Source organism: Sphingomonas sp. 28-62-11 (assembly GCF_002278865.1).
In the GTDB taxonomy this organism is placed as follows: domain Bacteria; phylum Pseudomonadota; class Alphaproteobacteria; order Sphingomonadales; family Sphingomonadaceae; genus Sphingomonas.
In genome coordinates this window covers 1-91,260 of sequence record NZ_NCGB01000007.1, presented here as the reverse complement: position 1 = coordinate 91,260, position 91,260 = coordinate 1, and the positions used below count along the sequence as shown (strand labels likewise).

86 protein-coding genes and 3 tRNA genes are annotated in these 91,260 nt (G+C 62.2%); 57 read left to right on the top strand and 32 right to left on the bottom strand.

Annotated features, from left to right (window positions below):
• Positions 1–32: 32 nt before the first annotated feature.
• Entirely contained in the window at positions 33–473 is a 441-nt protein-coding gene (gene rpsF / locus B7Y49_RS03625; RefSeq protein WP_374126206.1) for a 30S ribosomal protein S6, read from the bottom strand.
• 246 nt (positions 474–719) lie between these two features.
• On the bottom strand, positions 720–1,607 hold the full coding sequence (locus tag B7Y49_RS03620) for a hypothetical protein (RefSeq protein WP_374126205.1): 888 nt from the start codon (positions 1,605–1,607) through the stop codon (positions 720–722).
• Between the two features lie 206 nt (positions 1,608–1,813).
• Here B7Y49_RS03620 and B7Y49_RS03615 point away from each other — a divergent pair, with 206 nt between their 5' ends.
• From B7Y49_RS03615 to B7Y49_RS03585, 7 genes are all read left to right on the top strand, one after another.
• Positions 1,814–3,205, top strand: a complete 1,392-nt coding sequence (locus B7Y49_RS03615) for a glycosyltransferase family 39 protein (RefSeq protein WP_374126204.1) — start codon at positions 1,814–1,816, stop codon at positions 3,203–3,205.
• Between the two features lie 71 nt (positions 3,206–3,276).
• Entirely contained in the window at positions 3,277–4,212 is a 936-nt protein-coding gene (gene fabD / locus B7Y49_RS03610) for an ACP S-malonyltransferase (protein ID WP_374126208.1), read from the top strand.
• Positions 4,213–4,233: 21 nt separating this feature from the next.
• Positions 4,234–4,974 (top strand): 3-oxoacyl-[acyl-carrier-protein] reductase, encoded by a 741-nt coding sequence (gene fabG / locus B7Y49_RS03605; RefSeq protein ID WP_374126203.1) that lies wholly within the window; start codon positions 4,234–4,236, stop codon positions 4,972–4,974.
• Between the two features lie 106 nt (positions 4,975–5,080).
• Positions 5,081–5,317, top strand: coding sequence for an acyl carrier protein (locus B7Y49_RS03600; RefSeq protein WP_374126202.1), 237 nt, complete (start codon positions 5,081–5,083; stop codon positions 5,315–5,317).
• A gap of 143 nt (positions 5,318–5,460) precedes the next feature.
• Positions 5,461–6,720, top strand: a complete 1,260-nt coding sequence (gene fabF, locus B7Y49_RS03595) for a beta-ketoacyl-ACP synthase II (protein WP_374126201.1) — start codon at positions 5,461–5,463, stop codon at positions 6,718–6,720.
• 40 nt (positions 6,721–6,760) lie between these two features.
• Complete coding sequence (gene mltG / locus B7Y49_RS03590; protein ID WP_374126200.1) at positions 6,761–7,729, top strand: endolytic transglycosylase MltG; 969 nt, start codon at positions 6,761–6,763, stop codon at positions 7,727–7,729.
• Between the two features lie 199 nt (positions 7,730–7,928).
• Positions 7,929–8,678 carry a metallophosphoesterase family protein gene (locus B7Y49_RS03585; RefSeq protein ID WP_374126199.1) on the top strand — a complete coding sequence of 250 codons (750 nt, stop codon included), beginning with the start codon at positions 7,929–7,931 and terminating at the stop codon, positions 8,676–8,678.
• Between the two features lie 71 nt (positions 8,679–8,749).
• Here the strand turns inward: B7Y49_RS03585 and B7Y49_RS03580 are convergent, their stop codons facing one another.
• Together B7Y49_RS03580 and purF are read right to left on the bottom strand one after the other, a co-directional pair.
• Complete coding sequence (locus B7Y49_RS03580) at positions 8,750–9,463, bottom strand: SDR family NAD(P)-dependent oxidoreductase (protein ID WP_374126198.1); 714 nt, start codon at positions 9,461–9,463, stop codon at positions 8,750–8,752.
• 73 nt (positions 9,464–9,536) lie between these two features.
• Positions 9,537–10,997: an amidophosphoribosyltransferase gene (gene purF / locus B7Y49_RS03575; protein WP_374126197.1), complete on the bottom strand. Its 1,461-nt coding sequence runs from the start codon at positions 10,995–10,997 to the stop codon at positions 9,537–9,539.
• A gap of 130 nt (positions 10,998–11,127) precedes the next feature.
• Here purF and hisI point away from each other — a divergent pair, with 130 nt between their 5' ends.
• From hisI to B7Y49_RS03555, 4 genes are read left to right on the top strand one after another with little or no spacing between them, the layout of a single operon-like run.
• Positions 11,128–11,505, top strand: coding sequence for a phosphoribosyl-AMP cyclohydrolase (gene hisI / locus B7Y49_RS03570; protein ID WP_374126196.1), 378 nt, complete (start codon positions 11,128–11,130; stop codon positions 11,503–11,505).
• Positions 11,502–12,017: a hypothetical protein gene (locus B7Y49_RS03565; RefSeq protein WP_374126195.1), complete on the top strand. Its 516-nt coding sequence runs from the start codon at positions 11,502–11,504 to the stop codon at positions 12,015–12,017. The genes hisI and B7Y49_RS03565 overlap by 4 nt, the downstream gene beginning before the upstream one ends.
• A gap of 38 nt (positions 12,018–12,055) precedes the next feature.
• Positions 12,056–12,511, top strand: coding sequence for a MerR family DNA-binding transcriptional regulator (locus B7Y49_RS03560; RefSeq protein ID WP_374126194.1), 456 nt, complete (start codon positions 12,056–12,058; stop codon positions 12,509–12,511).
• 2 nt (positions 12,512–12,513) lie between these two features.
• Positions 12,514–14,322 (top strand): acyl-CoA dehydrogenase C-terminal domain-containing protein, encoded by a 1,809-nt coding sequence (locus B7Y49_RS03555; RefSeq protein WP_374126193.1) that lies wholly within the window; start codon positions 12,514–12,516, stop codon positions 14,320–14,322.
• 24 nt (positions 14,323–14,346) lie between these two features.
• Here the strand turns inward: B7Y49_RS03555 and B7Y49_RS03550 are convergent, their stop codons facing one another.
• From B7Y49_RS03550 to B7Y49_RS03530, 5 genes are all read right to left on the bottom strand, one after another.
• Complete coding sequence (locus B7Y49_RS03550) at positions 14,347–15,708, bottom strand: cell wall hydrolase (protein WP_374126192.1); 1,362 nt, start codon at positions 15,706–15,708, stop codon at positions 14,347–14,349.
• Between the two features lie 349 nt (positions 15,709–16,057).
• Complete coding sequence (locus B7Y49_RS03545; protein ID WP_374126191.1) at positions 16,058–16,399, bottom strand: hypothetical protein; 342 nt, start codon at positions 16,397–16,399, stop codon at positions 16,058–16,060.
• Between the two features lie 73 nt (positions 16,400–16,472).
• The gene (gene cysK / locus B7Y49_RS03540; protein ID WP_374126190.1) at positions 16,473–17,393 is read right to left on the bottom strand and encodes a PLP-dependent cysteine synthase family protein; all 921 of its coding nucleotides are present in this window, start codon (positions 17,391–17,393) and stop codon (positions 16,473–16,475) included.
• Positions 17,390–18,673 carry an MFS transporter gene (locus B7Y49_RS03535; protein WP_374126189.1) on the bottom strand — a complete coding sequence of 428 codons (1,284 nt, stop codon included), beginning with the start codon at positions 18,671–18,673 and terminating at the stop codon, positions 17,390–17,392. The genes cysK and B7Y49_RS03535 overlap by 4 nt, the downstream gene beginning before the upstream one ends.
• A gap of 86 nt (positions 18,674–18,759) precedes the next feature.
• Positions 18,760–19,584: an alpha/beta fold hydrolase gene (locus tag B7Y49_RS03530; protein WP_374126188.1), complete on the bottom strand. Its 825-nt coding sequence runs from the start codon at positions 19,582–19,584 to the stop codon at positions 18,760–18,762.
• A 132-nt stretch (positions 19,585–19,716) separates the two neighbouring features.
• Between B7Y49_RS03530 and B7Y49_RS03525 the strand changes: the two genes are divergently transcribed.
• On the top strand, positions 19,717–21,447 hold the full coding sequence (locus B7Y49_RS03525; protein ID WP_374126187.1) for a DUF885 domain-containing protein: 1,731 nt from the start codon (positions 19,717–19,719) through the stop codon (positions 21,445–21,447).
• Here the strand turns inward: B7Y49_RS03525 and B7Y49_RS03520 are convergent.
• Positions 21,444–21,854, bottom strand: a complete 411-nt coding sequence (locus B7Y49_RS03520; RefSeq protein ID WP_374126186.1) for a cupin domain-containing protein — start codon at positions 21,852–21,854, stop codon at positions 21,444–21,446. The two genes, B7Y49_RS03525 and B7Y49_RS03520, sit on opposite strands and share 4 nt — an antisense overlap.
• Positions 21,855–21,907: 53 nt before the next feature.
• Between B7Y49_RS03520 and B7Y49_RS03515 the strand changes: the two genes are divergently transcribed.
• Entirely contained in the window at positions 21,908–22,252 is a 345-nt protein-coding gene (locus B7Y49_RS03515) for a hypothetical protein (protein WP_374126185.1), read from the top strand.
• A 17-nt stretch (positions 22,253–22,269) separates the two neighbouring features.
• On the opposite strand, the gene B7Y49_RS03510 is transcribed toward B7Y49_RS03515, so the two are convergent.
• Complete coding sequence (locus tag B7Y49_RS03510) at positions 22,270–24,576, bottom strand: ATP-dependent helicase (RefSeq protein ID WP_374126184.1); 2,307 nt, start codon at positions 24,574–24,576, stop codon at positions 22,270–22,272.
• Positions 24,577–24,675: 99 nt separating this feature from the next.
• On the opposite strand from B7Y49_RS03510, the gene B7Y49_RS03505 reads away from it, so the two are divergent.
• The 3 genes from B7Y49_RS03505 to B7Y49_RS03495 all read left to right on the top strand — a co-directional run bounded on the left by B7Y49_RS03505 (position 24,676) and on the right by B7Y49_RS03495 (position 28,116).
• Positions 24,676–25,056: a nuclear transport factor 2 family protein gene (locus B7Y49_RS03505; protein WP_374126183.1), complete on the top strand. Its 381-nt coding sequence runs from the start codon at positions 24,676–24,678 to the stop codon at positions 25,054–25,056.
• A 78-nt stretch (positions 25,057–25,134) separates the two neighbouring features.
• Positions 25,135–26,784 carry an inorganic phosphate transporter gene (locus B7Y49_RS03500; protein WP_374126182.1) on the top strand — a complete coding sequence of 550 codons (1,650 nt, stop codon included), beginning with the start codon at positions 25,135–25,137 and terminating at the stop codon, positions 26,782–26,784.
• A gap of 51 nt (positions 26,785–26,835) precedes the next feature.
• Positions 26,836–28,116: an MFS transporter gene (locus tag B7Y49_RS03495; RefSeq protein WP_374126181.1), complete on the top strand. Its 1,281-nt coding sequence runs from the start codon at positions 26,836–26,838 to the stop codon at positions 28,114–28,116.
• On the opposite strand, the gene rsmD is transcribed toward B7Y49_RS03495, so the two are convergent.
• Together rsmD and B7Y49_RS03485 are read right to left on the bottom strand one after the other, a co-directional pair.
• A complete protein-coding gene (gene rsmD / locus B7Y49_RS03490) occupies positions 28,101–28,643 on the bottom strand; it encodes an RsmD family RNA methyltransferase (RefSeq protein WP_374126180.1) in 543 nt (180 codons plus the stop codon). The two genes, B7Y49_RS03495 and rsmD, sit on opposite strands and share 16 nt — an antisense overlap.
• Before the next feature lie 3 nt (positions 28,644–28,646).
• Positions 28,647–29,810, bottom strand: a complete 1,164-nt coding sequence (locus tag B7Y49_RS03485; protein WP_374126179.1) for a pseudouridine synthase — start codon at positions 29,808–29,810, stop codon at positions 28,647–28,649.
• A 110-nt stretch (positions 29,811–29,920) separates the two neighbouring features.
• On the opposite strand from B7Y49_RS03485, the gene B7Y49_RS03480 reads away from it, so the two are divergent.
• Positions 29,921–30,355 (top strand): response regulator, encoded by a 435-nt coding sequence (locus B7Y49_RS03480; protein WP_374126178.1) that lies wholly within the window; start codon positions 29,921–29,923, stop codon positions 30,353–30,355.
• 19 nt (positions 30,356–30,374) lie between these two features.
• Here the strand turns inward: B7Y49_RS03480 and bla are convergent, their stop codons facing one another.
• Complete coding sequence (gene bla, locus B7Y49_RS03475) at positions 30,375–31,226, bottom strand: subclass B3 metallo-beta-lactamase (protein ID WP_374126177.1); 852 nt, start codon at positions 31,224–31,226, stop codon at positions 30,375–30,377.
• Positions 31,217–32,371 carry an aromatic ring-hydroxylating dioxygenase subunit alpha gene (locus tag B7Y49_RS03470; RefSeq protein ID WP_374126176.1) on the bottom strand — a complete coding sequence of 385 codons (1,155 nt, stop codon included), beginning with the start codon at positions 32,369–32,371 and terminating at the stop codon, positions 31,217–31,219. Before B7Y49_RS03470 ends, bla begins: the two co-directional genes overlap by 10 nt.
• Positions 32,372–32,433: 62 nt before the next feature.
• On the opposite strand from B7Y49_RS03470, the gene B7Y49_RS03465 reads away from it, so the two are divergent.
• A complete protein-coding gene (locus B7Y49_RS03465; RefSeq protein WP_374126175.1) occupies positions 32,434–33,762 on the top strand; it encodes an MFS transporter in 1,329 nt (442 codons plus the stop codon).
• On the opposite strand, the gene B7Y49_RS03460 is transcribed toward B7Y49_RS03465, so the two are convergent.
• The 8 genes from B7Y49_RS03460 to B7Y49_RS03425 form a co-directional block, all read right to left on the bottom strand.
• Positions 33,755–34,192 (bottom strand): DUF6628 family protein, encoded by a 438-nt coding sequence (locus B7Y49_RS03460; RefSeq protein ID WP_374126174.1) that lies wholly within the window; start codon positions 34,190–34,192, stop codon positions 33,755–33,757. The genes B7Y49_RS03465 and B7Y49_RS03460 overlap by 8 nt on opposite strands.
• A gap of 63 nt (positions 34,193–34,255) precedes the next feature.
• Complete coding sequence (locus tag B7Y49_RS03455) at positions 34,256–35,578, bottom strand: folylpolyglutamate synthase/dihydrofolate synthase family protein (protein WP_374126173.1); 1,323 nt, start codon at positions 35,576–35,578, stop codon at positions 34,256–34,258.
• Positions 35,579–35,608: 30 nt separating this feature from the next.
• Complete coding sequence (gene accD / locus B7Y49_RS03450) at positions 35,609–36,463, bottom strand: acetyl-CoA carboxylase carboxyltransferase subunit beta (RefSeq protein ID WP_374126172.1); 855 nt, start codon at positions 36,461–36,463, stop codon at positions 35,609–35,611.
• Entirely contained in the window at positions 36,460–37,263 is an 804-nt protein-coding gene (trpA, locus tag B7Y49_RS03445) for a tryptophan synthase subunit alpha (RefSeq protein WP_374126171.1), read from the bottom strand. The genes accD and trpA overlap by 4 nt, the downstream gene beginning before the upstream one ends.
• Before the next feature lie 283 nt (positions 37,264–37,546).
• Positions 37,547–38,791, bottom strand: coding sequence for a tryptophan synthase subunit beta (trpB, locus tag B7Y49_RS03440; protein ID WP_374126170.1), 1,245 nt, complete (start codon positions 38,789–38,791; stop codon positions 37,547–37,549).
• On the bottom strand, positions 38,788–39,426 hold the full coding sequence (locus B7Y49_RS03435; RefSeq protein ID WP_374126169.1) for a phosphoribosylanthranilate isomerase: 639 nt from the start codon (positions 39,424–39,426) through the stop codon (positions 38,788–38,790). The genes trpB and B7Y49_RS03435 overlap by 4 nt, the downstream gene beginning before the upstream one ends.
• Positions 39,427–39,469: 43 nt before the next feature.
• Positions 39,470–40,069 (bottom strand): isoprenylcysteine carboxylmethyltransferase family protein, encoded by a 600-nt coding sequence (locus B7Y49_RS03430; protein WP_374126168.1) that lies wholly within the window; start codon positions 40,067–40,069, stop codon positions 39,470–39,472.
• A gap of 73 nt (positions 40,070–40,142) precedes the next feature.
• Positions 40,143–41,915 (bottom strand): M1 family metallopeptidase, encoded by a 1,773-nt coding sequence (locus tag B7Y49_RS03425; RefSeq protein ID WP_374126167.1) that lies wholly within the window; start codon positions 41,913–41,915, stop codon positions 40,143–40,145.
• Between B7Y49_RS03425 and lon the strand changes: the two genes are divergently transcribed.
• From lon to B7Y49_RS03390, 7 genes are all read left to right on the top strand, one after another.
• Positions 41,914–44,334 (top strand): endopeptidase La, encoded by a 2,421-nt coding sequence (gene lon, locus B7Y49_RS03420; RefSeq protein WP_374126166.1) that lies wholly within the window; start codon positions 41,914–41,916, stop codon positions 44,332–44,334. The two genes, B7Y49_RS03425 and lon, sit on opposite strands and share 2 nt — an antisense overlap.
• 194 nt (positions 44,335–44,528) lie before the next feature.
• A complete protein-coding gene (locus tag B7Y49_RS03415) occupies positions 44,529–44,801 on the top strand; it encodes an HU family DNA-binding protein (RefSeq protein WP_374126165.1) in 273 nt (90 codons plus the stop codon).
• Positions 44,802–44,814: 13 nt separating this feature from the next.
• Positions 44,815–44,937, top strand: coding sequence for a hypothetical protein (locus B7Y49_RS03410; protein ID WP_374126164.1), 123 nt, complete (start codon positions 44,815–44,817; stop codon positions 44,935–44,937).
• Positions 44,928–45,002: transfer RNA gene (locus tag B7Y49_RS03405), tRNA-Val, on the top strand. The genes B7Y49_RS03410 and B7Y49_RS03405 overlap by 10 nt, the downstream gene beginning before the upstream one ends.
• A gap of 104 nt (positions 45,003–45,106) precedes the next feature.
• On the top strand, positions 45,107–46,417 hold the full coding sequence (locus tag B7Y49_RS03400; RefSeq protein WP_374126163.1) for an amidohydrolase family protein: 1,311 nt from the start codon (positions 45,107–45,109) through the stop codon (positions 46,415–46,417).
• A gap of 189 nt (positions 46,418–46,606) precedes the next feature.
• Entirely contained in the window at positions 46,607–48,250 is a 1,644-nt protein-coding gene (locus tag B7Y49_RS03395; protein ID WP_374126162.1) for a hypothetical protein, read from the top strand.
• A 100-nt stretch (positions 48,251–48,350) separates the two neighbouring features.
• Positions 48,351–51,101 (top strand): TonB-dependent receptor domain-containing protein, encoded by a 2,751-nt coding sequence (locus B7Y49_RS03390; RefSeq protein WP_374126161.1) that lies wholly within the window; start codon positions 48,351–48,353, stop codon positions 51,099–51,101.
• A 66-nt stretch (positions 51,102–51,167) separates the two neighbouring features.
• On the opposite strand, the gene B7Y49_RS03385 is transcribed toward B7Y49_RS03390, so the two are convergent.
• Complete coding sequence (locus tag B7Y49_RS03385; RefSeq protein ID WP_374126160.1) at positions 51,168–51,854, bottom strand: 2OG-Fe(II) oxygenase; 687 nt, start codon at positions 51,852–51,854, stop codon at positions 51,168–51,170.
• A gap of 157 nt (positions 51,855–52,011) precedes the next feature.
• Between B7Y49_RS03385 and B7Y49_RS03380 the strand changes: the two genes are divergently transcribed.
• From B7Y49_RS03380 to B7Y49_RS03310, 15 genes are all read left to right on the top strand, one after another.
• A complete protein-coding gene (locus tag B7Y49_RS03380; protein WP_374126159.1) occupies positions 52,012–52,860 on the top strand; it encodes a type II secretion system protein N in 849 nt (282 codons plus the stop codon).
• On the top strand, positions 52,857–55,049 hold the full coding sequence (gene gspD / locus B7Y49_RS03375) for a type II secretion system secretin GspD (protein WP_374126158.1): 2,193 nt from the start codon (positions 52,857–52,859) through the stop codon (positions 55,047–55,049). Before B7Y49_RS03380 ends, gspD begins: the two co-directional genes overlap by 4 nt.
• Complete coding sequence (locus tag B7Y49_RS03370; protein WP_374126157.1) at positions 55,046–56,602, top strand: GspE/PulE family protein; 1,557 nt, start codon at positions 55,046–55,048, stop codon at positions 56,600–56,602. The genes gspD and B7Y49_RS03370 overlap by 4 nt, the downstream gene beginning before the upstream one ends.
• A complete protein-coding gene (gspF, locus tag B7Y49_RS03365) occupies positions 56,595–57,821 on the top strand; it encodes a type II secretion system F family protein (RefSeq protein WP_374126156.1) in 1,227 nt (408 codons plus the stop codon). Before B7Y49_RS03370 ends, gspF begins: the two co-directional genes overlap by 8 nt.
• 8 nt (positions 57,822–57,829) lie before the next feature.
• Positions 57,830–58,276: a type II secretion system major pseudopilin GspG gene (gene gspG / locus B7Y49_RS03360; protein WP_374126155.1), complete on the top strand. Its 447-nt coding sequence runs from the start codon at positions 57,830–57,832 to the stop codon at positions 58,274–58,276.
• Positions 58,224–58,772, top strand: coding sequence for a GspH/FimT family pseudopilin (locus B7Y49_RS03355; RefSeq protein WP_374126154.1), 549 nt, complete (start codon positions 58,224–58,226; stop codon positions 58,770–58,772). Before gspG ends, B7Y49_RS03355 begins: the two co-directional genes overlap by 53 nt.
• Positions 58,765–59,190 (top strand): type II secretion system minor pseudopilin GspI, encoded by a 426-nt coding sequence (gene gspI / locus B7Y49_RS03350; RefSeq protein WP_374126153.1) that lies wholly within the window; start codon positions 58,765–58,767, stop codon positions 59,188–59,190. The genes B7Y49_RS03355 and gspI overlap by 8 nt, the downstream gene beginning before the upstream one ends.
• A 143-nt stretch (positions 59,191–59,333) precedes the next feature.
• On the top strand, positions 59,334–59,993 hold the full coding sequence (gene gspJ, locus B7Y49_RS03345; RefSeq protein ID WP_374126207.1) for a type II secretion system minor pseudopilin GspJ: 660 nt from the start codon (positions 59,334–59,336) through the stop codon (positions 59,991–59,993).
• On the top strand, positions 59,983–60,981 hold the full coding sequence (gspK, locus tag B7Y49_RS03340) for a type II secretion system minor pseudopilin GspK (protein ID WP_374126152.1): 999 nt from the start codon (positions 59,983–59,985) through the stop codon (positions 60,979–60,981). Before gspJ ends, gspK begins: the two co-directional genes overlap by 11 nt.
• Entirely contained in the window at positions 60,978–62,093 is a 1,116-nt protein-coding gene (gene gspL, locus B7Y49_RS03335; protein WP_374126151.1) for a type II secretion system protein GspL, read from the top strand. The genes gspK and gspL overlap by 4 nt, the downstream gene beginning before the upstream one ends.
• Positions 62,090–62,569 (top strand): type II secretion system protein GspM, encoded by a 480-nt coding sequence (gene gspM / locus B7Y49_RS03330; protein ID WP_374126150.1) that lies wholly within the window; start codon positions 62,090–62,092, stop codon positions 62,567–62,569. The genes gspL and gspM overlap by 4 nt, the downstream gene beginning before the upstream one ends.
• Positions 62,569–63,291, top strand: coding sequence for a type II secretion system protein N (gene gspN / locus B7Y49_RS03325; protein WP_374126149.1), 723 nt, complete (start codon positions 62,569–62,571; stop codon positions 63,289–63,291). The genes gspM and gspN overlap by 1 nt, the downstream gene beginning before the upstream one ends.
• A gap of 74 nt (positions 63,292–63,365) precedes the next feature.
• A tRNA-His gene (locus B7Y49_RS03320) sits at positions 63,366–63,442 on the top strand.
• A 30-nt stretch (positions 63,443–63,472) separates the two neighbouring features.
• Entirely contained in the window at positions 63,473–64,522 is a 1,050-nt protein-coding gene (locus B7Y49_RS03315) for a Glu/Leu/Phe/Val dehydrogenase (protein ID WP_374126148.1), read from the top strand.
• Between the two features lie 10 nt (positions 64,523–64,532).
• Positions 64,533–65,315, top strand: a complete 783-nt coding sequence (locus tag B7Y49_RS03310; RefSeq protein ID WP_374126147.1) for an aminoglycoside 3'-phosphotransferase — start codon at positions 64,533–64,535, stop codon at positions 65,313–65,315.
• A 12-nt stretch (positions 65,316–65,327) separates the two neighbouring features.
• Here the strand turns inward: B7Y49_RS03310 and B7Y49_RS03305 are convergent, their stop codons facing one another.
• Together B7Y49_RS03305 and ald are read right to left on the bottom strand one after the other, a co-directional pair.
• On the bottom strand, positions 65,328–65,777 hold the full coding sequence (locus tag B7Y49_RS03305) for a GFA family protein (RefSeq protein ID WP_374126146.1): 450 nt from the start codon (positions 65,775–65,777) through the stop codon (positions 65,328–65,330).
• Between the two features lie 291 nt (positions 65,778–66,068).
• Positions 66,069–67,163 (bottom strand): alanine dehydrogenase, encoded by a 1,095-nt coding sequence (gene ald, locus B7Y49_RS03300; protein WP_374126145.1) that lies wholly within the window; start codon positions 67,161–67,163, stop codon positions 66,069–66,071.
• Between the two features lie 214 nt (positions 67,164–67,377).
• On the opposite strand from ald, the gene B7Y49_RS03295 reads away from it, so the two are divergent.
• The 4 genes from B7Y49_RS03295 (at position 67,378) to trxB (ending at position 71,138) form a co-directional block, all read left to right on the top strand.
• Positions 67,378–69,309: a potassium transporter Kup gene (locus B7Y49_RS03295; protein ID WP_374126144.1), complete on the top strand. Its 1,932-nt coding sequence runs from the start codon at positions 67,378–67,380 to the stop codon at positions 69,307–69,309.
• Positions 69,306–69,833: a 2'-5' RNA ligase family protein gene (locus tag B7Y49_RS03290; RefSeq protein WP_374126143.1), complete on the top strand. Its 528-nt coding sequence runs from the start codon at positions 69,306–69,308 to the stop codon at positions 69,831–69,833. The genes B7Y49_RS03295 and B7Y49_RS03290 overlap by 4 nt, the downstream gene beginning before the upstream one ends.
• An 83-nt stretch (positions 69,834–69,916) precedes the next feature.
• Positions 69,917–69,993, top strand: a tRNA-Met gene (locus B7Y49_RS03285).
• A 173-nt stretch (positions 69,994–70,166) separates the two neighbouring features.
• Positions 70,167–71,138 carry a thioredoxin-disulfide reductase gene (gene trxB, locus B7Y49_RS03280; RefSeq protein WP_374126142.1) on the top strand — a complete coding sequence of 324 codons (972 nt, stop codon included), beginning with the start codon at positions 70,167–70,169 and terminating at the stop codon, positions 71,136–71,138.
• Between the two features lie 3 nt (positions 71,139–71,141).
• Here trxB and B7Y49_RS03275 read toward each other — a convergent pair whose 3' ends face one another.
• Genes B7Y49_RS03275 through B7Y49_RS03265 form a run of 3 tightly spaced genes read right to left on the bottom strand, consistent with a single transcriptional unit; the run spans position 71,142 to position 72,849 of the window.
• Complete coding sequence (locus tag B7Y49_RS03275; RefSeq protein ID WP_374126141.1) at positions 71,142–71,915, bottom strand: hydrolase 1, exosortase A system-associated; 774 nt, start codon at positions 71,913–71,915, stop codon at positions 71,142–71,144.
• A complete protein-coding gene (locus tag B7Y49_RS03270) occupies positions 71,903–72,589 on the bottom strand; it encodes a hypothetical protein (RefSeq protein WP_374126140.1) in 687 nt (228 codons plus the stop codon). The genes B7Y49_RS03275 and B7Y49_RS03270 overlap by 13 nt, the downstream gene beginning before the upstream one ends.
• The gene (locus B7Y49_RS03265; protein WP_374126139.1) at positions 72,586–72,849 is read right to left on the bottom strand and encodes an acyl carrier protein; all 264 of its coding nucleotides are present in this window, start codon (positions 72,847–72,849) and stop codon (positions 72,586–72,588) included. The genes B7Y49_RS03270 and B7Y49_RS03265 overlap by 4 nt, the downstream gene beginning before the upstream one ends.
• Positions 72,850–72,981: 132 nt before the next feature.
• Here B7Y49_RS03265 and B7Y49_RS03260 point away from each other — a divergent pair, with 132 nt between their 5' ends.
• From B7Y49_RS03260 to B7Y49_RS03200, 13 genes are all read left to right on the top strand, one after another.
• Positions 72,982–74,490: an AMP-binding protein gene (locus B7Y49_RS03260; RefSeq protein WP_374126138.1), complete on the top strand. Its 1,509-nt coding sequence runs from the start codon at positions 72,982–72,984 to the stop codon at positions 74,488–74,490.
• Positions 74,487–75,746, top strand: coding sequence for a pyridoxal-dependent decarboxylase, exosortase A system-associated (locus B7Y49_RS03255; protein ID WP_374126137.1), 1,260 nt, complete (start codon positions 74,487–74,489; stop codon positions 75,744–75,746). The genes B7Y49_RS03260 and B7Y49_RS03255 overlap by 4 nt, the downstream gene beginning before the upstream one ends.
• 123 nt (positions 75,747–75,869) lie before the next feature.
• Positions 75,870–76,469, top strand: a complete 600-nt coding sequence (locus B7Y49_RS03250; protein WP_374126136.1) for an XrtA/PEP-CTERM system exopolysaccharide export protein — start codon at positions 75,870–75,872, stop codon at positions 76,467–76,469.
• A gap of 10 nt (positions 76,470–76,479) precedes the next feature.
• Entirely contained in the window at positions 76,480–77,991 is a 1,512-nt protein-coding gene (locus tag B7Y49_RS03245; protein ID WP_374126135.1) for an XrtA system polysaccharide chain length determinant, read from the top strand.
• Entirely contained in the window at positions 77,988–78,944 is a 957-nt protein-coding gene (locus B7Y49_RS03240) for an AAA family ATPase (protein WP_374126134.1), read from the top strand. Before B7Y49_RS03245 ends, B7Y49_RS03240 begins: the two co-directional genes overlap by 4 nt.
• Positions 78,941–80,212 carry a hypothetical protein gene (locus B7Y49_RS03235; protein WP_374126133.1) on the top strand — a complete coding sequence of 424 codons (1,272 nt, stop codon included), beginning with the start codon at positions 78,941–78,943 and terminating at the stop codon, positions 80,210–80,212. Before B7Y49_RS03240 ends, B7Y49_RS03235 begins: the two co-directional genes overlap by 4 nt.
• Positions 80,209–80,478, top strand: coding sequence for a hypothetical protein (locus B7Y49_RS03230; RefSeq protein WP_374126132.1), 270 nt, complete (start codon positions 80,209–80,211; stop codon positions 80,476–80,478). The genes B7Y49_RS03235 and B7Y49_RS03230 overlap by 4 nt, the downstream gene beginning before the upstream one ends.
• A gap of 37 nt (positions 80,479–80,515) precedes the next feature.
• A complete protein-coding gene (locus B7Y49_RS03225) occupies positions 80,516–81,622 on the top strand; it encodes an ExeA family protein (protein WP_374126131.1) in 1,107 nt (368 codons plus the stop codon).
• On the top strand, positions 81,619–82,500 hold the full coding sequence (locus tag B7Y49_RS03220; RefSeq protein ID WP_374126130.1) for an XrtA system polysaccharide deacetylase: 882 nt from the start codon (positions 81,619–81,621) through the stop codon (positions 82,498–82,500). The genes B7Y49_RS03225 and B7Y49_RS03220 overlap by 4 nt, the downstream gene beginning before the upstream one ends.
• Positions 82,497–83,570, top strand: coding sequence for a FemAB family XrtA/PEP-CTERM system-associated protein (locus B7Y49_RS03215; protein ID WP_374126129.1), 1,074 nt, complete (start codon positions 82,497–82,499; stop codon positions 83,568–83,570). Before B7Y49_RS03220 ends, B7Y49_RS03215 begins: the two co-directional genes overlap by 4 nt.
• Complete coding sequence (locus B7Y49_RS03210; protein ID WP_374126128.1) at positions 83,570–84,784, top strand: TIGR03087 family PEP-CTERM/XrtA system glycosyltransferase; 1,215 nt, start codon at positions 83,570–83,572, stop codon at positions 84,782–84,784. The genes B7Y49_RS03215 and B7Y49_RS03210 overlap by 1 nt, the downstream gene beginning before the upstream one ends.
• Positions 84,781–86,322 carry an exosortase A gene (gene xrtA / locus B7Y49_RS03205; protein ID WP_374126127.1) on the top strand — a complete coding sequence of 514 codons (1,542 nt, stop codon included), beginning with the start codon at positions 84,781–84,783 and terminating at the stop codon, positions 86,320–86,322. The genes B7Y49_RS03210 and xrtA overlap by 4 nt, the downstream gene beginning before the upstream one ends.
• 47 nt (positions 86,323–86,369) lie before the next feature.
• Positions 86,370–88,262 carry an XrtA/PEP-CTERM system amidotransferase gene (locus B7Y49_RS03200; protein ID WP_374126126.1) on the top strand — a complete coding sequence of 631 codons (1,893 nt, stop codon included), beginning with the start codon at positions 86,370–86,372 and terminating at the stop codon, positions 88,260–88,262.
• A 6-nt stretch (positions 88,263–88,268) separates the two neighbouring features.
• On the opposite strand, the gene B7Y49_RS03195 is transcribed toward B7Y49_RS03200, so the two are convergent.
• The 3 genes from B7Y49_RS03195 to B7Y49_RS03185 all read right to left on the bottom strand — a co-directional run bounded on the left by B7Y49_RS03195 (position 88,269) and on the right by B7Y49_RS03185 (position 91,193).
• Positions 88,269–88,709 (bottom strand): MAPEG family protein, encoded by a 441-nt coding sequence (locus tag B7Y49_RS03195; RefSeq protein ID WP_374126125.1) that lies wholly within the window; start codon positions 88,707–88,709, stop codon positions 88,269–88,271.
• A 71-nt stretch (positions 88,710–88,780) separates the two neighbouring features.
• Entirely contained in the window at positions 88,781–89,845 is a 1,065-nt protein-coding gene (locus B7Y49_RS03190) for a deoxyhypusine synthase family protein (RefSeq protein WP_374126124.1), read from the bottom strand.
• A 127-nt stretch (positions 89,846–89,972) separates the two neighbouring features.
• Positions 89,973–91,193, bottom strand: coding sequence for a type III PLP-dependent enzyme (locus B7Y49_RS03185; RefSeq protein WP_374126123.1), 1,221 nt, complete (start codon positions 91,191–91,193; stop codon positions 89,973–89,975).
• Positions 91,194–91,260 lie beyond the last annotated feature (67 nt).

Genomic DNA, 91,260 nt, shown 5'->3' with positions numbered 1-91,260 from the left:
GAAAAATGGGCGTGCCATTGTCTATATGCTCCTTATTCGCCGTCAAAGTCACGACGGGGGCGATCACCGCGATCGCCGCGCGGGCCATCACGATCACCACGATCGGGGCGGTCGCCGCGCTCACCGCCACGGCGGCTGTCACGGTCACGATCGCCCTTGCGCATCATCGCCGACGGACCGGCTTCCGTCGCATCGACCTTCACGGTCATGTAGCGGATGATGTCTTCGTTGATCTGAGTCTGGCGCTCGAGCTCGGCGACGACACCCGCGGGCGCGTCGATTTCGAGCATCACATAATGCGCCTTGCGGTTCTTCGCGATGCGGTATGCGATCGAGCGGAGACCCCATGACTCGGTCTTGGTGACCTTGCCCTTATTGTCTTCGATGATCTTGGTGGCGTTTTCCGCCAGTGCATCCACCTGCGCCTGTGCCAGATCCTGGCGCGCAAGGAACACGTGCTCGTAAAGAGCCATGTCTTGTCCTTCATCTTGGCCGATTGCTGACCACACCGCACCATGCGGGGGCCCCTCCGGCTGTCGTCTCAAAAACAAAGCAGGGGCGAAGAGACGCGCTCTTCACCCCGGCGATGCAATGGCCCTAGCAAATTTCAGGCAAATGGCAAGCCGCGTGTTGCGCCGTACCAGGAATAACACGTCGGTCAGGCCGGTCGATATAAGCGCCAATCAGCTACCATGAACCGAACGAGGAATTGCAAGCGATTACGGTGTCGCGAACGAGGACTGACGGTCATCTTCGTCATTATCGTCCTGATCGGTAGGCAGCGTTAGGATTCTGGTCGTCCTCCGGCGGCCCAGATCCGGGAAATAGAACGCGACATACTTGATTGCACCGCGATCGATCTCCGCCTCCGCGTAGCCTGACCCGCCGCCTTCAAGGTCAAAGTGGACAACAACTTTTTTGCCATTACGGCGATTGCGGCGGTCTGGTACAATCGATTCGCGGATCACGCCGTAAGACATCCAGCCGTAAGTCTCTAGTTCTACCAAGGCGATAAGGCGCTTTTCAATCGGGTCATCGCTGGCGATCTGCCGGCGAAGGTATTCGATATTCAGTTCCCGCGCTTTCTGGCGATTGCGTTCATCATCATCGACGAATTTAGTGCCAACCACTTGAAATTCGAGCGATAGCTGCGCCGGGGCATTCGGCACGCTCTTCACCGTACCTACGAAACCATCGCGGTCGCACCGGCCCGCCCAGACCGAGCCATCGGTCTGATCGAACAATTTGCACTGCCCCCCCAGCCGACGGCCGATAAGGCCACTGGCGTTCAGGCCACCTGACCCCCGGAAGCTGCCACGCACAAGATTGCCGTCGAATTCCAGTTCGACCTGCAGGCTGCCGCCAATCCGAATCGGACAGCGATGATCGGCGCGCAAGCAGCCTGGAACGGGTTTGTTTGAGTCGCCGCTGAGCGCGCCAACCCGTTCGCCGCTATGGTTGCCGAAATAGCTGACCTTGCCATGGAAATTGTCTGGCAGGCTATTCGCCGGGTTTTCGTTTTCAGTCTTTGCTGACGCCTTCATCGGCATCAACGATAGGGAGATTATCAACAGCACCGTAAAAAAGCTGATCCGGAACATCGCCATTTCCCTATGGTTGCAATTAACCATATCAGCTTCCTTGGCGCTTGGCGAGAAAATGACGGCATGACGTCGGACATTGCCAAATGGGCACGCTTAAGCAAGCTTCCACCCTTTTCCGCTATATGTCGTGCATGGATCGAGCGGAATCAGCGCAGCACGGGCGCGCGCCATTTGATTGGCTGCCAAAATTGCTGGCGGTGCTTTTCGTCATGGCGCTGTCCGTGATGATTGGTTGGACCGGCTTTTTGGCGTCTGACGATTCGCTTTATTATGCCGGCGCCGATCAATGGATGAGCGATCCGCCCTTTGCGGGCGACAACCATTGGACGACGCGCTTTCCGCTGCTGTGGAGTTTTGCCGCGATGCTCGGGCTGTTCGGGCGCGGCTTTACCGCTTTCGCGGCGACGGCGCTGCTTTGGTACGGCGTGCTGGTGGCGCTGGTCGGCCTGTTCGCCGTACGAATCGGCGGGATGCGCACCGGCTGGATTGCCGCGCTGATCGCGGCCACGCTGCCCGTCATCGTCACTAATGCGACCACGGTTGGAGTCGATCTGCTCGAAACCGCTTTGTTGCTCGGCGGCGCCTGGCTTCTGGGTGAGAGTAAGGGCGAGGGCGAGGCTGAGGCTGAGCGGGCGGCGCTGGGGCAAGGGCTGATGGCAGGGATGTGCTTCGGCACCGCCATCATATGCCGCGAAACATCGCTGTTGGCGCTGGTTGCCATGGGACCGCTTTTCCTGATCGGTCGACCAGTCGCGCGAAGCGTGCTGCTGGCGGCAGGCGTCGGGCTGGCGCTGGTGCTGGGTGCCGAGGTGCTTTTCCAATGGGCGCTGACGGGCGATCCGCTTCGCCGTTATGCGATCGCGTTCAACCATGATTCGCATATCGACCGCGCGGCCAATCACGAAGGCAACTTCCTGCTCCATCCGGCGATTGATCCAGTGCTGGTGTTGTTCATCAACGATGATTTCGGGCTGCTATTCTGGGTCGCTGGCGTTGCGGCGATGGTCGGGATGCGGTTGGGCTTTGGCGTCGTGCGATCGCGGCCGCTGCTCGTGCTCGCGGCGATGGCGCTCGCCAGTTTCGTGCTGGTCGCGGTGCTGACTGAAAAGCTGGTCCTCAACCCGCGCTATTTCATGTTGCCCGCGATCATGGCGGTGGTGGTGGCGTCGCTTTGGCTCAGCACGCTGGCCAGCAGCTGGCGCTGGTTGATCGTCACAGGGATACTGACAGTGAACCTGCTGATGCTCAGCGTCGGCAATGCCCATCCGCGCTGGGAAATGGAGTCGCTGATCGAAGCGAGCCGAACGCATCCGGATGAAGTGATCAGCGGCGATCCGGTTATGGTGCGCCGGGCCAAGCTGCCCATGCATTTTGCGGGGCGTGCCAACATTCGCTATGCGCCCGCCTCGGCTGGGGGGCTGGTTGTTGCCCCGATCGGCCAAGCGCCTGCGGGCGAGATTGTGGCGCGATATCCTTCTCCTCCGACACGTCTTGGCGGGCTAATCGAAGGGCTTGGCTTGCGCGATCGCGTGCCTGGCATACTCCATCGCCGCATGTTTGCGCCAAACGAGACGATGGTGCTGGTCCGCACGCCGGAATAAGCTGCCAGCTTGCCAGTGGGTGCCGACGCTCCTAACGGGGCCGCTCCAAGCGGCAATCAGGAGCCAGGATCATCCGCGCTTTTCTTTTCCCCGGACAGGGCAGCCAGGCCGTCGGCATGGGTCGTGCGCTCGCCGATGCCAGCCCCGTCGCCCGCGAAGTTTTTCAGGAAGTCGATGAAGCCATCGGCCAGAATCTCTTCAAACTGATGACGGAAGGGCCGGACGATGAGCTGACCCTGACCGAAAATGCCCAGCCGGCGATCATGGCCAATGCGATCGCCACCTTGCGGGTGCTCGAACGCGAAGGTGGCGTCCGCATTTCGGAAAAGGCGCAGTTCGTCGCCGGGCATTCGCTTGGGGAGTATACCGCGCTCTGTGCCTCGGGTGGAATCGCGCTGCCCTTGGCGGCGCGACTGCTGAAGATCCGCGGCCGCGCAATGCAGAATGCAGTCCCAGTCGGCATTGGCGGGATGGCCGCTTTGCTCGGCGCAACGCTCGAGCAAGCCCAAGCAATTGCCGATGCCGCCGCCCAAGGCGAAGTTTGTACCGTCGCCAATGATAATGCGGCGGGGCAGGTCGTTATCTCGGGCCATATCGGCGCGATCGAACGCGCCGTTGCGATGGCGAAGGATATGGGCGCAAAACGCGGGATGATGCTGGCGGTATCGGCGCCGTTTCATTGTTCGTTGATGCAACCTGCTGCCGATGTGATGCTCCACGCCCTGAAGGCCGCACGGATAGATACGCCGCTCGTCGCGCTTTTTGCCAATGTGCTCGCCGCGCCGATAACGGTACCCGACGAGATCCGCGCACGGCTGGTCGATCAGGTGACCGGCGTGGTCCGCTGGCGCGAAACGATGTTGGCGATGCAGGCCGCGGGCGTTGAGGACTATGTTGAGTTCGGTGCCAAGGTGCTCGGCCCCATGGCCAAACGCACCGTCGAAGACGCCAACACGATGAGCATCGTGACGATGGCCGACATCGAGGCGCTGGCGAAGGCGATTTAATCAGGCGCGAAGGAGAAATTGATGTTCGACCTTACTGGCATGACAGCCCTGGTTACTGGTGCTTCGGGGGGGATTGGGTCTTCGATCGCGCAGGCGTTGGCGGCTCAGGGTGCGCGGCTGGCAGTGTCAGGATCGAACGCGGACAAGCTTGCGGCCTTTCAAGCGGAACTGGGGGGGGATCATGTCGCCTTGCCATGCGACCTTTCGGATGGGACCGCGGTGGATACGCTGGTCGGGCAGGCCGTTGAGGCGCTCGGCGGCAAACTCGATATCCTCGTCAACAATGCCGGGGTGACGCGCGATAATCTGGTGATGCGGATGAAAGATGACGAATGGGACCAAGTGATCCGCGTCAACCTGGAGGCCGCATTCCGCCTTGCCCGTGCCGCCGCGCGGCCAATGATGAAGGCGCGGCATGGCCGGATCATTTCGATCACCTCCGTCGTCGGCACCACGGGCAATCCCGGCCAGGCCAATTATGCCGCGTCGAAAGGCGGGCTGACGGCCATGTCAAAGGCGCTGGCGCAAGAACTGGCAAGCCGCGGAATCACGGTCAATTGCGTGGCACCCGGCTTTATCCGATCGGCGATGACCGATGGGCTGCCCGATGCCCAGAAGGAGGCGCTGAACGCGCGGATTCCGGCTGGGCATATGGGCGAGGGCGCCGATGTGGGTGCGGCCGTTGTCTATCTGGCGAGCCGCGAGGCTGGCTACGTCACGGGCCAAACGCTCCACGTTAATGGCGGAATGGCGATGATTTGATCGCGCGCATCAATTCTGGCGCGCGGGTGCCCCCTTGCAAGGGCAAGCCACGCGTTCTAGGTGCGTTCAAGATACGAACACCTAATGCTACGAGAGGGAAGAGAGCATGAGCGAGACTGCCGATCGCGTGAAGAAGATCGTCGTCGAGCATCTCGGCGTCGAGACCGACAAGGTCACCGAAGATGCGAGCTTTATCGATGATCTGGGCGCGGACAGCCTTGATATCGTGGAACTGGTGATGGCGTTCGAAGAAGAATTCGGCGTTGAGATCCCCGACGATGCGGCTGAAAAGATCGGCACCGTCAAGGATGCGATCACCTATATCGACGAGCACAAGGGCTGAGCACCCAGGGGCATCCCCGCGCAAGCGCGATGCCCGTTTACCCTGCTTGCCCCGATGGGCAGAAACGACTGAGCGGCTCCTCGTCCCAGGGTAATCCGGGGTTGGGGGGCCGCTTTGGTTTTTGAAGAAGAACGGAGATTGCCATGCGCCGTGTTGTCGTCACCGGGCTTGGACTCGTCACCCCGCTAGGCGCGGACGTCGAGACCGCCTGGGCCAACATTCTGGCCGCAAAGTCCGGCGCGGGGATCATTACCCGCTTCGACGCGACCGATTATGCCTGCCGTTATGCCTGTGAGGTAAAGCCTGCCGACCATGCTTATGGGTTCGATCCGGGCAAGCGTGTCGACCACAAGGTCCAGCGCCAGGTGGATCCGTTCATCATTTTCGGCATCGACGCTGCTGGCCAGGCGCTTGAAGATGCCGGGCTGACCGATATGACCGAAGAACAGCGGCTCCGCACAGGGTGCTCGATCGGTTCCGGCATTGGCGGCCTCCCTGGCATTGCCAGCGAATCGATCGTGCTGCACGAAAAAGGGCCACGCCGCGTTTCCCCGCATTTCGTCCACGGGCGGCTGATCAACCTGATTTCGGGGCAGGTGCAGATTAAATACGGGCTGATGGGGCCGAATCACGCGGTGGTGACGGCGTGTTCGACCGGCGCGCACTCGATTGGCGATGCTGCGCGCATGATCATGCTCGATGATGCCGATGTGATGCTGGCGGGCGGTGCCGAAGGCGCGATCTGCCCGATCGGCATTGCAGGTTTTGCGCAAGCGCGCGCGCTGTCGACCAATTTCAACGATGCCCCCGAAAAGGGCAGCCGCCCTTATGACAAGGCTCGCGATGGTTTTGTGATGGGCGAAGGGGCAGGCGTCGTTTGCCTTGAGGAATATGAACACGCCAAGGGGCGCGGTGCCAAAATCTATGCCGAAATCGTCGGTTACGGCATGTCGGGCGATGCGTACCACGTCACCGCACCGCATCCCGAAGGTGCCGGCGCGTTCCGATCGATGCAGCAGGCAATGAAGCGCTCGGGCCTGTCGCTCAGCGATATCGATTATATCAACGCGCATGGCACCTCGACCCCGCTCGGCGATGAGCTCGAACTGGGGGCCGTGCGCCGCCTGTTCGGCAATGCGATCGGCACGCTCTCGATGAGCTCGACCAAATCGGCGATCGGGCATCTGCTCGGCGGCGCGGGGGCGGTAGAGAGCATTTTCTGCATTCTCGCGATGCGCGATCAGATCGTGCCGCCAACGCTCAACCTCGACGATCCGAGTGAGGGGTGCGAGGGCGTCGATCTGGTTCCGCACAAGGCGAAGGAACGGTCGGTGAAGGCGGTTCTCAACAACAGCTTCGGTTTCGGCGGCACCAATGCCAGCTTGGTCATGAAAGCAGTGTAAGCCCCGACAGGGCACGCGGTCGAAACAGGGGTCAGGGATCATGCGCAAACTCGGTTGTCTTGGTCTCCTCATCGTGTTGGCGGCCTTTATCGGTCTCTTCCTCTTAGTGCAGGATTGGGGCGGGCGGGGCCCGGCACCGCGCAATATGACGTTCGAGGTGGCGGAGGGTGCGAGCCTTTCGGGCACCGCCGATCGCCTTGAAAAGACAGGCGCGATCCCCTCAGCTGCCCGCTTCAAGCTGCTCGCCAAGATATTTGGATCGAACGAGCCGATCAAAGCCGGCGAATACCGCATTCCCGCCCATTTGAGCCCCGCCGATATCCTGAAGATGCTGCAGGGCGGCAAGACGCTTCAGCGCTTCGTCACCATTCCCGAAGGATTGCCCGCGGTTATGGTGAAAGACCGATTGATGGCGGCTGATGGGCTGGTCGGCACGGTTGAGGCGCCAATCGAAGGCACGGTTTTGCCCGACAGCTATAGCTTTCAGCGGGGTGATACGCGGCAAAGCGTGCTCGATCGAATGCAGCGCGCGATGCTGAAATATCTCGCCCGAGCGTGGGAAAATCGCAAGCCGGGCATCGCGGTCTCCACCCCGCGTGAGGCGCTGATCCTCGCTTCGATCGTTGAGAAAGAAACCGGCAAGCCCAATGAACGCCGGACGGTGGCCGCGGTTTATTCGAACCGGCTGAAGCGCGGCATGATGCTGCAGGCCGATCCGACGATCATCTATCCCATCACCAAAGGGCGGCCGCTCGGTCGACGTATCTTGCGATCTGAAGTTCAAGCCGTAAACGGTTATAATACCTATGCAATGACGGGCTTGCCTGCTGGTCCGATCGCCAATCCGGGGCGGGCGAGCATTGATGCCGTGCTCGATCCCGCACCGTCGAGCGCGCTGTATTTCGTGGCCGATGGCACCGGCGGGCACGCCTTCGCCGACACGCTCGAACAGCACAACACCAATGTGCAGAAATGGTATGCAATTCGCAAAGCGCGTGGTGAGCGTTAAGGCAGTTCACGATATCCCAGCGTCAGTTTGCCGCCGACACATAACGCGCGATCGGACGCTTCCAGGTTGGGCGCGGTCGCTTGACGACGCCGCTGGTTTCCTTGTTTGAATGCGCGCCATCCCATAGATAGGGTGTTATGGGTTTATCACAGATCATGCCGGATTGGATCCGGGCTCACATACAACGAATCGCGCCGCCGTGCTGAGCAAGTGGTTTGGCCGTAAAACATCGGCCGTGCCGGCTCTTGAGCCAGGCAAGCGCGTCTACGCCATTGGCGATATCCATGGCCGTGCGGATTTGCTCGACCAGTTGATTGATCTCATCGAGGCGGATGATGCGACGCGCGGTGATGCAGACATCCGGCTCATTTTTCTTGGCGACCTTATCGATCGCGGGGCGGACTCAGCCCGTGTTGTCGAGATTGTCGGCAATTTGCTGCGATCAAGCGATCAGGTGCGCCTGATCAAGGGCAATCATGAGGAAGTCTTTGTTGCTGCTGCTGGGGGATGCGCCAAATCGGCTCGGCAGCTGCTGAAGATGGGGGGCTACGAAACCCTTGAAAGCTATGGCATCAACCGCGAAGAGGCCGATCAAGGGACGATTCAGGATCTTGCCGACCTCCTGAAGCAGCGCATCCCACGCGATCACATCGATGTGATCGATCGTGGCGAGGATATGATCAGGATAGGCGATTATGTCTTCGTGCATGCCGGGATCAGGCCCGGCGTGCAGCTCGATCGGCAGGTGGGCAGCGATCTGCGCTGGATACGGCAGCCCTTTCTTGATGCACGGAGGCGCGACCGGGTGGTCGTGGTGCACGGCCACACCCCCACCCAGGATGTCGAATTCAAGCCCGACCGGATCGGCATTGATACCGGCGCTTGCTATAGCGGGAAGCTGACGGCGTTGGGATTAGAGGGGACCGAACGCTGGGTGTTGCAGACTTAGCCAAGGATCTGACCGTCATCCACCCAGGGATCGGCTGCGTCTGGGTCAACCGAAGACAACCGAAGGCAGCTTTAGCCTTCGATCCGATCGAACCGCCCGGTGTCAAAATCCTCGGTCAGCAACCGGACGATGTAATCGCCGACCACGGACGGGTCTTTGACCGACATCGGATCTTCCCCCGGATAGGCGCGCGCGCGCATCGCGGTCCGGGTCGCGCCAGGATCGATCAGCGCGGTGCGGATCTTGCTGATGTTCGCGACTTCAAGGCCATAACTGCACAGGATCGCCTCGAATGCGGCCTTGGACGCGGCATATTCGCCCCAATAGGCACGGTGCTGGCGGGCGACCGATGATGTCAGACCAATTACGCGCCCATGCGCCGATTTGCGCAGCATCGGATCGAACGCCGTCAGCAACGCCACTTGGGCGCTGACGTTCAGCGTCATCACCTTGGCAAAATCCTTGGGGTCGATCACAGGCACCGCTGCCAGCGTCCCGAGGGTTGCGGCATTCAGGACCAGGATATCAAGCGCACCCCAACGCCCCGACAGTGCCGTTGCAAGCCGCGCAATGCTGTCATTCTCGGTCAAGTTCACTGGTGCGATCGTGGCAGTGCCGCCTGCCTTGTAGATCGACTCTTCTACTTCCTCGAGCCCACCGGTGGTGCGGGCCGTCAGCACGACATGGGCACCGGCTGCAGCAAGCGCCTTGGCCGTGGCCGCACCGATCCCGCGGCTCGCCCCGGTGACGAGGGCGGTCTGGCTGGCAAGCGGTTTGTCGGTCACGTCGATACTCCGATCATCTCCGGCCATCGCGGCGGGAGCGAATATTGTCTGAAACGATGTCGGTGGGAGGGGGTCAGATCACCCGTTCGGCGAGCATCGCGAACTGATCGACCGTTTCGCATTCGTCCTGGTCGGTCAGCGTCGTAGGGTAATCGCCGGTGAAGCAGGCATCGCAATGGCTGGGCTGCGTTTCCGAACGCTTCGACTGGCCGAGCGCCTTGTACAGCCCGTCGATCGAAATGAACGCGAGACTGTCGGCATGGATGAAATCGGTCATCCCGCCGACATCGAGCTGTGCCGCGAGCAGCTTCGCGCGTTCGGGCGTGTCGACCCCGTAAAAACAGCTGTGTCGAGTGGGCGGGCTGGCGATCCGCATATGGACTTCGGCGGCGCCCGCCTCGCGCATCATCTGGACGATCTTCAGGCTGGTCGTGCCGCGCACGATTGAATCGTCGATCAGGACGATGCGTTTGCCCCGAATCAGCGCCCGGTTGGCGTTGTGCTTCAGCTTTACGCCGAGATGCCGAACTTTGTCGCCCGGCTGGATGAAGGTGCGGCCAACATAATGCGATCGGATGATACCCAGCTCGAACGGGATGCCCGATTCCTGTGCATAGCCGATTGCCGCAGGCGTCCCCGAATCAGGGACGGGGATGACGAGATCGACTTCGACCGGGCTCTCAATCGCCAGTTGCGCGCCGATCGCCTTGCGTACCGAATAGACCGATCGATCATCGGTGATCGAATCGGGGCGCGAGAAATAGACATATTCGAAGATGCAGGGGCGCGCCGGCACCTCGGGAAAGGGGCGGATCGATCGAACTTCGCTGTCCTGCACAATCACCAGTTCACCCGGGTCGATCGCGCGTTCGAAGGTCGCGCCGACCACGTCGAGCGCTACGGTTTCCGACGCGAAGATGATCGCATCGCCGAGTCTCCCCATCACCAGTGGACGAATCCCGAGCGGATCGCGGCACGCGATCATGCCCTCGGGCGTCATCACGATCAGCGAATAGGCGCCTTCAACGCGCTTCAGTGCGTCGATGAACTTGTCGAGCAGGGTGCGGTAGTTGGATGTCGCGACCAGGTGAATGATCACTTCAGTATCGGACGTCGACTGAAAGATCGAACCGCGCCGCACCAACTCGCGCCGCAAGCGCGTCGCGTTCGAGATATTGCCGTTATGGGCAATCGCAAAGCCCCCGCTCGCCAGATCGGCATAAAGCGGCTGGATATTGCGCAGTGCCGTTTCGCCCGTGGTCGAATAGCGGACATGCCCGCAGGCGACGGTTCCCGTCAGCGCGCGGATCACGTCATCGCGGTCGAAATTGCCGGCAACATGGCCCATTGCCCGGTGGGTGTGGAATTCGCGGCCGTCGAAACTCGTCACGCCAGCGGCTTCCTGCCCCCGGTGCTGAAGTGCGTGGAGGCCAAGCGCGACCAGGGCCGCCGCTTCACCGTCTGTGCCGGATACGCCGAAAATGCCGCATTCCTCATGCAGGTGATCGTCGTCAAAGGGATTTGTTGTCAGCATGCCCGTCCACTGGTTGCGCCGAGCCCGTCATATAGGGACGCCATTCGCGTTTGTCGCGCATTTGTCATCATCGGTTGGACGTATTGGTCGATAAAGATGGTTGAGCGCTGCGGTTGCGCTACAAAAGGGCATGGCCGACTCACGCGAAACCGGGCTGTTGCTCGATCCGAAATACAATACCGACGGACTGATTACCGCTGTGGTGACTGACCGGGTATCGGGCGATGTCCTGATGGTGGCGCACATGAATGCCGAGGCGTTGGCCGCAACCCAGGCGACGGGTGAGGCCACATTCTGGTCGCGCAGTCGCGGCGCGCTGTGGAAAAAGGGCGAAACGTCGGGCAACATCCTGCGTGTCGCTGAAATCCGCATCGATTGCGACCAGGATTCGGTTTGGGTAATTGCCGATCCCGCTGGGCCCGCCTGCCATACCGGCGCGGCAAGCTGTTTCTATCGCCGGATCGAGGGGGATAGCCTCGACCCCGTATTTGCGATGTCCAAAGGGTGACCAGAGGCATTTTCCTGTGTGGGCTGCTGATGCTCTGCGGTTGTTCGGGCGAGACGTCCGCGCCACCGCGTGCCACCCCAACAACGGCGCCCGATCTGGAGACCGCCGCGATTGCAGCAGGCGTGATCGCTGATCCCGCCAATACCGATATGACCGGGCTCTATGCGCGCGATACGGACCGTGTCTGCGTTGTCCCTGACCGCTTGAACTACCGCATTGGGGCTTTCGTCGATTATGGCGATCAGCAGAATTGCAGTGGTTCGGGCACGGTTACGCGGGTGGGGGAGGCGCTGCACATCACCTTTGCCGGAGCGCCGGGCTGCGACTTCGACGCGCGATTCGAGGGCGATCGAATCGTATTTCCAGGCCGAATGCCGCAGGCGTGTGAGAAACTATGCGGTCGTCGTGCATCGTTTGCGGCGCTTGATGTGCGACGTCTGAGCGATTCGGTCTCGGAAGCGTCAACGTTGCGGGATTCGAAACGCAAATTGCTGTGCGCGATTGGCGGGTGAGGTTGACGTTCACGTAAACGATAAGTATTTTGCTGTGTATGGCTACGCTTCCCGCCTATGCACCCATCGCGCCGCTGCCCGACCGGCACAGCTTTTCGATTTCCGATCTGTCGACAGAGTTCGGCGTTACCGCGCGGGCGCTTCGATTCTACGAGGATGAAGGGCTGATCGCGCCAGAGCGGCGTGGCACCGTCCGCATCTATTCCGCGCGTGATCGCGCGCGGCTTGCCTGGATACTCCGCGGCAAGCGTGTCGGTTTTAGTCTGGGCGAAATTCGCGAGCTGCTTGACCTGTACGACATTGGCGACGGCCGACGCTCGCAACGTGAAGTGACCATCGCGCGTTGTCGCGACAGAATAGCGCTACTTGATGCGCAAAAGCACGATATCGATGCCGCCATCGATGAACTGAAACAATTTATCGATCTTATCGAACCGGGGCTCGAATCCGGTCGAGATGGGGCCGATGCCGATCTCAAGACCCAAAAGGACTGATCATGCCGAAATATACGCCGCCCGTGCGCGATACGCGCTTCATTCTCGAGCATGTTGTCGGTCTCGATCGCTATACAAATCTGCCGGGTTTTCAGAACGCTACCCCCGATGTCGTCGATGCCGTGCTCGATGAAGGCGGCAGGTTCGTCGCCGAAGTGCTATTCCCGATCAACCATTCGGGCGATCAGGAAGGCTGCACGCGCCACGCTGACGGATCAGTGACGACCCCCGCCGGGTTCAAGGAAGCTTATGCCAAGTTCGTTGAAGCGGGCTGGTCAACACTTGGCGCACCGGAGGAATTTGGCGGGCAGGCAATGCCCCATGTCGTCTCGACCGCGTTCGAGGAATATAAGAATTCGGCCAATATGGCGTTCGCCATGTACCCCGGCCTCACCCATGGCGCGATCGCATCGTTGCTGGTGAAGGGCAGCCCGGAGCAAAAGGCCAAATATGTCCCCAAAATGGTGTCGGGCGAATGGGGCGGCACGATGAACCTCACCGAGCCACAGTGCGGCACCGACCTTGGCTTGATCCGCACCCGCGCCGAACCCGCCGCCGATGGCAGCTGGTCAATCACCGGCACGAAGATTTTTATCTCGTCGGGCGAGCATGACCTGACCGAGAACATCATCCACCTCGTCCTCGCCAAGACGCCGGGCGCCCCCGAAAGCTCGAAGGGGATTTCGCTCTTCGTCGTGCCCAAGTTCATCGTCAATGACGACGGATCGCTGGGCGAGCGTAACGCGGTTACCTGCGGGTCGATCGAGCACAAGATGGGCATTCACGCCAATTCGACCTGCGTGATGAATTATGACGGCGCGAAGGGCTGGCTGGTCGGCGATGAGATGAAGGGTCTCGCCGCGATGTTCATCATGATGAACGCGGCCCGGCTTGGTGTTGGTCTGCAGGGCCTTGGCATTGCCGAGGTCGCTTACCAGAACGCTGTCCAGTACGCGCACGATCGCCGCCAGGGCCGCGCGCTGACCGGGGCCGTCGATCCGTCCGAAAAGGCGGATACGCTGTTCGTTCATCCCGATGTCCGCCGGATGCTGATGGATGCGAAGGCCGTGACTGAAGGGTTGCGCGCATTGTGCCTGTGGGGCGCCCTTCAGGTCGATCTCACCCATTTCGCGCAGACCGAAGAGGAGCGCCAGCTTGCCGACGATCTGATCGGGCTGCTGACGCCAGTGATCAAGGGCTATGGCACTGACAAGGGCTATGAAATCGCCACCAACGCCCAGCAGGTCTATGGCGGGCATGGTTACATCGCCGAATGGGGCATGGAGCAATATGTCCGCGATGCCCGGATCGCGATGATTTATGAAGGCACCAATGGCGTGCAGGCGATGGATTTGGTCGGCCGCAAGCTTGCGACCAATGGCGGCCGCGCGGTGCAGACCTTGTTCAAGATGCTCGCCGATGAAATTGCCGTGGCAAAGGAAGATGCAAGCCTTGCCGATTTTGCCACGCGGCTCGAACGCTCGGCCAATGATCTTCAAGCATCGACCGTCTGGTTCATGCAGAACGGCATGGCCAACCCGAACAATGTCGGCGCCGGGGCGCACAGCTATATGCACCTGATGGGGATCGTCGCGCTTGGGCTGATGTGGCTGCGCATGGCGACGGCCGCCACCCATGCGCTGGCTGACGGTAAGCCGGATGGCGACCGCGCGTTCCTCGAAGCCAAGCTCGTTACCGCGCGTTATTTCGCTGAACGGATCCTGCCAGACACTGGGTCGCTGCGTCGCAAGATCGAAGGCGGGGCAGAGGCAGTGATGGCGCTATCGCCCGAGATGTTCGAAGCGGCCTGACGTCCCATCAACCCATACGGGCCGTCAAGGCGCCGATGGTTTAGCAGTTGGTGCAGGACGCGGCGCGGTCAATGGTGGTGACACCGTTGGTCGCGCGGTCGGTGTGGCTGGCTGGAATGACCCGGTTATCTTGGGCTTGTTTCCGGCCAGTGCCGCCGGCGGCGGTAAAAGCCCCACCGCTTTGCCATCGTCGCTTGCCGCCCTGGTGATCGTGGTTGTCCCGGCCGACGCCACGCCAAGCGCATCGGGCGCATTAGCCAGGGTCGGGACCACGGCTGTTCCGGGGACAAATGTCTGCGCCTTCATGCACTGGTTCTGATCCGCGCGTGGAAACTGGCTGCAGCTCCACAGCGCCTTTTCAAACCCGCGGGCGCGATCCCGCAGATAACTGAACGACATCGTCGCGACCTGAACAGGCTCGAGCGGCAGGGCGGTTGGCGTCCGCAACCGGGCGGTCCAGGCCATATATTTGCAATAGGGGCGGGAGCCACAGCTTGCCTCCGCCAGCTTCCTGAAGCTGTCAGGATCAGTCCGCCGATCGACGGTGGCAAGGAAGGCATTCGGATCGCCTGACACGGGGGCGGGCGGTACATAGGCCTCCGCCGGAAAATCATCGATCGCAGCAGCCTGAAAATCGCCCGCCGCGTTATGCGCGGGCGAGTATTGCGCGAGTAGCGCGATGATCGGCTCGTCGGTCGCGACCCGGCGGTTGAATGCAGGTGGCGTGCCCCACCAGCCCGTCCAGCGGAAAAACAAATGGGTACCGACCGCACTCACCTTGTCGAGGCTCGAGCTCCAATAGGGCACCACCCAATCGGTATGATAATGTGTCGAATGGCCGACTTTCGCGAACACCCGACCTTTCAGCGCTTCGGTGGCAACGGTACGCGCGCAGACCCAGGCCTCGTCGGACCAGCGGTGGCGGAACAGCGCCCCATCGCAGGTGAAGGTGAACTGGCAACCGGTGCGGCGCTCCGCCCCCTGAAACACCACGCCGCAGATCGTCTTAGGGAAGGCGGGGTGGCGCACCCGGTTGATGATGACCTGCGCGACGGCACGCTGGCCGGTCGCATCATCGCCCGCTTCGTACAGCACCGCCGTTGCCAGGCAATCGACCGCGCGCATGGCAGCGATTCCCGTCTCCTGCAGGCGAAAGGGCTTGGCGGCGGGATTGGGACCGACCGAAAACGGCACCGCGGTATTGATCCTGCGTGCGTCGTCAGGCGTGATCGCGGCGAACTCGATCGGGTCGACTGGTGGCAATTGCTGGGGTGGCACAATGGGCTGTCCCCCGACCAGACTGGGCGGTGCGGTTTGCGGTGCAGTTGAAGCCTGCACGATGAGTGTCGGCACCGTCACTGCGAGCACACTGACGATCGTCAGCACGATTGATGTCCGCCGACCGGGATCACCGAATAATGCCGTTCGAGCAGCAGAAAAATTGAACGGAAGCACTTGCATGGGCATCAAAACGAGCTCGGTCGGAAATTGGTCCCGGCCCTTACCCTAGTTTCGATACCAAGCGAAGTGCGGCAGCAGTTGCTGAAAGGCTGCCCTAAAGAGCGTAGCGAGCACTTACGCCGAGTCTCGCAATGAAACATATATGCAATAATTGCGAAGGCTGATCCGACCGTGATGTTTTCGATTTTAGCTGGGCCGATCCGCGATCGATTCGCGAGGGTCAGGCGCTGGATGGCGTGTTAGCTCAGCCCACGCCAGCGATTGAATGCGCGGTTCAGTTGCCCCAGAAACCGGTCGCTTCGCACAGGTCCCATTGATCGGCGGCCTTCATGCGACAGGCACGATCCGACGGCGCGCACGCACCGAACGCAATTTCATAATGGCGATAACAGCTGACTTGTCCCGGTGAAACAGGCACTTGGTTGGCGCGCTTAATTGGATTGACTGGATTGCCGCCAACAAAGGCAGCAACTTTAACAGGGCGCGAAGTCGCCGCCTGCGCGCTCGGCGCAGCCGTTGCGGCCACCTGCTCCGGTGTAACCTGCTTACCCATCACCAATGGCCAGAGCTGCAGAATGGCCAGCATCACGCTGACACAGATCATCGCCTTGCGCATTAACGCCCCCTAGAAAGTCCCCCACGACTCGGCGATGATACCGCTAAATCGCGGTAAAGGCGATCTTCATCATTCAGCTTTCGGGCAGAAAATCGGGTACCGAGAGATAGCGCTCGCCCGTGTCATAGTTAAAGCCGAGCACCCGGACGTCATCGGGCAGATCGGGCAGTTTCTGCCCGATCGCCGCCAGCGTCGCGCCCGAACTGATGCCGACCAGCATTCCTTCCTCCGATGCGGCCCGCCGCGCCATTTCCTTGGCGACATTGGCATCGACCTTGATGGTCCCGTCGATCGACGCAGTATGGAGGTTAGCCGGAATGAAACCGGCACCGATCCCTTGAATCGGATGTGGACCCGGCGCACCACCCGAAATGACTGGCGACGCTTCGGGCTCGACCGCATAGACCTTCAGATTGGGCCAATGGGCTTTCAGTGTTTCGGCAATTCCCGTGATGTGACCGCCGGTGCCGACCCCGGTAATGATGACGTCGATTGGCGAGTCCGCGAAGTCCGCCAGAATTTCGAGCGCAGTCGTGCGGGTGTGGACATCGATATTGGCCGGGTTTTCGAATTGCTGCGGCATCCAGGCGCCGGGGGTGCCGTCGACCAGCGCCATCGCGCGTTCGATCGCGCCGCGCATGCCCTTGTCACGCGGGGTGAGATCGAAGGTCGCGCCATAAGCGAGCATCAGCCGCCGCCGCTCGATCGACATGCTTTCGGGCATGACGAGGACCAGCTTGTAGCCCTTTACCGCGGCGACCATCGCAAGGCCGACGCCGGTGTTGCCGCTGGTCGGTTCGATGATCGTGCCACCGGGCTTCAGCGCGCCCGACGCTTCTGCGGCCTCGATCATCGCCAGCGCGATCCGGTCCTTGATCGATCCACCGGGGTTCGATCGCTCGGACTTGATCCACACTTCGGCGCCGGGGAACAGCTTGGCGACGCGGATATGCGGCGTGTTGCCGATGGTTTCCAGGATCGTGTTGGCTTTCATGCGACGGCCTCCAGCTTGGTGTTAAGGTCATAGGGCAGGTCTTCTACCGGGTCGAACGTTCGGGCGCGGCGGATACTCGGGAACAGGAAGGTCCACAGGATCGTGACGACAATCGCCCCGCCGCCGCCGACCAGCACCGCCCCGACCGGGCCGAGCGCGGCGGCGAGGAAGCCGGATTCGGCTTCTCCCAGTTCGTTCGATGCCGAAATGGTGAGTTGCGAGACGGCGCCTACGCGGCCGCGCTTGTCATCGGGCGTGTGCAACTGAATCAGCGACTGGCGGATATAAACGGAGAACATGTCCGCCGCCCCCGCAATCGCGAGTGCGATCATGCTAAGCGCCATGATCTGAGAAACACCGAAAATGATCGTCGCGGTGCCATAAATCATCACCGCCCACAGCATCTTGGGACCGACATTGGTCTTGATCGGGCGGAAGGAGAAAAAGATCGCGGTGATCGACGCGCCGACCGCTGGTGCCGAAGCCAGCAGGCTCAACCCGATGGGACCGACCTTCAAAATGTCATGCGCATAGATGGGCAGTAGCGCGGTGGTGCCGGCGAGGAACACCGCGAACAGATCGAGCGTAATCGTACCGAACACGAGCTTGTTCTGCCCGACATAAGCAAGCCCCTCTGCAATTTGACGGAGTGGATGCGCCTTGCCGGGGATGACGGTGCGGGGAACATGGCCAATCATCATCAGGCAGCCAAGCGCCACGACGAACAGTGTCGTCGCCAGCGCGTAAGCGGCATAGGGCGCGGCTGCATAGGCAACGCCACCGAGCGCGGGGCCGATGATCGTGCCGACCTGCCAAGAGATTGAGCTGAGGGCGATGGCGGTCGGCAAAATCGCGCGCGGCACCAGATTGGGAGCAAGCGCGCCAAAGGCAGGACCGGCAAAGGCTCGACAGAATCCCAGCGCCACCGCCACCGAAAACAGCACCGGCAGCGTCATATTGCCGCGATAGGTGACGATCGCGAGCACCAGCGCACACAGTACCTGCAGCGCTATGGTCGCGCGGGCAATCCAGCGCCGGTCGAACCGATCGGCGACCCAGCCGGTGATCGGCGTCGAGAAGAATAGCGGCAGGAATTGCAGTAGCCCGATCAGCCCCAATTGGGCGGCCGCCGCACTCGGGCTCATCGTTTCGCGCGCGATGGTATAGGTTTGCCAGCCGATCACGATGATCATCGCGTTTTGCGCGATCGTCATCGAAAAGCGCGCCGCCCAGTAGAACCGGAAATTCGTTATCTGAAAGGGGTGGGTCGCCTCAGCCATGGCTTGCGGCTTTAATGCTCTTGGGGCCAGCGGAGCAATCAGCGATTGCAGGCTGACCCCAAGCTTTTCTTCGGACCGTTAAATCTTCAGGCTGCCAAAAACGCCAGCAGGTCGGCCTTGAAGCGTTCGCGGTGGGTGACGGTAAAGCCGTGCGGTGCGCCTTCATATTCGATCAGCTGAGCACCCGCGATCCCCTGGGCTGCGGGGCGGGCGGAAATGTCGATCGGGACAATGCCGTCGCCGGTGCCATGGACGATCAGGGTCGGCACGGTGAAGGCGGGCAGATCACCCCGGAAATCGGTCGTGCCGAAAGCGGTGACGCAATCGAGCGTTGCCTTCAGGCTCGCCTGCATCGCAATCTGCCAGGCCCAAGCAACGACGTCGTCGCTCACTGGATCGGGCAGTGTGTCGACCCCGAAGAAGTTACGCAGAAAGCCGCGGAAAAAACCGGGGCGATCAGCGATGATGCCTGCCTTGATCCCGTCGAACACCGCCATCGGCGCGCCATTGGGGTGATCCTCAGTCTGCAGCATGAACGGCACGACCGATCCGATCAGCCCCGCCTTGATCACGCCTTTGCCGCCGTGCCGCGACATGTAACGCGCGACTTCGCCGCCGCCCATCGAGAAGCCGACCAGCGTCGTATCGGCGGTGGCACCGGTCGCGGCCATCACATCGGCGAGGTCGTCGCTGAAAGTATCGTAATTGTAACCGTTCCAGGGCTGCGCCGACCGTCCAAACCCGCGCCGGTCATAGGCAATCGCCCGGTATCCAGCATCGGCCAGCGCCATTGCCTGCGCGTCCCAGCTGTCCGCCGACAAAGGCCAGCCATGGACAAGGATAACGGGGCGTCCACTCCCCCAATCCTTGACGTAGAGATCGGTGCCGTCGCGCGTCGTCACATAAGGCATTGGGGTTCTCCGATAGGGAATTGCGGGCCAAACGGATCATCAACATGGCGGTTCCGCCTATAGCCAGGGGGCTGGCGGTAATCGCTACAACCTGCCAGCTTCATTCGAGTCGACTCAAGTAGGAGCAGCCCGGTGCGGATGAAATTATTGGTGGCAGCCAGTCTGTTGGCGCTGGCCGGGTGCGGCCCGGTGGCGCAGGTGCCGGGCGGATCGATGGCGGCGATGGCGCAGGCCGGCGACTGGGCAAAGTTCCGCGATGCGTTCGTCAGCGGCTGGTTCGAACTCGATCCCGCCAATGCCGTCTATCAGGGCAAGCATGAATTTGACGGGCGGCTCCCCGATTGGAGCGCCGCGGGCCTGAAAAAGCAGGGCGATTTCCTGCGCGACACGATTGCCGCCGCGCGCAAGTTCGATGCCGCCAAACTCTCCGATGCTGATCGGTTCGAGCGCGATTATCTCGTCAAGGTCGCCGAAGGAAAATTGTTCTGGCTGGAGGACGCCGATCAACCCCACCGCAACCCGACTTTCTATGTCGGCGGCGGGCTTGATCCCAACGTCTATATCGCGCGGCCCTATGCCGATGCGCCGACGCGGATGAAGGCGATGATCGCCTTTTTCAAAAGCGTTGCCGCGCAGGCCCCCAATATCCGTGCCAACCTGAAAACCCCGATGCCGCTGAGCTTCGTCAATTACGGCGTGGCCGGGTTCAATGGTTTTGCCGATTTTTATGCCGGCGACGCCAAAAAGGCATTCGCCAGCGTGAATGATCCGGCGCTGCAAAAGGAATTCGATACCGCGTCACAGGCTGCGGCCACGGCCATGCGCGAAATCGGCACCTGGCTCGAGAGCCAGCGCGCCACCGCAACGCAGGATTTCGCGCTGGGGGCGGATCGCTTTTCGCGAATGCTGGCGGCGACCGAGGGCGTCAACACGCCGCTCGCGGAGCTGGAGGCGATCGGGATGGCTGATCTGAAGCGCAATCAGGATGCCTTTGCCGAAGCCTGTGCCAAGTTTGCACCCGGCGCGACGATCGAGGCGTGCACCGCCAAGATGAACGCGAACAAACCTGAAGGCGGCCCGGTTGCCGAAGCGCGGCGGCAGATCCCGATGCTCCGCGCCTTTGTAATCGACAAGGATCTCGTCTCGATCCCCGGTACGGAGGAGGCCTTGGTCGAGGAGAGTCCGCCCTATAACCGGCAGAACTCAGCCTATATCGATCCGCCGGGACCGTTCGATAAGGGCATTCCGTCGGTCTATTATATCTCCCCGCCCGATCCGAGCTGGACCAAGGAAGTTCAGGACGGCTTCGTGCCCGGTAAGCAGGACCTGCTGTTCACCTCGGTTCACGAAGTGATGCCAGGGCATTTCGTTCAGTTCCTTCACGCCAACCGCTCGCCCTCGCTCTTCGGACAATTGTTCGTCGGTTACGCCTATGCCGAGGGCTGGGCGCATTATACCGAGGAGATGATGTGGGAAGCCGGGCTGAACAATGGCGACCCGGAAACGCATATCGGCCAGCTCGCCAACGCCCTGCTGCGCGATTGTCGGTTCCTGTCGGCAATCCGGCTCCATTCGGGCAAAATGACGCAGGAGCAGTCACGCGAGCTGTTCATCAAGGAATGCCACCAGGATGAAGGCACTGCCCGCCAGCAATCGGCGCGTGGCACCTATGATCCGGCTTATCTCAACTACACGCTCGGCAAGCTGATGATCCGCAAACTGCGGGCCGACTGGACCGCCAGCAGGGGTGGGACGAAGGCGTGGAAGGGATTCCACGACGCTTTCCTCAGCTATGGTGGCCCGCCAGTACCGCTGGTGCGGCAGGCAATGATGAAGGAAGCCGAGGCGAAATCGGTGTTCTAACCAATATCGGGCGGCGACCAGCCGGGTTCGGCGAGTTCGAACCCGGCAAAGTCAAACGCCGGCGTCACGATGCAGCTCACCAGCGCCCATCCGTGGTGCGCATCCGCCGCCTGCCATGCCCCGGCGGGCACGATCGCCTGCGGCAATTGCCCTGCCAGCACGTCGCCGCCGAGCAGGTGCGTTTCCCGGTCGATCATCAGCATCAGCGGGCTGCCCGTATGCCACAGCCACAACTCAGCGGCATCGACGCGGTGCCAGTGCGATCGCTGTCCCGCCTCGAGCAGAAACAGGATGCACGTGGCCAGCCCGCGTCCGCCATCGGGCGCGGGCTGGCGAAAGGTTTCGCGGTACCAACCCCCTTCGGGATGCGGCTGGAGATCGAGGGCGGGAATCAGCGGGTGTTGCATGGGGAGTCGTCACCTATTGCTGCACTGCACCATTTAATGGTATGTCGCCCACCATGAAGCAACCCGAAACTCAGGGCGATGACAACGCCCCCACCGGTCCGGTCCCGACGATCCTCGAAGCGATTGTCCGCCGCCTGTGTTTGACCGCGGTGTATAATCGCGGCACGGTGACGCTCGCGCCGCATATTCTCTACACCAAGCATGACGAACTTCACGTCGATGCAGTCGCCGTGGAGCGAGACGGAAAACCCCCGCGTGAGATCAAGCTCGGCACCTATCGGCTGAGCGGGCTAGGCGAGATTCAGCTGATCGATCGGACCTTCACGCCAGTCGAGTTGTTCGATCCCAGCGAGGCAAAATACCAAGATGTTACGCTGATGACTGTGGACCGAGTTTAACGTCTGCACATTGCGCTTCAGCCGATTGTGACGAAACTATCCATCACTCGCTTGCGCCCTGCAGTTTCGAACTCGATTTCAAGCTTGTTGCCTTCGATTTCGACAATCGCGCCATAGCCGAATTTCTGGTGGAAGACCCGCATCCCGAGCGACACGTCACTTCGCCCCTTGTTGCCGATGCTGACGGCGCTTGCCCGAGCTTCCACGACGCGTGCCGGTTCGCGGACGAAGCTTGAACCTGTTGCTGCCGCGCGCTGCCAACCCGGCCCCCGCCCGGTGCCGCGCGCGACATCGGCGAACGGATCGGCGCGTTCGGACCAGTTGGCGCGCCACAGGCTTTCGCCGCCCGCCATGCTCGATTCGCTCTCGATATGCGCCAAGGGTAGTTCGCCAACGAAGCGGCTCGGAATGCTTGACGTCCATTGCCCGTACACGCGGCGATTGGCGGCGTGGAGGATGAAGGCGCGCCGCCGCGCTCGCGTGATTGCGACATAGGCAAGCCGGCGTTCTTCCTCCAGGCTGGCATTGCCGCCCTCATCGATCGCCCGTTGGGATGGGAACAGCCCTTCCTCCCAGCCGACCAGAAAGACGGTGTCGTATTCCAGCCCCTTGGCGGCATGGATCGTCATGATCGTCACCTTGGCGTCTTCGGCCTGCGCTTCATTGTCCATGACGAGGCTGACATGCTCGAGGAACGCGCCGAGCGTTTCATACTCCTCCATTGCGCGGACGAGTTCCGACAGGTTTTCCAGCCGCCCCGAGGCCTCGGTCGATTTTTCCGCCTGCAGGACGGCTGTGTAGCCGCTTTCGTCGAGGATCTGGCGGGCGAGTTCAGGGTGGGGCAGGTCAGCCGCCATTTGCCGCCAGCGCGCGAGATCGATGACGAAATTGCCGAGCGATCGGCGTGCCTGCGGAGTGAGCTCATCGGTATCGAGGATGCGCGCGGCGGCGGTGCTGAGCGGCACCCCCTCGGCGCGCGCCAGCTGGTGAACACGTTGCACGGCCTTGTCGCCAAGCCCGCGCTTGGGCACGTTGACGATCCGCTCGAACGCCAGATCATCGGCGGGCTGGCTGACGATGCGAAGATAAGCCAGCGCATCACGGATTTCGGCGCGCTCGTAAAAGCGAAACCCACCAACGATGCGATAGGGCATCCCGATCGCGATGAAGCGGTCTTCGAACTCGCGCGTCTGATGCTGCGCGCGAACCAGAATCGCGATGTGATCGAGCGATTTGCCCCCCTCCTGATTCCAGGCCCGCTGGGCGCTCTCGATTTCCTCGCCGACGCGACGGGCCTCTTCAGGGCCGTCCCATACGCCGAGCACTTTGACCTTCTCGCCCTCGGCCTCGTCGGTCCACAATGTCTTGCCGAGCCGACCGCTGTTATTGGCGATTACTCCGCTTGCTGCCGCGAGAATGTGCGGCGTACTGCGGTAATTTTGTTCGAGCTTGATCACCTTGGCGCCCGGAAAATCCTTTTCGAACTTCAGGATGTTTTCCACCTGCGCGCCGCGCCACGAATAGATCGACTGGTCGTCATCTCCGACGCAGCAGATATTCTTGCGCTCCTGCGCCAGCAGCCGCAGCCAGAGATATTGGACGCTGTTCGTGTCCTGATATTCGTCGACCATGATGTAGCGGAACCGCTGCTGATATTGGCTCAGCACATCACGGTCACGCTTCAGGATCGTCAGCACATGGAGCAGCAGATCGCCGAAATCACAGGCGTTCAGTGCAATCAGCCGCGCCTGATAGGCGGCGTACATCTCCTTGCCGCGCCCATTCGCATAGGCCTCGCTCTCGCCCGCATCGATATCAGCAGGCGTCAGTCCTTTATTCTTCCAGCCATCGATTATCCCGCCCAACTGGCGTGCCGGCCAGCGTTTTTCGTCGATGTCGGATGCCACAATCAGCTGTTTCAGCAGCCGCAGCTGATCATCGGTATCCAGAATCGTGAAGTTCGATTGCAGCCCGACCAGTTCGGCATGCCGCCGCAGTATCTTTGCGCCGATCGCGTGAAACGTGCCAAGCCACGGCATTCCCTCCACCACATCGCCCACGATATTGCGCACCCGGTGGCGCATCTCGCGCGCGGCCTTGTTAGTGAAGGTCACTGACAGGATTTCGGATGGATAGGCTTTTCGCGTGTAAAGCAGATGCGCGAGCCGCGCCGTCAGCGCTGCTGTTTTGCCGGTGCCAGCCCCCGCCAACACCAGCACAGGCCCCTCGGTCGTCAGCACGGCATCGCGCTGCGGGGCATTCAGGCCGCGAATATAGGGCGGCTCGGCGGCGCTTGGTTCGGGGGCTGGGACAGGAAGACTCATCGGTGAACAGGTAGGGAACGGCGGCGCATCGGGCAAGCGCGCTTGTGCTGGCAACCCGCGATGATAAGTGTTGCTTGTTGGTATACGGGGAAACAGGTGATGGCAGCAGCAATCGACCATTGGCACGCACTGATGGACGCGCGCGATCCCAGCGGCCTCGATGATCTGATCGCGGATGATTGCGTGTTCCAGTCGCCCGCCGTGCACACCCCGCAGCTGGGCAAGGAGATCACGATCAAATATCTGACCGCGGCGCAAAAAGTGCTTGGCGTGCCGAGCTTTTGTTATGTCGAGGAATGGATCGGCGCGTCGTCGGCGGTGCTCGAATTTCAGCTTGATCTGGACGGTATTCAGGTAAACGGCGTTGACATCATCCATTGGAACGAAGCCGACAAGATCACCAGCTTTCGCGTGATGATCCGCCCGGTTAAGGGGTTGCAGGCAGTGATGCCGGCCATGGCCGCAGTGCTGGCGGGCTGAAGCAACGCTTGCCGTTACAATCGCTGCAATCGTCCAGCGCTGTCATCCAACTGACACAGACTAACGTCACTGGGAATTATGGCCACAACCCTTGCCGACAGCGCGCCTTTGGGTGACGCCGATCCCGATCGCCCAGCGCTCGATGCCCCCGCCAATCCCATTGCGCGCATCGTCTTTGCGCTGACGATCCTGGGTGGGCTGATCTATGCCGGGGTCAGCATCGCGAATGAGACCGCAGCGGTTGGCGAAACGCTGGCGATAGCGACAGTCATCCTGCTGGCACTGGCATTGCTGATCGCGCTCGGCTTCGAATTCGTGAATGGCTTTCACGATACCGCGAATGCCGTCGCCACGGTGATCTACACCAACTCGATGCCCGCCCAACTCGCGGTCGTTTGGTCAGGCTTTTTCAATCTACTTGGGGTGCTGCTGTCGAGCGGGGCAGTCGCCTTTTCAATCGTAACCCTGTTGCCGGTCGAACTCATCCTGAACGTCGGCAATGCAGCGGGTTTTGCGATGATCTTCGCGCTACTGCTCGCGGCGATCCTGTGGAACCTGGCCACCTGGTATGTCGGCTTGCCCAACTCGTCGAGCCATGCCCTGATCGGGTCGATTCTGGGTGTTGGGCTTGCCAATCAATTGCTGTCGAACGGTGCCGGTGGCACATCGGGCGTCAATTGGGCGAAAGCGCAGGAAGTGCTTTACGGCCTCGCCATTGCGCCAATCATTGGCTTTTTCGGGGCGATGGCGCTGCTACTCATCATGAAGCAGATCCTGCGCAACCCAAAGCTTTACGCCAAGCCCGCCGCCAATGAACCGCCGCCGCCGGGCATCCGCGGCTTGCTGATCTTCACCTGCACCGCCGTGTCGTTCGCGCATGGCGGCAATGACGGGCAAAAGGGCATGGGCCTGATCATGCTGATCCTGATCGGCTGCGCCCCCACCGCCTATGCGCTGAACCGTGGCGTACCGGCCGATGCGACCCCCGCTTTTGTGCAACACGCCGACAGTGCCGCCAATGTCTTCGCCGCCAAGGCGGGCGCAGCGACCGTCAACATCATCACCGCGCGGGATGTGCTGGCCAGCGCGCTCAAGACCAAATCGGCCAGCGACCCCGTTGTCTATGCAGCGATCGGCACGGTATCGCGCGATATTGGCGCACAGCTTTCGACCTATGGTTCGCTTGCCAATGTTCCCTCAGCGGTGACATCGCCACTGCGAAACGACATGTATCTGGCGCTCGATGCATCAAAACTGGCGCTGAAGGACAAATCGGCGGCGTCCACGTTCAACGAGGCCGATCGCGCGGCAATCAGCGATTTCCAGCACGAACTGGAGGGTAGCACACGCTTCATCCCGACCTGGGTGAAGATTGCGGTGGCGATTGCGCTCGGGCTCGGCACGATGGTCGGCTGGAAGCGCATCGTGGTGACGGTGGGCGAGAAGATCGGCAAGACCCACATGACCTATGGCATGGGCGGCGCCGCTGAATTGATGGCCGCAATGACGATCCTGCTCGCCGATCGCTTTGGGCTGCCGGTGTCGACCACCCATATCCTGTCGAGCGGCGTTGCAGGTGCCACGGTGGCGAGTGGGGCCGGATTGCAGGGCGCAACGATTCGCAACATGGCGCTGGCCTGGGTTTTGACCCTGCCTGCGGTGATGGCGCTGGCGGGAGGGTTGTATTGGCTGTTCCTGACGGCGCTTCGAATGGCCGGCACCGCCTGATCCGGGCTCGGGGCGCGTCGACAAGCCGAGCAGGCGGGCTATGAGGGGCGGATGACCGTTACACCCTCGACCAACCCGCTCATCGCGCACCGCCGTGTCCTCACCGCCAGCTTGGTCGGCACGTCGATAGAGTTCTACGATTTCTATATTTACGCCACCGCCGCTGCATTAGTGTTTGGGCCGCTGTTTTTTCCGGCGGAGGACGCGGCGGCGCAATTGCTCCTCTCCTATGCCAGCTTCGGCCTGGCCTTTATCGCCCGTCCGGTCGGTGCGGCCGTTTTCGGGCATTTCGGCGATCGGGTCGGGCGCAAATCGACCTTGGTCGCGTCGCTACTGCTGATGGGCGGATCGACCGTGCTGATCGCGTTTCTGCCGACCTATGCGCAGATCGGCTGGGCGGCCCCGCTGATTCTATGCCTGTTGCGGTTCGGACAGGGGCTGGGGCTGGGCGGCGAATGGGGCGGCGCTTCGCTGCTGGCGGTGGAGAATGCACCGCCGGGTTGGGCAGGGCGGTTCGGGATGTTCCCGCCCCTCGGCGCGCCAATCGGCTTCATCGCCGCCAACGGTTTTTTCCTGATCCTCGGCCTGACGATGAGTGACGCGAGTTTCCGCGCCTGGGGTTGGCGGCTGCCGTTTCTGGCAAGCGCCGCGCTGGTGTTCGTCGGGCTCTGGGTTCGCCTCAAGCTCGCCGAGACACCCGCCTTTGCCGCCGAGGCAGCGCGAGGCGCGCTGCCAAAGGTGCCGATCGCCCAGTTGCTAAAGCATGATCTGCGCAGCACGATTGCCGGGACGTTCGGCGTCATCGCGTGCTTTGCGCTGTTCTACATCGCGACCGCCTTTGCACTGGGATATGGCACCACGACGCTCGGCCATTCTCGCCAATCGTTTCTGATCGTCGAGCTGCTGGCGATCCCGTTCCTTGCCGCGGGCATCATTCTGTCGTGCACGTTATCCGACCGGTTCGGCACACCCGCGATGCTGCGCTGGGGTTTTGCGGGCGCGGTTCTTGCCGGATTGACAATGGGGCCGATGCTCGGGGCGGCTTCACTCGTGATCGTCTGGGCGTGGCTATCGTTCGCGCTGTTCGTGATGGGCTTCGCCTATGGTCCGCTTGGCGCATGGCTGCCGTCGCTGTTCGGGGCGGGGGTGCGCTACACTGGCGTTTCGCTGACCTTCAATCTGGGCGGCATCATCGGCGGGGCACTCGCGCCGATCATCGCGCAGGCGCTAGCGGCGCGCGGTGGGCTGGCGCTGGTTGGGGCGTATCTGGTGGTGGCAGCAGCGCTGAGCCTAGGGGGGCTCATGCTGGTGCGGCGTCAGCCCGCCATCTGACGAAGGAGGCTAATCCGCGCCTTGCCGTAATTGCGCTCGGCATCGATCTCGAACCCGGCGACCTCGACCGGCTCGTTGAACGCCGTTTCGACACTCACCCAGGTCGCGGGACCGATCCAGCCGAGCCGCGCCAGCTTGTCGATCGCCACTGACCCAGCGCCTGATCCGTACGGCGGGTCCATCATCACCACATCGAGCGGGTTAGTGGCTTGGCCCAGCGACAGCACCGACAGTGCCCGCACATCCGCCGTCGCGCCAAGCTTTGCAAGGTTGCCGCGCAGTGCATCGATGGCGGCACGATCATTCTCGACGAACAGGCAGGATGCCGCCCCGCGAGAGAGTGCCTCCAGCCCCAGCGCCCCCGATCCAGCGAACAGATCGGCCACCGCCAGCCCTTCGAAACTGCCGATCCGGCTGATCAGCATCGAAAACAGCCCCTCGCGAGTCCGATCGGCGGTGGGACGGGTGGCGTCACCTTTTGGCGCGACGATCGTCCGCCCGCGCCACTGCCCGGCAATAATCCTCATGGCCTAGCGCCTCGTCCGGGGCGGGCGGGGTTTGCCCGTGCCGCCTGGCTTTGATGCGCGCGCCGGTCGACTGCCCGGCGTTGGAGCCCGCGGTTTATCGATGAAGCCGCCGTCGCGTGCAGCGTCCTTGCGGCGCGGATCGGTCGCGGTGCGGCGGGCGCGGGAACTGGTTTCGTTGCGGACGGGTGCGCGCGTTGGCTTGACCGGCGTCACACCACCCTTTTCCTTGGCATCATAGAAGCGCTTGGGCTTGATCGCAGCCACCACGCGCGGCGCCTTGCGGGGTTCGGCGGCGTCGGGGCCAGGCTTGGGCGCACGGACCGGGCGATCGGTGCGGGCAGGCGCAGCCGTGCGATCGCCCCGGCTGCGAGGGGGCGGCGCTTTGGCATGCTCTGGCGGTGGGTTGCGGGTGGGATCACGACGGAACGCGACGACGTCATGCTGGCGAACCTCGCCAATCTCACCGGGCGCGAGATCGCCGAGGAGGAACGGGCCATAGCGGGTGCGGATGAGGCGAGAGACCTTCAGCCCCAGAAATTCGAGCACCCGGCGCACTTCGCGGTTCTTGCCCTCAGTCAGGATCATTTCGATCCATACATTGGCACCCGTCCGGCGTTCGAGATTGGCGTTGATCGCGCCGTAGCGCACACCCTCTATCTCTACGCCGTGGATCAGATCCTCGAGCTGCGCCTGGCTGACGGTGCCATAGGCGCGGGCGCGGTAGGCGCGCTCGACCCCGGTCGAGGGCAATTCGAGCTGGCGCTTCAACTCGCCATCGGTGGTGAGCAGCAACAAACCCTCGGTATTCAGATCGAGCCGCCCGACGGGGACCAAGCGAGGCAAATCGCTCGGCAATTTGTCATAGATGGTCGGTCGCCCGGCGGGGTCACGCTCGGTAACCAGCAGACCGCTCGGCTTGTGATACAGGAACAGCCGTGCGGGGGCGGGCGCCTGCACCGGGTTGCCATCAACCGTTACCCCGCGCAGCGATTGCAGGATCGTGGCAGGCGTGTCGATCACCTTGCCGTCAATCGCGATTCGGCCATCGGCAATCATGCGTTCGATTTCTCGGCGTGACGCGATTCCGGCACGGGCAAGCAGTTTGGCGATGCGATTGCCGTCGCGCGCGTCAGTGGCGGGTGGTGTTTCGGGCTTGGTTGGGGGCATGGCGTTGCTGATACAGGCAATTTGCACCCGTGCTGCAAAAAAATGCGGACAGGGGCGTTGTCCATTGGCTAGGGCACCGTCACGGGGCGCTGTGCCGCCGGGGGTGTGTTGTGGCTTTGTTCGCGCGCAAGAAACGATTGTTCCACCGGCTCCTCATCGTTGAGGATGAGCCGCTGGTGGCGTTCGAGAATGAGTATTTCCTGCGGGACGAGGGATTTGAGGTCGTCGCGACGCTCGATCGGGTCGAAGAAGCCGTAGCGCTGATCAATGGCGGTTCGGCGATCGATCTGGTGCTGGCTGATATCAGCCTGGCAGATGGCAGCGGTATTGACGTTGCAAAAGCAGCGGCCAAAGCGGGAATTGCGGTGCTGTTCGTGACAGGCCAATGCCCCGCCGAAGCCGAGGCGCTGGCCGATGGTTGCCTGGGCAAGCCCTATACCCAGCGCGATCTGGCGTTGGCGATTGCAGCGATTGAGGCCGTCCGGACCGGTACGACCCCAAAACGCCTGCCGCCCGGCTTCACGCTATTCAGAACTGCCGCCTGATCAGAATTGTTTAAACTGCTCAGGGTGCCTTCCTGGTAGTCTCCTGGCGTGCGAGTTCTTGTTGAAACGCTACTTCGGCACTGTCGATCTGGCGCTGGAGCTCGCCGGGATCGATAAAGGCATTGGCTTTCCCGCCTCGCTGTGCCGCTCGCTTTTCAGCGAGATTGAAGAAGTCGGGATGAAAATTGACAAAAACATCCGCCTTTTGCGCCCGTAATCTCGCAAAGGTTTTTCGAAAATCGGCGGCGGCGCGCGGATAGACGGGATCATTCACAAGGTTCTGGCCGGCCACCGTCAGGCTGGTGGCAAACATCACGCGGAGACCGGTGTTGACGAGCAACCATGAAACGCCGCCGCGGGTATGGCCGGGGCTCGCAATGGCCAGCAATGTGATCGGCCCAAGTACGAGCAGATCGCCATTATGGACAATCCGATCGACCCGCACCGGCGGAAACGGGGCAAGGCTGGGCCTGCCGATCGTTTTGCCGCTTTCAAGATCGGCCTGCTGAGCAGCGGTCGCAATCACTTTGGCCCCGGTCAGTCGCTTAAGTTCAGCGAGCCCGCCGGCGTGATCGAAATGGGTGTGATTGATCAGCAGATATTTCACATCCTGCAGCCGGAAACCGAGCGCCTTGACATTGGCGGCTATCAACGGGGCACTTTCGGGCAGTCCGCCATCAATCAGAATATGGCCGTTCGGGCCCGTAATCAGGAACGCCGACAGGCCTTTGGTGCCGACATAATGGACATTGTCGACGATATTGAAGGGCGCGAAGGGGCGGTTCCATTCGATCCGCTGCTGCGCGTCCTGGGCGGTAGCCCGGGTGGGAATCGCGAGTGCCGCGAGCGCCAGCCACAAGATCAGCCGCATCCGTTCAACCTCGATTCGACCGCATCATGAAAATGCCGGATGCCGGTTTCGAGCGTGCCAAGGGTCACCCGGTCAATTGCCCCTGACGCCAGCCCCTGCTGGCCAAGTTCAGCTGCACGGAAATCCTCGCCCGCGAACACCTGGCCATCCAGCAGCGCCCAGCTCCGCTCCCAGTGATTGCGCGCCTTGTCGGTCGCGGGGGCCGCGGGGATCAGCATGAAATCCTCGACCAGCACTTCGCCTTCGCTTTGCGGCATCATCACCATCAGGTTCATGTAATCGGGGCTGACGATCAGGACGGTGCCGGGAAACATCTGATAGGTATAGGTAATCGCGGCCCGCAATTGCGGCCAGTCGCTCCCCGCGGCGGCCACCAGATCAGCCTCACGACCAACGGCAGACCGCTGATGCGGGCCAATTTGGTCGCCGGTCGTCACCCCGTCTTTGAAGAACGGCCCGATCGTGCCCGAATGCAGTCGCTGGACGTGATAGCTCTCCAGAAACGCGTCCATGATGAGCTTCCAGTTCGCCGCCACCCGGTGCGTCTTGCGGCGGAACAGATATTGGCCGGGCAGATCGAACGCCTCGAAATCCTCGCCGAGGGCTCGGGCTTCGCTGAAATCGGCGGCGTCGTCGAACGCGAACCAGATCAACCCGCCCGCTTCAACTGTCGGTAAGGGTTTCAACCCGAAATCTGCCTTGTCGAGCCCCGGAAAGGTTTCCGGGCGCGGCATGCCCGTCAGGGCGCCGTCGAGCGCATAGCTCCAGGCATGATAGGGGCAGATCAGGCGCGGCGCGCAGACGGGCTCGCCGCCTTCCACCAGCCGCGTGCCCCGGTGGCGGCAGACGTTCATGAAGACATGGGCGGTGCCGTTCTTATCCCGCGTGACGAGCAGTGGCTTGCCGAACCCATCATGCGGCACGGCCATATTGGCATCAGGCAGCAACGCCGACGGCGCGATGACGAGCGGATGCTTCGCGAAGATATGCGCCTGTTCTGCCGCATGGCGTTCGGGCGATGTATAGGCGGCGGCATCGACATGCGTGATCCCCGCGCTCGACCGCGTCCCCCCGTTCGCCAGAATCGCCGCCAGCGCCAGCTGCCCCTCGGTCGGTCGCAACCCGTGCGGTGCATGCACGTTCATGGCTGTCCTTCTCCTGTTTTCCGGTTAGTGTCGCCCCGAATGGCGTGGGGAGCAAGGGGTCGATGACGGTGGAGGCGCAGCGAGACTGGTTGTCCGGGGTCAGGCCCTATGTCGAAAAGGCACCGCTCGCCGCATTCTTCCTCGGCGTGTCATCGGGTTTCCCTTACGCCATGATCGGGGCGACGCTGACGAGCAGGCTGGCGCAAGATGGCATCGACAAGAAGACCATCACGGCGTTCACCCTGGCGTTCCTGGTGTACAACCTGAAACCGCTTTGGGCCTGGGTCGTGGACGGTGTTCGCCTGCCGCTGATCGGGCATCTGGGACAGCGCGTGTCGTGGCTTTTGCTGGCGGGCGTGCTGGTGATGGCGGCGGTCGCCAACCTGGCGCTGGTCGACCCGACGAGTGACATTGGTGCGACGGTGCTCGCGGCGATCCTGGTGGGGCTGGCGGGCGCGACCTTTGACATCGTCATCGACGCGTACCGGATCGAACAGCTCGAACCCTACCAGCTCGGTGTCGGTTCGGGGATGACTCAATATGGCTGGCGGATCGGATCGGTTTCGGCCGGCGCGCTTGCGCTTGTGCTGGCATCGCGGGTGGGGTGGGAAGGCGCCTATCTCGCGTGCGCCGCCTTTGCCTTGCCCGCGATGATCACCGGGTTGGTGCTTGGCGAACCCAAGCGCCACCGCGAACCGACGGCAAAGCGGGGCATGTCCGAACTGATCACATCGATCATCGGCCCCTTCACCGAATTCTTCCAGCGCAATGGCGCGATCATCGTTCTTCTGTTCATCCTGATCCACAAGATTGGCGATACGCTCGGGCAGATCGTCCTGCGGCTGCTGCTGAACGATCTGGGTTTCACCAATGATGAGATCGCGATCTACGACGTCGGCGTCGGGTTCTGGGCCTATTTGATCGGCATCTTCGTCGGCGGGGCGATCTATGCGCGGATCGGCATGAAGCAATCGGTGCTTTGGAGCCTGATTCTGATGGCGGTGTCCAATGCGAGCTTCGCCGTGCTGGCGGGGGCGGGGCATAGCAATTGGGGGCTGGCCGCCGCGATTGGGTTTGAGAATTTCGCCAGCGGCATCGGCGGGGTGACCGTCGTCGCCTATTTCGCCGCCTTGTGCGATTTGCGGTACACGGCTTCGCAATATGCCCTGATTTCGGCCGCATCGAGCATCGTTGGGCGGCTGCTGACTGCAACCACGGCGGGTGCGATGGTCGAGAGCTTCGGCTATGTCACCTTCTACTGGATCACCACGATTGTCGCCTTGCCCGGCGTGTTCCTGTTCTGGTGGATGATCCGGACGGGCCTGGTCGATCAAGCGATCGGCGATGCCGGGACCGAACCAACGCCCGACGGTGAACGCAACGCTACCTGATCCATCGTCCTGCATCGGCAAACGCAGACCCGACAAGCGCCATCGTTGCCAGCACCCCATCAACGCGGCGGTTGCCGAGCAGATCGGCGAGGAGGGCGTGGGCGACCATGGGCTGGTGATCGAGCCGGCGCATGATCTCGACCAGGGTCGCCTCCGATGCGGTCATTCGCCGGCAGCAACAGGGTGCAATCGTGATCGGCGTGCATGCCGTCGCCGCGAGTTCGCTCATCATCACCCGCATCAGGATCAGGGGGCGACGAAAGCCGGGGCCGAAGGCGGTGATGAAGTGATTGGCGATATGCGCATCACCCAGCCCGTGTGCCCCGAGCCGCCGGACGGACAGCAGGAACAGTCGGCTATTGTCGTTTTCGGGCAGCGGATGCGGCAGCGGCTGGGTGAGGAGAGTCGCGGGGGCGGGATGGGCGGTCATAGGCGGGCTCCGATCAGGAACCCGCACTATTCCAGTGTCGCTATTGCAAGTCAATCTCAATAACTAGCTTGGTATCTGACCATTCATCGATAGCACCCCACCGGCCAGATAGAGCGATCCGAGGATCAACACGACAGGCGGATTGGCAGGGTCTGCTCGCGTGGCAATAGCGTCGAGCGCGAGTGGCACGCCATCGGCCGCGGCCGCACGTAACCCGAGCGACAGCGCCGCCGCCGCCAGCGCTTCTGGCACATGATGCGCGTGATCCGGCACCGGCACGGCCTGCAACGACCGGGCAAAGCGTGCGAAGGGCAGGATCAACCCGCGCGCATCCTTGTTCGCCAACATGCCCAAAATCAGGTGCACAGGCCGACCCGCCGCTCGGGCTTCAAGCGCGGCACTGACGGCGGTGGCCGCCGCCGGATTGTGCCCGCCATCGAGCCATAACTCACTGCCATCGGGTAACCGGCTGACCAGCGGCCCTGCGCTAAGGCGCTGCATCCGCGCCGGCCATTCGGCCCATTCGGCTGCGGCACGATACGCGCTTGGCGGGATGGTCAGCGCAGACTGATGCCGAAGCATCGCGATCGCCAGCCCCAGATTTTCAGGTTGGTGTGGACCGGCCATGCGGGGCAGGCCGGTCTCTATCACGCCATGGCCATCTTCGTAGCGCAGCCCTTGCCCGATCTGGAGCTGCCAATCGGTGCCAAGCCTGCTGATCGGCGCACCCGCCCGTTCAGCAACAGCGATGACACGTTGCGCGACATGCGGTGGATAACGCATCGTGATAAGCGACACAGCCGGCTTGGCGATTCCCGCCTTTTCGCCCGCGATTTGCTCGATCGTGTCGCCGAGGAAACTTTGATGATCGATGCCGAGTTGCGCGATTCCCGTGACGATGGGCGCGGTGATGACGTTGGTGGCATCAAGCCTGCCGCCCAGCCCAACCTCGATCACACAGGCATCCGCCGGCGCGCGGGAAAAGGCGAGGAACGCGGCTGCAGTGGTTACTTCGAAGAAGCTCGCGCCGACATCACCGGCCGCATCGAGCACATCGGCCAGCAATGCCGCCAGCGCGTCATCTTCGATCAAGCGTCCGGCGATCCTGATCCGCTCGTTGAACCGGACCAGATGGGGACTTGTGTAGACATGGCAGCTGAGCCCCGCCGCTTCGATCGCCGCGCGCAGAAAGGCGCAGGTCGATCCTTTGCCGTTGGTACCGGCAACATGGAGCACGGGGGGTAACTCTCGATGAGGGTTACCGATGCGATCGAGCAGCGCGGTGATGCGTTCGAGGCCAAGGATATCGGCACCCGGTGAAAGCGCCCATAGTCGATCGAGCTGCGCCTGCACGGCGGGCGAGGAGGAAACCGCGTTATCGGCCATGATCGGCCCCAGATTCTGGCGTGCCGAAGGTTACGCCGCCTGTTTCACGCCGAGAAACTCGATCAACTGCGCGAGCGTTTCGGGCAATTCCTTGCGCGGTTTGACCATGTCGATCATGCCATGGGCGAGGAGGTATTCCGATGTCTGGAAATCATCAGGCAGCTTCTCGCGGATCGTGTTTTCGATCACGCGACGGCCAGTGAAGGCCAAGGTTGCCTTGGGCTCGGCGATCTGCACGTCACCCAGCATCGCATAGGCCGCCATCACGCCGCCTGAGGTGGGATCGGTGAGCACGACAATATAGGGCAGCCCGGCGTCATGGAGCATCTGGATGGCCACGGTGCTGCGCGGCATCTGCATCAGCGAGAGGATACCTTCCTGCATCCGCGCGCCGCCCGAAGCGGTGAAGATGATGTACGGGCATTGATCGGCAATTGCCGCCTGCACGCCAGCGACGAATGCCTCGCCCACGGCAAGCCCCATCGATCCGCCCATGAAGGCGAAATCCTGCACACCGACGACGGCCTTGCGCCCGCCGATCAGTCCGCGCGCATTGGTGAGCGCATCGCCTTCACCCGTTGCCGTCCGCGCTGCTTTGATCCGATCGGCATAGCGCTTGGTATCGCGGAATTTCAGCGGATCTTCCTGCACGCGCGGTGGGGGCAACACCGTGTAGCTTTCGGCATCGAACGTATAATCGAACCGGGTTCGCGCGCCGATCCGCTCGTGATGATCGCAGCTCGGGCAGACATGGAGGTTATCCTCCAGCTCCTTGACGAAGATCAGCTGCCCGCAGCCCTTGCACTTGTGCCAAAGATTGTCGGGCGTTTCCTTCTTGGCGACGACGAACGACAGTGCGTTGCGGACATTGCTGAGCCAGGTCATGCGGGTATCTTTCTTGCAGAACGGATCGCGGTGGCGAGCGAGGTGATATAGCGCGTCACATGCGCGGGCGCATCATTTCCGTGTTCGGCGATGATTTCGACGATCGCCGAGCCAACGACGACCCCGTCGGCAACACGAGCGATTGCCTCAGCCTGTTCAGGGGTACGGACGCCAAAGCCGACCGCGACCGGGATATCGGTCGCGGCCTTCAATCGAGCGACCGCATCCTCGATCGAAGTCTGGGCAGCCTGCTGCAGCCCGGTGATCCCGGCGACCGATACATAATAAAGGAATCCGCTTGCCCCATCGAGCACGGCGGGCAGCCGCGCGGCATCGGTGGTCGGGGTGGCGAGACGGATGAAGTCGACCCCCGCTGCGCGGAGTTCTGGGCCGAGGCCATCGTCTTCCTCGGGTGGCAGATCGACGCAGATTACCCCATCGACGCCTGCTTTTGCACATTGGTTGGCGAACCAATCAGGGCCTCGCCGCAGCATCGGATTGGCATAGCCCATGAGAACGAGGGGGACGCTGGGGTGCCGCGCGCGGAAATCGGTAGCGATATTGAGGATATCAGCAGTGGTCGTGCCGGCCGCGAGGCTGCGCAGGTTCGCAGCCTGAATCGCGGGGCCATCGGCCATCGGATCGGTGAACGGCATGCCGAGCTCGATGACGTCCGCGCCGCCCGCGACGAGGGCGTCGAGGATGGCCGGTGTAGGGCCATCGCCCGCAGTAACGAAAGTCACGAGCGCCGCGCGCTGCTGAGCAGCGACAGCGCCGAAACTATCGGCGAGTCGACTCATAAGGCCGCTCGACGCCCGTCCGGGGCTAACATCAACCAATCGACTGCAATTATCAGGTACGTAACGCCAACGATCAGCGCCACAAAATCGGAACGCAGCGGGATGTCGCTGGCGCAATCCAAGACAAACAAGACGGTTATCAAAGCAATTATGTATTCGATCGTCCTTCTCGCATTATCACCGTATGACGCTGGGGCTTCGGGGCTTGTGAAAACCCAAATCAATACAGGAATAAGCACAACTAGAAATAATAATGTCAATAATATGATCGTTGAATTGTCCATTACAGTTCTACCCCTAACGCCTCAGCTACAGTAAAAATGTCCTTGTCGCCGCGCCCGCACAGGTTCGCCAGGATGATCTGGTCCTGCCGCATCGTTGGCGCGAGCTTGGCGACGGCTGCAATCGCGTGGCTCGGTTCAAGCGCGGGAATGATGCCTTCGGTCCGGCAGAGCAGCTGGAACGCGTCGAGCGCTTCGATGTCGGTCGCGCTGGTATAGTCCACGCGGCCGATGTCGCGCAGCCAGGCGTGCTCAGGCCCGATGCCGGGATAATCGAGCCCGGCCGAGATTGAGTGCGCCTCGGTGATCTGGCCGTCTTCGTCCTGCAGCAGATAGGTCTTGTTGCCGTGGAGCACCCCAGGCGACCCGCCCGCGAGGCTGGCCGCGTGTTCCTTGTCGAGGCCGTGGCCTGCCGCTTCGACGCCGAGCATCTTCACCTCGGCATCGTCGAGAAACGGGTGGAACAACCCGATTGCGTTCGATCCGCCACCGATCGCGGCGACAAGCACATCGGGCAGGCGACCGACGCGCGACAGCATCTGCGCGCGTGCCTCCTTGCCGATTACGCTTTGGAAATCGCGGACGAGCTCGGGATAGGGGTGGGGGCCAGCCGCCGTGCCGATGATGTAGAAAGTGTCATGGACATTCGCGACCCAGTCGCGCAGCCCCTCGTTCATCGCGTCCTTGAGCGTCGCCGCGCCGCTGGTGACGGGGCGGACTTCAGCGCCGAGCAGCTTCATGCGGAACACATTGGGCTGCTGCCGCTCGATATCGCGTGCGCCCATATAGATGACGCAGGGCAGCCCGAAGCGTGCGCAGACGGTCGCGGTCGCCACGCCGTGCTGGCCAGCGCCCGTCTCGGCGATAATCCGCGTCTTTCCCATGCGGATCGCGAGCAGGATCTGGCCGATGCAATTATTGATCTTGTGCGCGCCAGTGTGATTGAGCTCGTCGCGCTTGAACCAAACCTCTGCACCCATCCCCTCGGCAGCACCTTTGCGCAGTTCCTCGGTGAGCCGCTCAGCGAAATAAAGCGGGCTCGGGCGGCCGACATAATGTTCGAGCAGGTCGTCGAACTGCGCGTGGAACGCTGGATCGGCCTTGGCGCGGTTATACTCCGCCTCCAGTTCGAGCACGAGCGGCATCAGCGTCTCAGCGACATAGCGCCCGCCGAACTGGCCAAAATGACCGCGATCGTCTGGCTGTGCGCGGAAGGAGTTTGGGGCGGGGGAAAGGGGGGCGTTCATGATGCGGCACAGGCTTTAAGGAACGCGGCGATCTTGTCCATATCCTTGATGCCGGGCGCGGATTCGACACCCGATGAGACATCGACGAGTTCGGCGCGGGTACGGTGGATCGCCTCGCCCACATTGGTAGCATCAAGCCCACCCGACAGGGCCCAGGGCAGCGGGTGGCGAAAACCATCGAGCAGCGCCCAATCGAACCGCACCCCCATGCCGCCAGGCATTGCTGATCCTTCGGGCGTTTTGGCATCATAAAGGATGCGGTCTGCCGCCCCATCAAAACTGCGCGCAGCGTCGAGATCGGTGCGAGCGCGAACGGCGACCGCCGCCCAGATCTCGAGCCCAGTGCGAGACCGCAGCGCGGCAGCGCGCGCGGGTGCCGCCTTGTGAAGCTGCAATGCGGTCAGCTTGCCGGCGTTGATCGCCGCGTCGATGAGGGCGTCGTCCGGGTCGACGAACACGCCGACCCGACCAACATGGTCGGGCACGCGCGCCGCCAGGCCAGTAGCTTGCCCAAAGGCGAGATCACGGGGGGAGGCGGCGAAAAAAACGAAGCCGATATGCGCCGCGCCATGGCTGACGGCGGCATCAACGGTATGGGGCGTCGACAGACCGCAAATCTTGGCAAAAGCTGGCATGGGGGCGGCTTAGGCGGTCAATGCGCCTGCGTCACCCCGGACTTTAGATCAGACCCGGCACGAAACGTTTTACGCGCGCCGCATAGACGTCATAGGCCGGGCCGAATTCGGCGCGCAGCACCTTTTCCTCCAGCATCACCCGCATCCAGGTGGCGATGGCATAGACCGGGGCGGCGATGATGAGCATCCGGCTGTGCCCATAGGCGATCGCCATCGCCAGCATGAACATCGCAAGCGCGACATAAATCGGATTGCGGACCAAAGCGAAGGGCCCGTTGGTGACGAGTTCCGCATCACCGCGCGTCCGGGCGACCAGGGCCCAGTTGCGGCCCATCGTCCGCGATGACCAGTCAAACAACATCGCCGCACCAAGCATGAGCGCCAGCACGACGGCCGCCGTCACCAGCGCCGACGGCGACAGAGGATCAAGGCTGGCGTCGATCGGCCCGAAGGCGGCAAGACCCATCCCGACGCCCTGCAGTATGATCCATAGGATCGAGCTATTGTCGCGCTTGCCGCCGCTGTCGCCAGCTTGCCCCCGCGCGCGCATCCGGGCGAGAAACAGGGTGACGAGGAACACGAAGAAACCAAGCGCCATCGCGGCAAGGGCGGGCAGGCCAACAGGGTCGGTCTTAGGCAGCATGATGCAACCACCTCGAAAGTGTATTATTTAAATAATACACACTTTTGCGCTCGCCACAACAGCGCGCCGGCCTTCAATTGGCGCTTGGCCCCCGACGATAGGCCTGCAACGCTTCGACCGCCGTCGACCGCCTCAGTAAACGGGCCATCGGATCAATCACGACATGCGCACCGGTCGGCAGCGCAAGTGTGCCGCGCCCGCCTGCCATATCGACGCGGACCAGCGTGTCACCCATTCGCACCTCGACTGGCATCGGGAAAGCTTTGCCCCCTGGCACTTTCCACTCGAGCGACAACATGCCGCCCGCTTGGTTCGACACCAAATCGGGCAGCGCCGCCTGTCGCAGATAAACGTCGAAGAACCAGCCATAGTCCTTGCCGGTCACCTGGTTGACGATCGCCTGGAATTCGGCGGACGATCCGAAGCGCGGGGTGAAATTGCCGGGTCGGGGATCGGTGCGCCCATAAACCAGCCGCCGGGTTGCCTCGAGAAAGGCGGCATCGCCGATCAGCCAGCGCAGCGTGTGCAGCGTCCAGCTGCCCTTGTAGTAAATGTCACTCGCGGGCCCGCCCTTGGCCTGTTCATAAACATCTTCTTCGGTGCGGATTTTGCCTGAGATTAGCGGGGCGCGGTTTTCGATCTTGCCGCGCTGCGCATCGAGCATTGTCGCATAGCGCGCGTCACCCTCGCGCCACTGCCCGTAAAGCGGCTGCATATAGCTGCCAAAGCCTTCGTGCAGCCAGTAATCGTCCCAGTTCGCCGCGGTCACCTGGTTGCCGAACCATTCATGCGCGAATTCGTGGTGGAACAGCCAGTCGAACCCGTCGATCGACTTGGCATAGCCATTGCCATAAGCGTTGATCGTCTGGTGCTCCATGCCGAGATGCGGCGTTTCGACCACGCCGACTTTTTCATCGGCAAAGGGGTAGGGGCCGATCACACTTTCGAAAAAATCCAGCGTCGGGGCGAATTCTGCGAACAAGGCTTCGGCTTGCTGCTTTTCGCCCGGCAAATACCAGTAGCTCATCGGGATGCTGTTACCGAAGCGACTCTTATACGTGCCTGACACCTGCTCATAGGGGCCGACTGTAATGGCGATCGCATAGGTATTGGGCCGCTTGATCCGCCAGTTCCATGTCGTGCGGCCATCGGCGTGCTTATCGGTACCGAGCAGCACGCCGTTTGACGGCGCCGACAGGCCCTTGGGGACCGTGATGTGGAGTGTCACCTGCGTTGGCTCGCCGGTTGGGAAATCGAGACACGGCCAGAACAGATCGCAGCCATAACCTTCGGCCGTCGACGCCACCCACGGCTTTCCGTCTCGGGTCCGCGACCAAACGAACCCGTCGTCCCAGGGCGCCCGAACCGCAACATGCGGGGTACCGCCATAACGAATGCGCGCCTTGACCTGGTGTTTTGCAGCGATCGTTTCCGGCAGACGGATGACCAGTTGGCCGAGCGGATTGGTCCAGGCGGTGGCTGGCAAGGCGTGCCCATCGATATCGATCGCCGTTACCGGCAGGTTGCGATCAAGATCGATGACGAGCCGATCAATCGGCTCCTTTGCGGTGAAGGCCAAGATGGCCGTCGCCGCAATCGCCTCTCGCTCTGGCAGAATCTCGATCGCCAGATCAGCGCTGTCGAAATGCAGCTTGGCCTGATCAGCATCAATCATGCCCCCCGATTTCTGGGTCTGCTCGGTTAGCGGTGGTTCGCCTTTTTTCGGGGGAGCAGCGCCAGTCAGCGCCAGGAACGCAAATCCTGCCGCAAGCCGATTGATGCGGCGGCGCCACGCACCATATAAGAACCAATTGGCGTCCCGATCGGGCGCCGCCGGAGACTGCATGACCAACACCTATCCCGTATTGCCGCTGCGCGACATTGTCGTTTTCCCGAATATGATCGTGCCGCTGTTCGTGGGCCGCGACAAGTCCGTAGCCGCGCTCGAAGCCGCGATGACCGGCACCAAGGAAATTTTCCTCGTCGCCCAGCTCGACCCGAGCGAGGACGATCCGGATCGCGATGATCTTTATGAAATCGGCGTCACCGCCGTCGTACTCCAGCTGCTGAAACTGCCCGATGGCACCGTCCGCGTGCTTGTCGAGGGCAAGCGTCGCGCCAGATTGTCACATATTTCAGCGCAGGATGGCCATCTGACGGCGGAGATCGATATGCTCGACGCTGTCGCTTCGGCCAATGATGCCGACGCGCCGGACGTGTCAGTCGAGATGGCTGCGCTGATGCGGTCGGTCGTCGACCAGTTTGAGAATTATGCCAAGCTCAACCGCAAGCTGCCTGCCGAAACGGCGGTACAGTTGGGTGAGATCGATGATCCGTCTCGATTGGCGGATGCCATTGCGGCCAACATTCAGGTCAAGGTGGCTGACAAGCAATCGTTACTGATCGAAAGCGATCCGCAAAAGCGGCTGGAGATGGTGTTCGCCTTCATGGAGGGCGAGCTTGGCGTGCTGCAGGTCGAGAAAAAGATCCGCAGCCGAGTGAAGCGCCAGATGGAGAAAACTCAGCGCGAATATTACCTCAACGAGCAGTTGAAGGCCATTCAGCGCGAGCTGGGTAATGAGGGCGAGGAAGGCGAGGGCGATGAAATCGCCGAGCTGACTCAGAAGATCGCGACGCTCAAACTTTCCAAGGAAGCGCGCACCAAAGCGACGGCCGAGCTGAAAAAACTGAAGACGATGGCGCCGATGAGTGCCGAGGCGACGGTGGTGCGCAATTATCTTGATGTGCTTCTCGGCCTGCCCTGGGGCAAGAAGTCCAAGCTGAAAAAGGATATCGCGGCCGCTCAGGCGGTGCTCGACGAGGATCACTATGCCCTTGAAAAGGTGAAGGATCGGATCGTCGAGTATCTTGCCGTCCAGGCCCGAACCAACAAACTGAAGGGACCGATCCTGTGCCTTGTCGGCCCGCCTGGTGTCGGTAAGACCTCGCTTGGTAAGTCGATTGCCAAGGCATGCGGGCGTGAATTTGTGCGCCAGTCGCTGGGCGGGGTGCGCGACGAAGCTGAAATCCGGGGGCATCGGCGCACCTATATCGGTTCGTTGCCGGGCAAGATCGTCACCAATTTACGCAAAGCAGGGACGAGCAATCCGCTGTTTCTGCTCGACGAGATCGACAAGCTTGGCCAGGATTTCCGCGGTGATCCGGCTTCTGCCCTGCTCGAAGTGCTTGATCCTGAGCAGAATTCGAAATTTCAGGATCATTATCTGGAGATCGACATCGATCTTTCAGACGTAATGTTCGTAACCACAGCCAACACCCTGAATTTGCCGCAACCTCTGCTCGATCGAATGGAAATCATCCGGCTCGAGGGGTATACCGAAGACGAAAAGGTCGAGATCGCCGAACGGCATCTGATCGCCAAGCAGATTGAGGCCCACGGCCTGAAGGCGGGCGAATTCGAGCTCGCCAATGACGGGTTGCGCGCGCTGATCCGCTATTACACGCGGGAGGCGGGCGTACGCACGTTGGAGCGCGAGATCGCCCGGCTGGCGCGCAAGGCGCTTCGCCGCATCCTTGAGGGCAAGATGACGAGCGTGGTGATCACCGCGGACAACCTCGCCGATTTCGCGGGCGTCCAGAAATACCGCTTCGGCATGGGAGAGGAAGAGCATCAGATTGGGGCGGTGACCGGCCTTGCCTGGACCGAAGTTGGCGGCGAATTGCTGACGATCGAAAGCGTCACCGTGCAGGGCAAGGGCCTGGTGCGTACGACCGGCAAGCTTGGCGATGTGATGAAGGAATCGGTCGAAGCGGCGATGAGCTTCGTCAAGGCCCGGGCGCCCAGCTATGGCATCAAGCCGAGTATTTTCGCCCGCAAGGACATCCACGTCCATCTGCCCGAGGGTGCAGTGCCAAAGGACGGCCCGTCGGCCGGTATCGGCCTGGTCACGTCGATCGTCTCGACGCTCACCGGGGTTCCGGTGCGCCGCGATGTAGCGATGACAGGTGAAGTGACCCTGCGCGGCCGCGTTCTGCCAATCGGGGGCCTGAAGGAAAAGCTGCTCGCTGCAATGCGCGGTGGCATCACCACCGTGTTGATCCCGGAAGAAAATGAGAAGGATCTGGCGGAAATCCCCGCCAACATCCGCGAGGGGCTCAAGATCATCCCGATCCGCCATGTCGATGAGGCATTACGACTCGCCCTGACCGAGCCGTTGACGGCAATCGACTGGAGCGATGCCGATGAACTCGCGGCTCTACCCCCCGTGGGCGTCCCTCCAGTTGGCGGTGAAGTGCACCACTGATGCGACGGACCGAAGCAACCAGCTGCATCTATTAACAAGGACGGCCAATTCGTTACAGTTTCGGCTTTTTTGGCGGAATTGTGACGGATTTGTTTTGACAGCCGCTAGCGGACCCGCCTTAAAAGGGCGTTCGGCTACGCCGTGGTTGATTGAAATGCCTAAGATCGCAATCGTAGAAACGGGGGTTCCCAGGAATGAACAAGCAAGAACTGATTGGTTCGGTCGCGGATGCGTCGGGCTTGAGCAAGGGTGATGCAAGCAAGGCCGTTGAGGCCGTATTCGACGCCATTTCGGGTGCGCTGACCAAGGGTGATGAAGTCCGCCTGGTTGGCTTTGGCACATTTTCGGTCAGCAAGCGCAAGGCATCGACCGGACGCAACCCGCGGACTGGCGAGCCTATGACGATCAAGGCGTCGTCGCAGCCCAAGTTCAAGGCCGGCAAGGGCCTGAAAGACGCGGTAAACTGATTTCCGCTGGAGCATGACCATTGGCCGGGGCTGGACAAGCATCGGTCGCATGCTAAAGGCACGGCTTGAGGGCGGCGGGCAACTGCCGCCCTTCCTGTTCCAGCCCGCAACCGGGCGCTTCGGATCGGGCGCGTAGCTCAGTGGTAGAGCACACCCTTCACACGGGTGGGGTCGCAGGTTCAATCCCTGCCGCGCCCACCATATCAAAGGCCTGCCGGGGCGATCGTCCTGGCCGGCCTTTTGCTTGTAGTGCCGCTGCATTCGTCCATCATCGGGTATTGGGGTGTGGGGCAATGGAGCAGGCGATGATGAAAATCGGAATGATGACGGTTGCGCTGTCGATCGCGTCGTTAGTGATCCCTGCTGCAGCGGAAGCGCAACGTGCGCCCATCGACGACACTGCCGCAACGCGCACGACGCTAATCGTGCCTGATGCGGTGTTCGATGGCCGCGACGGGCTGGTGCACAAGGGATGGCGCGTTCTGGTACGCGGCACCCGCATCGTCAGCGTCGGACCAGATGTCGAAGCGCCGGTCGATGCCGAAACGATGGCGTTGCCGGGTACGACGTTGCTGCCAGGGCTGATCGACGCACATGTCCATTTGTTCCTTCATCCCTATGACGAAACATCCTGGAATGATCAGGTGTTGAAAGAACCGCTGGCGCTGCGGACACTGCGTGCCGGAGTGAATGCGCACGCAACACTGTTAGCTGGGTTTACCACCGTTCGCGATCTCGGCACCGAAGGCGCTGGTTATGCCGATGTCGGGCTGAAGGCCGCGATTGCCCAGGGCATCATGACAGGCCCCCGGATGCTGATCGCCACCCGCGCGCTGGTCGCGACAGGGAGCTATGGACCCAAGGGGTTCGAACCCGGCGTTGATATGCCGCAAGGGGCTGAGGAAGCTGATGGTAATGCTCTGGTGATCGCCGCCCGTCGGCAGGTCGGGAATGGCGCCGATGTGATTAAGCTCTATGCCGATTATCGCTGGGCGTCCGGCGAACCCAGTCGACCGACCTTCTCAATTGCCGAGATGCGCGCGGTGGTGGAGGCAGCACATGATGCCGGTCGCACCGTGGCGGCACATGCCAGCACGCCGGAGGGGATGCGCCGCGCGACGCTGGCCGGGGTCGACTCAATCGAGCACGGCAATGACGGCACGGCAGAGGTTTTCGACCTGATGAAAGCGCGGGGCGTGGCATTCTGCCCGACGCTGGCCGCAACCGATGCGATCGAACGCTATCGCGGATGGAACGGTGCCGCGCCGGAGCCCCCGGCCGTCATCGCGAAGAAACGGAGCTTTGCGCTGGCCCTCAAATCGGGGGTGAAGATGTGTGTCGGCGGGGATACCGGGGTCTTTACCCACGGTGACAATGCGCGCGAGCTGGTGCTGATGATCGCTGGCGGTATGCCACCAGCCGCGGCGCTGATGGCGGCAACATCAGGCAATGCCGGCGTTCTCGGCATTGCGGAGAGGCTTGGATCGATCGCGCCCGGCATGTTGGCCGATATTGTTGCGATCAAAGGAAATCCTGAACAGAAGATTGACGCAATTCGGGACGTGGCGATGGTGATGAAGGACGGCAAGGTCATAAAATCACCACTAACTAATTGATTTTTCATGTCGGTAAAAATGCAACGACACATAATTGTCATTTTAAAGTCACGTATTTGTCTCTGAAACAGCATCCTCCCGTCATGCCCCCGGCTTACCGCCACGACCGAGGCCGACAGGGGGAACATCCGAGTCGGTCGGGGCGCCAGCCCAGTTCAGCAACCCGGAAAAAACCGGATCGGAGATTTTATGGCCAGCTTCAAACGCGTTAGCCTCATCCTTTTGACCAGCTGCGCAAGCGCGGCTCTTGCTGGCTGCGACGGCGCCACCAGCGTTGCCTCACCCGGCCCGGGCACCCTTGTGATCAGCGCACCAGCACCTGCACCAGCGCCAACCCCGTCGCCAACCGCGACGCTTGCGCCAATCACGGCAGCGCAGTTCGCATCGACCGCAGGCGGCGGTGCGACGACCCCGATTACGGCTGACGAACAACTCGCTCTGGTGAATGCCGGCACGAACAACGTCCCAAGCGGCTTTGCGCCCCTGAACGGCATTCTGCCCCAGGGTGCTGCTGCAGCAGCACCGGGCTTCAACCCAACCACGCTGAACCCAACCGGCACGTCGTTCTTCGTTACCGCCAATTATGTCGGCGCGGTCAACGGTTCGGGTGATACGGCGTTCCAGGGTTGGACTTGCGACTCAGGTGCGGCAAGTTTCGGCGGCACCGCTCCCCGCCTTTGCGTTGGCGCAGCACCTGCGGGCACCGGCGGCGCGACCGCAGTGTGCCCAACCGGCACGACCAATGATGGCTTGGTCTCGTCCTTCCGTATCTGTCGCCTGCCAACGCTGATCACCACCGATCTCACGCTCCCGCGGATCACGGGCGTTGTGTACCGCCTGCGTGGCCAGACCGAAGTGGGTGTCGATGCCGGTTCGACCAGTACGTCAACCGGCCCAACGCTGACGATCGCTGCTGGCGTCGTTATCGCGGCTGACTCGAGCGAGGCATCGAACGATCTGCTTCTGATCAACCGCGGTGCACGCATCAATGCCGTTGGGACTTCCACTGCGCCAATCATCTTCACCGCACAGCAGAACCTTGCTGCGAACGGCGTTTCCGATTCTTCGCAGGGCCTATGGGGTGGCGTGATCATCCTTGGGCGCGCGCCGACGGGCGTTTGCCGCACCGGCACTGGTCCAAACGATGCTGGTGGAACGAGCACGACCTGCGAAAACGCTATCGAAGGTGTTACCGGTCGTAACTATGGCGGCCCAACGCTCAACGACAATAGCGGAACCATTCAGTTCGTTCAGATCAACTATAGCGGCATCGCGATCAGCGAAGGCAACGAACTGCAGGGTTTGACGCTCGGCGGCGTTGGCAGCGGCACGACGATCAGCAACGTCCAGAGCCATAACTCTGCTGACGACGGCATCGAAATTTTCGGTGGTACGGTCAATCTTCGCTTCCTCGCCATCACCGGTGCAGACGACGATGGTTTTGACATCGACAATGGCTATCGCGGCCTCGCTCAGTTCCTGATTGCAGCGCAGAAGAGCAGCGGCGCAACCGCTGACTCGTTCGCGACCGAAATCGAATCGAACGGTGCTGAAGATCTGCTGCCACGCAGCTGGGCACGCTATGCGAACTTTACGTTCATTACGCGCGCAGCCAGCCAGAACCCGCCAGCGTCGATCCGCTTGCGCGGTGGTGCCGACGGCACCTTCGTCAACGGCATCGTCCAGACGCCTGCTGGCGTGGCTTGCGTGAACATCACGGCGACCCAGGTTTCAGCGGCTGACCGCACCACGGTTCGTGCGGCTAACCCTGCACTGCAGGATCAGGGCCCGCCGGTGTTCAACTCGGTCTATTTCGGCTGCCAAGGCCGCTGAGGCCTGAGCGGGCGACCTGGTTCGCCTTTTGAGATGCCGGGGTGGTCGTGATCGCCCACCCCGGCTTTTTGTTACCGAAACTTGATTGGGATATTCGGCCATGAGAGAGCGCTTCGCCCTTGGTACGCTTCTTCTGTTAACCACGCAGCTGGTCTCGCCAGCCGCGCTTGCGCAGTCCGCGCCACAGCAGACGCCCCCCCCCGCCCAGACGCCTGCACCCGCTGATCCGGCAGAAGCCGAAGCACCGGTTGAAGAGATCGAAGTATCCTCGCCCGGTTTCGACGAAGCCAATGCGCAGGACATCGTAGTCGTCGGCCGCAATATCCCTAACACCGTCCGTGCAACGCCGCAGGTCCTCTCGGTCCTGTCCGAAGCGGACATCGCCCGCACGGGTGAAGGCGACATCGCTGGTGCGCTGTCGCGTGTTGCCGGTCTGTCGGTGGTCGGCAATGGCCAGGTCTATGTTCGGGGCCTGGGCGATCGCTATTCGTCAGCGCTGCTGAATGGGTCGCCGCTGCCATCACCCGAGCCGCTGCGCCGTTCGGTGCCGCTTGACATTTTTCCGACCTCGATCGTTGGATCGGCGCTGATCCAGAAGAGCTATTCGGCCAATTATCCGGGCGAATTCGGCGGCGGCGTGATCAACCTGACGACCAAAGCCGTGCCAAAGGAAAGCTTCCTGACCGTCGGCGGTTCGGTTGCGTATGATTCGGTTTCGACCGGGCAGTTCGGCTTTGTTTATGATGGCGGCAGCCGTGACGTGTTCGGTTTTGATGATGGCACACGCCGTGTGCCGGCTTTCATCACCAATATTGGTCAAACCGGTGGTCTGATCCCAACCGAGCAGGTCGCGCAGCTTTCCGGCGCGCAGACATCGCTTCTGCAGCAGAATACCAATATTCCGGCGAACTGGTCGGGTGAAGTCAGCTTCGGCCACACCAAGGATATTGGTTCGACACGGCTTGGTATTGTTGGTTCGGCTAGCCTGTCGAACGGTTTTCGTACCCGTCAGACAACGCAGCAGGACGCCATCGACCTGACCGGCGTTGCGCGGCAGGATTTCAACACGATCATCACTGACAATCGCGTCGTGGTGAACGCGCTGATCGGTCTTGGCCTTGAATTTGGCGATCACAAGCTGCGCTTCACCAACGTCTATATCCACGACACCGACAAGCAGGCGCGTGGTTCGACCGCGACGATCTTCAACAACAGCCAGGGTCAGCCGCGCTTCACCCAGAACACCAGCTGGTTCGAACGGCAGTTGTTCGAAACCCAGGCAGTTGGCGAGTTCAAATTCGGCGATCTGTCATTTGATGTTCGCGGTGCCTACGCCAATTCGAAGCGCGTTTCTCCGTACGAGCGTCAGTTCGATTATCTGTTCACGCCAAATGCAGGCACCGATCTTGCTGGCAACCCAGTGGGCGCGTTCCAGGCGACCAATGCGTTTGGCCCGTTTGCGACGATCACCTTCAGTGATCTGAACGAAAATCTCTACAGCGCCCAGGCTGACGCATCGTACAAACTGCCGTTCAGCCGCCCGGCGACGATTTCGGCTGGTTATTTTTTCAGCGACGCGGAACGCGATTCATCGCGCCTGCCGTTTGTGTATGAAACCAACCGCGGCAGCGGCAGCTCGCTGCCATCGCCGTTCAGCTTTTTCCGTCCCGATCTGTTGCTAGCTAATGACGTCCTCTTCAACGCCTGCCCGACGATCAACGACGGCATTGGGCCAGGCTGCGTTCGCTTGCGCTTTACTGGCGGTGCGGCGGGGTCTTCGTCCTATAATGCTCAGCTGCGCGTTCATGCGGGCTATGTGCAGGGTGAGGCAGAGTTTTTTGACGGTGTCCGCGCAATTGCGGGCGTTCGCTACGAAACTGCACAGCAGCGAGTCACGCCAAGCGATGGCGTGACTCCAACGCGGTTGAACAATGATTATTTCCTGCCAGCCGTAACGCTGACCTGGAACTTCGCGCGTGACATGCAAGTGCGCGGCAACTTCTCGAAGACGATCGCCCGTCCGCAGTTCCGCGAACTTGCCGCTCAACAGTTCCAGGATTTCGAAAGCGATCGCTTGTATTTCGGTAACCCGAACCTGCGGGACTCCGAACTCACCAATTACGAACTGCGCTATGAGTGGTTCTATGCCCGTGAGCAACGGATCACGATTTCGGGCTTCTATAAGGACATTACCCGGCCGATCGAACAGGTCGGTTTCCGTCCCTCGCCCGACGCACGACTACAGACCGGCTTTTCCTACGTACCGAGCGCGCGTCTTTACGGTGGTGAAATTGAGGCGATCAAATATTTCAACCTCGATTTCCTCGACTCCCCGTTCTTTGCGACCCGTCGTCTGATCTTGAGCGCCAACTACACCTATACCCAGTCGTCGATTAACGCGAATAACGAGCTGGTGCCGGACGTAGGTGGCGGGATTGGCAGCACGGCCATGCGGCCAGCCGTCCAATTGTTCCGCGACGGGGCGGCACTTACCGGCCAGTCCGATCATATCGTCAACGGCCAGATCGGTATCGAAGACAAGGCGTCACTCTCGCAGCTCACATTCCTGGCAAATTATGCCAGCGAACGGATTACTAACCGTGGTCCGGGCAATCTGAGCGGCGTTGGGTTCCTGCCCGACATTATCGAGCGGCCAGGCTTCCGCTTCGATGTCGTTGCTCGCCAGGGTGTGAAATTCGGTCCAGCTGAATTCGAGATCAAGCTTGAAGGCCGCAACTTGACTGGAACGGGTTATCGCGAGTTTCAGCGTTTCCCCAACGGCAATGAGATCTTCATCAACCGTTACCGTGTTGGCCGCATCGTGCAGCTCTCGGTCAGCGCGAAGCTCTGATCCGGACTTAACTGACAGAAAAAACCCCGGTGGCCTGGCCGCCGGGGTTTTTTCATTGGTCGTTCGTCAGCCCCAAGGCCGTTCGCGAAACCATTTGGTCAGCACATATTTGGTGCCGGCGCGCACCTTCATGCCTTGGTGGATGGTCAGCGGGTTGGGCTGGCCGTCATCCTGGCGGTTGTTCCACATTAGCAATTTGCCGGTTTCGGGTTTGACGATCTTGTCGATCGCCTTGAAACGGGTCGCGCCTCCGGCGATCGGTTCGTTGAGATAAATCATCGCGGTCCATGTCCGCTGGCCGGCCACGCTGCAGAATTTTTCGTAGTCCAGGCCAAGCGGTTCAAAATAATCGGTATGATCCTTGAACTGCTGCCCAACCGCGTAACGCTGTCCCTGGAGTGGCTCGCCATATATCGGGTCGATGTCCATGAAATCGCAGACCGCGCTATCGACAATCTGGCCCAGCGGATCGCCGGGTAAGAAATCGCAAGTTTCGCTGGTCCGAAAACTGTCGTCGCCATTCGGATCGGACAGGGTTGAAGGGCGGCGCTGCGCATCGATCCGATCAATCAGGCGCGCACACAGATCCGCCGACAGAAAGCCCCGTTTCAGGAACAATGTCAGCTTGGGGCTGGGCACTTTTTGAACCCCGCTATGCTGGGCGATCCGCGTTAGTACCGGCGCGGCTGGTAAGCCCGAGCCACGCTGAAACACGGGCTCTGCGGCGGGGAAAGGGCGGATACCGGTCACCATGTCACTCTGCCAAACGGACACCCTGTTTTCCAGCCCGATCAATGCCGACATGGCATAAGGCGACGAACATCATCATATTGTCCCTTTTTGTTCATCAATAAGACGTTGAACTGTAACATAGCCCGCCTAGCAGAGGCGCGCGGGGGGAATCTTGCTGATGCGGCTGGAAGTTAATGCACGGGCCCGCAGGCTCATCGAGATGCTGCCGCAGCGAACCATATACGGCGCGCTCGAACTCGCGCTGCTGGCGTTGCTCGCGGTGCAGGTCGCGCGGTTGATCTGGTCGGTCGTCACGCCAGTAGGCCCGCTTGGCAATTGGCGCGCGAACAGCTCCGTGTCGGCCACGGTATCGGCTGACGTGCTGCGCAGTTTTGATCCGTTTTTCCGCCTCGATGCGACCGCCCCGTCGGCACCAACGGCTGCAACGGTCACTCCCTTATCGCTGACGCTGTTCGGTATTCGGCTCGATGGTGCAACCAGTCGCGGGTCAGCAATTATTGCGACGCCGGACGGTGTACAGGCGAGCTTTTCCGTAGGCGCTGAAATCATGCCCGGGGTGACACTGAAATCAGTGTCGTTTGATCATGTTACGCTAACGCGCGGTGGCGTTGATGAGGACCTGTTTATCGATCAATCGGGTGGCGCCTCAGCCTCATCGGCTGCGACGATGGATTCGAACGGTGTGCTGAGTGCGCCGCCGTCCGCCGCGACTGGCGGGCAGCCGGTAACGCTGACACGGCTAAGGGCAGAAATCGGCTTCATCCCGCGGGTGGATAGTGGGAAGGTTACCGGGCTGACGGTCAGGCCGCAGGGTTCGGGTACAATATTCAGGCAAGTTGGGCTTAAAGAAGGGGATGTCGTGACTCAATTAGGTGGCCGTGCGATAAGCGGCGCAGGCGACATCGATCTGCTGGCGGGTCAGTTCGCCAAGGGTGGGGCGCTCTCGATCACTGTTGAGCGTGGTGCCGAAGTGCTGCCGCTGACGATTACGCTGGCTGGCCAATGAAACGCTTTATTGCCTCTTCCGCCGCCGTCGCGCTCGCCGTCGCAGCGCCTCTGGGCGCGCAGACCACGCTCAATGTGCGCGATGCCGATATCCGCGCCTTCATCGCTGATGCTGCCAAAGTCACTGGCCGCACCTTCATCATCGATAGTCGCGTGCAGGGCAAGGTAACGGTCGTTACGGATCGCGCGCTCAGCCGGTCCGAATATTTCGAGATCTTCCTGTCCACGCTGCGCGCCAACGGGCTTGTTGCGGTGCCAACGTCGGGTGGTGCCTTTCGCGTTCAGCCAATCGACAACGCATCGTCGCAGCCAGGTCGGGTAGGGGGCTCTGCCACCTCGTCGCGCAACAGCTTCGTGACAGAAATCATCCGCCTGCGCGCCATTGACGCGGCATCGGCGGTGGAAACGGTCCGCCCCCTCGTGAGCGCACAGGGATCAGTTACGGCCAATCGCTCGGGTAACTCGATCGTTGTGGTCGATTATGGCGATAATGTTCGCCGGGTGCGCGAAGTCATTCGTCGGATCGACACTGATGGCTCATCGACTCGAGTCGTGGCGCTCAAAAATGCGAGCGCGCGAGAAATTGCGACCGCGCTTCAGGCGCTTGTCCCTGCTGCGGCGCAGGGCGGGCAGAGCGTATCGGTAGTACCCGTCACCAGCTCAAATGCCGTGGCGATCCGGGGTGACAGCCCTGCCGTCGCGCGGCTCGCCGAAGTGGCGCAAGATCTTGATCGTCGGGCGGCGCTCGGCACCGAAATCAAAGTGCTGTTCCTGCAGAATGCCGATGCGGGCCAACTCCTTCCCGTGCTCCAACAGCTGGTCGGCCAGCAGCCGACCGAATTGCCGCAACAGACTCAGCTGTCGCAATCGAGCTTGAGCACAAATGGCAATGGCGGCGGCAACCAGCGCAACTCTCAGCCGCCGCAACAGGCCCAACCCGTCCAGCAGGGCGGCAGCGGCAATCAGCAACCCGCCGCGATTTCGGATGGTGGCCGCACCGCTGCTGTCGTCACACGATTTGCTGGTGCCAATGCGATCGTCATTGCAGCGCCGCCCGAAGTGCAGCGGCAACTTGCCGAGGTCGTGCGGCAGCTCGACACGCGGCGCGAACAGGTGCTTGTCGAGGCGATCGTCGCTGAAGTTTCGGATGCCACTGCCAACCGGCTCGGCGTGCAGCTGCTGCTCGGCAGCTTGGGCGGCAGCAACATTCCTTTCGGCACCACCACTTTTTCGAACACCGCTCCCAATTTGTTGACGGTGGCAGGTGCGATCGGCGCGCGACGCCTGAACACCACGACCACTACCGTGAACGGCACAACAACCGTGACGAGCACGAATAGTGGCATCAGCGATTCGCTCGCACAGTCAGCGATCGGATCGATCCTGGGGTCGTCGGGCGGGTTTGGCGGATTTGCCGCCAATCTGGGGCGAGACGGGATTTTCGGCGCAATCATTAACGCGGTAAAATCAGACACGACGTCCAATCTGCTGCAATCGCCGCATGTTGTGGTGCTGGATAATACGCCGGCACGCATCCTGGTCGGTCAGGAAATCCCGATCACCACGGGCCAGGCACTCAGCCAGAATTTCGACAATGCCTTCCGCACGGTGCAACGCGAAAATGTCGGCATCGAGCTTGAAGTGCGCCCGCAGGTCAACAGCAGTGGCGCGATCAAACTGTTCCTGCGCCAGCAGGTCAGCTCGATTGCCGGGCCGGTATCGCAGGATAATAGCGACCTCATCCTCAATAAGCGCGAGATTGAAACAACGCTGACGGTCGATGACGGCCAGATTGCTGTCATCGGCGGTTTGCTCGACGATAATGAACGGCGCACGATCGAGAAGGTGCCGTTGCTGGGAGATATCCCCGGCCTCGGGGCGCTGTTCCGGTCAAAGGCGAAAAGCCGGACCAAGACGAACCTGATCGTCTTCATTCGCCCGACGATACTGCGCACGCCAGAGGACAGCCGCAAGGTCGCCGAACAGCGTTACGGCTATCTGCGCATGCAGCAGGGCTTGCAGGATCCCACGCGCGAGCCAACGATCGATCAGCTCGTTCGGGATTATCTGGGTGCCGAACCTCCGCTGCCGCCTGCACCCGGGCCAGGCAGCATTGAGGATCCGCGCATCGGCGTGCCCATCATGCGCCAATCAAGCACGGCCGTCCGGCTTGACGGAGCACCGAAATGAACCCCAAAAGTCTAAATTCCGACGAGATCGTCGGTGATCCGATCATCGCCTTGCCCGAGGCGATGCCATTGCCGGAAGCAATCGTCGGCATCCCCTATGCCTTCGCCCGGAAGTTTGGCGTCGTGCTCAATTCGGTCGAACCCGGGCATTTCTCGGTGGCGATGCGCGAGGGGAGCGACCCCAAGGTTTTGCTCGAGCTGCGTCGGCATCTGGCGCGGCCTTTCGATGTTACCTTCACCAAGAGCGAGGATTTCGACCGGCTGCTGTCCGATCGCTACGCGATGGACGGCCAAGCCGCTGCTGCTGCCGCAGGGTCGCTCGGCCTCGGTGACGAACTGGACATGCTGGCCGGTAACCTGCCGACCGCCGAGGATCTGCTCGATACAGCCGATGATGCGCCCGCGATTCGGCTGATCAACGGCATCATTGCCGATGCGGCGCGCAATGGCGTGTCCGACATTCATATTGAGCCTTACGAAACCGGGCTCGTGGTCCGCATGCGGATCGACGGGGTGCTCCGCGAAACCTTGCGGATGCCGCCGCACGTCGCCCCGGTGGTTGTCAGCCGCGTCAAGGTGATGGCACGGCTCGACATTGCCGAACGTCGCGTGCCGCAGGACGGCCGCATGGGCCTGTCGCTGGGCGGCAAACTGCTCGATGTCCGCGTCTCGACGTTGCCAAGCCGCGCGGGCGAGCGCGTGGTGCTGCGTATCCTCGACAAGGATAATGCCGGGATTGATCTCGACGTGCTCGGCATGGCGCCCGCCATCAACACGCTGCTGCGCGGGGCGATCAGCGAGCCGAACGGCATCGTGCTTGTCACCGGACCGACCGGTTCGGGCAAGACGACGACGCTCTATGCCGCACTTCGGCTGCTGAATGATGGCAGCAGCAATATCCTGACGGTGGAAGACCCGATCGAATATGCCATGGACGGGGTGGGGCAGACGCAGGTCAATCCCAAGGTCGGGCTTACCTTTGCGGCAGGTTTGCGCGCCATTCTGCGCCAGGATCCCGATGTTGTGATGGTCGGCGAAATCCGTGATCGAGAAACTGCCGAAATCGCCGTGCAAGCCTCGCTCACCGGGCATCTGGTGCTGTCGACCGTCCACACCAACGACGCTGTCGGCGCGATCACACGGATGCGCGACATGAAGATCGAGCCGTTCCTGCTCGCCTCCACCTTGCGTGCCGTGATCGCGCAGCGCCTCGTGCGGCGGCTGTGCCCCAGCTGCCGCAAGCCCGTGCAGGCGCAAGGTTCGGTCTCCTCGCTGCTGGGCTTTGATCCCGGCGCAATCGTCTATGAAGCGGTTGGCTGTGATGAGTGTTCGGGCAGCGGCTTCAAGGGCCGGATCGGCGTGTTCGAGGCGATCCGCATCGACGAAACGATCCGCCGCCTGATCAATGACGGCGGCGACGAATCGATCATTGCGCGCCATGCCTTTCTCCACGCCCCCAATCTGGGCGCAGCCGCGCGCCAGCTCGTCCGCGACGGGCTGACAACACCGGAGGAGGCAGTCCGCGTCTCCCGTAGCGAAATGGTCGATGCCTGATTTCGATTATCTCGTTATCGACACGGCGGGCCGTGAAAAACGGGGCGCGATCGTCGCCGAATCGATCGATCATGCGCGCGAGGCACTCGATGCGCGCAAGCTTTATGTCGTGCGGATCGGCCCGGGTTCGGCGGCAACAAAGGCCCCAAAGGCCAAACCGCTGCTCCAGCAGCTGCGCGGGCGGCGCATGTCGGGCAAGCACCTTACCTTGTTTACCCGCCAGCTCGCGACGCTGAACCGCGTCAGCCCGCTTGAGGAATCGTTGCGAACGATCGTCCGCCAGACTGAGCAGCAACAGGTCCGCGACATTGTCAGTGCGGTGCACATGGGCGTCGTCGAGGGGCGGCGGTTAGCCGAATCGATGGCGCGCGAACCGAAAAGCTTTCCAGCGCTCTACTGCGCGATGGTGGCGGCCGGCGAGAATTCGGGTTCGTTGCCAACGATCCTCGATCGGCTGGCGATTCTGCTGGAAAGGCAGGCGGAAATCCGCGGCAAGATGATCACGACAATGGCCTATCCCGCCGTGCTAGCGGTGATGGCAATCGCCATTGTTACCGCGCTGATGGTGTTCGTGGTGCCGCAGATCGTCGAACAATTTGACACGGTCGGCCAGCAATTGCCGCTACTGACCCGGATCGTGATCTGGATTTCGGCTTTCCTCGTCAATTGGTGGTGGGCGCTGATCCTGGGCGCGGTGCTGCTGACCGGCGGGTTTATCCAGGCTTTGCGCGAGCCCTCGATCCGGTTAGCGTTTGACGGTTGGCTGCTGCGGGTGCCGGTGATCGGACGACTTCTGCGCGATCTCCACGCCGCACGGATGGCGCGAACGCTCTCCACCATGATCGCAAGCCGATTGCCGCTGCTCGACGGGCTCGCACTGACGGCGGGCACGATTCACAATCGGCGGTTGCGCCAGGCATCGGACGAGATCGTCGACTCGATCCGCAGCGGTGGCAGCCTGTCCGCCGCGATGCGCCGTGCTGGCGTTTTTCCACCCTTGCTGACCTATCTGGCGGCGAGCGGCGAGGCGGCAGGGCGGCTCGATGAGATGCTCGAGCGCGCGGCGGATTATCTCGAACGCGAGTTCGATCGCTTTACCGCGACTGCCTTGTCGTTGATGGAACCGCTGATCATCGTGGTAATGGGCGGCATCGTCGCAACCATCGTGCTGTCGATTCTGCTGCCGATCCTGCAACTCAACACGCTTGCCGGCCAATGAGGAACATCATGCGCAAGAACATTCGGAAAGAACCGCGTCGGGGTGAAAGCGGCTTTACGCTCGTTGAGTTGATGGTCGTGATCGTCATCCTCGGGCTGCTCGCCACAATCGTTGCGCTGAACGTGCTGCCAAGCGGCGATCGCGCGCGCGTCGAAAAGGCGAAGGCCGATATCGCCATCATCGAGGACGGGCTGGAGCTCTACAAGCTGCAGAACATTAGCTACCCCAGTACGTCGGACGGACTGAACGCCCTGGTGAGCGCACCGGCTTCGCTCACCGATCCGTCGCGCTATCAGGCGGGTGGATATATCAAGAAGCTGCCCAAGGACCCCTGGGGCCGCGAGTATCTTTATGCCTCGCCCGGCACCCACGGCGCGATCGATATCTGGACGCTGGGTGCCGATGGCAAGGAAGGCGGCGAGGGCATCGACGCCGATATCGGCAACTGGCAGTGATGTGATCACCCGCGCCCGCGCCTTTTTTCGGGCGTGGCCGCTTTCGCGTCAACGCGAGGGCGGTTTCACGCTGATCGAACTGATGATCGTGGTGACGATCATCGGGCTTGCCTCCGCTGCTGTCGTGCTGGCGATTCCCGATCCGCGCGGTCGTCTGATCGACGATGCCGAGCGCTTCGCCGCGCGCGCACGCGCCGCGCACGATACCGCGATTATCGAAGGCCGTTCGGTCAGCATCTGGGTGTCACGCGAAGGCTATGGCTTTGACCGCCGGTCGGCAGGCGCGTGGCAACCGATCAGCGAAAAGCCGCTGCGTGTGGCGCGCTGGGCCAGCGATATCCGCCCGGTCATCCTGAGCACCGAAGGCCGCGATCGGGTGATCTTCGATTCGACCGGACTTGCCAATGCGCCGTTCGACGTTCAGTTGCGCCGCGGCGGTGAGGCCAGCGCTATCGTACGGATCGGGGCCGATGGCGCGATATCGATCGATGGCTGAGCGTGGGCGTTCTCCGAGCGACTCCGGCTTTTCGTTGATCGAAATGATGGTCGCGCTGGCGGTGTTCAGCCTGGCGGCGATGGCGCTGATCCGGCTGGAGGGGGCCATCATCCGCAGCGCCTCGACGCTCGACCGGACAATGATGGCGCAGATTGTGGCGCGCAATGTGGCGGTTGAAACGCTCACCGATCCGCAGCCGCCAGTCACGGGCGAATCGCGCGGCGTCGAAGAAAATGGCGGCCGCAGCTGGAGCTGGCGCCGCCTGGCGACCGCATTGGGGGATCAGGGCGCAGTCCGCGTTGACGTCAGCGTCAGTGACATGGACGGAACGGCGTTGGGCAAGCTGACAATCGTGCGGCCACCCAATCGGCCGACGGTGGTCCGCACAGCACCTTTGCCGGGTGGACAGCAGCCATGAACAACTTCGGCGACGTTTACGGGTTCAAATCTGCCGGCTCAACTTCTGCCATTATTGGCTTCCCACCCCCGTTCGGGCTGAGCGAAGTCGAAGCCCTTGCGCAGCGCTTGCCCTTCGACTTCGCTCAGGGCGAACGGACCGGGCTGAGAAGTACCGCTGCTCTGTCACCTAACAGGCCCGCAGAAAGTGGCTTTACGTTAGTCGAAATGATGATCGCATTGCTGATCTTCGGCCTGCTGGCGTCGGCGGGGGTCGCCTTGCTGACGTTCAGCGTTCGGGCGCAATCAGCCACGGCGAATCGGCTCGATGACATTGCGGCATTCGGGCGCCTTTCCTCATCGCTTTCGGCGGATCTGGCCCAAGCATCCGATCGGCCGGTTCGTGATGAGGATGGCAGGCCGACTCCGGCGTTTGTCGGTGCCAGCGGATCGGTCGGTACGCCCATGCTGCAACTCGTCCGCAATGGCTGGACCAATCTGGATGATGCACCGCGCTCAGGGCAACAAAAGGTAGAATATCGGCTGACCGGCGAAAATCTTGAGCGGATTGCCTATCCGATGGTGGATGGCGCCAGCCCGCTGACCCCGGCGGTGTTGCTCAAATCGGTGCGTGCGGTCGAATTACGCTACCGCGTTGCCGGCGCCTGGACCGACCGGTGGGTCGACACGCCTGTAACGGCCCTGCCCGATGCGATGGAAATGGCAGTCACCCGAACCGATGGCACGCGCTTTCGTAGCGTGTATGTCGTTGGCACCGGCTACACGCGGCCAGTAGATGCTGGAGCCCCCGCCAATGGCTATTGAGCGGATGATTACGCCTGCGCGTGAGCGCGGTGCAGCCTTGCTGACTGTGCTGCTGCTGGTCGCGGTCATTGCGGTGCTGGCCGCGACCGCGCTTGAAAAGCTACGCCTGTCGACCCGCCTGGCCTCCAACATGATCGCGATCGAACAAGCGCGCGGCTATGCGATGGCGGCCGAGACACTAGCGACGACACGGATCGATTCGCTCCTGTCGCGAAATCCTGCGCAAGTGACGCTGGCGGGGGGGTGGAGCGGTCGCCCGTTCCAGTTGCCCGTTCCCGGCGGTGTTGCAAGCGCAACGGTCGTCGATGGCGGCAATTGCTTCAATCTCAACGGGCTGGCGGTGAATGGTGGCCCCGGCGTCCTGGTCGCGCGCCCGGCAGCGATCGTTCAGTTTACCCGGTTGATGACGTTGCTCGGCATCCCGGGCCAGCCCGCCGCAATCATCGCGGCCTCCACGGCCGATTGGATCGACAGCGACAGTAATCCACTGCCCAACGGGGCTGAGGATGAACGGTACGGCAATCGCCGCGTCAGTTATCGGACTGGTAACACATTGATATCGGATATCAGTGAGTTACGGGCCATTGCTGAGGTAACGCCGCAGATCTACGCCAAGCTGCGTCCCTGGGTTTGCGCGCAACCACGCGCGGAACCATCGAAAATCAACGTCAACACCCTTCTGCCCGAACAAGCAGCATTGTTCGCCATGCTCCTGCCCGACACGCTGACAATCGATCAAGCGCGCGCGCTGCTGCTTGAACGGCCAGCGCAAGGCTATACGAGCACCGATGCATTCTGGAAGCTGCCAGCACTGCGGGGGATCATCGTGTTTCCAGAGGGGCAGGCGCAAACGGCCGTAACCACAAGGTGGTTCGCGTTGCGGATCGAGGTTGAGTTGGGGGGAAGCGAATTGACCGAGAGCGCCTTGATCGACGCCAGTGTGCAGCCTGCGCGGCTGGTGTCGCGGGCCTGGGGCGACCCGGCATGAGCGGCGCGCGTGGCGGCGGCGATGCGGCATTTGCCCATGTCGTGTTCCTGCCAGGCACGGCCGAGGACGGCTATCGCTGGCTCAGGATCGCTAATGGCGGCATCGCAGCGCGTGGTGAGGGCGTGCCGGAATCTTCTGATGGTGCAACCATCGCTGTAGCACCTGCCGAAGATGTGACACTTCACTGGGCGAGCCTGCCGGATCGCTCGCTCGCGCAATCGACCGCGGCCGCGCGCGTGCTGGTGGCAGAGGCCAGCGCCACCGCTCTCGACCATCTGCATGTCGCCGTTGGCCGCGAACCAATGATGGAGGACCGCCCGATCGGCGTCGTCTCCAGCGCGCGGATGCAAAACTGGCTGGTTGATCTGGCCCGTTACGGGGTTGATCCCGACGCCGTGATCCCCGCGCCCATGCTGTTGCCGCGGCCGGACGAGGGATTTCTGCTCGCTGATTTGGGGAGCGAAGGCGTCGTGCGCGGTCCGACAACGGGCTTCGCGCATGATTCGCAGCTGACCCCGCTGATCACTGGCGGCGTTGCGCCCGTCATGATGTCACGCGAGGACATCGAGGAAGCCATTGTTGCTGCGGTGGGCGCGCCAGCATTGGATCTGCGGCAGGGTATCTTCGCCAAGCGTCGACGCGCGACAATCGATTGGCCGCTGTTACGGCGGATGGGCTGGCTGGCGGTCGGGATTCTGACCGTCACCTTGTTGATCAGCCTGGTGCAGATCATGCAATATGGCTTTGCCGCTGACGCAATCGAGCGTCGGATCGATCTGCTCGCCCGTCAGGGACTTGCTCGCGGCGAGACAGTGAACGATGCCGCCCGCCAGCTTGATGCCCGATTGGTGCGGCTGCGCGGGCCTGGCCGGGGTTTCAGCGCTACGGCGGCGGCGATCTATGGCGCAATCCGCAACGTGACCGGCACCGAAGTGCGCGCCCTGAGCTTTGACGCCAAGGGTGAGGCGCAAGTGACGATCGCGGCGCAGACGGAGGGGCAGGTGTACGACGTGATCAGGGAAATCGGCGCCCAGGGCTTCGCCGCCACGACGGGGACTTTCGAACAGGCTAACAATCGGCTGACCGGTCGCATCACGGTGGCCCCGAAATGATCGCCTCGATCCGCATGTGGTTTACCGCGCTGTCCTTGCGCGAAAAACGCCTCGTCCTGACGGCAGCGGCGCTTGCTGCCTTGACACTGTTCTGGTTCGGGCTGGTGCGGCCAGTGAGCGACGGGCTGGCCGATGCCCGTATTCGCCATAGCAACGCCGTTCAGCGGCTCGCCGAGGTTGAGGCCCAACTAACGAGTGTGAAGCTGCTCCAGCGTACCCGCGCCGCGCCGATCGGCGCCCCGCTGGAAACCGTGGTGCGCGAGCGCGCTGCCGAAGCCGGCTTTGCGATCACCAATGTCTCGCCACAGCCGAATAACGGCTTGCAAGTGTCGATCGCCGATGCGCGACCTGGGGCGTTCTTCGCCTGGGTTGCTGACCTTGAGGCCCGGGGAATCCTGGTTGAGAGCCTCACCACCAGCGACAATGCTGATCAATCAGTCTCCGCCATGGTGGTGGTCCGGACGCAAGGTTTGTGATGAAAATCAGGCTCGATACGCGTCCAGCAGTATTGTTTGGCGGGCTCACCTTGCTGGGCCTGCTGGTGTTTTTGCCCATGCGTCTTGTGCTTGGGCTGGTTGGTCTCGGGGAATACGGGTTGTCGGCCCGCGCCGTGACCGGGCCGGTCTGGTATGGATCGCTGATCGAGGCGCGGCTGGGTGATCTTTCGCTGGGTGATCTTCGTGCCCGGCTTTCGCCCTTTCAGCTTCTATTGGGTCGCGCGCGGCTTGATCTGAACGGTCCCGCGCAGGGCGACAAACCCGGCCTGACCGGGGCGATCAGCACCAGCCGCTACAGTTTCGGCATCGATGACATGACCGGATCGGTGCCGACGGGGGCTGTTTTTGCGCCGTTGCCGATCAACCGGATCGAGCTGGAGGGCGTGAGCATCAGGTTCGACAGTGGCGCCTGCGCGGTGGCACAAGGGCGCGTGAAGGCGCAGTTGAGCGGTGCGATCGCCACGGTGCCATTGCCGCAAGCGATGAGCGGCACCGTGAAATGCGAGGGCGGGGCATTGATCGTCCCGCTGGTCAGCCAGGCCGGCACCGAAAGCGTCACGCTCAGCATCCGCAGCAATGGCCGTTACCGCGCCACACTCGATATCCAGTCGAGCGACCCTGCGGTGGCGCAGAAACTGGGGCTGGTGGGGTTCCAGCAGGCAGGGGCGGGGTATCGCCTGTCGACAGAGGGGCAGTTTTAATCTTGAACGCCAGCCCCGGCCCTTACACCGCTTGACGATGCCCGTCCCGGCCCGCTAGGGCCGCCATCTTCGTGGCGATCGTAGTTCAATTGGTTAGAGCGTCGGCTTGTGATGCCGGATGTTGCGGGTTCAAGTCCCGTCGGTCGCCCCATTTCTTCCCGCCCTTTCAGGATAATCACCCGTGACCACCGGCTGGGGATACCCCGATTTCGACGATCATGAGGGCGTGCACCTCTTCACCGATCCAGCATCGGGGCTGCGCGCGGTGATCGCGATCCATTCGACCAAGCTCGGTCCGGCAGGCGGCGGCTGCCGCTTCTGGCATTATGCCGATTCGAACCAGGCGATTACGGATGCCCTGCGGCTGTCGCGCGGCATGAGCTTCAAGAACGCTATGGCCGGACTGCCGATGGGCGGCGGCAAGGGCGTGGTGCTGGCCGATGCGAACCGCACCAAGACGCCGGAAATGCTGAAGGCGTTCGGCCGTGCGATTGATTCACTGGGCGGACGCTATGTGACGGCCGAAGATGTCGGCATGTCAGACACCGACATGGTAACGATTTCGAGCGAGACCAAATTCGTCACCGGCCTGCCCGTCGCATCGGGCCGGGCAGGGGGCAATCCTGGCCCATCGACCGCTTTGGGCGTCTATTTGGGCGTCAAGGCGGCAGCGAAGCGCGGGCTGGGTGCGGACAGTATGAAGGGCGTGCATGTCGCGATCCAGGGCGTTGGCTCGGTTGGCGGTGGGCTCGCCGAATTGCTCGCGAAAGACGGCGCGAAGCTGACGCTGGCCGATGTTGATGCCGATCGCGCAGCGACGCTCGCCAAGGCGCTCGGCGCGGATGTAGTGCCGACGGAGGAAATCCTGGCGATTGCAGCCGACATCGTCAGCCCCAACGCGCTCGGCGCGATCCTGACCGAAACGTCAATCGCGACGATCCAGGCGAAAGTGATCGCGGGCGGCGCCAACAACCAGCTCGAGACACGCGAGGATGGCTGGCGCCTCCACGCGCGCGGCATCACCTATGCGCCCGATTATGTTATCAACGCGGGCGGCATCATCAACGTCTGCCTCGAATATATGGGCCAGGGCGACCGCGCCGAGGTCGAAGCGCGCATCCACAAGATCCCCGATCGCCTGAACGAAGTATGGGATGAGAGCGATCGCAGCGGCGAGCCTTCGTCCGCCGTGGCAGACATGATTGCGAAGCGGTTGATCGGACGGGGATAGTCGTCTCGCCGTGCTGCCAAAACCGCCAGCGCCGATCGCCGATCGTATCACCAACTATTCCGCGACGCCGGTAACCGACGGTGAATCGGGCGGCATTGTTCACCGCCTCGCCGCTGCCGATCGTCCGACGCTGTTCTTGAAAAACGGCACGGGCACGGTTGCCGCCGATATTGCTGACGAGCATCGCCGTTTGCGCTGGCTGGCGGGGCAGTGGCGCGTGCCGGAGATCGTCGACTATGCCGAAACCCCGGCTGGTGCCTGGTTGCTCACTACCGCACTGCCGGGCCGATCCGCACAACAATGGCTGAACGAGCATCCCGATCGCCAAGCCGATGCGGTGCGGGCGATGGCAAAGCATCTGGCTTGGATGCACCAGTTGCCGATCGAAAGGTGCCCCTTCGACGCAGGGTTGCCCCGGCGCGTTGAGGCTGCACGATCCAATGCCGCGGCCGGGCAAGTCGATCTCGACGATCTCGATCCCGAACGCGAGGGCTGGTCAGTGGCCCAATTGCTCGCGCGGCTGGACGATCTTATCCCGACAGCGATTGATCCGGTCGTGACGCACGGCGATTTCTCGCTCGACAATATCTTTCTTGATGAGAGCGGCGCGGTCACCGGGTGTCTCGATGTCGGCAGGGCGGGGGTGGCCGATCGCTGGCAGGATCTGGCGATCCTGTGGAACTGCCTGCGCGATATCGATCCAGCCGCCGCCGACGCCGTGTTCGACGTGTACGGTGTGCGGGTCGATCCCGCAAAAATCGAGTTGTACCTGCTGCTTGACGAGTTTTTCTGAATTGCGCGTCGGCTACGAAGGTCCAACCAGCTCAGTCCATTCTTCCATCGTGCGCGGCTGTTGCTCCATCGACTTCGCGTCGCTGGGAATCGTTATCCAAGGTTGCTTGCTCGATACCCAGATATGCGCGGCGGGCACGACCGCGGCGCTGAAGTCGAGCGTGCCGCAGCGGAGCGAGGCAAAACCAGGGCGCTGATCATTCTCCGCAAAAATGCGCGTCTTGCAAACCTCGCACCCCCAGATCGACGATTGTGCCCCGCTGGACTGGGTGTAATCGCCACTATCAAGCACACCAGTGATGGTCAGATCATCCCGCACGAACAACATATGCTCACTGAACGCGCTGCCGGTGCGCGACTGGCAATCGGTGCAATGGCAGGCATAGGGGAGAAAGCGAAAACCATCGGCCAAGGTATAACGCACCTTGCCGCAGAGGCAGCCGCCGGTCAGTTCGCCCTTCATTCCGCTTTCTCCCCCGGTGCGATGTCAATCATTTCATCGGTAATTCAAGCGCATACGTCACGGCTTGATACCCGACCAAAACCAGACGCAACTTTCCTACAAGCCACTAGAAATGCTATTGTCGGAACCGCTCTTTGAAATTGTCGAACTCCCTCACGATCCTGCATCTTCTGGGCGAAGTTGCGGGATAGCGTTGGAGACCCGCAACTTCCGCAACTTCGCCCTCGGCTTGAGCGAGGGCAACGCTCCTCAAGAGAGGAAGCTTCGCACAAATTTTACCGTTCAAGTCATTCAATTCATCGGCAAATCCAGCGCATCTGCCACCGCCTGATGCCTGATTTTCCCGCCCGACACGTTGAGCCCATTCGCGAGATGCGGATCAGCGGCCATCGCCGCCTCTGCACCGTGCTTCGCCAGCTTCAGGACGAAGGGCAGGGTCGCATTGTTGAGCGCAAACGCGCTGGTCCGCGCCACCGCGCCGGGCATGTTGGCCACGCAGTAATGGATTACGCCGTCCACCTCGAACACCGGGTCGTCATGTGTCGTCGCGTGGCTGGTCTCGAAGCAGCCGCCCTGGTCGATCGCGATGTCGACCAGCACCGATCCGCGCTTCATCGTCTTCAGCATCTCGCGCGTCACCAGCTTGGGTGCCGCCGCACCCGGCACCAGCACGGCACCGATCACCAGATGCGCGTTCTTCACGGCGTGGGCGATTGCCGCTGATGAGGCATAGGCGGTCTTGATCTGGCTCGAGAAGAACATGTCGAGTTCGGCGAGGCGGGCATTGTTGATGTCATAGATCGTCACATCGGCGCGCATGCCGACCGCCATTTGCGCGGCATTCACGCCCGATACGCCGCCGCCCAGGATCGCGACGCGCGCCGGGGCCACACCGGGCACACCGCCAAGCAGCACGCCACGTCCGCCCTGTTCCTTCTCCAGATAATGCGCGCCAACCTGAATCGACATGCGCCCCGCGACTTCGGACATGGGTTTCAGCAATGGCAACGAGCGATCCGCCGCCGTCACCGTTTCATAGGCGATGCAGGTCGCGCCGGATGCCATCAGGCCAAGCGCCTGCGGCTTGTCCGCCGCGAGATGGAGATAGGTGAACAACAAGTGGCGCGCCTCGAGCAACGCGATCTCGCTCGGCTGCGGCTCTTTGACCTTCACGATCATGTCGGCCCCCGCGAACACCGCAGGCGCATCGGCGACGATCTGCGCACCCGCCTCGACATAGTCCGAATCTTCGAAATCAATGCCGGCACCGGCACCTGTCTGCACGACCACCTGATGCCCGGCGCGGACCAGCTCGGCGACCGAGGCCGGAGTCAGCCCGACACGATATTCGTGGTTTTTGATTTCCTTGGGGATGCCGACTCGCATTGCCCTCTCCTTATGCTGTTGATGGAGCGCCTATAACGCCGCGAACCGGGCTTGTCCCGCCATACGCCGTGCGCTGAACTCCCGCCTTGCTCCCGACCCAATGCCCCGTTGCCGGGCCATTGGCTGCATGCTAGGGCGCGCGGCACGTCAACGGGGTAAGCCACCGGGCATCCATGCGCGTTTCCATCATCATATCGGCCGGATTACGGGGCCTATGAGCGAGACCGTGTTGGCGGGCGCGCCGAACGAGGGATCAGGCGATGCCGGCCATGCCGCAGCCGGACACCACAACGATGGCCCGATAAAGCTTGCGGTGAGCGCCATCGGCGTTGTGTTCGGCGATATCGGCACCAGCCCGCTCTATGCCTTTCGCGAAACCTTTGCCGGGCACCACCCGCTTGCGCTTGATACGCTGCACATCATGGGCGTCGTCAGCCTGATCTTCTGGTCGATGATGATCGTGGTAAGCATCAAGTACGTTGCCATCATCATGCGCGCGGACAACAAGGGCGAAGGGGGCAGCCTTGCGCTGCTAGCGCTCGTATCGGGCCGCACCAAAACCCAGCGATGGAGCCAGGGGATCATCCTGCTCGGCGTATTTGCTACCGCGCTGTTCTATGGCGACAGCATGATCACGCCTGCCGTCTCGGTGCTCGGCGCGATCGAGGGGCTGACAATTGTGGCGCCTGCTTTTGGCGGGCTGGTGCTCCCACTGGCGGTGGTCATCATCATCGGGCTGTTTTCGATCCAGCGCAGTGGAACGGCGAAGGTCGGGCTGTTCTTTGGGCCGATCATGCTGACCTATTTCGTTGTGATCGGTGCGCTCGGGGCGATCAGTATTGCGCAGACCCCTGACATCCTCTGGGCACTCTCCCCTATCTATGCGATCGAGTTCTTCGCCAGTGACCCGCTCAAGGCGTTCCTGGCGCTCGGCTCGGTGGTGCTGGCGGTGACCGGGGCGGAGGCGCTCTATGCCGATATGGGCCATTTCGGGCGAAAGCCGATCGGCCGGTCATGGCTGTATTTTGTCCTCCCGGCGCTAATCCTGAACTACATGGGGCAGGGGGCTTTGCTGTCGCGCAGTGGCGCTGCGGCGCTGGAGAGCCCATTCTATCTTCTGGCACCGGAAATACTCCGCCTTCCGCTGGTGATTCTGGCAACGATGGCGGCGATCATCGCCAGCCAGGCCGTGATTTCAGGTGCGTTCTCCGTCACACAGCAGGCGATCCAGCTCGGTTTCATCCCCCGCCTGCGGATCGAACACACCAGCGCATCAACCGTGGGGCAGATCTACATTCCGATCATCAACTGGGCACTTTTGGTGATGGTGCTCGTGCTGGTACTCGCATTCCGCACCTCGTCGAACCTCACCTCGGCATATGGTATCGCTGTGACGGGGGCGATGACCATCGACACCTGCCTGCTGGCGGTGGTGCTGTACCGGTTGTGGAACTGGCCACGCTATATTGCGGTACCGGTGCTGGCGGTGCTGTTCATCGTCGATGGGGCGTATTTGGCTGCGAACCTTACCAAAGTTCCCGATGGCGGCTGGTTCCCGCTGCTGATCGGGCTGATCATCTTTACCTTCCTCACCACCTGGTCGAAGGGGCGGCAGTTGATGATCGCGCGGATGCGGGATTCAGCGATGCCGATGAAGGTGTTTATTCAGTCCGCCGCCAGTGCCGCTACCCGCGTGCCGGGGACGGCGGTGTTCATGACCTCGACCGCGGAGGGCGTGCCGCACGCGCTGCTCCACAATCTGAAGCACAACAAGGTGCTGCACGAACGCATCATCCTGCTGACCGTGAAGATCATGGACGAGCCCTATTACCCTGATGACGGTCGCTGCCATTTGGAAAATCTCGACAACGGGTTCCACCGGATGATCCTGAAATATGGCTTCATGCAGGAGCCCGACGTGCCCGCCGCCTTGGCGCGGATCAGCCAGTGCGGGGCCGATTTCCGGATGATGGACACAAGCTTCTTCTTGTCGCGCCAAACCCTGCTCGCGTCGGACCATCCGGGCATGTCGATCTGGCGCGAAAAGCTGTTCGCGTGGATGCTGCGCAATGCCGAAAGCGCGATGGAATTCTTCCGCCTGCCGACCAACCGCGTGGTCGAGCTAGGAAGCCAGGTCGAGATTTGACCGCGGCCGATCTGCCGAACCAAACCGCGCCAATCATCGTCACCGCGCTATTTGGGAAACAGGATCAAGCCTGGTTTGATGGCCTTCGCCGCGCGCATTTTCCGCCCGAACACAATCATTTGGCGGCGCATTTGACAATGTTCCATCACTTGAGTCCCGTGATTGAGGCCGAGCTACGGCAGCGGCTGGTGAACGAGTCACGCCGGGTGCCTGCACCCGAGGCCCGAGTAACGGGGCTGATGTCATTGGGCAGGGGCACCGCGTTCCGGATCGAGTCGCCCGGCCTGGCCGATATCCGTGCGCGGATCGCCGATGCCTTTGCGATGATGCTGGTCCCGCAGGATGCCGCCCCTTGGCGCGCGCACGTGACCGTCCAGAACAAGGTAACACCTGCCGAGGCCAAGGCGTTGTACAATGAGCTCAACGTCGATTTCAGGCCATGTCCGGTGGCGATCGCGGGCCTTGCAACCTGGTGGTATCGCGGCGGCCCCTGGGAGCCGCTCTCACGCCACATGTTCGGCTAGCGCGTCGTCATCATTGCGGTGGTTGACCGGGGGGCACGCCGCACTTATAGCCCCGCGCTCACCGCCATTGCGGTCCCTTTTGGGGCGAAGTAGCTCAGCTGGTTAGAGCACGGGAATCATAATCCTGGGGTCGGGGGTTCAAGTCCCTCCTTCGCTACCATTTCTGTCGCCCGGCAAGGGAGGCTCCCCAAGTTTTCCGATCAGGCCCCCAAGCAAAAGGTCGGCGACGTAACGATTGCGTGCGCTGTTGCGAACACCATGTTGCAAGCGGCGGGCGTTGTTCCCTAAGGAACGGCCAAGCCTCAATTTCCGCCACGGTCGAAAGCGCATCCCATGTCTGCCACCCATCACACCCGCATGCTCATCATCGGCTCCGGCCCGGCTGGCCTTTCGGCGGCGATCTATGGCGCGCGTGCGGGGATGAAACCCATTTTGGTTCAGGGCATCCAGCCGGGCGGCCAGCTTACCACCACCACCGATGTCGAGAATTATCCTGGCTTTCGCGAGGTGATTCAGGGCCCATGGCTGATGGAGGAGATGCAGGGCCAGGCCGAACATGTCGGTACGCGGTTGATGTACGACACGATCGTCGAGGTCGATCTGTCGCGTCGCCCGTTCCGGCTGATCGGCGATAGCGGCGATATCTATTCCGGCGATGTCCTGATCATCGCCACGGGCGCGCAAGCGAAATGGCTGGGGCTCGACAGCGAGGAATTGATGAAGGGCAAGGGCGTCAGCGCCTGTGCGACCTGCGACGGGTTCTTCTATCGTGGCAAGAAGGTTGCGGTGATCGGCGGCGGCAACACTGCGGTCGAGGAAGCGCTGTACCTCACCAATCACAGCGACGACGTGACGCTGATCCACCGGCGGGACAGCCTGAAGGCCGAACGTATCCTGCAGGACAGGTTGTTCGCCAATCCGAAGATCACGGTGTTGTGGAACAAGGAAGTCCGCAGCTTTGTCGGCGGTGGCATGCCCGAGGGGCTGGTCGGGATCGACCTGCTTGATCGGATCACCGGCGAGCAGTCTCGGCTCGATGTCGAGGGCGGCTTTGTCGCGATCGGGCATCATCCGGCGACCGAGCTGTTCCGTGGTCACCTCGCGCTTGATTCAGATGGTTATATAGAGGTCGAAAAGGGCGGCACGCGCACCAGCGTCGAGGGCGTGTTCGCCTGCGGCGACGTGATGGACAAGATTTACCGCCAGGCCGTGACCGCGGCGGGCACGGGCTGCATGGCGGCCTTGGATGCCGAACGGTTCCTCGCGGAAGCGGATTTCGAGAAGGTCACTGAAGCGGCGGAGTAAGGTTCAAGCAAGAGCGGCAATGATCGCCTCGCGGAGGGCGGTTTTGTCGCTGGCCCGCGCAAAGCTGTGCGACGCCGTGTCGATCGTTACTGTTGGGCCGTGATACCCGGCCCGCGCGGAGGCATCTGCAAAGGCAATCGCGGTTGCGTCGCCCGATGCGAGAATGATCGAAACGTCCGGGCGATCGGCAAGGGCACCGAAAACGGACCGTTCCATTGCCGACAATTCCTTCGATTGATTCTGCGAAACCTTTGACAACCCACTGACTAGCTTCCCGAAGTTGACCCGGCCGGTCATCAGACGGACCCAGCTCGCGGGATCGCGTAGCCGCTGCGCGTAGCGGGAACGGATCGCGGCGGCAGGCGGCAAGTCGTCATCGTCATCGCTGACCCAGGGGTTGGCGAGGATCAGTCGGTCGAATGCCTCGCCGCTGTAGAGCAACAGTGCGGTTGCCGCGTCACAATTGCCGAAGCCGACCAGACGATCGACCTGGGGCGCCGCTGTCCGAAACGCCGAAACCGCCGCCATGATGTCACGCCCGGATGACGCAAAGCCGCCGTTCTCGCCCGATGAGTCGCCGATACCGCGCCGATCGAACCGGAATACCGGATAGCCTGCCGCCGCCAGTTCAGCCGCCAGCAACGCCATCCCGCGATGTGCGCCGCAGCGGATTTCGTTGCCACCTGAGACGATCAGCAGCCCCGTTCTCCCCGCCGCCTCGTCCAGCGAGCCGACCAGCGTTTCGCCCGCGCAGCGAAAAGGGATCAGGCGACGCACTGGCGCACCCAATCGGCAAGATCAGCAGCGAGCAGCGCGGCGAGGGCAGGATCATTGCCCGGTTCTGTGCGACGCCATATCGGTGCGCCGGGCAGTTTCATGTCGGCGGAGGCAGGGTCGCTATCCAGCCGCACCGTACGCAACGGCGCGCTCGGTATCGGCACGTCGTCGGCGGCTTCGAGTGCGTTGATCATCGCTCGCCCGATAACATTGCCAGCGGCTTCGACCGGATGGTAATCCAGCCCCCCGACATAATCACCGGCCACCGCCCGTGTTCGCATGAGGTCGCGCAACACAGCTTGTCCCGTAACCGGTGACAGCCGCCAGACGCCTGAGAGCCCCGTGGCGCTGTTAACGACCGCCCCGCCTCGGATCGATGCGAGAATGACGCGAGAAGCAGGGCTCTGGGCTGCCAGCAGCCCTTGAAGGGCCATCTGCCAATGATCGAGCATCGCATCCTCGGTTGGCACCACGCTTTCGCCTTGCCCGGGCAGATCGGGCAGCAGGCTCGCCACGCCGTGATCCGCCAATCCGCGACAGATCGTCACCGCGAAAGCGCGCGTCCGGTTATGCTCTTCAAACAGGGCAGGCAGCATCACAACGACCGGGCCATCAGCGGGGCCGAAGCGTAACATCGCCTCGCGCCCGCCCGCCCAGTCGTAATGATCGATCACCCGAGTGCCCGGTCTGCCGCGAAGCGAGTGAGCGCGCCCAGCGTCGCCATCATGTCGCCATCGACCTCGTCATCCTCGATCAGGATGCCGAGCCGATCCTCAAGTTCGGTCAACACGCCGGCCACGGCAAGCGAATCGAATTCGGGTAGCGCGCCGAACAGCGGGGTATCGTCGGTAAAGTCGGCCATGCGCTCGTCACTGATCGCCAGCACGTCGCGCAACACCGCGCGCACCGTCGCTTCAACCTCGGCTTCACTCACTGGCGCCAACTCGATCCCCCTTGCGCAGTCACAGTCAAGCGAGGCCGTTAGAGAATTGCCGCGCGCCTGCCAAGCGTAGCGCCGACCGACGTCACGCTATTGGCAGCGCGGCGCAAGCAGGTATCAAGGGATATGATCCTGCTCGATCCCGTGCCCCATCCGATCGATCACTTGCCTGGCCGCGGTGCGCCAGCCGATATCGCGATCGCCGATCGTATAGGCGAGATGACCTTTGCCGAGCTGGAACAGGTGGTGGGATCGCTTGCGGGATGGCTGGCGGGGCAGGGACTGCAGCCGGGCGACCGGGTCGCGAGCTGGTTGCCCAAGACTCGAACCGCCTGCCTGATGCCGCTCGCCGCGCCGCGCGCAGGGCTGGTGCACGTGCCGATCAACCCGCTGCTCAAACGCGCGCAAGTGGCGCATATTCTGGCGGACAGCGGGGCAGGGTTGATCATCACGCAACACGCGCGGGCGAGCACGCTGGAACCCGGCGATGTGCCGACGTCATGCTGTCAGGTCGTTGAGGATGATGTAGGCCATGCTGACGTCATGCCGCCATCGGGCGCCGATCCGCAGGCTTTGGCGGCGATCCTCTACACCTCGGGCTCGACCGGGCAGCCCAAGGGTGTGATGCTCAGCCATGCCAATCTGTGGCTCGGTGCGATCAGCGTGGCGCATTATCTGAACGTCACCTCCGCTGACCGGACCTTGTGTGTGCTGCCGCTCAGCTTCGATTATGGGCAGAACCAGCTATTCTCGACCTGGGCGGCGGGCGGCAGCGTGGTGCCGCTGGATTATCTGACGCCACGCGACGTGATTAAAGCGGTCGATCGGTTTGGAGCGACAACACTGGCGGGAGTGCCGCCGCTGTGGAACCAGTTGCTCGATGCCGAATGGCCCGATGACGTCGCTGCCAAACTGAAACGGCTCACCAATTCGGGCGGTGCGCTGACGGTGCGGATGGTACACGAGCTTCGGGAGCGGTTTCCAGCCGCTGGTCTCTACCCGATGTATGGCATTACCGAGGCTTTCCGGTCGACCTATCTCGATCCCGCGCGGGTCGATGCTCACCCCGAATCGATGGGCCTCGCGATCCCTTTTGCCGAGGTGATGGTGGTTCGCGCCGACGGCACTCGCGCTGACGCCGGAGAGGCGGGCGAACTGGTCCATGCCGGACCGCTTGTTTCGATGGGCTATTGGCGGGATGAGACACGCACGGCCGAGCGCTATCGCCCCGCGCCGCCCTTCTTCGAATCCGGCGGCATGGCGGTATTCTCGGGCGATCAGGTGATCGAGAGTGCCGATGGGCTGTTCCGCTTTGTCGGGCGGCAGGATGAGATGATCAAATCGGCCGGTAACAGGATCAGCCCAACAGAGGTTGAGGAAGCTGTGCTGGCAGGCGGGGAGGCGACGGAGGCGGTTGCGATCGGGGTGCCTGATGAGCGACTGGGTCAGGTGATTGTGGTGGTCGCTCGTGCCAATGGTTCCGCCGAGGTCGCCGAGCAGGCCTTGCGTGATCGGCTGCGGCGTGATTTGCCAAGCTTCATGCAACCGGCCCGATATCACTGGCGCAACGCCCTGCCGCGCAACGCCAATGGTAAGCTCGATCGGGCAGCGTTGAGGGCCGAGGTGGCATCATGAAGCCGATGGGGCCGATCCCGCCAGCCTTTGCCGATCAGCACGGCGACCTCGTCATTGCCGGGAAGACATGGGCAGACTGGATTGAAAAGGCTGGAGATACGCCGCTTTTCATCTATGATTTTGGAATCGTTGCTGCCCAAATCGCCGAGCTGCGCGCTGCGTTGCCAGCCGGCGTTGGCATCCATTATGCCGTGAAGGCCAATCCCTTCGCGCCGCTGGTGCGTGCCATCGCACCGCTGGTCGATGGCCTCGACATCGCCTCGGCGGGCGAATTGACGCTGGTGTCGCGCGAGGCGCCCGGCCTGCCGGTGAGCTTCGCGGGACCGGGCAAGCGCAATGATGCCCTGGCGGCAGCAATAATAGCGCGCGTCGCGATCAATCTGGAATCGGCGGGCGAAGCGACACGTGCGCTGGCGCTTGGCGATCGGCTGGGTATCACCCCCCGGCTGGCGGTGCGGGTGAACCCGTCGTTCGAACTACGCGGATCGGGCATGCGGATGGGCGGGCGCGCATCGCCGTTTGGGGTCGATGCCGATGCCGTGCCGGCGCTGGTGGCGATGATCCAGCGTGCCGGGGCCGAGTGGCGTGGGCTTCACATCTTTGCCGGTTCGCAAACGCTCGATACGGCAGCGATCATCGACAGCCAGGCGGCGACCTTGGCGCTGGCGGGCGATCTGGCTGACCGGATCGGCGCTACCCCTCCGCTCGTCAATCTGGGCGGCGGCTTCGGCATTCCCTATTTTCCGGGCGATAGGCCGGTTGACGTCACTGCTATTGGCTGTGCCCTGGGTGACGCCTTGGCGTCAGCGTCCGCATCACTCACCGGGGCGAGCTATGCCGTCGAACTCGGCCGCTGGCTGGTCGGCACCTGCGGAGTTTACCTCACGCGGGTAATCGACCGGAAGGAAAGCAGGGGCGAGACATTTCTCGTCACCGATGGCGGGTTGCACCACCAGCTTGCCGCATCAGGCAATTTCGGCACTGTTGTGCGCCGGAACTATCCCGTTGCGGTCACGCACCGGATGGGCGAGCCCGCCGTCGACATGGTTACCGTGGTCGGCTGCCTTTGCACCCCGCTCGACCGGCTGGCAGACCAGGTCACGCTGCCCCAAGCCGAACCCGGCGACGTGATCGCGGTGTTCCTGGCAGGCGCATACGGCCTATCGGCCAGCCCCACGGCGTTCCTGGGGCACCCGCTGCCGATGGAGCTTCTGGCGGGTTTACCAGACAATCCTAACGCTATCTTCACCTCTTGAACCGATATCACTGGCCATAGCTACGTGTAGAGCCGGTTGACGCCACCGATCTCTGCGCGCCAGCCGGAGGGTGAAGTGATGCGTTTGCAACGGTTTTCCAGGGTTTTTGGCGGGTCGATCGCGATGGCCACGCTCGTTTCGGGATGCATTCCCGGCGGCGGTCGTCCAGAATTGCCGCCTGCTGCCTTTGTCGCCTCGCAGGAGCAGCCGGGCGAAGAATATATCATCGGCCCGCTTGATCAGCTGAACATCTTCGTCTGGCGTAACCCCGAATTGTCGGCAAAGGTGCAAGTGCGCCCTGATGGCCGCATCACCACGCCACTGATCAGCGACATGCCCGCCGTCGGCAAAACCCCGGCGATGTTGGCGGACGACATGAAGATCGCGCTGGGCGAATATATCAAGGACCCGATCGTCTCAGTCATCGTCGAGAATTTCTCGGGGACGTTCAGCCAGCAGGTCCGGATCGTCGGTGCGACGGAAAAGCCAGCTTCGTTGCCGTATCGCGCCAACATGACATTGCTCGACGCGATGATCGCGGTGGGCGGCCTCAGCGAATTCGCGGCCGGCAACAAGGCGCGGTTGATTCGCTATGATCGGAACACCGGCCGCCAGCGCGAATTCCAGCTGCGCCTTTCGAGCCTGCTCAAGAATGGCGATTCATCGGCCAATGTGAAGCTCCAGCCCGGTGACGTCATCATCATCCCGGAAAGCATGTTCTGAGGATGCTGGCATGAACGGCCTTTACGACGAACTGCGCATTGCGCTGCACGGCATTTGGAAGCGCCGCTGGCTCGCGCTGGCGGTGGCCTGGGGCGTGTGCGTGCTCGGCTGGCTGGTCGTATCGCAAATCCCCAACAGCTATCAATCGCGCGCACGCGTTTCGGTACAGATGCAATCGATCCTGCCGAGCAAGATCGGCATTACCGCCGATGAGCAATCAAAGGACATCGACCGCGTTCGCCAGACGCTGACCTCCGCCGTCAATCTTGCCAAGGTTGTGCGGGGCACTGACCTTGCCGCGACGATCGCCACTGAGCGCGACGTGGCAGACCGGGTTGCGAGCTTGCAGGCGGCGATCAAGGTCACTGCGCAGCAGGATAACTTGTTCGAGATCACCGCATCGTCGACCAGCCCGAAGCTTGCGCGCCAGATCGTCCAGAAGCTGATCGAGATTTTCGTCGAGGAAAATCTGGCCGGCGACCGCGACGAAACGACCCAGACGCTCCAGTTCCTGGACGGACAGCTCGCCCAGCGCCAGAAGCAGTTGCAGGATAGCGAGGCGAAGCGCGCCGATTTCCAGAACCGCTATCTGGGTGCTTTGCCTGGTTCGGGAACGCTCAATGAGCGGATCGGCAGCGCACGGAGCCAGATGGCGCAGGTCGATGGCGATCTGGCCGCCGCGCAGAGCGGTCTGGCGGCAATCACCGCGCAGATGGCAGGCGTTTCGCCCAGTGTCGCTGGTGGCGGTGGCGGGGCAGCAGGACCTGCGCGCGCGCGGGTCAACGCGATCCAGGGTCAGCTCGCCGAGGCGCGGGGCCGTGGCTTCACCGAATCACACCCCGATATTGTCGCGCTGAAGAATCAGCTCGCGCAGGCTCAGGGTGTTGCCCGCAACGAGCCGCTTAGCGCGGGGACAGCAGGATCGGGCAACCCCGTGTTCATGTCGCTCCAATCGCTGCGGGCTGACAAACAGGCACAGGTTGCGGCCCTGATGGCGCGCAAGGGCCAGCTGCAAAGCGATCTCGATCAGCTCCAGTCCAAATTGAGCGGCGATCCTGGCGTGGCTGCAGAGCAGGCGCAGCTCGAACGCGATTATCAGGTTTTGAAAGACCAGTATGACAAGCTGCTGGCCGACCGCGAGGACATCAAGCTGCGCGGCCAGGTGCAGAACCAGACCGATGCGATCAAGTTCAGCGTTATCGACCCACCCACTGCGCCGCGCGCGCCAACGGCACCCAATAGGCCCATGTTGTTGACTGGCGTGCTGATCGCCGGGCTCGGTGCAGGCGTGGGTGCTGCCTTCGCGCTCGGCCAGTTGCGCACGACTTTCCCGACCGCAAGCCGCCTTGAGCGCGCGACCGGGATGCCCGTGATCGGTTCGATAGGCGCGATGGTGACCGATGCGCAGCGCGCGTTAACACGCAAGCGGCTAACCTATTTCGTCGGCGGATCGGGCGGCCTGATGGCCGCCTATGTCGCGCTGATCGGGGTTGAATTTCTCCAGCGGGGGTTGGCGGCATGAGCGAGATGCGGCCCATCCGCCCCGGCGGCTCGCTGCTCGAGCGGGCAGCGGCAGTCTATGATTTCCAAGCCGAGTTCCGTGCGGTGGGGCCGGCGGCGAAGATCACGCCTGCGCCGCTGCCCTTGCCGGTTGCGAACACTGCGCCACCGCCGATCGCTGAAACACGCCCCGCGGTGCCTGCCGCCTCGCCCGAAGCCCCGATTGCCCGTCGCGCAACTGGCCCCGGCGTTATCGACCGTAATTTGCTCGCTGTGCAGGGCTTGCTTGTGCCCGGTGCGCCCGTCGGCGTCCTCGCCGAGGAGTTCCGGCTCGTCAAACGTCAGCTGCTGCTCACTGCTCGCACGGTAAAAGCCACGCAGGGTGACCGGTCACGAACGGTCCTTGTCTGTTCAGCCAACCCGAACGAGGGCAAAACCTATTGCTCCCTTAACCTCGCCCTCTCGCTCGCCGCCGAGCGCGATACCGAGGTGCTGCTGGTCGATGCTGATTTTGCCAAGCCCGATGTGATGGCGCGGCTCGGGCTCAAAGAAGGGCAGGGGCTGCTCGATGCGCTCGCCAACCCAGCGATCGATATCGAGGCGTGTGTCGTCCACACCGATATTCCCCAGCTCAGCCTGTTGCCGGCCGGCACCAAGAGCAACCAGGATACCGAGCTGCTCGCCAGCGCGCGAACATCGGTGCTGATCCAGCAATTGCTCGACGCCAATCCGCGCCGGATCGTGATTTTCGATTCGCCGCCCGCGCTTGCCGCATCGCCCGCAGCGACGCTCGCCCAGCATGTCGGGCAAGTGATGATGGTGGTGCGCGCCGATCAGACGAGCGAGGGCGATCTGCGCGATGCCGTCGGCCTGCTTGCCGGCTGTACCGAGATTCAACTGGTTCTCAACGCCGTTTCCTATGCGCCCGGCGGGCGCCGATTTGGCAGCTATTATGGCTTGGAGGAGCCCAAATGACGCGGATCGCGATCATCATCACCGCGCTGAGCGGCGCCTGTATCGCGGCAACGCCCGCCGATGCCCGCAAGCGCGAGATCACGCCCTATATCGAGATTGGCCAGATCGTCTCGGCGGATCTCAACACCAATGACGTGCTGACCTATTCGACCGTCGCAGTCGGGGTCGATGCGTCGGTTTCCACCCGCCGGGTCGAGGCACAGGTGAGTTACCGCTATGAACGGCGCATCGGCTATCAGGACAAGCTGGATGACGGCGACGTCCACAGCGGGCTGGCGCGCGCGGCGGTGAAGGTGGTGCCCGGCGTCAGCGTCGAAGGCGGGGCAATCGCGACGCGCGCCAGGTCTGACGTGCGCGGGGCTAATCCCGGCGTCTTGGTCGGCAATGTCGATAACATCGCGCAGGTCTATTCCGTCTATGCTGGTCCGTCGGTCGGCACCCATGTTGGCCCCGTCGGAGTCAGCGCGAGCTACCGTTATGGCTATACCAAGGCCGAAGCCGTCAGTTCGACCGGGGTAGCCCCCGGCGAGCCCCGGCTGGATGCGTTTGACAGTTCGCGCAGCCAGGTGGCGCAGGCGAGCCTGAACTTGAAATCGGGCACGGTGCTGCCGGTCGGCGTCACGCTCAGCGGCGCTTGGGAACGCGATGATGCGACCCAGCTCGATCAGAAATATGAGGGCAAATATGCCCGGGCCGATCTGCTGCTCCCGGTCAGTGGCTCACTCGCCATCGTCGGCGGTGCAGGCTACGAAAACATCCAGATCACGCAGCGCGACGCGCTGATCGGCCCCGGCGGCCAGCCCGTGGTGGACGGCAATGGCCGGTTTCAGACCGATCCTGCCAGCCCAGCACGGATCGCCTACAGCTTTGACGGTATTTATTACGATGCCGGTGTCGCATGGCGGCCCAGCAAGCGCACACAGCTCGAAGCGCGGGTCGGCAAGCGTTATGGCACGACCAGCTTTACCGGATCGTTCAGCTATGCCCCCAGCCAGGCCGTCGCGATCAGCGTTGGTGTGTATGATGGCATCCAGACCTTTGGTCGCCAGCTGCAGAACGGCCTCGCCAATGTCGGCACCAGCTTTAATGCGGGTCGCCCCGGCGGCTTTGGCGGTGAATTCAACGGTTGCATCTTTGGCGCAGAAGGCGGTGCTGCGGGCAATTGCCTGAACGGTGCGCTGCAATCGATCTCGACCGCCGCCTATCGCGCCCGCGGCGTCAATGCGCTCATCTCAGTCAGCCGTGGTCCACTCAGCTTTGGCGCGTGACCGATGAAAGCTATTATGCACAGGCGTTCATCTCGCGTGCGCTCGACAGTCGGACGTCGATCGATGCAACGGCATTTGCCAATTATTACCAGAGCAACCTTACCGGTGCGACCGACGTATATGGCATTGGCGCGACCGGCACATTCAGCAAGCGCTTTGGGCGATTGGGGACGCAGGCGTCGGTTGGCGTGTACAGCTTCAGCCAGCAGGGGCAGGACACGACGATATCGGTGCAGGGCTTGCTGGGCGCGCGTTACTCGTTCTGATTGCGAGCGGGCGTCGGGCTGGTTGGGAAGACGATGAATGTACGATGATCATTATGGATTGAGCGGCCGGCCGTTCCAGCTGACGCCCGATCCACGCTTCTGGTTCGAATCGGCCACGCACAAGAAGGCGATGGCCTATCTTGGCTATGGGCTGAGCCAGGGTGAGGGGTTCATCGTCGTCACCGGGGATATTGGCGCGGGCAAGACGACACTTGTCGGCCATTTGATGGCGACGATCGATCATGAGCGGCTACACGCGATCAAGATCGTGTCGAGCCAGATCGAATCCGATGATCTGCTGCGGATGGTGGCGACCGGGCTCGATATCGAGTCGACGAACCTCGTAAAGGCTCAACTACTCGCCGCGATCGAGCGGGGGCTGCACGCGGTCGCGCGGAGCGGGCGGCGCACCTTGCTGATCGTCGATGAGGCACAGGCGCTTCCCGTGTCGGCGCTCGAAGAATTGCGGATGCTCTCGAATTTCCAGGCGGGCGGCCATGCGCTGCTCCAGATCTTTCTGCTCGGCCAACCCGAATTCCGCCGTCAGCTGCAGGGCGCGGCGGGGCTGGAACAACTGCGCCAGCGCGTGATCGCGATGCACCATCTCGATCCAATGGGTCCGCAGGAAATCGAACCCTATATGCGCCACCGGCTTGCCGTGGTTGGCTGGCAGGGGCGGCCGCAATTCACGCCCGATGCGATTGCCGCTTTGTACCGCGGTTCGGAGGGTGTGCCGCGCCGCCTGAACCAGCTGGCCGGCCGAGTGTTGCTGTTCGGCGCGATCGAGCAGATCGATACGATCGATGCCCGCGCAGTCGATGCGGTGATCAACGACATCGCGGGTGATCAGCCCGTTATGGCGCCGCCAGCTGCCCCCACGCCAGAAGCAGTTGCCAGCACGCGGCCAGCGCCTGCGCCCGAACCTCTGCCGATGCGCCACGATGCAGCGTGGCAGCCGCCCGGGCCGCCCCCCGAGGGCGGTGGTCGCGAAACGTCAGCGCTTGAAGCGCGCGTCGCCGCCCTTGAAGCGCGCCTTGAGGAGCAGGAGCTTGCGTTGCGCAGGATCCTGACCTTGCTGATCGACTGGGTCGAAAGCGACAGTCAGCGCCCTGATCTGTCCTCACTGCGCAGTCCCGCTGCATGAACGCTGTCACCGCCTTTCCCGCCACCGATACGCGCGTATGCAATGCCATGTCAGTCGATGTGGAGGACTGGTTTCAGGTCGGCGCATTTGAAGGCGTGATCGACAAGGCCGATTGGCCGACGCTGGAAGCACGGGTTGAGCGCAATACAGATGCCGTGCTCACGATGTTTGCCGAAACGGGCATTCAGGCGACATTCTTTACGCTTGGCTGGGTAGCAAAGCGCAACACGGCGTTGATCCGTCGGATCGTCGATGCAGGGCATGAAATCGCCAGCCATGGCTGGGATCACCAGCGTGTCTTCACGATGACTGCCGATCAGTTCGCCGCCGACCTAAGGGCAGCACGCGAAACGATTGAGGATGCCGCCGGTGTCGCCGTTACGGGATATCGCGCGCCGAGTTTCTCGATCGATCAGCGCACGCCCTGGGCGCATTCGGTGCTTGCCGAGGCCGGCTACCGCTATTCGTCGAGCGTCGCGCCGATCGCGCATGATCATTATGGCTGGCCCGATGCGCCGCGCCACGCCTTTCGCCCGGTGGCGGGTGCCGATCTGATCGAATTGCCGATAACCATAGCGTCGATCGCCGGTCGCGAGATGACGACGGGCGGCGGGTTTTTCCGGCTATTCCCCGGCGCGATCACCCATCGGGCCGTGCGCCAGGCCAATGCTTGTGATCAGCGCCCGGCGGTGTTTTATTTCCATCCCTGGGAGATCGATCCCGGCCAGCCGCGCGTTGCCAATGCGCCGCTCAAATCGAAACTGCGCCATTACAGCCGGTTAGGCGCGATGGCGGGCAAGCTGCGCACGCTCATCGCCGCGCACCACTGGGGCCGGGTCGATAGCGTCATCGCGATCGAGGCTGCGCGGCTGCCATGACGATGCCGCTGCTCGCCATGCCGCTGGGGCTTCGCGCCGCCGATCTGCACGACGCTGCCGATCGCGCGAGGATTGCCGCATTCGTCCGTGCCCATCCGGATGCCACGCCGTTCCACTTGCCCGAATGGAGCATTGCCGTCGCACACGGCTGCGGGCAGCGGGCACATTGCCTGGTGGCCGAGCGCGCCAATGGTGACATCGTTGGTATCCTCCCGCTGACCGAGATCAGTTCCCCGCTCTTCGGTCGTGCGCTGGTGTCGACGGGCTTTGGCGTCGGAGGTGGCATTTTGGCGACGGGAGACGACGCCGTGCAGGTGCTGGGCGAGGCGGGCTGGGCGCTCGCCGAACGGCTGCATTGCCCGACGATGGAGTTGCGCGGCGGCCCGATACCTGAAGGCGACTGGCAGATCGACAGCACAACCTATCTCGGCTTCGCGCGCGATCTGGCCGCCAATGACGATGCCGAACTCGCGGCAATTCCTCGCAAACAGCGCGCCGAGGTCCGCAAGGGGCTGGGCAACGGGTTGGAAGTGACGACCGGCTGTCACGATACCGACTTGGACGCACACTATTGTATTTATTCGCAATCAGTACGTAATCTGGGAACGCCCGTGTTTCCGAAGCGACTGTTCCGCGAAACTTTACGCGAATTTGGTGAATCGGCCGATATCCTCGTCGTTTGGGACGGGGAAAAGCCAGTGGCAGGTGTGTTGAGCCTATATATGAACGGCGTCGTCTATCCCTATTGGGGCGGAGGCACACAGGCAGCACGCGGCCTGCGCGCAAACGACCTTATGTATTTCGCGTTGATGGGCCATGCCCGGCGGCGCGGCTGCACACGGTTCGATTTCGGCCGATCAAAGGCGGGAACGGGGCCTGCCGCGTTCAAGAAGAATTGGGGCTTTGATGGGCAGCCGCTGCATTATGCCAAGCGCGCGCCCACAGGCCAGCAACCACGCGAGATCAATCCGATGAGCCCGCGCTACCGGTTGCAAGTCGCCGCGTGGCGCAAACTGCCACTTTGGATGGCCAATACGCTTGGCCCGATGATTGCCCGGGGGCTCGGCTGATGGGTGACATCCTGTTCCTCACCCATCGAATCCCCTATCCGCCTGACCGGGGCGACAAGATCCGCGGGTTTAACATCGTGCGCTATCTGTCGACACGAAAGCGCGTCCATGTGATCGCCTTCGCGGATGATTCGCGCGATCTGAAGCGCAAGAACGGCCTTGCCCCTTTTACCGGCAACCGATCAATCGTTTGGCGATCGAAACCGCGCTGGCTGGCGGCCCTGCAGGCGCTCGCATTCCGTCGCCCGGTGTCGCTGACCGCGTTTGAAAACGCATCGATTCAGGAGGCGGTCACCAATCTGCTGGCGCGCCATTCGATCGACACGATCTTCGTTTTTTCAAGCCAGATGGCGCAATATCTGCCGACCAAGCCGCGGCAAAAGGTGATCATGGATTTCGTCGACATGGATTCGGCGAAGTTCGACGCCTATGCCAAGACATCGTCGGGCCTCACCCAATGGATGATGCAGCGTGAGGGGCAATTGCTGCTCGCTCATGAAAAATCAGTCGCGGCCAAGGTCGATGCCAGCCTGTTCGTTAGCGAGGAAGAGGCTGCATTGTTCCGCGAACGCACCGGCGCAAAGCGGGTGCACGTTGTAGAGAACGGCATCGATACAGTGTTTTTTGATCCGGCAGCGTCCTTTAAACGCATCGAGACCACGGGCGCGCTGATCGTGTTTACAGGCCAGATGGATTATCGCCCGAATATTGAGGCGGTAACCTGGTTCGTCGACACGATTTTGCCGCACATCCAGGTGGCTCATCCCAGTGCCCGCTTCGCGATCGTCGGGCGCAACCCCACCGACGCCGTCAAGGCGCTGGCCCGGCAGCCGGGCGTGATCGTGACCGGCGAAGTTGCCGATGTGCGCGGCTGGCTCGCCGCCGCCGCCGTGGTTGTCGCCCCGCTGAAGCTAGCGCGCGGGATCCAGAACAAGGTGCTTGAAGCGATGGCGATGGCTCGTCCAGTGGTGGCCTCGGCCGCAGCTGCCGAAGGTATCGATCACGCCAATACGATCCTTACCGGCAGCACGGTGGGCGAAATCGCCGAGGAGGTAAACCGCCTGCTCGCTGATCCGGTGAAAGCGACGGCGCTGGGGCTGGCGGCCCGTGAACAGGTGTCCACACGATATAGCTGGGATGCGCGGCTTGCTGTCCTCGATACGATCCTGGGGATGAGCGCCAAGGTACCACCGATGCGCAAGTCGGCCGCATGACGATGGCCTTTCCGGCCGCCGATTTTCAGGCGGACGGCGGGGCGGCATCGGCCACCGCGTGGCGGCGGCAGGGCGCGATCCTGTTCGGCACGGCAATCGCGCTGCTCGCGTTGTTCTGGAAGGACAGCGCCGATCTCGCACGGATTTGGTGGACAAGCACGACCTTCGGGCACTGCCTGTTCATTGGGCCCGTTCTGTTCTGGCTGGTGTGGCAGCGTCGCGCCGATCTCGCCTTGCTGCATCCCGTCGGTTGGTGGCCCGGCCTTGCGCTGGTGATGATTGGCGGGTTTGGCTGGTTCATCGGCGATGCCGCTGGCTTAGCGCTCGCTCGGCATCTGGGGCTGATCATCATGCTTCAAGGTGCTGTGGTGACGTTGCTGGGCCCGCAGGTCACGCGCGGGCTGTTATTCCCACTCGCTTATGCCTTTTTCCTCGTGCCGTTCGGGGAATCGCTGGAAGCGCCGCTTCAATCGACCACCGTTGCGATGGTGATGCCGCTGCTCGCGGTAGCCGGCGTTCCCGCCACTGTTGATGGGGTGCTGATCACGATCCCAAACGGCTATTTCGAGGTGGCCGAAGCCTGTTCGGGCGCCAAGTTCGTCATCGCGATGATCGCCTATGGCACGCTGGTCGCGCATGTCGCCTATGTAGCCTGGCCGCGCCGGATTGCCTTCATGGCAATGGCGCTGATCGTGCCGGTAATCGCCAATGGTCTGCGCGCCTTCGGCACCATCTATGCCGCACACCTCACCTCAGTAGAGGCGGCGACGGGCATGGACCATATCATCTATGGCTGGGTGTTCTTCGGGCTGGTGATGGCCGCTGTGCTCGCTATCGGCTGGCATTGGTTCGATCGTGATCCCGACGCGCCCTGGTTTGATGCCGCCGCGCTGCAACATGTGCCTGGCCAGCGGATCGAAGGGCTGATTGCCGCAGCGCTGGCGATGACAGTGGCGTCGGGCTTTGTCGGATGGGCAGGGGCCATTTCGGCGCAGACAGCAGCATTGTCCAATCGGATCGTCTTACCGAGCGTACCGGGCTGGACGCGCACCGCCCCCAATCTCGTAGCACTCTGGCAACCGCATTACCCCAGTGCAGATCACGTCGTATCCGGTCGTTATGTCGATGCGCAGGGGCGCAGCGTCGATCTTGCCATCGCCGTTTTCGGCAGCCAGCGCGAAGGTAAGGAACTCGTTTCGTTCGGCACGGGCGTGCTGCGCGAGGATGATCGCTGGGTACGCGTCGAAAGCCTGCCAGAGATCGCGGGGGGCAGCGCCATGCGCATCACCGCGCCCGGTCCGGTCGAACGCGTGGTCGTGACATGGTACCGGATCGGATCGGTGGTGACCGCCAGTCCACGGGTCGTGAAAGTAGAAACCCTGAAAGTGAAACTGTTCGGCGGTTCGCCAAGGGCAGTCGCCCTGCACGTTTCGACACAGGTGATGCAGGGCGATGATCCCGCCGCGACGATTGCGCGCTTCATGGCGGCGGCGGGACCGATCGATCGACTGGTGGACCGGGTCGCCAGCGGCCACTAAAGCGATGTGCACGGTGCCAATCATCGGCGGGGGGATTTCAGCCAAACATGTGCGGCATTGCCGGTATCTTCTATCCTGCCACGCCCAAGCCCATTGATCCTGCGCGCATAACGGCGATGGCCAATGCGCAGGCGCACCGTGGGCCCGATGGATCGGGGGTCTGGACGGCACTTGGCGTTGGGCTTGGTCATCGGCGGCTGGCGATCATCGATCTCGGCGGTGGCGCCCAGCCGATGGCGAGTGCGGATGGGGCGCTGACCATCACCTTCAACGGTGAAATCTATAATTTTCAGCAAGTACGGGCCGAACTGGAAACGAAGGGCGCGCGCTTTCTGACCAATAGCGATACCGAGGTGCTGTTGCACGGCTGGGCGGCCTGGGGTCCGGCGATGCTCGAGCGTCTGAATGGCATGTTCGCGTTCGCGCTCCATGATTCACGCGCGCAATCGCTGTTCCTCGCGCGCGATCGGCTGGGGGTGAAACCGCTCCATTATGTCGAACTGTCGGACGGCGGCGTTGCCTTTGCCTCGGAACTGAAAGGCCTGCTCGCGCACCCGTTGCTCCGGCGCTCGCCTGATATCCGGGCGGTCGAGGATTACCTGGCGTTCGGCTATGTGCCCGACGATGCCTGTCTTGTTGGAGGCGTGAAGAAGCTCGCGGCGGGGCACAGTCTGCTGCTGACCCGCGGTAAGCCGGTGCCCCCGCCCCATCAATGGTGGGATATCGATTTCAGTCGCCGCGCGACCGGGACGGCAGCGGCGCTCGGCGAGCAGTTGATCGATTTGATGCGCAACGGGGTGCGCTCGCGGATGCTGGCCGATGTGCCGCTCGGCGCGTTTCTGTCAGGCGGAGTCGATAGCTCGGCAGTGGTGGCACTGATGGCCGAGGCGTCGAAGCGGGCGGTGAAGACCTGCACGATCGGCTTCGACACCGCCGATCATGACGAGCGCGGCTATGCGAACCAGATCGCGGCGCTGTTTGCGACCGAACATCGCGAGCGGATAGTCGCGGCGGATGATTTTGCGCTGATCGAGACGCTAGTCGCCGCCTTTGACGAACCCTTTGCCGATGCGTCGGCGCTTGCCACCTACCGGGTGTGCGAACTGGCGCGCGAACAAGTGACGGTGGCGCTGTCAGGCGACGGCGCGGACGAAGCATTTGCCGGCTACCGCCGCTACCGATTTCAGGCGGCCGAGGAGCGGATAAGGTCGTTGGTCCCTGCCACTTTTCGATCGTCACTGTTCGGCAAGTTGGGGGCACTATACCCGAAGGCGGATTGGGCACCCCGACCGCTTCGCGCAAAGACCACTTTGCTTAGCCTGGCAGATGATGGCGCGTCCGCTTACGCGCGCTCCGTTGGCGTCACGACGCCTAACCTCCGCGCGAAGCTGTTCACTGATGCAGCACGGCAGGCGCTTGGTGGGCATGTCGCCGAAACCCGATACATCACCACCATGCTTGATGCCCCGGCCCGCGAGGCACTGGACCGAGCACAATATGCCGATTTCAAGCATTGGCTGCCGGGCGATATCCTCACCAAAGTCGATCGGACCAGCATGGCCGTCAGCCTGGAAGCACGCGAACCCTTGCTTGATTACAAGCTGATCGAATTCGCCGCGACGCTCCCCGTTTCGATGCGGATCAGGGCGGGGGAGGGCAAATGGATCATGAAAAAGGCGATGGAGCGCTATCTGCCACGCGACATTCTCTATCGCCAGAAAATGGGCTTCGTGACCCCGATCAGCGCCTGGTTTCGTGGCGCGCTGGCTGACGAGGCGGCGGCGCTTGCATCCTCACGGGTGCTGGCGGGAACGGGGTGGTTTGAAATGCCCGCCATCGCCAAGCTGGCCGCCGATCACCGATCCGGCCGTGCTGAACACGGCCGGACACTTTGGCAATTGGTAATGCTCGAACGGTCGATGCAACGCTTGTTTGGGTAAACCTGATTATGGATGACCTATGCCGTTCATTGACATTGCGGCGTGGAGCGTCAGCGCGATCAGGCAAAGCGACGAGAGCGAGAACAGCGTAAATCGAACGATCACGCGGTTGACCAGCACTTGCACCAGGCTGTGCGCCACGCGCAGCCCGACATAACCCCAGGCGATGGCCAGATTCACGCCATCGCCGGTGCCGATCAGCGCATGGGTGATCGCGATCGCATAGAAAATCGTCGGCTGCTCATGCAGGTGGTTATAGTTATCCGCCGGCCATTGCTGCTTGGGGGGAATGATCGCCTTCAAGTCCGATCCTGCGCCGCCGACCAGGTTGAACGTGTCGATCTTTGCTTTGCGCATGGCGGGGAGCCGCGTCGCATACATCCAGAGCCACATAACGAGGCTCCACGCCGCCAACGCGACGACGGTAGCAAGAATTGGACTGTTCATGACAAAAAAACTCCCCCCGGGATTGGTTTCCGAGGGGAGCGGTGACTCACTATGTTTCGAAATGCAACCGATCAGTCGAAGATCGCGCCCCAACGGCGCTTCGCGCGGTCCTTCCAGAGGCCACGGTGATAAGCATCCGACGCGAGCAGCGGCATCACCGATCCGGCTTCGGCGAACACCATCTGTTCGATGCCGGTGTTCACCTTGCCCCAGCTCGCCGCTTCCTGCAGCGTCGATGACGAGCAAGCACCGTCGCGCACATCGGCAACAGTGATCTGCACCGCGTATTTATGCACTTCGACATCGTCATGACCGAGGATTTCAGCGCAGACGACAGTGTCCTGGATGAAGTTCTTCGGCACGCCGCCACCGATCATCAGCAGGCCGGTGGTGCCCGCCTTGATCTTAATGTCGGTCAGCTCGCGGAAATCGGCGATGGCGTCGAGCACCATGTACGGCTTGCCCGCCTTTACCGAATCGACCTGATGCTTGACGAGGCCGAAGCCCGCCGAGCTGTCGACAAAAGCCGGGCAGAAGATCGGCACGTCATGCTCATACGCCAGCTTGACGAGGCTGTTGTCCTTCTTGCCGTGCTCCATGAGATACTTGCCCATTTCGCGGATGAAGGCGCGGCTCGAATAGGGGCGCGGCTCGAGCGTCTCGGCGATCTCGAAGATCGTGTGGTCGACGTGCTGAAGCTCTTCCTCGTCGATATAGGTATCGTAAATCCGGTCGATCAGGAGCGAGCGCAGCGTATCGTCATCGGGCACTTCCAGCGCCTGATAATGTTTGTGGCCGAGCCCTTCGAAGAAATCCATGTCGACGATCGTCGCGCCCGTCGCGACGACGCAGTCTACCATGTTGTTGCGGATCAACTCGGCATAGAGATCCATGCAACCGCCCGCCGAGGTGGAGCCAGCGATCACCAGGCAGATCGTGCAATCGGGATCGGCGAGCATCTGGTTGTAGATGCCAGTAGCGCGCGAGAGATCGCGGCTGGTGAAGCTCATCTTGCCCATCGCCTCGACGATTGGCCGCGCATCGAAGCTGGTAATGTCGATATGCTCGACCTGGGTAGAGAGCAGTTCGGCTTTGCGCTGATCGTTGGTGCGGCTGGGGGTGAGCGTGTCGGTCATGAATAGATCCTCGAATAACTACCGTCACCCCGGCCTCGAGCCGGGGTCCCGCTTCTTCTCCACGGCGGAGATAGGCAGCGGGCCCCCGGGTCAAGCCCGAGGTGGCGGGTAGAGTGGTAGTTGGTTGTTACAGTGTGACGACGTTCGACGGAACAGCGACGCGCTCTTCCTCAACGTACAGCGACACCATCGGCTCATCGTCGACGATCACCGTTTCGTCTGATCCGAACCCGTTGAACGCGGTCCGCATGGCGGAGCCATAGGCGCCGAGCATGCCGATCTCGATATAATCTCCGGCCTGGATATCGGCAGGCAGCATGAACGGCCCGGCCATGTGATCCATGTCGTCACAGGTTGGCCCGTAAAAGCTGAACGCCATGTCGCGCGCATTCGAATCGGGTTCGCGCAGCAGCGTGACAGGGAAGCGCCAGCCGATATGTGCCGCATCGAACAACGCGCCATAAGCACCGTCGTTGATATACAGCTCGTCGCCGCGACGCCGTTCGACGCGCACGATGATCGAGCTATATTCAGCACACAGCGCACGACCGGGCTCGGCCCAAAGTTCTGCCGAATAGGAAATTGGCAGGCTTTCGAACGCGCGGTGAATCGTCGCGAAATAACGCTCGAGCGGGGGCGGTTCCATGCCGGGATAGCTCGATGGGAAACCTCCGCCGACATCGACGACGTCAACGGTAACGCCTGCATCGACGATCGCTGCGCGGACACGCTCCATCGCCTGGGCATAGGCCTCCGGCGTCATCGCCTGGCTACCGACATGGAAGCAGATGCCAAGCGCATCAGCTGCCTGACGCGCCGCTAACAGCAATTCGCGCGTCTCACCCGGCGCTGCACCGAACTTCGATGCAAGGCTCAGCTTCGAATGCTCCGACGACACGCGAAGCCGGACGCAGAGCGTCAGGTCGGTCGCGTCCTGGGTGGCCGCCATGATCTTCGTCAGCTCTTCCATGCTGTCGAGCGAGAACACGCGGACGCCGTGGGTGAAATAGGCCTCGGCAATTGCCTCTGGCGCCTTGACCGGGTGCATGAAGCACAAGGTCGCCCCCGGCAGCGTCGACGCGACCAGTCGCACCTCGGTAATCGAGGCGACGTCGTAATGCGTGATGCCGCTCTGCCAAAGCACCCGAAGCAGATCGGGCGAGGGGTTGGCCTTCACCGCATACATTGACCGGCCCGGAAACTTCTCAACGAAGAATCGGGCGGCCCGCGCAGCAGCGTGGGGACGAATTAGCGTGACCGGCTGAACCGGCCGCGACGAAAGAACGATTCCGATGGCGGAACCGACCTGGGGGCTTGCTAGCTCCCGCGCGCTATGATGCTTGTGCAACTCAAGGGACCTCCAAATGTCGTGAGACAAAACGAAAAAGCTGCCTTGCGGTTGGAAGTCCCATGGG

Excerpts from the sequence above, each read along its gene's own strand:
- rpsF (WP_374126206.1), bottom strand. The coding sequence starts at position 473 with ATGGCTCTTTACGAGCACGTGTTCCTTGCGCGCCAGGATCTGGCACAG.
- B7Y49_RS03620 (WP_374126205.1), bottom strand. The coding sequence starts at position 1,607 with ATGGCGATGTTCCGGATCAGCTTTTTTACGGTGCTGTTGATAATCTCC.
- B7Y49_RS03615 (WP_374126204.1), top strand. The coding sequence starts at position 1,814 with ATGGCGCTGTCCGTGATGATTGGTTGGACCGGCTTTTTGGCGTCTGAC.
- fabG (WP_374126203.1), top strand. The coding sequence starts at position 4,234 with ATGTTCGACCTTACTGGCATGACAGCCCTGGTTACTGGTGCTTCGGGG.
- B7Y49_RS03600 (WP_374126202.1), top strand. The coding sequence starts at position 5,081 with ATGAGCGAGACTGCCGATCGCGTGAAGAAGATCGTCGTCGAGCATCTC.
- fabF (WP_374126201.1), top strand. The coding sequence starts at position 5,461 with ATGCGCCGTGTTGTCGTCACCGGGCTTGGACTCGTCACCCCGCTAGGC.
- mltG (WP_374126200.1), top strand. The coding sequence starts at position 6,761 with ATGCGCAAACTCGGTTGTCTTGGTCTCCTCATCGTGTTGGCGGCCTTT.
- purF (WP_374126197.1), bottom strand. The coding sequence starts at position 10,997 with ATGCTGACAACAAATCCCTTTGACGACGATCACCTGCATGAGGAATGC.
- hisI (WP_374126196.1), top strand. The coding sequence starts at position 11,128 with ATGGCCGACTCACGCGAAACCGGGCTGTTGCTCGATCCGAAATACAAT.
- B7Y49_RS03560 (WP_374126194.1), top strand. The coding sequence starts at position 12,056 with ATGGCTACGCTTCCCGCCTATGCACCCATCGCGCCGCTGCCCGACCGG.
- B7Y49_RS03555 (WP_374126193.1), top strand. The coding sequence starts at position 12,514 with ATGCCGAAATATACGCCGCCCGTGCGCGATACGCGCTTCATTCTCGAG.
- B7Y49_RS03545 (WP_374126191.1), bottom strand. The coding sequence starts at position 16,399 with ATGCGCAAGGCGATGATCTGTGTCAGCGTGATGCTGGCCATTCTGCAG.
- cysK (WP_374126190.1), bottom strand. The coding sequence starts at position 17,393 with ATGAAAGCCAACACGATCCTGGAAACCATCGGCAACACGCCGCATATC.
- B7Y49_RS03535 (WP_374126189.1), bottom strand. The coding sequence starts at position 18,673 with ATGGCTGAGGCGACCCACCCCTTTCAGATAACGAATTTCCGGTTCTAC.
- B7Y49_RS03530 (WP_374126188.1), bottom strand. The coding sequence starts at position 19,584 with ATGCCTTATGTGACGACGCGCGACGGCACCGATCTCTACGTCAAGGAT.
- B7Y49_RS03520 (WP_374126186.1), bottom strand. The coding sequence starts at position 21,854 with ATGCAACACCCGCTGATTCCCGCCCTCGATCTCCAGCCGCATCCCGAA.
- B7Y49_RS03515 (WP_374126185.1), top strand. The coding sequence starts at position 21,908 with ATGAAGCAACCCGAAACTCAGGGCGATGACAACGCCCCCACCGGTCCG.
- B7Y49_RS03510 (WP_374126184.1), bottom strand. The coding sequence starts at position 24,576 with ATGAGTCTTCCTGTCCCAGCCCCCGAACCAAGCGCCGCCGAGCCGCCC.
- B7Y49_RS03505 (WP_374126183.1), top strand. The coding sequence starts at position 24,676 with ATGGCAGCAGCAATCGACCATTGGCACGCACTGATGGACGCGCGCGAT.
- B7Y49_RS03500 (WP_374126182.1), top strand. The coding sequence starts at position 25,135 with ATGGCCACAACCCTTGCCGACAGCGCGCCTTTGGGTGACGCCGATCCC.
- B7Y49_RS03495 (WP_374126181.1), top strand. The coding sequence starts at position 26,836 with ATGACCGTTACACCCTCGACCAACCCGCTCATCGCGCACCGCCGTGTC.
- rsmD (WP_374126180.1), bottom strand. The coding sequence starts at position 28,643 with ATGAGGATTATTGCCGGGCAGTGGCGCGGGCGGACGATCGTCGCGCCA.
- B7Y49_RS03485 (WP_374126179.1), bottom strand. The coding sequence starts at position 29,810 with ATGCCCCCAACCAAGCCCGAAACACCACCCGCCACTGACGCGCGCGAC.
- bla (WP_374126177.1), bottom strand. The coding sequence starts at position 31,226 with ATGCGGCTGATCTTGTGGCTGGCGCTCGCGGCACTCGCGATTCCCACC.
- B7Y49_RS03470 (WP_374126176.1), bottom strand. The coding sequence starts at position 32,371 with ATGAACGTGCATGCACCGCACGGGTTGCGACCGACCGAGGGGCAGCTG.
- B7Y49_RS03465 (WP_374126175.1), top strand. The coding sequence starts at position 32,434 with ATGACGGTGGAGGCGCAGCGAGACTGGTTGTCCGGGGTCAGGCCCTAT.
- B7Y49_RS03460 (WP_374126174.1), bottom strand. The coding sequence starts at position 34,192 with ATGACCGCCCATCCCGCCCCCGCGACTCTCCTCACCCAGCCGCTGCCG.
- B7Y49_RS03455 (WP_374126173.1), bottom strand. The coding sequence starts at position 35,578 with ATGGCCGATAACGCGGTTTCCTCCTCGCCCGCCGTGCAGGCGCAGCTC.
- accD (WP_374126172.1), bottom strand. The coding sequence starts at position 36,463 with ATGACCTGGCTCAGCAATGTCCGCAACGCACTGTCGTTCGTCGTCGCC.
- trpA (WP_374126171.1), bottom strand. The coding sequence starts at position 37,263 with ATGAGTCGACTCGCCGATAGTTTCGGCGCTGTCGCTGCTCAGCAGCGC.
- trpB (WP_374126170.1), bottom strand. The coding sequence starts at position 38,791 with ATGAACGCCCCCCTTTCCCCCGCCCCAAACTCCTTCCGCGCACAGCCA.
- B7Y49_RS03435 (WP_374126169.1), bottom strand. The coding sequence starts at position 39,426 with ATGCCAGCTTTTGCCAAGATTTGCGGTCTGTCGACGCCCCATACCGTT.
- B7Y49_RS03430 (WP_374126168.1), bottom strand. The coding sequence starts at position 40,069 with ATGCTGCCTAAGACCGACCCTGTTGGCCTGCCCGCCCTTGCCGCGATG.
- lon (WP_374126166.1), top strand. The coding sequence starts at position 41,914 with ATGACCAACACCTATCCCGTATTGCCGCTGCGCGACATTGTCGTTTTC.
- B7Y49_RS03425 (WP_374126167.1), bottom strand. The coding sequence starts at position 41,915 with ATGCAGTCTCCGGCGGCGCCCGATCGGGACGCCAATTGGTTCTTATAT.
- B7Y49_RS03415 (WP_374126165.1), top strand. The coding sequence starts at position 44,529 with ATGAACAAGCAAGAACTGATTGGTTCGGTCGCGGATGCGTCGGGCTTG.
- B7Y49_RS03410 (WP_374126164.1), top strand. The coding sequence starts at position 44,815 with ATGACCATTGGCCGGGGCTGGACAAGCATCGGTCGCATGCTAAAGGCA.
- B7Y49_RS03400 (WP_374126163.1), top strand. The coding sequence starts at position 45,107 with ATGATGAAAATCGGAATGATGACGGTTGCGCTGTCGATCGCGTCGTTA.
- B7Y49_RS03395 (WP_374126162.1), top strand. The coding sequence starts at position 46,607 with ATGGCCAGCTTCAAACGCGTTAGCCTCATCCTTTTGACCAGCTGCGCA.
- B7Y49_RS03390 (WP_374126161.1), top strand. The coding sequence starts at position 48,351 with ATGAGAGAGCGCTTCGCCCTTGGTACGCTTCTTCTGTTAACCACGCAG.
- B7Y49_RS03385 (WP_374126160.1), bottom strand. The coding sequence starts at position 51,854 with ATGGTGACCGGTATCCGCCCTTTCCCCGCCGCAGAGCCCGTGTTTCAG.
- B7Y49_RS03380 (WP_374126159.1), top strand. The coding sequence starts at position 52,012 with ATGCGGCTGGAAGTTAATGCACGGGCCCGCAGGCTCATCGAGATGCTG.
- gspD (WP_374126158.1), top strand. The coding sequence starts at position 52,857 with ATGAAACGCTTTATTGCCTCTTCCGCCGCCGTCGCGCTCGCCGTCGCA.
- B7Y49_RS03370 (WP_374126157.1), top strand. The coding sequence starts at position 55,046 with ATGAACCCCAAAAGTCTAAATTCCGACGAGATCGTCGGTGATCCGATC.
- gspF (WP_374126156.1), top strand. The coding sequence starts at position 56,595 with ATGCCTGATTTCGATTATCTCGTTATCGACACGGCGGGCCGTGAAAAA.
- gspG (WP_374126155.1), top strand. The coding sequence starts at position 57,830 with ATGCGCAAGAACATTCGGAAAGAACCGCGTCGGGGTGAAAGCGGCTTT.
- B7Y49_RS03355 (WP_374126154.1), top strand. The coding sequence starts at position 58,224 with ATGGCAAGGAAGGCGGCGAGGGCATCGACGCCGATATCGGCAACTGGC.
- gspI (WP_374126153.1), top strand. The coding sequence starts at position 58,765 with ATGGCTGAGCGTGGGCGTTCTCCGAGCGACTCCGGCTTTTCGTTGATC.
- gspK (WP_374126152.1), top strand. The coding sequence starts at position 59,983 with ATGGCTATTGAGCGGATGATTACGCCTGCGCGTGAGCGCGGTGCAGCC.
- gspL (WP_374126151.1), top strand. The coding sequence starts at position 60,978 with ATGAGCGGCGCGCGTGGCGGCGGCGATGCGGCATTTGCCCATGTCGTG.
- gspM (WP_374126150.1), top strand. The coding sequence starts at position 62,090 with ATGATCGCCTCGATCCGCATGTGGTTTACCGCGCTGTCCTTGCGCGAA.
- gspN (WP_374126149.1), top strand. The coding sequence starts at position 62,569 with ATGAAAATCAGGCTCGATACGCGTCCAGCAGTATTGTTTGGCGGGCTC.
- B7Y49_RS03305 (WP_374126146.1), bottom strand. The coding sequence starts at position 65,777 with ATGAAGGGCGAACTGACCGGCGGCTGCCTCTGCGGCAAGGTGCGTTAT.
- ald (WP_374126145.1), bottom strand. The coding sequence starts at position 67,163 with ATGCGAGTCGGCATCCCCAAGGAAATCAAAAACCACGAATATCGTGTC.
- B7Y49_RS03295 (WP_374126144.1), top strand. The coding sequence starts at position 67,378 with ATGAGCGAGACCGTGTTGGCGGGCGCGCCGAACGAGGGATCAGGCGAT.
- trxB (WP_374126142.1), top strand. The coding sequence starts at position 70,167 with ATGTCTGCCACCCATCACACCCGCATGCTCATCATCGGCTCCGGCCCG.
- B7Y49_RS03260 (WP_374126138.1), top strand. The coding sequence starts at position 72,982 with ATGATCCTGCTCGATCCCGTGCCCCATCCGATCGATCACTTGCCTGGC.
- B7Y49_RS03255 (WP_374126137.1), top strand. The coding sequence starts at position 74,487 with ATGAAGCCGATGGGGCCGATCCCGCCAGCCTTTGCCGATCAGCACGGC.
- B7Y49_RS03250 (WP_374126136.1), top strand. The coding sequence starts at position 75,870 with ATGGCCACGCTCGTTTCGGGATGCATTCCCGGCGGCGGTCGTCCAGAA.
- B7Y49_RS03245 (WP_374126135.1), top strand. The coding sequence starts at position 76,480 with ATGAACGGCCTTTACGACGAACTGCGCATTGCGCTGCACGGCATTTGG.
- B7Y49_RS03240 (WP_374126134.1), top strand. The coding sequence starts at position 77,988 with ATGAGCGAGATGCGGCCCATCCGCCCCGGCGGCTCGCTGCTCGAGCGG.
- B7Y49_RS03235 (WP_374126133.1), top strand. The coding sequence starts at position 78,941 with ATGACGCGGATCGCGATCATCATCACCGCGCTGAGCGGCGCCTGTATC.
- B7Y49_RS03225 (WP_374126131.1), top strand. The coding sequence starts at position 80,516 with ATGTACGATGATCATTATGGATTGAGCGGCCGGCCGTTCCAGCTGACG.
- B7Y49_RS03220 (WP_374126130.1), top strand. The coding sequence starts at position 81,619 with ATGAACGCTGTCACCGCCTTTCCCGCCACCGATACGCGCGTATGCAAT.
- B7Y49_RS03215 (WP_374126129.1), top strand. The coding sequence starts at position 82,497 with ATGACGATGCCGCTGCTCGCCATGCCGCTGGGGCTTCGCGCCGCCGAT.
- B7Y49_RS03210 (WP_374126128.1), top strand. The coding sequence starts at position 83,570 with ATGGGTGACATCCTGTTCCTCACCCATCGAATCCCCTATCCGCCTGAC.
- xrtA (WP_374126127.1), top strand. The coding sequence starts at position 84,781 with ATGACGATGGCCTTTCCGGCCGCCGATTTTCAGGCGGACGGCGGGGCG.
- B7Y49_RS03200 (WP_374126126.1), top strand. The coding sequence starts at position 86,370 with ATGTGCGGCATTGCCGGTATCTTCTATCCTGCCACGCCCAAGCCCATT.
- B7Y49_RS03195 (WP_374126125.1), bottom strand. The coding sequence starts at position 88,709 with ATGAACAGTCCAATTCTTGCTACCGTCGTCGCGTTGGCGGCGTGGAGC.
- B7Y49_RS03190 (WP_374126124.1), bottom strand. The coding sequence starts at position 89,845 with ATGACCGACACGCTCACCCCCAGCCGCACCAACGATCAGCGCAAAGCC.